Genomic DNA, 115,343 nt, shown 5'->3' on the forward strand with positions numbered 1-115,343 from the left:
CCACCCGCCACCCGCCACCCGCCACCCGCCACCCGCCACCCGCCACCCGCCACCCGCCACCCGCCACCCGCCACCCGCCAGCGCGGCGTGGTGGCGGGGCGGAGGTGGCCGGGGTTGCCGTCGGGGGGAGTTGGGCACTGCCCTGAGGGGTGTGGGGCGAGGGCCTAGGGTTGTGCGGGTGGCGACACTTCTGCTCCTGCGGCACGGACGCACCACCGCAAACGCCGACGGTGGGCTCGCCGGTCGGCAGCCCGTCGAACTGGACGAGACCGGCCGAGCCCAGGCCACCGCAGTTGGTGAACGCCTACGGTTGGTGCCGTTGACGGCCGTGGTTACCAGCCCGTTGATCCGGTGCCGGCAGACCCTGGACCTGGCATTGCCCGAAGCGTCGCCGGTGGTGGACGACGGTCTGATCGAGTGCGGGTACGGCAGTTGGGAGGGTCAGCCACTGAAGAAGCTGGCCAAGGAGCCGCTCTGGCCGGTGGTGCAGCAGCACCCCAGCGCGGCCGTCTTCCCCGGTGGCGAGGCGATGGCGCAGATGGCGACCCGAGCGGTCGCGGCGGTACGCGCCTGGGACGCCCGACTGAGCGCCGAACACGGTCCCGAGGCGGTCTGGCTGGCCTGTAGCCACGGCGATGTGATCAAGGCCATCGTCGCCGACGCGCTCGGCGTACATCTGGATCTTTTTCAGCGGATCGTGGTGGACCCAGCGTCGGTGACCGCGATCCGCTACACCCCTCTGCGGCCCTTCCTGGTACGCCTCAACGACGTCGGCGGTGACCTGGCCGGCCTGGTGCCACCGCCGGGTAAGCGGCGTCGGCGGGCCCGCCGGCCGGCGGACTCGGACGCCGCGGTCGGCGGTGGCGCGGGGGCGTCCCGGTGAGCCGCCCGGCTCCGTGTCCCGCGGCGCGCACCGCGGGCGGGACACGCGGTGTCGGCGGCGTCGCTATTCGGGTCGGTGGGGTGCGCGCTGTGCGGGGCCGCCGGATAGGGTCGTGGGTATGACCCACCAGGTGCACGCCTTCGAGCCGCCGGAGCGGTTCGTCGCCGGGACCGTCGGGCCGCCGGGGGAGCGCACGTTCTTCCTTCAGGCGCGCGGCGGTGGCCGGCTGGTCAGCGTCGCGCTGGAGAAGGTCCAGGTCTCCCTGCTCGCCGAGAAGCTGGAGGAACTGCTCACCGAGGCCCAGCGTCGGTTCGGTGTGGAACTGCCCGAGGCTGCTGCCGTCCCGGTCGGTGACAACGACCCGCTGGAGACACCTGTGGACGAGGAGTTCCGGGTCGGCACGCTGGGCCTGGCCTTCGACGCGGACACCGCGACCGTGGTGATCGAGGCGATCGCGGTCGGCGAGGCGGAGACCGAGATCGAGCTTGGCGAGTCGGAGGAGGAGGACGACCCCGACGATGTCGAGCCCGACGAGGACCTCGACCGGCTCCGGGTCCGGCTGACCCCTGAAGCGACCCGTGCGTTCATCGAGCGGGCCCGGCGCGTGGTCAACGCCGGCCGGCCGCCCTGCCCGCTCTGCGGTCAGCCCCTCGACCCGGCTGGCCACCTCTGCCCCCGGAACAACGGCTACCACCGGTGACCTCGTCCGGCGTGGCTCCCCGACAGGACGGGGGTGCCGCGCTGCGCCTGTTGCGTGACGGTGAGCTGACCGTCGAAGGGCGGCTCGTCGATGCCTCGAACACCACCCTGCGTGGCGTGCTGACCCTGGACGGAGCGTCGGCGCGGTGCGTGTACAAGCCGGTGCGCGGCGAGCGACCGCTGTGGGATTTTCCGGACGGCACCCTCGCGGGCCGTGAGGTAGCCGCCTACCTGGTCTCCGCCGCCACCGGTTGGGATCTGGTGCCGCCGACGGTGCTGCGGAACGGGCCGTTCGGGCCCGGTTCCTGCCAACTGTGGATCGACGAGCCGCCCGACGCCGAGCCACTCGTGGGTTTCGTGCCGGCCGACTCGGTGCCACCCCGCTGGTTCCCGATCGCGGCCGCCCGCGACGACGACGGCATTCCGTACGCGCTGGCTCACGCCGACGATCCGCGGCTGGCCCGCCTCGCGGTGCTCGACGCGGTGATCAACAATGCCGACCGCAAGGGTGGCCACGTCCTGGTCGGTCCGGACGACCGGATCCACGGGGTCGACCACGGGGTGAGCTTCCACGTGGAGGAGAAGCTGCGTACGGTGCTCTGGGGTTGGGCCGGCCGGTCGTTGCCGGCCGACGCCGTCGACATGCTCGGCCGCCTGTCCCGTCAGCTCGCCGGCCCGCTCGGCGAGGAACTGGCCGAGCATCTCACCCTCGGTGAGATCGCCGAGCTGACCGCCCGGGTCGACCGGCTGTGCGAGAGCGGTCGCTATCCGCAGCCGTCCCAGGACTGGCCGGCAGTGCCCTGGCCGCCGATCTGAGCCTGTCGCGTTGATCACTCTCGGGCCGGCGTGACGTCGCCCAACGGCTGGCTAGGCTGACGGTCATGGAGTCTTGGGTGGGGCACGAGGTGCCGCGGCTGCCGGGCCGGAGCGAGACGTTGCGGTTGTTCGACTCGGCGCGGGAAGGTGTGCAGCCGAGTGATCCGGACGGCACCGCCACCATGTACGTCTGCGGCATCACCCCGTACGACGCCACCCACCTCGGTCACGCCGCCACCATGATCACCTTCGACCTGGTGCAGCGGATGTGGCGCGACGCCGGCCACGAGGTCCGGTACGTACAGAACGTCACCGACATCGACGACCCGTTGCTGGAACGGGCCGAACGCGACCGCGAGGACTGGAAGGTCCTGGCGATGCGGGAGACGGCGCTGTTCCGGGAGGACATGGAGGCCTTGCGGATCATCCCGCCGGCCCACTACGTCGGCGCGGTGGAGTCGATCCCGGACATCGCCGAGAAGGTGTTGGTGCTGCTCAAGGACGGTGCCGCGTACCGCCTCGACGACGGCACCGGTGACGTCTACTTCGACATCTCGGCCGCACCGAGCTTCGGCTACGAGTCAAACCTGTCCCGCGCGGAGATGCTGGAGATCTTCCCCGAGCGCGGCGGCGACCCGGACCGCGCCGGCAAGCGTGACCCGCTGGATCCGCTGCTCTGGCGCGGCGCCCGCGACGGCGAGCCGTCCTGGCCGGGCGGCGACCTCGGTCCGGGCCGGCCGGGCTGGCACATCGAGTGCGCGGTGATCGCCCTCGGCCTGCTCGGCTCCACCATCGACGTGCAGGGTGGCGGCAACGACCTGCTCTTTCCGCACCACGAGTGCTCCGCCGCGCACGCCGAGCGGTTGACCGGCGCGGCACCGTTCGCCAACCACTACGTGCACGCCGGCATGATCGGGCTGGACGGCGAGAAGATGTCCAAGTCCCGGGGCAACCTGGTCTTCGTCTCCCGGCTGCGCGCCGACCGGGTGGATCCGATGGCGGTCCGGCTGGCCCTGCTCTCCGGTCACTACCGCGCCGACCGGTCCTGGACCGACGACCTGCTCACCGCGGCCGAGGAACGGCTGGGCCGTTGGCGGCGGGCCGCCGCCGCGACCGCCGGACCGTCCGGGGCGGCGTTCCTGGCCGGGGTACGCGAACGACTCGCCGACGATCTCGACACCCCTGGTGCCCTGCGGCTGGCCGACGAGTGGGCCGAGCGGACCCTCGCCGGTGCCGACGACGACCCGGCCGCGCCGCGCCCCTTCGCCGAGACCGTCGACGCCCTGCTCGGCATCCGCCTCTGACAGTCCGAGCCGGCAAAGTCCCCGACGTCCCCGCCTCCCACGCGGTGCCCTCCCACGCGGTGCCCCTCCGCGCCGGGACCCCCTCCCGCCCGGGCGGACAACATCCCCGATGTTGCTGCCTGGCGTGCTCGGGAGGGGACAACATCGCCGATGTTGCTGCTACGTGTTCCCCGTCGGGGCGCGGTCCCCAGGGGTGGCGGACGTGAGGTGGTGAGGTTCAGCCGAGGACGAGGCCGGGGTCGGGGTCCGGCTCGGCGGTGGGGGCGGGAATCTGGTACTCCTCGGTCAGCGTGGTGACCGGGCCCGGCCAGGTGGCCTGGGCGACCTCGATGGGCCGGCGCTGCGGGTCGTACGCCACGTGCAGCAGGTGCAGCACCGGGGTGTCCGGTCGGATCTGGAGGGTCTCCGACTCCTCGCGACTGGGTTGGCGGGCGGTGATGGTGTCGGTGGCGGTCGCGTACCGGCGGCCGGTGGCCTCCTCAGCCTCCTGGTAGAGCGGGCGGCCGAACGCCTCGGCCCGCTCCAGTGTGGTGCCGGCGGTGTCGGCGGGCAGGAACCAGGAGGCGCCCACCTCGACCGGTGCGTCCTCGGTGCGGACGAGGTGGCGGCGGCAGAGCAGCTCGGTGCCGTCGGGTACGCCGAACGCATCGGCCACCTCGGGCGGCGCGGGGGAGCGGCCGACGGAGACGAGCTGCTGGCGATATCGGGCCGCCAGGTCGGTGTGGTAGCCGCGGAAGCCGCCATAGCGGCCTCGGGATAGCCGGTTGAGCCGTCGCCGGGTGCCCCGCACGTACGTACCGGAACCCGGTTTGGTGATCAGGATGCCCTCGACCCGCAGCTGGTCGACGGCGCGTTGGACGGTCTGCTTGGCCACCCCGAACATCTCGGCGATGGCCGGGATGGACGGCAGCCGTTCGCCGGGCGCCCAGTCGCCGCGCCGGATCTGGGTCTTGAGCTGCGCGGCGATCTGCCGGTGCGGGAACTCGGCCGCCCCCGGGTTGATCTGCATCCCCGCCTCCTCATTTTCAGCTAGGTTCCTAGGATGCCGTACGGGTGGTGAGCGCCGCCACCCCGACACACACGTCGAGACCCCGGGCCGACGAACGACCCGGGGTCTCGAAAGCGGAACGGGGTAGCGGGTTACCAGGAACCGGCGGTGGGGCCGGCAGATCCGCCCCGGCGGCGCAGGTACTTCTCGAACTCCTGGGCGATCTCGTCCCCGGTCAACGGGGTGATGCCCGCGTCACCGACGCGTTCCTCCAGCTCGCGGACGTACTCGCCCAGCTCGGCGTCCTGCTCGGCGGCGCTGCGTACCCGCTGCTCCCACTCGGCGGCCTCCTCGGCCAGGTCGGCCATGGGCACCGGAAGGTCCAGCACCTCCTCGACCCGGTGCAGCAGGGCGAGGGTGGCCTTCGGGCAGGGCGGGTTGTTGGCGTAGTGCGGCACGTGGACCCAGAACGAGACGGCGTCGACCTCGGCCCGGGTGCAGGCGTCGTGCAGCACGCCCACGATGCCGGTCGGCCCGTCGTATCGGGTCGGGGTGAGCTGGTAGCGGCGCGCGGCGTCGGCGTCGGAGGCGCTGCCGCTGATCGGCAACGGCCGGGTGTACGGCACGTCGGCCAGCAGAGCACCGAGCAGCACCACCCGCTCGACCTCCAGGCTGTGGCAGATTTCCAGCACCTGCTCGCAGAAGGTCCGCCACCGCATGCTCGGCTCGATGCCGCGGATCAGCACCACGTCCCGCTCGGTGCCGGCGGGGCTGGCGACCGTGAACCGGGTGGTCGGCCACTCCACCCGGCGGGTGGCGCCGTCGGACATGGCAATGGTGGGCCGGCTGACCTGGAAGTCGTAGAAGTCCTCCGGGTCCAGCTCGGTGACGGGCCGGGCCTCCCACACCTGCTCCAGGTGCTCGACCGCCGCGGTGGATGCGTCCGCCGCGTCGTTCCACCCCTCGAAGGCGCAGATGGCGACCGGGGACCGCAGCACCGGCAGCCCGTCGAACTCGGTCACGCCGTCACCTCCTGTTCGTCACCGGCGGTCCGGGAGATGGTCCCGGTCGTCCGCCCACGGTGCGTGGCGGTGTCGCTGTAGTCCTTCACGTCAGTCAGCCTACGTGCCAGGCCCGGACCCGGCCCGTCGGCCGCGCCGGATGGGGCGGGCGTCGACACCGGCGTAGGACCGCGCGGACACCGGTCGGCAGCGCACGTGTTGGGCAATGCGTACCAAAGCGGGCAACGTGATCCCGATGACACAATGTGGGATCGGACGGCACGCGGGGGTGCGGGCCGGTCCCACCGCACTAACCTGAGGTCGTGCGGACTTCGTTGCTCGATGCGCTGGCAGACCGGATCCTCGTCACCGACGGGGCGATGGGCACGATGCTGCAGGCTGCGGACCTGACCCTGGACGACTTCGACGGTCTGGAGGGGTGCAATGAGATCCTCAACGTCACCCGCCCGGACGTCGTACGTGGGGTGCACGAGGCGTACCTGGCGGCAGGCGCGGACTGTGTGGAGACGAACACCTTCGGCGCGAACCTGCCCAACCTCGCCGAGTACGACATCGCCGACCGGATCTGGGAGCTGTCCGAGGTGGGGGCGCGGCTGGCCCGGGAGGCCGCCGACGCGTACTCGACCCCGGAGCGGCCCCGCTGGGTGCTCGGTTCGATCGGTCCGGGTACGAAGCTGCCGACCCTCGGCCACGCCTCGTACGCCAGCCTCCGCGACGCGTACCAGCAGAACGCCGGCGGGCTGATCGCTGGCGGCGCGGACGCGTTGATTATCGAGACCTGCCAGGACCTGCTCCAGGTCAAGGCGGCGGTGATCGGGTCCAAGCGGGCGATGGCCGAGGCAGGCCGGCAGGTGCCGATCATCTGTCACGTGGCGGTCGAGACCACCGGCACCATGCTGCTGGGCAGCGAGATCGGCGCAGCGCTGACCGCCATCGAGCCGCTCGGCGTGGACCTGATCGGCCTCAACTGCTCGACCGGGCCGGCCGAGATGGGTGAGCACCTGCGTTACCTGTCGCAGCACTCCCGCATCCCGGTGTCGGTGATGCCCAACGCCGGCCTTCCGGTGCTCACCCCCGACGGGGCGTACTTCCCGCTGGGTCCTGAGGAGATGGCCGACGCGCTGGCACGGTTCGTCGTCGACTACGGCGTCGCGCTTGTCGGCGGCTGCTGCGGCACGACCCCCGAGCACATCCGGGTGCTCGCCGAGCGGATGCGCGACGTGCGGCCGGTGGCCCGCGAGCCGCGTACCGATGCGGGTGTCTCCTCGATCTACCACCACGTGCCGTTCGCGCAGGACGCGAGTGTGCTGATGGTGGGGGAGCGGACGAACGCCAACGGCTCCAAGGCGTTCCGCGAGGCGATGCTCGCCGCCGACTGGCAGTCCTGCGTGGAGATCGCCCGTGGCCAGGCCCGCGACGGCTCGCACCTGCTGGACCTCTGCATCGACTACGTCGGTCGGGACGGCACCACCGACATGCGCGAGCTGGCCGGTCGGTTCGCCACCGCCTCCACCCTGCCGATCATGCTGGACTCGACCGAGCCGGCGGTGATCGAGGCCGGGCTGGAGGTGCTCGGCGGGCGCTGCGTGGTCAACTCGGTCAACTACGAGGACGGCGACGGCCCGGAGTCCCGCTTCGGCCGGGTGATGCCGGTGATCATGGAACACGGCGCGGCCGTCGTGGTGATGTGCATCGACGAGGAGGGGCAGGCCCGCACCGCAGCGGACAAGGTCCGCATCGCCTCCCGCATCGTCGACGACCTGACCGGACGCTGGGGGATGCGGCTGCCGGACATCATGGTCGACGCGCTGACCTTCCCGATCTCCACGGGTCAGGAGGAGACCCGCCGGGACGCCATGGAGACCATCGAGGCGATCCGTGAGATCGCCCGACGCTACCCCGGGATCAACTTCACCCTCGGCATCTCCAACGTCTCCTTCGGACTCAACGCCGCCGCCCGTCAGGTGCTCAACTCGGTCTTCCTGCACGAGTGCGTGCAGGCCGGGCTCACCTCGGCGATCGTGCACGCCAGCAAGATCCTGCCGATGTCGAAGATCCCCGACGAGCAGCGCGAGGTCGCCCTCGACATGGTCTACGACCGCCGCCGCGAGGGCTACGACCCGTTGCAGCGGTTCATCGAGCTGTACGAAGGCGTGGACGCCGCCTCGGCGCGTGCCACCCGGGCCGAGGAGTTGGCGGCCCTGCCGCTCAACGAGCGGCTCAAGCGGCGGATCATCGACGGGGAGCGCAACGGCCTGGAAGCCGACCTCGACGCGGCGATGGCGGCCGGCACCGCCCCGCTGCTCATCATCAACGACATCCTGCTGGACGGCATGAAGGTCGTCGGTGAGCTGTTCGGCTCCGGTCAGATGCAGCTGCCGTTCGTGTTGCAGTCGGCCGAGGTGATGAAGACCGCGGTGGCGTACCTCGAACCGCACATGGAGAAGGCCGACGACGGCGGCAAGGGTCGCATCGTGCTCGCGACCGTCAAGGGCGACGTACACGACATCGGCAAGAACCTGGTCGACATCATCCTGTCCAACAACGGCTACGACGTGGTGAACATCGGCATCAAGCAGCCGATCTCCGCCATCCTCGATGCCGCCGAGCAGCACCGCGCCGACGCCATCGGCATGTCGGGTCTGCTGGTCAAGAGCACCGTCATCATGAAGGAGAACCTGGTCGAGATGGCGTCGCGCGGGGTCGCGGAGCGCTGGCCGGTCCTGCTCGGTGGCGCCGCGCTGACCCGGGCGTACGTCGAGGACGACCTGCGGTCGATGTTCCCCGGCCAGGTGCACTACGCCCGCGACGCCTTCGAGGGACTCTCCCTGATGGACCGGGTGATGGTCGCCAAGCGCGGCGGTGCCCCGGTGGTGGACCCCGAGCGGGAGGCGGCCCTGGCTGCCCGGCGGGCCCGCCGGGAACGGCAGCGTGCGGTGGTCGCCGAGTCGCTGCCGGAACTGCATGACACCTCGGTACGCTCCGACGTCGCGGTCGACGTGCCGGTGCCGGTCGCACCGTTCCACGGCACCCGGGTGGTCAAGGGGGTGCCGCTGGCCGACTACGCGGCACTGTTGGACGAGCGGGCCACCTTCATGGGCCAGTGGGGGCTGCGCGGTGCGCGCGGTGGCAAGGGCCCGTCGTACGAGGAGCTTGTGGAGACCGAGGGCCGGCCTAGGCTGCGCTACTGGTTGGACCGGCTGATCGCCGATCAGGTGTTGGAGGCGGCCGTGGTGTACGGCTACTTCCCGGCCTACTCCGAGGGCAACGACCTGGTGGTCCTGGACGAGAACGGGCACGCCGAGCGGGCCCGGTTCACCTTCCCCCGGCAGCGGCAGGAGCGGCGGCTGTGCCTGGCCGACTTCTTCCGCCCGCGCGGCGAGGAACTGGACGTCGTCGCGTTGCAGTTGGTCACCGTGGGCCAGCCGGTCAGCGAGTACGCGGCGAAGCTGTTCGCCCGCAACGAGTACCGCGACTACCTGGAGGTGCACGGCCTGTCGGTGCAACTCACCGAGGCCCTCGCCGAGTACTGGCACAAGCGGGTCCGGGCCGAGCTGCGGCTGCCCGACGGCCGTACCGTCGCCGACGACGACCCGGCCGACCTGGCCGGCCTGCTGGGCACCGACTACCGCGGCTGCCGGTACGCGTTCGGCTACCCGGCCTGCCCCGACCTGGAGGACCGGGCGAAGATCGTGGAGCTGCTCGGCGCCGAGCGGATCGGTGTGCAGCTGTCGGAGGAGTTCCAGCTGATGCCGGAGCAGGCCACCGACGCCATCGTCGTCCACCATCCCGAGGCCAGCTACTTCAACGCCAAGTGACGCCCGCAGGTGCCGTGACCTGCACTTCCAACACCTGCGGTAGGCGTTGAACCAGAACCCACCCGACGCGTCGGCAACGTCATCGTGTGGTCCATCTTCCGAGGCCGGCACCAAACCAAAGCCAAGATCAGTCACTACACCCGACATGACCCCACCGAGCCCGGAAACGGATCTCCTACTGAAGTACTAGGGCCACTGGATGGCCTCGACGACGAGTTCTGCGGAGCACGAGTTATCATCGATTCGCTCGGCTCGGATGGTGAGCGATGACTTGCCCTTAGGCACGCGCAGTTCCTGTTCCTGGCTCCCAGAACCAGCCACGCCATTGCCGAGAGTTTCGCCATCGGCGAGTAGCTCCCACCGAACCTGCGCGCGGTCCGAGCAGCCATCAACGACGATGCTCAGATCTCTCTGGCGTGCCGGACCCGAGAGGGTGGCCTGTGCCTGGATTGCCTGCCCTGGCGAGTCAAGGAGCCAGCGATTGGTGCAGGTGGTATGCATTGCGAAGTTCAGACCGCCGGTCGTGCATTCCTGCTGTGCTGCGTCGCCGATGGAGAACCGCATCTCGGTGCGATTAGGAACCTCAGGAAGAAGTAAGGCAGCGGTTACCGAAAATGCCGGGATGCCAAGTACCACTCCTGCCACACCGAGCCTGCGGCGCGTCTTCTTGCGCAGGATCTCCTTGGCGGTCGTACACTCGGATTCGTATGCGGCCAGGATTTCTGGCTTGTCCAGGGAGAGCGCCAGCGCGCGGACAAAGGGCCTCGCCATATCCAGCGTCGATTTCATCCGAGAGGAGGTGTTCGACGCTTGTACGGCCACGATGACAGCGACCAGCGTACCTGCTATCGCCGCAAACCAGGACCCCCGTTCCAACAAGTCCAACCAGTCCGACATGGCTCTCCCTCTCCACCGCTCGGCAGTTGCAGGAAATACGAGCGAGCATAGACGAACGTCCGGCGGCACACCGGTGCTGTTTTCGCGCTGCGCAGGCAACCCATTGCCCCATTTGCGCGTGTGCTGGCGTGCTCCCAGTTCATACACTCGCCGTACCACTTCCGGCGCGCCCACCACGACGCCAGATTGGTCGTCGCCGCACTGAACATGGCTGCGGTCACCTGCGGCGGCTGCCGCAACGTGGTCGTGCACGAGACCGGCGACCCCGACGTGATCGTGGTCGAGTACGAACTGGTCGGCACACACACGGCGACCGGGGTAACCGCCTCGGCGCTGTTCATCGGGGTACTGCGGACCAGCCACGGCATATTGGCCCAGTGGCGCGAGTATCAGCACACCCTCGCCATCGCTCAGGCCGTCGGCCAGGCGCAAGCCGGCACTACCGAGGTGCTTCTGTGATCAGGACGCCGGCCGGAAGTCCGGGCCGTCGGCTGTCGTCACCAATTCCCAGCCGAAGGCTTCCAGGCTGATGTCGGTACGGGCACCGAAGGTGTGGACCAGTCTGGCGACCGGCCCGTCCGGCAGGCTGTCGCCGACCATGGCGAATACCTCGGCCGGGTCTTCTCCGAGCTGCCGTGCCACGATCCACGGCACCGCCAGAGCCACCATGAAGTCTCGGTCGTCATCGGACGCAAGACATCGGGCGAGGCTGGTCGCCAGTACCGAGCGGCGTAGCAGATCGACGGAGTTCTGTCGCAACGCCAGGGTGGCGAGGCGGGCGCCGTAGCGGCCGAGGGCGAGCGCGGCGGCGGGGTCGAGGGAGTTCACGAAGCTCTGCTCGATGTGTCGCGGTGCGCGGGCGAGGATCTCCTCCGCGAGTCGGTCCTGCTTTCCTGAGATTCTCGCCAGGTTGGGTTTCACCCGGTCAGGGTGGCAGAACTGCGCGAGGTCAGCACTCGGCCCTGCCGAGGCGCGCGAACTCGTCAAGGGAGACGTACCTCGGTACCTCGTCGTTGCTCACGATGGCGGTGGTCATGACCGAGCCTGGTCGCAGACCGGCCAGTTCGGGGAGCCGGAAGGTCACCGCGTGGGTGGTGAAGCTGCTGTTGTCGGCGACGCCGTACATGCGGAAGGCGGCGCGCCGATCAGGGGCAGGATCGGACGGGAATCCCGGCAGTTGGACGGTGGCCGGCGAGGTCGCGTCCCGGGGTACGTCATAGTCCCGGCCTGGCCAACTCGGCCAGTTCGCGGAAGGGACCGGAACGCCGGACGGGGTGGGCGAGACCGCCCTTGCGGCGGTAAGGACAATCACGTCCGGCGGCTTGTCCGCACACCAGGCCAGTGCCGCGAGCAGCCGGCCGTCAGCATCCACGGTGAGGCCGGTGATGCCCTTGATCTCTGGGGTGCAGGCGGTCAGCGCGGTCAGCACGAGCAGTGTGGCGGCCAGCGTGGCGACGATCCGCCGTGTCCTCGCGCGCGTTCGAGCGACCATGCTCTGACGATCGCAGCGCAGCGTCGACCTGCGACCTCGGCTGGGTTTGAGGTCGGTGACGATGACGCGGGACCGTCCCGTCGCCGACGACCGGATTCGACAGGTCCGCGCAAGTCGCATGTCCCCGACACGGCCTGGCTCGTCCGGCAGCTCCTGCCGCTGCACGTCGGAGCCGGGTACCGTCGATTGTGGCGGCTCGCTGGTGTGGAGGCCAGCGGATCGCCGCACAGTCCTCCACCTGGGAGCTTCGCCATGCCGCCGAGTGCGCGCACCATCGTTGCCCCACGGTTCCCCGCTGAGCTTGCCCGACTTCGACGTGTCCGTGGCCTGTCACTGCGCGTTTTGGCACGCCTTGCGTACGTTGGCAAGAGCTACGTGCACGACCTTGAGACGGGCCGTACCCGACCGTCCCGGGAACTCGCCGCGCACCTCGACGACACGTTGCAGGCCGGCGGGAAGTTGGCCGCGATGGTCGTCGATGCGCCGACCGTGACCACCCCCGACGACGATGACCGCCTGGCGTACGTGCTCGCCGAACCGACCCGCCTCGACGCCGCCGCGGTGCGGCTGCTCGCCGAGGTGCTGGCTGCGCAACGCCGCCTTGACGACGTCCTGCCGGCTCCGGTGACACTGCCGGCCATGGTGGCGCAGCGGTCCACTATGCAGCAACTCGCCGAGCGGGCCGCCGGGCCGTACGCCGGCCAGCTGCACGAGTTGGTGGCGGAGTGGACGCAGTTCGTCGGCTGGTTGCATGCCGAAGCCCGCAACGACGGCGAGGCGATACAGGTGCTGATCGAGGCCGCCAGGCAGGCCGACGCCGTTGAGAGTGGCCCGCTCGCGGCGCAGGTGGAGAACTTCCGAGGCTACCTGGAGCGGCAGCGAGGCAACCCGCGCGGCATCGTGCGCCATTTCCTGACCGCGTACCACACACCCGGGGCGACGGCCCTGCAACGCGTCGGCGACGCGGTCCAGGCCGCCCACGGGTACGCGCTGCTCGGCGATCGGCGCTCAGCGGCAGGGCTCCTCGGTGAGGCCAGCGACCTCACCGAGGCGGCCGAGCGCGAGCAGGCACCGGTCCTGGCCTACTGGCTGACGCCCACGTTCAGCAGGATGGGTCTCGGGCTGGCCTATCTGGCGCTCGGCGACACGTCGGCCGGCATCGACAATCTGCGGGCCGGGTTGGCCGGGTTGCCGCCTGACCAGCGGGACGCCGCATGGACGCAGGAGTATCGGCAGGCACTCGCGGTCGCCACCGGCTGAGCTGTCCGTCAACCGTCCCGGACAGGACGCCGGACGCCTCGCACCTGCCCTGAGTGCCCACGGCCATCGCACGATTCTTGTGGGTGGTGGCGGTGCGCCCCCACGTACCGCCGCCCCCGTCCCCGAACTTCGGCGGAGGTGATGGCGTGAGCAGGTGGCGCAGGTTCTGGTGGTGGCTGCGGCGGCGGCCGATACCGCTGACGGACGGCGGGCAGTGGCGGGAGACCGTCGAGCAGGAGGCCGCCCGGCAACGCCTGCTCGACCAGGCCCGGCGCAACGCCCAGTGGCCGGCATGACTGGGCGTGCCGTCAGCTATCGGGACGCGATGGCCGCCGAGGCGGTGCGAATCGGCCGGGCCGCCGACGCCCTGCCCGCCCGGCTCGCCGACGAGCACCTGCCGCGGCGGCCGGAGTGGACGTGCGCCAGCTGCGAGGGCGAACCGCCGTGGCCGTGCGCCCCGGCGCGGGTGCGGCTCGCCGAGGCGTACGGCCGGGACCGGGTGGGCCTGTCGATGTACGCGGGTGCCTTGTTGACGGCGGCGTTGGACGACCTGCCGCGCGAGGATCCCGGCGAGCTGACGACCCGGTTCCTCGCGTGGCTGCGGTGCGCGTGCGGGACGGGTAGCCGCGCCGGGATGTGACCGACGATCGGCACCCCGTCGCATCCGCCGTCCTTTGCGTACGCCCGCCTGCCGGAGACCGGTCAAGCGCGGAACGGCCGGACGGCGGTAGCCGGGTGTGAGATCTGTTGCACGGACACGCCGACACACCATCTGGTGTCTTGCGTTCGCGCGTCGCCCATATATGGTGTCACCCGTAGCTGGTTCGGCGCCCATCCGGGGCGGCCGAGGCAAGAGGGAACCCGGTGGAAATCCGGGGCTGCCCCGCAGCGGTGAGTGGGAACGACAGCCGTCACACAGCACTGGGCCCCGGCCTGGGAAGCGACGGCCAGTAGGAGCGCGCGAGCACGCCCACGAGTCCGAAGACCTGCCAGCACGCCGCCCGCACTCGTGGGCGGCGGCCGCAGGCCGCGTGGGACGGCCGACGCCATGAACGGGCCGTGCCGCCTGCGCGGATCCCGTGGCGTCCTCCCCGCGTGTCCGAGGCCCCAGTAGACGGCGCGAGGAGAGAGACGTGACGGTCGTGCGGGAGATGCCGGCCTCCGACGCAGGTGTGTCGGAGCAGCGCCGGCAGGTGATGCAGGTCCGCAAACGCGACGGCGCCACGGAACCGGTGGACGTCAACAAGATCGTCCGGGCGGTGGAGCGGTGGGTGACCGACCTCGACGAGGTCGATCCGCTGCGGGTGGCCACCAAGACCATCAGCGGCCTGTACGACGGGGCCACCACCGCTGAACTGGACAAGCTGTCCATCCAGACGGCCGCCGAACTGATCGGTACGGAGCCGCAGTACTCGAAGCTGGCGGCGCGGCTGCTGGCCGCGTACGTGGACAAGGAGGTCCGTGGGCAGCAGGTGGCCAGCTTCAGCCAGTCCATCCGGTACGCCCACGGCCTGGGGCTGATCGGAGACGCTACCGCGGAGTTCGTGGCCCGCAACGCCCGCAAGCTGGACGACGCGGTCGACCCGGACGGTGACCTGCGGTTCGAGTACTTCGGACTGCGTACCGTCGCGGACCGCTACCTGCTGCGGCATCCGCAGACCCGCCTGGTGGTGGAGACACCGCAGTACTGGCTGCTGCGGGTGGCCTGCGGGCTGTCGCAGACGCCCGGCGAGGCGATCGGGTTCTACCGGCTGATGTCGAGCCTGGCCTACCTGCCGAGTTCACCGACGCTGTTCAACTCGGGCACCCGGCACACCCAGATGTCGTCGTGTTTCCTTGTCGACTCGCCGCGCGACGAACTCGACTCGATCTACGAGCGTTACCACCAGGTGGCGAAGCTGTCGAAGTTCTCCGGCGGCATCGGCATCTCCTGGTCACGGGTCCGGGGCCGGGGCGCGTTGATCCGGGGCACCAACGGCCGCTCCAACGGCATCGTGCCGTTCCTCAAGACCCTCGACGCGGGGGTGGCGGCGGTCAACCAGGGTGGCCGGCGCAAGGGCGCGGCCTGCGTGTACCTGGAGCCGTGGCACCCGGACATCGAGGAGTTCCTGGAGTTGCGGGACAACACCGGGGAGGAGTCCCGGCGTACCCACAACCTGAACCTGGCCAACTGGATCCCGGACGAGTTCATGCGCCGGGTCGAGGCGGACGGCGACTGGTCGCTTATCGACCCGTCGGACGCACCCGAGCTGCCGGACCTGTTCGGCGAGGCGTTCGACGAGGCGTACCGGGCCGCGGAGAAGAAGGCCGTCCGGACGGTCAAGGCCCGCGACCTGTACGGCCGGATGATGCGTACGCTCGCGCAGACCGGCAACGGGTGGATGACGTTCAAGGACGCGGCGAACCGGCTGTCCAACCAGACCGGTGCGCCCGGCAACACGATCCACCTGTCGAACCTGTGCACGGAGATCCTGGAGGTCAACAGCGACACCGAGACGGCCGTGTGCAACCTCGGGTCGGTCAACCTGGGCGCGCACGTCACCGCCGACGGTGTCGACTGGGAGAAGCTGCGCGCCACGGTACGCACGGCCGTGGTGTTCCTCGACCGGGTGATCGACATCAACTACTACCCGGCCGAGCAGACGGCGGTGTCGAACCCGCGCTGGCGTCCGGTCGGGCTCGGCCTGATGGGGCTACAGGACGCCTTGTTCACCCTGCGCCTGCCGTTCGACTCGGCGCCGGCCCGGGAGTTGTCGACCCGGGTCCAGGAGGAGATCTTCCTGACCGCGCTGGAGACGTCGGCCGGGCTCGCCGAGCGGTTCGGCCCACACCCCGCGTACGCCGAAACCCGCGCCGCGAAGGGTGAGTTGCATCCCGACCTGTGGGGCGCGGAGGTGACGCAGGCGTCGCGGTGGACCGCGCTGCGCGAGCAGATCGCCCGCCACGGCCTGCGCAACTCGCTGCTGGTGGCGATCGCACCGACCGCCACGATCGCTTCGATCGCCGGGTGCTACGAGTGCATCGAGCCGCAGGTGTCCAACCTGTTCAAGCGGGAGACGATGTCCGGCGAGTTCCTCCAGATCAACACGTACCTTGTGCGGGAGTTGAAGGCGCGCGGGCTGTGGACCGCGCCGATCCGGGAGCAGATCAAGCGGGCCGAGGGGTCGGTGCAGGGCATCGCCGAGCTGCCCGAGGAGGTGCGGGAGCTGTTCCGTACTGCGTGGGAGCTGCCGCAGCGGGCGCTGATCGACCTGGCCGCCGCCCGCGCCCCGTTCATCGACCAGTCGCAGTCGCTGAACCTGTTCCTGAGCGCGCCGACCATCGGCAAGCTCTCCTCGATGTACCTGTACGCCTGGAAGGCCGGGCTGAAGACCACCTACTACCTGCGGTCGCGTCCGGCGACCCGGATCCAGCAGGCCACCGTCGCCGTCACCCCGGCGGCCAGGCCGATCGTCGCGGTCAGCGACGACGAGGCGTTGGCCTGCTCCCTGGAAAACCCCGAGAGCTGCGAGGCATGCCAGTGACAACTGTTTCCGAACCCGACACCGGCCAGCGGCAGATGCTGCTCGACCCCGGCATGGACCTGACCCTGCGGCCCATGCGCTACCCGCAGTTCTTCGACAGGTTCAAGGACGCCATCAAGAACACCTGGACCGTCGAGGAGGTCGACCTGCATTCCGACCTTGCCGACCTGGCGAAGCTGTCCCCGGCGGAGCAGCACCTGGTGTCCCGGCTGGTCGCGTTCTTCGCCACCGGCGACACCATCGTGGCCAACAACCTCGTGCTCAACCTCTACCAGCACGTCAACTCGCCGGAGGGACGGCTGTACCTGTCCCGGCAGCTGTTCGAGGAGGCGGTGCACGTCCAGTTCTACCTGAACCTCCTGGACACCTACGTGCCGGACGAGCGGGAACGGTTCGCGGCGTTCGCGGCGGTGGAGAACATCCCGTCGATCGCCCGCAAGGCCGAGTTCTGCTTCAAATGGATCGACTCCATCTTCGAGCTGCGGGAGCTGAAGACCCGCGAGGACCGGCGGTCGTTCCTGCTGAACCTGATCTGTTTCGCCGCCTGCATCGAGGGACTGTTCTTCTACGGCGCGTTCGCTTACGTGTATTTCCTGCGGTCCCGGGGACTGCTGCACGGCCTGGCCTCCGGCACCAACTGGGTGTTCCGGGACGAGTCGATGCACATGGCCTTCGCCTTCGACGTGGTCGACACCGTACGCGCCGAGGAGCCGGACCTCTTCGACGCCGAGATGGAGCAGCAGGTCCGGGACATGCTTGCCGAAGCCGTCGAGTGCGAGGTGCAGTTCGCCGCCGACCTGCTCGAACAGGGCGTGTCCGGGCTGTCCCTGGTCGACATGCGCGAATATCTCCAGCACGTCGCCGACCGGCGGTTGGCGCAGTTGGAGATCGAACCGCTGTACGGGTCGAAGAACCCGTTCGCCTTCATGGAGTTGCAGGACGTGCAGGAGTTGTCCAACTTCTTCGAACGGCGGGTGTCGGCCTATCAGGTCGGAGTCACCGGCACTGTCGCTTTCGACGACGATTTCTGACGGCGGTCCGGCCACCACCACGAACCGGGTCCGGCCCGGCGATGATCCTGCCGATCACCGCCGGGCCGGTTCACCGGCCGCCGCGAGAGCTGCGACGTCGTCGCCCGAAGCGCTGCCGGCTAGCGGCCCCAGTTACGGGCCACGGCGAGCGGGTCACCGGTGGTGAAGTCGGGCGGATCGTGCAGGAGGAAGTCGCGGTGGCTGATGTTCCACGCGTAGGCGCCAGCCATTCCGAACACGAGGAGGTCCCCGACGGCGATCGGGCCGCTCTCGGCGTCGCGGGCCAGCACGTCCTTGGGCGTGCAGAGCTGGCCGACGACGGTGACCGGCCCGCCGTCGGTGCGCGGCCCGCCGCCACCTTGGGGCACTACGACAAACGGTTGGGAGTGGCCCTTGGCCGCCGGAGTCCGCAGGTGGTGGGTGCCGCCAGCGACGATCACGAACCACTGGCCCCGGGACCGCTTCACGTCGATCACCTCGGTCACGTACGACCCGCAGTAGACCGCCACGGCGCGGCCGGGTTCGATCCGGAGCCGGACCGTCGGGTGGGCGTCGCACACCTCGCCGAGCAGCCGACCGTAGCTCGGCCAGTCGAAGCGGTGCTCCGGGCGGCGGTAGTCGACGGCCATGCCGCCGCCGACGTTGACCTCCTCGGCGCGTACCTGCCGCACCGCCCAGTCGGTCACCTCGCGCGCCACCCCGGCGGCGGTCGGCGCGTCGAGCCCGCTGGCCAGGTGGGCGTGCACACCACGGACCCGGACCCCGTGCGGTGGGTCGGCGGCGAGCCGGACCGCCTCCGGTGGGTCCAGGCCGAACGGGCTCGCCTGTCCGCCCATCACCAGGACCGCGCCCGGGGTCGCGACCGGCAGGTTCACCCGCAGCAGCACATCGACGGTACGCCCGGCGGCCCGCGCCAGGGCGGCCAGCCGGTGCAGTTCGGCGGCGGACTCGACGTGTACCCGGTGCACGTCGGCGGCCAGCGCCGCCGAAAGATCCGCGTCGGTCTTGCCCGGCCCGGCGAAGGCGGCCACCCGTCTACCGGGCAGCACCGCCGCGAGGTGCCGCAGTTCGCCCCGACTGGCGGCCTCGAAACCGTCGACAGTGGCCGCGAGGGTGCGCAGCATCCCCGGGTCGGGATTGGCCTTGACCGCGTAGAGCAGCTCGACCCGTTCCGGCAGGGCCGCCCGGACGGCAGCCGCGTGCGTGGCCAGGGCGGCGAGATCGTAGACGTACGTCGGTCGGGTCACCCGGCACCGCCGAGCGGGTTGGGCACCTCGACGTAGGGCGCCTGCTGGTCGGCGGCCCGGTGCCAGCGGACCAACAGGTTCGCCTTCGCGGTGAGCGGAGCGCCGTGCAGCAGCGGGGCCAGCTCGGCCGGCTCACCCAGCTGCGCGTACGCCGCCTCGACGGCTCGCCGGACCGTCTGCCACAGTCGGGGCTCGGTGCCGGGGTGGCCGTCGGCGAGCGCACCGGCGAGACCGGCGAGATGGTTGACGAACAGGCAGTAGACGACGCGCCGGGCCGCCTGTGCGGGGGTGTAGGCAGCCTGCCGGGGCACCCGGTCAGGCCAGGCCGCCAACCGTCCGAGATCCAGCTTCAATCCTTCGAGGTCACGCAGGATCAGGCGGACCGGGCGACCGTCCGGATCCAGGACCACCAGCACGTTCTGCAGGTGTGCCTCGTGGACCACGCCGTGGCCGAGCCACAGGCGCAGCACCGTGGGCACCAGCAGCTCGACGTAGACCCGCCACCAGTCGAACGGGTCCGGCACGGTCAGCGGCGCGCTGGCCAGCGCCGCCGCCAACACCATCCGTTCGCCCGGCCGCAGATGCTCGCGTACCCCGGTCCGCAGGATGGTGCCGTACGCCTCGTCCGCCCCCGGCAGGTCGACCGTCCGGTAGCCGGGCTCCCGCAGCAACCCGACCCGCGCGGGAAGCGGCACACCGGACAGGAACCGGGTCAACGCCACCGCTCCGGTCAACTCGTAGCGGGCGTTCTTGCGCAGGCAGTTGGTGATGCGTATGTGCAGGCTGGTCTTGAGGAACAGGTCGACCGAGGGGGCGTAGAGCGTACGGACGCTCGCGGTGGGTCGGACCGGTACGCCGGCCGGGCCGAGCCGGCGCAACCTCGGATCGGTAGGTGGCATCAGGTCCAGCTGCCACGGGTGCACCGGCAGCAGGTGGTGACCGGGCGGCGCGTCCGGCGGATCCAGCGGCGCGATCAGCTCGTCGACCGGCCCGTCGCCCGCCACCAGGTCGGCGGGCACGGCGAGCCAGTCGAGCCGGAAGCTGCTGCGCAGCTCCGGCGCGTAGCGACGCCAGCTCGCCGGATCACCACTGCGCCACTTCGGACTGGGGTGATGCGGGTGGCCGTGTACCAGGCACTGTTCGGAGTCGACATAGTCGTCGACCACCGGGTCGCCGGTCGGGGTGGGGTCGTTGGACGGGCGCTGCCGCAACAGGGTGGCCAACGCGTCCCGGCTGCCGAGCACCTGCTCGACGAACTCGTCGTTTGTCAGCCCGGTGCGGGCGGTCAGCTCGGCGGCGAGCAGCCGGGCGAGCTGTGCGCCGTCGACCGGCCCGTCGGCGTCCGTCGAGCCGTCGCCCGGCGTGTCGGCGGCCGGCGGATCCGGAACCGCCGGGTGGCGGCGGGCGACCGGTGCCGCCGCCGGCCGGCAGCGGACCGGGCCGACGTAGCGGTGCGCCAGCACGGGGGAGACCCGGGCCAGTCGGCAGGAGAGCGTCAGTCCCAGGTGCGGCAACCGGACCCGGAGCTGTCCGCCCACGGTCTCGGCCGCACCGTCGGGCGCGGCCACCTCCCGCAGGTAGCAGGAGAGCAGGGTGTGCGTGGTGGCAAGATCGGCGGCGCGTTCCGCCGGCCCGGCGGTGGCCTCGGCGGTCTGCGGCGTCACGAGGCGTTCCGCAGGTAGTTGGGTCCGGTGCGGTGGTAGAACTTGTTCACGTCGGTGCAGCCGATCCGCTGCTTGGGCAGCAGTGTGCCGGCGGTCAGCATCGCCTTGACCGGCAACCGGTCGGCGGTCAGGACGCGGTCGACCAGCTCCCGTGCGGCGGGTGTGTCGCCCCACCGGTCGCGGGCGGCGCGCAGCCGGGGCGCGAGGGCCTCGGCCGGGGAGGGCACGGCGACCCCCTGATCCGCCAGGGCCAGCAGGGGGGCCGTCGCCGCCAGGTGAAGTGTGATCGTGACGAACATGTCGGCCAGCTCCCCGGGATGGCGGATCCACATCCGCTGATCGCGCAGTCGGACCGTGCCCGCGTGCCGGGGGTCGAGCCGGGCGCCGTCGTTGTCCTTGTACAACAGCCGGATCGGACCGTCGGACGGTAGGACCAGATGGATGTTCTGCGGATGTGCTTCCAACGCCACTCCGTACCGTAACCACAGGCACACGTGCCAGTCGAGCAGGAGATCCAGATAGGACCCGAGGAGCCGGGTCGGGTCGGCACCGCCGATTCGCTGGGCGACAGTGCCGGCAGTGGGATCCGCCGCGGCGAGCGCGGCCACCGGCACCACGGTCGCCCGCTCCAGCCCGGCGGGTAGCCGACGCAACAGAAAGGACCGCAGCTCGTCGTCGTCGCAGTGACCGAAGACGCTCTCGTCGGCGTGTGCGATCCGGTCGGCGAAGCGCGGCTGCTCCGCGGCGATGCGGTCGAGCAGCGCGGCCACCGCCGCGCCGTCGGAGAGCGCGTCGGGCGCGAGGGTACGGCGGTTGCGGGCACCCAGACTCGCGGTCGGCAGCGGCAGTTTCAGGTGCGTCGTCGGATCGCGGGCCAGGGCGACGGTACGCATCGACAGGGTGGGTCGCACGGTGATCTCCGGTACGTCGAGCACCGGTAGGGCCGACCGGTCGGCGGTGAGCGGGTGTACCGGCAGCAGTGCCTCCCCGGCCTGGCGCGGCGTCGGCCACCAGGCGGGCAGCCGCCCGTTCAGTCGCAGCGTCCGGGCCGGTACGGGCAGCCAACGCAGGGCGAACGTGGGGGCGTGCTCGGGTGCGTACCGGAGCAGCTCGGCCTCGTCCAGGCCGTGCCGGCACCGGTCGGTGGGGTAGACGGCGTGGCCGGCATGGGCGGCGAGCACGTCGTCGAGGAGCGCGCCGCCGAAGCCGGTGGGCGGGTCGACCCGGGCGGCGGCGATCCGGGCGTACGTCTCCGACCGGGTGGTCTCGGCCAGCCGGCGGGCGAGCAGGTCCTGCCGGCATTCGTCGGTGAAGGCGCGCCACCCCTGCTCGGCCTCGACGTCGTCGTACGGCGCGAGCAGCTCCAACAGGCCCGCCAGCCGGTCCACCCGATGTGGTGCCCGACCGGGCGGGTGCACGTGCAGTTCGGCGCGGGCGAGGCGGACGGCATGTTGGAAGCCGTCGGGACGAACAGGAAGGCGTAACCGGCCGGCGTGGTGCGGTGCCTGCCACCAGCCGGGGCCGTCGGGGCCGCCGCCGCTGCTCAGGCCGAGGTGGTCCTCGCGCAGCAGGGTGTCCAGCACCCGGCGGAACAGCTGCTGCTCCACCGGATCGGTCACGTGTCGATCACCCAGTCCAGCCCGGCGCGGAACTCGACGAGCGCGCGGCGCACCACGGCCGGATCCGACCCGATGGCGTGCAGGACAGCCAGGTAGTCGCGGTTGGTGCCGGTGTGCTCGGCGGCGGTCCCGATCGACCGCAGCGGGCGGCAGCCGAGCCGGACCCCGTCGCGTACCGCGTCGATCGGACCGGGGGCGGCGACGAGCGTGCCGCCGCGCTCGGCGCAGACGTACTCCACCCGGGCGGTCTGGTTGATCGTGGTCGGGTCGGGCAGACCGAGGTCGGCGACGGACTCGCCGAGGTGCAGCCGGATGACGTACTCGAACAGCGGCACGTCGAGCAGCTCGGCCAGGATGAGATCCATCCGGTCACCGATCAACCGGTCGTTGACCTCGATGAGCCGAGGTCGCTCCCGGTGCACGACGAACTCGGTGTGGCAGGGGCCGAACCGTACCCCGAGCGCGTCCAGCTGAGCGCGTAGCCGCTCGGCCGTCGCCGGAGTCGCCGGTGCCCATTCCAGGCACAGCTCGGTGAAGGTGGGCGGCGGGCCGAGCGTGGTACGCCAGCCACCGAGCACGGCCAGCGTCCCGGCGTCTCCGAGCGTGTCGTGGGTGCGCACCTCACCCGGCAGGTACTCCTCCACCACCAGTGCCGCGTCCGGTCGGCGACCGCGGATCTCGGTCACCCGCCGGGCCAACTCGTCCGCGTCGGTGACCAGGTAGGCGTCCTCACTGGCGACGCCGTCACGCGGCTTGACCACAGCGGGGAAAACGTCGAACGTCGGTGGCTGCCCCGGAGTGAGGCGCTGGGCGTGGACCACGTCGAGACCGGCGTCGGCGACGGCCTGCCGGGTGGCGGCCTTGTCCTTGCAGCGTCGCGCCGACTCTGGATCCTTACCGGGCAGGCCGAGACGACGGGCGGCGAGCGCCGTCGCGGCCTGTAGGTGATCGCTGTTGGAGAAGAGTCCCACCGCGGCTGGCCCGTCCCGGACCACGTCGATGACGGCCTGCGGGTCCCGCACCGGGCAGCCCCGCGTCGGCACCGCCGTGGGCCAGTCGTCGGGCCGGTCGGTCAACACGGTGACCGGCACGCCGAGCGTGTCAGCGGCCGGCAGCAGGCCGTCCAGCACGGAGTCGGTCGGGTTGAGGGCGGTCAGGTACAGCATCACGAGCCGACTCGGTGATGGGCCGTCACCGAGCGCGCCAGTAGGCCAGCGCCGCCACCTGCTCCTTGCCGACGCCCAGCCCTCGCCGCAGGTGTCTGACAATGCTGCGGGTGCTGGCCGCCTCGCAGGCCACCCAGTACAGGCCGTCCTCCTGAGCGGCGGTCAGGGCGGCGGTGACGGTGTCCACCAGGTGTTGACCCTCGTCGCGGCGCGGCACCCACACCACCTCGTCGTGTGGCCGGGTACGCAGCGGCAGGTTCCGCTCGCCATCATGGGCGTACTCGAGCCAGATGCTCGCCGACACCGGCCCGGCGGCGTCGAGCAGGCTGTTGACCGCAGGCAGGGACGCCGCGTCGCCGACCAGGTAGAGCCGGCCGGGCACCGGTTCGGGGAGCGTGAAGGAGCTGCCCTGCACGGTCGCCTCGATGGTGTCTCCGGGCCGAGCCGTCGTGGCCCAGCGCGCCGCGCAGCCGTCGTGCAGGGCGAACACGAGCTGGAAGCGCCCGCTGTCCGCGTCCGGGTCGACAAGGGTGTATGCCCGCTGGTGGGGTCGGCCCTCGTTGTCGAACCACAGCCGGATCCACATGGTGGGGTGCACACCGCAGGTACGCAGCAGGTCGCCCCCGTCGACGAGCAGCCGCTGGTAGCGGTCTCCGACGGGTTCGTTCTCCAGGACGGTCAGCTCAAAGTTCCGGCCCCCGAACGCCTTGAGTACGAGGGCTTCCCAGTTGCGTTTCACACGGTTCTCCACTGTGGATGCGGTTCGGGCGATGAGGAGCCTGCCGACCCTCGATGGCACGTCCCCGGGCGAGGCCGGGCGACTGCTGACGGGCGGGCGTGGGCGTCGGGCTCAGGGCCGAGCGGCAAGTGGCAGTGCCCGCACCAACATCCGGTGCGAGCGCCAGCCGGGGAACGGCACGAGGTCGCCGACGTGGTCGAACCCGGTTCGTTGCAGCGCGTGCCACACCCGGGTGTTGGTCTCGGCGACGGCGAGTGACACCCGCTCCTCGCGCCGTCGGGCCAGCAGCTCGACAGTCATCCGGAATCCGAGCCGGTGGCGGCGGTACTCGGGCAGCACGAACGCCTCGCAGACCGCGAAGGTGCGGCCCGGCCACTCGATCGCCAGGTCGGGATCCTTGGCGGAGGTCAGATCGCGCCACCAGAGGGTCTCCGGTGGTAGCGGGCAACCCATGACCGTCCCCACGAGCCGGCCGTCGACGTACCCGAGCGCCGCCTCGAAACCGGGGGCCTCGGCGGTCCGCCGCAGGCGTTCCTCCACCGTCGGCACGGTGTGGTCGACCAGGTGCAGGTCGGCGGCGTGCACGCGGCGGTAGACCTCGGCCAGCGCCGGGATGTCGACCTGGTCGGTGGTGACGACGGCGCTGTGCAGACCGTCGATCGCCTCGGACACAGCGGGCGACGACATGTGAACCCTCCCCGAACTTTGGTTAGGCATACCTAACCAGCCGGTCGGCGTTCGGGCAAGTCTGGAGGATCGGGTCGGTGGTACGCGGCGTGGTGCGGCGTTGGTCAGGCTGCGGGTCGCAGGTCGGCCAGCAGCCGCTCGACCCGGGTACGGATCTCGTCACGGATCGGGCGCACCGCCGCCACGCCCTTGCCGGCCGGGTCGTCGAGCTTCCAATCCTCGTAGCGCTTGCCGGGAAACACGGGGCAGGCGTCACCGCAACCCATGGTGACGATGACGTCGGAGGACTCCGCAGTCGCGTACTCAAGGAGCTTGGGGGTCTGGTTGGTGATGTCGATGCCCACCTCGCGCATGGCCGCGACGGCTGCCGGGTTGATCGTCTCGGCGGGCGCGGAGCCGGCGGAGCGGACCTCGACGGTGTCGCCGGCGAGGTGGCGCAGCCAGCCGGCGGCCATCTGCGATCGGCCGGCATTGTGTACGCAGACGAACAGGACGCTGGGCTTGTCGGTCACGAGGTGCCTTTCTGCGGTGCGGGGGTCGTGGCTGGCGGTCGGTCGTGCGTGGAGGTCATGGGTGTCGGCTCGCGGTCGCCTGGTCGTCGGCCGGCACGACCACCTGGTCGGCGGCGGCACCGGCGTCCGGGTAGAGGGCCGCCAGTAGGCCGACACCGACGGCGAGACCGACGACCTGGGCCACCACGAAGCCCGGTACGGACGTCGGGGCGATGCCGGCGAAGGTGTCGGTGAACGCCCGGCCGACCGTGACGGCGGGGTTGGCGAACGACGTGGACGAGGTGAACCAGTAGGCGGCTCCGATGTAGGCGCCCACGGCGGCCGGCGCCACGGTGGCGCGGCCGGACCGGGCCAACGCGAAGATCAGCAGGACCAGGCCGGCGGTGGCGACGACCTCACCGAGCCACAGGTTGCCACCGCTGCGGTCCCGGCCGGAGAAGCTGACCGCGCTCAAGTCGAACATCAGGTTGGCCAGCACCGACCCGGCGATGGCCCCGGTCACCTGTGCCGCGACGTAGCCGGCGAGATGCCGGGGGGAGAGCCCGGTGCCCGAGCGGCGGCCGAGCAGCCAGTCGGCGGCGGAGACGACCGGGTTGAAATGAGCGCCGGAGACCGGCCCGAACATCAGGATCAGTACGCCGAGGGCGAAGGCCGTGGCGATCGAGTTCTGCAGCAGTTGCAGGCCGACGTCGTCCGGCGACAGGTCGGTGGCCATGATGCCGGAGCCGACCACGGCGGTGACCAGCAGGGCGGTGCCGGTGAACTCGGCCAGCAGGCGCCGCGGGAGCGCGATGGTCATCGGTTGTGCTTCTCCTCGATGGCTATCGGGTGGGAACGTTCAACTCGTCGAGGAGTCGCCGTACCCGCCGCTCGATCTCGTCGCGGATCGGCCGGACATCGTCGACGTCGAGGCCGGCAGGGTCGGCAAGGTCCCAGTTCTCATAGCGGGTCCCCGGGAAGACCGGGCAGGCGTCACCGCAGCCCATGGTGATCACCACGTCGGCGGCGCGGACCACCTCGTCGGTCCAGGGCTTGGGGAACTCGTCCGAGATGTCGATACCGCGTTCGGTCATGGCCGCCACGGCGGCGGGATTGATCTCGGTGCCCGGTTCGCTGCCACCGGACCAGGCCACGGCCCGATCGCCGGCCAGGTGGGTGAGGAACCCGAGAGCCATCTGCGAGCGGCCGGCGTTGTGGGTGCACAGGAACAGGACGACGGGCCGGCCGTCACGGTGGTGGCCTTCGACGCGGGCCAGTGCCTGTAGTCGCTGGCGGGCGAAGCGTTCGGCGAGCAGGGGCAGGTAGTGGGGGATCCGACCGTCGACGGCGAACTGGTTGTAGCTGCTGTGCAGGAAACGTTCGATCGTCTCGGTGCCGTACGTGCCGTGGAACTCTTCGGCGAGGCGGGTTGCGGCCGTACGCAGGGCCAGACGTTGATCGACCGAGAGGTCTGGTCGGGAACTGCGGGTGAGGTGGGTCATCGTGGGTCTCCGGGTAGGACGGCGGGAGCGAGCCGGGCGACCCGGTCGGCGAGGTCGGCGTAGGCGGACTCGAACGCCTCGTCGGTGTCCATCCGGACCGGGTCGGGCACCGACCAGTGCAGCCGGGGGCGTAGCTGGTCGGTCAGTCCCTCGTGGGCGTTGTCGCAGACGGCGATGACGAGGTCGTCGCTGCGCACGACGTCGGCGACGTGGGCGGTGCCGGTGGGGTCGAGGTCGAGGTGGTGGCGGTGGGCCACGGCGACCGCGCGGGGGTGGACCCGGGCCGCCGGTTGGGTGCCGGCCGAGGCGGCGGCACCGCGGGTGCGGTGTCGCCACAGCGCGGCGGCGAGCTGCGAGCGGGCCGAGTTGTGAGTGCAGACGAAGACCACCCGACCGACCCCGGTCAGCCGGGGGGTGGCGAGGGCGGCGAGTGCTTCGGGGCGCAACTGGAGGTAGGTGCGCCGTCGGTCGCCCTCGGAGCGGACCTTCACCACCAGGTCGGCCTGGGTGAGGACCTTGACGTGATGGGCGACCAGGTTGGTCGGCATGTCGAGCCGGTTGGCGATCTCGCCGGGCGAGGCGTCACCGAGGGTGAGCGCGTCAACGATCGCCAGGCGCGCCGGGTCACCGAGTGCGGCATGGGTGCGCGCTCGCGCCGCCAACGAAGAAAGCTCAACCTCCATAGACTCAACTATTGCTGACTAATTCTCGCCCGTCAAGCTTGTGTTCCGGGTGGCCGCAACTCCTCGGCCGATGTGATTCAGCAGCAGTTCGTCAGATAGGAGCGCAGGTCCGACAGGGCGGTCAGGGCGCCCTCTGGGTCGGCCCGGTACAGCACGGTCTTGCCGTCGCGACGTGACCTGACGATCCCGCCGCGTCGCAGTAGCGTCAGTTGCTGCGACGCGGTGGCCTGGCTGACGCCGACCCGCTCGGCCACTTCCCCTACCGAGAGTTCCGCGCCGGCGGAGAAGAGCATCATCATCCGCTGTCGGGTGGGGCTGCCGAGGGCCTTCAGGAACTCCTGGGTCTGCGGTGCGAGGTGCCAATCGGTTCCGTCGGTGACCGGCGTCCCGGGGGATGTGTCGGCGGCGCTGTCGCTCATCGTTCCACCTTTCCCTCAACCAGCCATTTTGTCATTCAACGAAATGACGATATGGTCGCGGCGTGCGCCCCTCCAACGACCCTCTCATCGTCATCGGTGCAGGCCAGTCCGGCCTCGCCGCCGCCCGCGCCGCTCTCACCGCTGGTCTGCGACCGATCGTGCTGCACGCTGGCGCCGAGCCGGTGGGGTCCTGGCCGGACTACTACGACAGCCTCACCCTCTTCTCGCCCGCCCGCTACAGTTCCCTGCCCGGCCTGCCCTTCGGTGGTGACCCTGACCGTTACCCTCACCGGGACGAGGTGGTCGCCTACCTCCGACGCTGCGCGCGGGTGCTGGACGCCGAGATCCGCAACCGGACCCGGGTCGTCGCGGTACACGGCCGTGCTGACGGGGGATACCTCGTCCGAACCGACACCGGCGACGAAATACCCGCCGCCGGTGTCATCGCCGCTACCGGTTCCTTCGGCAGACCGCACCTGCCCAGCTTGCCCGGCCAAGCCGACTACGCGGGAGACCTACGCCATGTCGCCCACTACCGCCGGCCACAGGCGTACGCGGGTAGGCGGGTCGTGGTGGTGGGCGCTGGAAACTCCGCCGTCCAGGTCGCCTACGAACTGGCCATGCACGCCCGGACCACGCTGGCCACCCGAGAGCCGGTCCGGTTTCTGCCGCAGCGGATCCGGGGTCGCGACCTGCACCACTGGCTACATGTCACCGGCGCGGACCGCCTTCCACGGTCCGCCGTCACCCGGCTGATCCGGCACGCCGCCGTGCTGGACACCGGCCGCTACCGCGACGCCCTCGCCTCTGGTGCGCTGCCCCGACAGGAGATGTTCACCGCCTTCACCCCCGACGGTGTGCGCTGGCGCGACGGCACTACCGAAAAGGTCGATGCTGTCATCTTCGCCACGGGCTACCGCCCGGACCTCGACTACCTCAGTCCGCTCGGGGTGGACCGCAACGCACCCCGGCAGGTCGGTGGAGTGTCGACGACCCATGCCGGCCTTGCCTACCTTGGCCTGGAGTTCCAGCGCTCCTTCGCCTCGAACACGTTGCGCGGTGTCGGACGCGATGCGGCACACGTCATGAACGCGGTCGTCGCGCAGTTACGCGGGGAAAGTAGTCGGCCAGCGGCTCGCCCGCCCGATGCAGGTCGGTGACCACCTGCCGGCACGCCCGGGCCAGGTCCGCGTCGGCGTAGCGGTCCGCGCCGACGAGTACGCCGTCGACGTCGTAACGCACCTCGTAGAGCGTCTCGTCGGCCACCGCGACGAGTTCCGGCAGCGGCTCGCTGACTTCCAGTGGCGCGACCTGTGGTGGCCCGACGATCCGGACATCGGTGCCGCACTCCGCCCTGATCCGCAGCACGTGCAGGTTCCACCGCACGTACTCGCTCAGCGGCGGCTCCACCACCCGAACCCAGTGCAGCCTGATCGCGTGCCGGGCCATCCGCCGGTGCTCGGCGGCTATCTGCTGCCGGTCGGCCTGGAGCAGCCGCATCGACTCCGGCCAGTCGCCCCGGGCGAACGCCTCCCACACCGCGTAGCCCGGCTCCTGGAAGTGCTGCCGTCGTTCCAGCTTCCAGATGTGCGCGCCGTCGACGGCCCAGAACCGCTCCCAGAAGTCCGTCAGGTACTCCTCCCGCGCCAGCCGTCTCCCGGTCGCCTGATTGAGCAGATCCCGCACGGCCTCACCTCTCTGTCTCGATACCGTCACCTTCCCGGGGGCCGCCGGCTCGGCGCGACCGGAATCGCGTCGAGCCGGCGGTCCCTCGGCATCAGCCGGACGGGTTGCTGCTCAGCGCGGTCGTCTCGATCTTGTCGAGCTTGCGGATTTCGATCTTGTCGAGCTTGCCGGCCTGCGGCTTGTCGGCCTTGCGGCCGTCCGTCTTCTGCATGCGGTTCACCTCCTTCCGGTTTGCCGCCGATGGCGGCTGATCCCCCGTCGGACCCGGTGCCCGTGGCGATGCCACCAGGCACGGGTCCACAGGACGACAAAGACGACGCTGACGGCGGCTACCGCGCACGCGTCGAACAGGTCGCCGGCCGAGCCGCCGGCCAGCACGGCGCCGATGGCCGAGGTCAGTACGGTGACCGCCACCGGGAGGGTGACCAGAACCGCCACCGCCAGGCAGGCGACCGTCCCACCGACCAGCACGACGGCGTACGCCCGCACCGCCAGGCGCTCCCGGGCCGTGAGTCGCCGGCTCGGGTCCTCGCCCGGGTCGGCTGCCCACCGGAACCGGCGCACCGGCCATCCCGCCAGGTGTCGCAGATAGGCCGAGCCGTCGGCGTACAGGTTGGCGCAGCCGGTCACGTCCTGGAGCACGAAGTAGATGTCGGTGCGCATGAACACCAGGAACTGGACCGGGACGAGACCGAGCGAGAGCAGGCCCACCGCCGCGAGCAGGCCATCGGCTGGACCCGCGACACCGGTGGCCCGCGCCAGCACCGTTCCGGCGTAGATCACCAGATTCATCGCGATACCGGCGAGGTAGACGGCCAGGCGGTCGCGGCGGGGTGCCGCCCACACGCCGCTGACATCGGTCTGCGCGACCAGGAACTGCAGACGGGTACCGAAGCTGATCCGACCGGGTGCCCCGGCCGCGCGGGCGGTGACCAGGTGAGCCAACTCGTGCAGACCGATAAGCGTCCAGACGATCCCGAAATTGCCGAGTAGGATCAGCCCGCCGCTGTCGCTCCAGAGCAGATCCTGGTGGCGTGGCGCCAGCACGGGGTCGCGTCCGATCGCCACCGCGGCGGCGAGCACCACGGCGCCCGCGATCAGCGGGACCACCGGATGCAGCAGCCAGCGGACGTGCCGGGGACGCAGCCACGGCAACATCGGTCTGGGTACCGGCGCCGTCGGCAGCGGTCGACCGTCGATCTCCGCGACGAAACCGAGGTCCACCAGGTCGGAGACGAACTCGGCGACGTCCACGTCGGCGCCGCTCTCCTCCCGCAGCGTGGTGCGCACCTCGCCGACGGTGGTCTGCGGTAGCAGCGTGATGGCCCGGTGCCCGATCGGCGGCAGTCGGACGAACGACCCGGTGTCGACCCGGCCGACGACCCAGGAGTTGCCCTCGGCACGCAGGTGGAGCCGGTGCAGCCGGACCCGACTGCGGTCGGCGATCGGCTTCGGGTCGGACGCCTGCGGCGCGGATGCGGCTGCCCCGGGCGTGGCGCGTCCGCTCACCCCGGGGGTGGTCATGCCGGCGTCCCGCAGGCGGCGCAGTCCGGTCGGCGTGGGTCGTCGCGGACGAAGGTCGCGTCGGGGGCCAGGAGGTTGACCGCGTCGACCCGCCCGGCCGGCAGCGCCGGTACGCCGGTGATCAACGCCATGGCATGGTGTGCCGCCAGGTGACCCGAGATTCCCGCCGTTGGTGCGGCAACCGCGTTCGCGACCGCCGCGTTGCGCCGTACCGTGTCGGCGTGTCGGACACCGATCGCGTGGTGCTGCTCGGCATCGGCCCACCGGACGCACTCCCAGCACGGTCCGGTGCCCGGCACGTACCGCCCGACCTGCACCAGCGGGCCGTGGTAGCCGGCGTCCACCCAGGGGGTGCCGGTGGCCAGGCAGGCGCGGTTGGTCCATCGCCGCAGCGCCGGTGGCCGGTCGGCGGCCAGCACCAGGACGTCGCATTCCGCGGCGAGGGCCGCCACCTGCTCGGTGCCGGTGACCCGCTGCCGGAGCCCGGTGACCTCGACCGTCGAGTTCAACTGCCGAAGCCGGTCCACCGCCGCATCGACCTTGGCCCGACCGATGTCCTGCTCGACGTAGAGCAGTTGGCGGTTCAGGTTCGACAGTTCGACCACGTCCGGGTCGACGCAGCGGAGCCGGCCGACACCGCTGGCCGCCAGCGCCATGGCCGCGATCCCGCCGGTACCACCGAGCCCGATCACGGTGACGGTCGCGCGGCTCAGGGCGACCTGCGGCTCCCAGGTGCTGTCCCGGGGGACGAGGTCCATCCAGCGGAAGTACGCCCGACTGCGGTCGAAACGCTGCCGATCGCGCGCACTGAGCTCGGGCGGGTCGGGCGCGTCGGCCTCCTCGACGTATCCGGAGTCGACGAAGAGTTGCAGGGCGGCGCGGATGTCGGTGCTCGGATGGTCGGGATGCGCCGTCCGCACGTGGCGCACGATCTCCGCCACGCTGCGGCTGCCGTCCATGCTCTCCAGCAGGCACCAGATGGCGCCGCTGGGATCCGCCACCTCGGCGGCGATGCCGTACGTCGGGCCGCCGATCCGGATCCGGCCGTCGGCGATCCGGTAGGGCGCGTGCTCAGGTTTGACGCGTGGACGCCTCATGGCCTCTCCCCGTGTGCCACGTCGGCTGACAACGTCCTGCCCGCCCAGCCTGTCGAGGGCCGGCACGCCTGTCAATCTGTTTAGGACCGTCCGCCCGGTGCGGCCGGCCGGTGGGTCGGCCATGGCGGTCGCGGTGGCGCAGCCGGGACCGGACGGTCAGCGCAGCCGACCACGCCGGCCGAACCAGTCCCGCGAAGATCGGGCGTTAAGCGCCACCGTCACCCAGGCGAACAGGCCCAGGCCGACGATCGTGATCGCGCCGAAGAGTCCCAGCGAGGCGGCGGCCAGCAGTCCCGCCAGGGCGTACGCGGGGTACGGCGCCCAGCGGCGGCGGGCCGCCAGGCTGACCGCGACCAGGGCGCACGCGGTGGCCATCGCGGCGAAGAAGGCGACGGCGCCGAGGGAGCCTTTCGCGGCCAGCGACCGGTGCACCGTCGCGAGCGCGAACAGCAGTGCCAGCAGTGCGAACGCGAGCACGGTGACCCGGACCGGGGTCGGCGTCGTGGGAGGCCGGAGCATGTCCCCGTAGCCGCCGCCGGGTGCGCGTACGACCATAGAGACAACGATGGGCGTCGACGCCTGCCTGAGCGTGCCACTGTCGGCAACGCGACAGCGGACGTGGGCGGCCTAAGCTTCGCCCATGGCGAGGTACTTCGACGTGCACCCGGACAACCCGCAACCGCGCACCATCGGCCAGGTGGTCGAGATCGTTCGCGGGGACGGGTTGATCGCCTACCCCACGGATTCCTGCTTCGCCCTGGGCTGCCAGCTGGGCAACAAGGACGGTATGGACCGGATCCGGGAGATCCGCCACCTCGACAGCGGCCACCACTTCACGTTGGTGTGCCGCGACTTCGCCCAGCTCGGGCAGTTCGTGCAGTTGGACAATGCGGTGTTCCGGGCGGTGAAGGCGGCCACCCCCGGCAGCTACACCTTCATCCTGCCCGCCACGAAGGAGGTGCCCCGGCGGCTGTGGCACCCCCGCAAGAAGACCGTCGGAGTACGCATTCCCGCGCATCCGGTCACCCGCGCGTTGCTGGACGCGCTCGGCGAGCCGTTGCTGTCCAGCACCCTGCTGCTGCCCGACGACGAGGAACCGATGACCCAGGGCTGGGAGATCAAGGAGCGCCTCGACCACGCCGTCGACGCGGTGGTCGACGCGGGTGACTGCGGCACCGAACCGACGACTGTGGTGGACTTCTCCGGCGGTGAGCCCGAGATCGTCCGGGTGGGCGCCGGCGACCCGGCCCGCTTCGCCTGACCTTCCGGCAGGTCCGCCGGGCTGCGTCGGTGGTGGCCTGACGACTTGCTGGCCGCCACGCCCCCGTACCCCGTGGCGGCCGTCACCCCGCCTGATCCCAACACGTCTTTCTGACCCGCCAGCGAAGTCCAAACGATTCCGTATGGGGTGTCACGGGATCGATTGTTATCGTCGCAACTCGTGGGTGTCATGAAGGCTGCCGTGTCCAACGGGCCACCCGACCCGGGCACGGCCCACAGCCTCGACGAACTGATCGGCTGCCTACGGGCGCTCAAGCTCTGGGCCGGTGATCCCTCGTACGAGACGATCACCCGGCGGGTGAACGAGCGGTGGCGGGCCGACGGTCGCCCCGCCGATGAGATGGCTCGCCGAGGCACCGTCGTGGACTGCTTCAAGACCGGGCGGCGGCGGATCAACGCCGATCTGATGCTCGCCGTCGTGCAGGCACTGCACGACGAGACGGGTTACCTCGCGCACTGGCGACAGGCGCTACGGGTCAGTCTCGCTGAGACGACCGCAGCCGCCCAGGTACGGGTGCTCGACCGGCTGCCCGACGACGCGGGGGCCTTCACAGGCCGTCAGGCGGAGCTGACCCGGCTCCGGGAGTTGGCCGTGCTGACCGCCGGACCCGGCCCGGCTGGGCGCGGCGCGGAGGTCTGCGTGCTCGCCGGCATGGCCGGGGTCGGCAAGACCCACCTCGCGGTACGCGCCGGCCAGTTGCTTGTCGACGAGGGGCACTTCGACACGACGCTCTTCGTCGACCTGCGCGGCTACCACCCGGATCCGGGGCAGCCACCGGCCGAGCCGGGCGCGGTGCTGGACGGCTTCCTGCGCCTGCTGGGCATGTCCGGCCACGAGATCCCGTTCGGCCTTGCGGAGCGCGCGGCGGCGTTCGCCGAGCGGCTCCCGGGTCGGCGGGTGCTGGTCGTGCTCGACAACGCGGCCGGCGCGGAGCAGGTTCGTCCGCTCCTGGCGCGCTCGGCCGGAACCCTGACGCTGATCACCTCCCGGCGCCGGCTCGCCGACCTGGACGAGGCGGTGCATCTCGACCTCGACCTGTTCACGCCGAAGGAGGCGGAGCGGCTGCTGGTCCGGTCGCACCCCGGCGTGGCGGTGGGCAGCGATCCGTCGGCGCACCAGCGCGTCGCCTTGCGTTGTGGATACCTGCCGTTGGCGCTGAGTGTGGTCGTCGGTCAGATGGCCTCACGGCCCGGGTGGACGGTCACCGACCACGCCGACCGGCTGGACGAGCGGCACCGGCACCGCCGGCTCGACAGCGGGGTGGAGTTGGCGCTGCACCTGTCGTACCAGCACCTGCCGGACCGGCGGCAGACGCTGCTGCGGCGAATGGCCGCGCAGCCCGGCGCGGATCTGGACGAGCACGGTGCCGCGGCCCTGCTGGACACCGATCCGGCCACCGCCGCAGCCGACCTGCGTCATCTCGCCGCCGAATACCTGGTCCAGCAGCCCGTCGTCGGGCGGTACGCGTTGCACGACCTCGTCCGCGCATACGCGGGGGAGCGCGGCCGGGAGGAGGACCGGCCGGCGGATCGTCGGGCTGCCCTGACCCGTCTGCTCGACCACTACCTGTACAGCGCGGCGGCGGCGATGGAAGCGCTGTATCCGGCCGAGCGTCACCGTCGACCGCCACTGCCTCAGCCACCTCCGGCCGTCCCGGTGCTCGACAAGGCCAGGACCGCGCTGCGCTGGCTGGACGCGGAGCGTGCCACCCTCGTGGCGGTCTGCGTGCACGCGGCCCGCAACGGCTGGCCGCAGCACGCCGTGTGGCTCGCCGGCACCCTGTACGTCTATCTCGACAACGGTGGTTATCCGGCCGATGCGATCACCGTGCACACCGAGGCCGAGCACGCGGCGCGGCTGCTCGGGGACACCGTCGCCGAGGCCACCGCGCTGACGAATCTGGGTGTGGTGTGCTGGCAGTTGGGCCGCTATCCGGAGGGGATCGGGCATCTGGAACGCGCCCTGCCGTTGTTCCGCGCGGCCGGTGACGGTCGCGGGGAGGCCCGGGTGCTGGGCAACCTCGGTGTGGTGCACAGCGCGGCCGGGTACTGGGAGCGCGCCGGTGGGTACCACGAGTTGGCGCTCGACCGCTTCGTCCAGATCGGCGACCGGGTCGGTGAGGCGAACACCCTGACGAACCTGGGTGCCGTCCACGAACGGTTGGGCCGCCCCGGTACCGCGGTCGACCAGAACGGCCGGGCCCTGACGATCTTCCGTGAGCTGCGGCATCTCGGCGGCGAGGCGACCGCGCTGAACAACCTCGGTGACGCCTACGTCGCGCTGGGCAGGTTCGCGGACGCCGTCGAGTGTTACGAACCGGCCCTCGCCCTCTTCCGCGACATCGGGGAACGGTACGGCGAGGCGTGCGTGCTCAACGGGCTGGGGCGGGCGCTGACCGGGCAGGGCGCACGCGACGAGGCGGTCGCGCGGCATGTCGAGGCGTTGGCCCTGGCGACTGAGATCGACAGGCCCGAGGAACAGGCCCGCGCCCGTAGCGCGCTCGCCCGGCTGGGCGCGCCGGCCGAGGGCTAGACCGAGCAGCTTTCGTTTGCTCCAGGCGAAAGTTCGGCTGGTGGGTTGGAAACTATCGACGTCGCTTGGCACGACAGCTACGCTCCCAGGCAACAGCCGTCGATGCGAGGGGTGTCATGTCCCGTCGAACCGGAAGGCCCTCCTACCTGGTCGCTCCGCCCGCGCGGCAGCACCGGAAGAGGACGTGGATCGTCGCTACCGCCGCAGCGGCGGTCCTGGTGGCGGCCCCGGCCGGCGGGCTGGTCGGGCACGCTGTGGGTCGGCCGGACCCGACGGAGGCGAGCGTGGCGAAGATGCGCCAGGCCGACGCCGAGCGGGACGCGCAGCAGGTTGTCGAACTCACCGAGATGGCTCACCGGACGGGCGAGGAACTTGCGCCGATCATCCGCGCCGTCCGTCAGGACGCCGAGGCGGGGCGTACGCCCGAGCGGGCCCAGGTCGAACAGTGGCAGCAGACCATGCGGCGGCTGGTCGCCCAGTTCGCCGACCCGCCATCGGGCATGACCGCCACCAACGTCGCCCGTGGCGGGCTGCGTAGCGCCGTCGACCAGGTGGCCGTCGCGGTCGACTCGGTCGCTCTCGCACTCGGCGGTCCGACTGTCGGGCGCGCGGAGCGGATGCAGTTGGCCGCGCGGCAGGCGACCCTCGCCGTCACCACCTGGTCGGTCGCGGCGACCCAGCTCGACCAGGTCAACATCGACGCCGGACAGGGTCACCAGCACGTGCACCTCGATGTCGGCGAGGTGGAGGGCGCGCTCGGTCCGGACGGCTCCGCCGAGGGTGCCGGCGGCTGATCGCATTCATCCAGCTGGCTCCGTTTGCTGATCGCGGTCCACAGTGGCGGCCGGAACCACTGTGGTTTACAGCGATCAATCACCATCGGCGGCGCGACGATACCGACCCGGGTGATCGAGTCGCGTCAACGTCGACACTTGCGAATCGGTATCGCATCCGATGCATAATGGGCAACGGGCTGCGTGCGTCGGGGCAACGACCACAGTGATCTGCCGACTTCAATGGAGGCACCTCCATGGCATTGATTCCGGCGGCTGGTGCAGGTTGTAGTGGGCCGTCGACCCCGCCGCCACGAGTTGAGTCCCCGCGAACGGTCAATTCCGAGGTCGAGTGGGACGGGTTCGACCCGGGCGCCTACGTCCAGCACAACTACTCGGTCCTGCGCGATGATGATCGTGAAATCCTCTGTCGGATAAGAGACTTTTTCGCGGGTGCGAAGATTGCCGGCGCAGACTGTGTCGACGTCGGCTCAGGCGCAAACCTCTACCCGACGCTGTCGCTTCTGCCATTCGCCCGCAGCGTCGAACTCTGCGAATATTCCACCGCGAATGTGCGTTGGCTGCGTGATCAGATCAGCGGCTATGACGAGTGCTGGGACGCGTACTGGCAGGTGTGTGCGGAACACGCGGCGTACGCGGCGCTGACCGACCCCCGCAGCCACCTGGCCCGGGTGGGTCGGGTGTCGCAGCTGAGCGTCTTCGACCTGCCCAGGCGGGTCTGGAGTGCGGGCACCATGTTCTTTGTGGCCTGTTCGATCTCGGCCGACCGGGTCGAGGCGGAGAGCGCGATCGGCAGGTTCCTCGGAGCGCTGCGTCCCGGTTCGCCGTTCGCCGCGGCATTCATGCTGGGCTCGAACGGCTACCGCGTCGGGCAGCACTGGTTTCCGGCAGTGCAACTGCACCGTGCGGAGGTGGTGGCGAGCATGGCGGCCGGAGCGTACGACGTGGACATGCACGAGGTGCGCCCCACGCCGTCGTTGCGCGACGGGTATCTTGGCATGCTGCTGGTCACCGGACGTAGCCGCGGCTGACCTCGCATATCGCCGCCCCGCATCCCTCTCACCTGGACACTTGGGCCGGCTGAATTCTGCGGGACATCGGTACGCACGGCCGTTCAGGTCACGCTCCGGCAGGGATACGATGATGGGTGCACGTCATCGTGGATCATCGTGGGTCAGGCAACATCAGCAGCTCCGTTTCGACGACTACAGCAGACGGTGGTGGACCATGCGGATGCAGCCGCGCCAGGAAATTCTCGACATCTGGCGGGCCACGGTGCGTAGCTGTCTTCGCAACGGCGAATGGGACTGGGGCGGCCGGAGCGGGTCCAATTCCATCAGCGACGCGGAGCAACTGCTGACCCTGCTGCTGCCGGCGACCAAGATCCCGGTGCTGTCGCTCGACGATCCGGACCGGATCGACGAGGAGGTCATCGACGCCTTCGGCGCGATCGGCGGCGCGATAGAGATTCCGCGCCGACTGGTCAAGATCATGACCGAGTACTTCGTCCGCTACACCGACGACAGCGGCGCGCCGACCTTTGGTGGTGGCAGCTACCTCACCCCGGTCGAGGGCGGTCCGGACCTCACCGACGAGCAGCGTTCCATGGACGTGGTCGACTCGTTCGCGGTGTCGATCACGCTCACCCTGGCGACGATCGGTTTCGTCAAGATCTACCGCCCCTCCACCCAGCGAGCCGATCTGCGGGCCCAGTTGGACAAGCTGGAGGAGATGGCCAGCATCCGGCTGACCGCGGCCATGGTCGGGCTGCTGCGCAGCTTCAGCACCTCGGTCTTTGCCGCGACCGACGAGTTCGGTGTCCGGCTCTGCGACATGGTCAACCAGGACGAGCTGCCACGCCGTGAGGTGGTGACCGCGTTGCGGGCGCAGCTGCGGGACACCATGGCGAGCCTGCGCAATGTCGTGGTCGGATCCGGTCAGGTCACCGAGGATCTGGACAGCAGTGAAATGCTCTTCGAGTGTGGCTGGTCGTGGGGGACGATCGCCGGTGCCGAGGAGGTCACGACGACGGAGCCGATCGGCCCGCAACGCGCGGGCTCGGCCGAGAACGCTCCCTACCTGTACTTCACCGTCATCGCGGTGGACGCCATCGACGACCTCAACTCCGAACGTACCCGGCTGCTCGGCCTGCTCAACGAGGAACAGCAGCGCCTGTTCCGGATCCTGCAACTGCGTTGGGAGTTGACCCGGAGGTACTGGGCGACGGTGGCCACCTTCGGTAACCGGCGACGGTGGCCGATCGAGGATATTCCCTGGCGTACCACCGACGGCGACCGGACCGACTACTACACCCTGCAGGCCACGTCGCTGGCGGTGAAAGGGCTGGTCGCCAGCGGCCGCGGCGGTGACGAGGAGTTCGGGCGGATCGGGAACGTGCTGGTGGAGCTGGCACAGCGAGGCCGGATCACCAGGCGCGCCTCGCCCAACGAGGCCGCGTTGGTCGTGCACGCCCCGGGCAAGCAGGTGACCCTGAACGACGCCACCTCCAAACCGATCATGACGTGGAACGTCAACGAGTTCTCCACGGTGCTGCTGCAGCGGGCCACCACCGTCGCCGGGCTGTTGAACAATGCCCGGCACCGCAGCGAGCTGCTCGAACTCGCGGACGAGGTGTGGGAGCACCTGCTGTTGCGGCGCATTCCCGAAGGTCGGCACCGAGGGCTGTGGGATCACGCCGGTGGTGCGTTCCCCGGGCTGGCTCCGCTGCCCGAGGCACCCTCCTGGTACCTGACCGAGCGGGTCGTGCAGGCCCTGGTCAACGCCGGTCAGCTGCTCTGGGAGCGGCCGTTCCCCCGCGCGGTCAACCTTGCCACGTACGCCCAGGACCTGATCGACGAAGCCGAGTACGTGTTCGACCGTGAGCTGATGAGCGGCACGTTCGCCGGTGAGGCCATGCAACGCAGCATGCGCAGCATCCGGGCGACGCTGCGCCGTGCGCAGTCGCTCGTGGACGACCAACCGGGCACGGCCGCCGCGCTGGCCAGCACCCTGCTGCTACAGCTGAACGACATCACCACCGGCCAACAGAAGGCCAGCGAGGGGATCTGAATGCTGGTTTTCGTCACGTCGCACAAGGGTGGCACCGGGCGCTCGGTGACCGCGGCGAACATCGCCTACCGCAGCGCGCTCTCCGGCCGCTCCACCTGCTACCTGGACTACGACTTCGGTTCGCCGACGGCCGGCATCACGTTCCAGATCCCCCAGGCCACCAACGGTATCGAGGGCGCCGGCCCGAACGGCGGTGGCCTCCACCGCTACCTTCGCGGCGAGATCCCGTCCCCCGAGCAGTTGGACGTGTGGGGCACCTCGGAGCGGGTCAGCCTGCGCCAACGACCGCCCCGCTCCAGCTCGCTGGTGCTGCTGCCCGGGCAGCGCAACGGCAGCGAGTTCGGCTTCACCGACGACATCGGCCGACGCTGCGCCGAGCTCTTTCTCCGGCTGGAGGAGGAGTTCGACCTGACCCTGGTGGATCTCAGCGCCGGTCGCTCGTACGCCAGCCAGATCGCGCTGGCCGCCACCGCCAACCGGACCCTGCGCAAGGTGACCGTGCGGTGGCTGGTCTTCCACCGCTGGACACCGCAGCACGTGGCGGCGGCGGCGGATCTCGCCTTCGAGGCCGGTGGGATCCTGGCCATGGGCAAGGAGTACGGCCACGAGCCGGACCGGCTACGGGAGTCGCTGCGGTTCGTGCGGACCGCGGTGATCGACTCGCGCGGGCCGGAAGTCGGCCATCTCGAACTGGCGCAGCAGGCGTTTCTGCGTAAATGCCACGAGGAACTGAAAGAACAGGCCAGCAAGCGGGGCCTCGGACGGACCACGCTGCTCGGCGCGGTGCCGTTGGACCCACTCCTGCAATGGCGCGAGCAGCTGATCTCGGACAATGACGTGCAAGCCAAGATCGCTAACGCCGGGACCGTGGACGCCTTCGTGAAGCTGACCGAGAAGCTCTTCGACGAGACCGCATGGGAGACCGTGTGATGAGCGTGGACGTCAGGTTTCAGGAGGCAGCCGCGGTACGCCGGACGGAGAGCGTGCCGTACTCGCATCTCTCGGTCGAGCTGGGGCACGTCTACGCCGAGGACTTCGGCGACGGATGCCGCGACCTACGGCGCAAGTTCGCCCGGATCGCGGACTGGGCGCAGGCGATCCCGGCGCTGGCCCGCCGGGGGCTGCGTCCCCACCGGCAACCCAGAATCAGCACCTGTTTCCTCGTCGACGACTACTTCCACAGGTTCGCCACGCCGCGCGAGGTGATCCCGCAGGTACAGCAGGCCGCGGCGGAGCACGGGCTGATGCTCGACTATGTGGCCCGCGAATCCAGCTTCGCCCGCTACGACGACGTCGAACTGGCCCGGCTGGTGGTGGACACCCTGGTCGTGGAGCCACCACGCAACACCACGGGAAGCCGCCCACCGTTGAGTGAGTCGGGCTGGCTGTCCAACGGCAAGCGTTCGCCGGGGCACGCCGACGCGCCCGCGATGACGCTGCCGATACCGTGGTCACCGCCGCTGCAGTCCGGCGACGCGCCGCACTCCATCTTCGTCGACATCGAACTGTGGTCCGGCGAACCGGACCGCCGGGTGTGGGCCTGTGCGCTGCTCGCCTCGGTGTGGCAGATGACCCGGCTGGGTGTGCTGCGGCACCGGGGGCAGACGATCACCCAGCCGTACCGCCTTCCCGCCGACGAGCCGCTGCCGACCGACTGGGACCGCCTCCCCGCCATCGTCCAGCTGAATCCGGACGCCACACCGTTCTGCGGGTACCGCACCGTGACGATGATGGACACCCGGTACCTCCCGGTCGAGCTGGCCGTGCGGACCATCCTCGGGCAGGTGGCGGTGCCACCCGCGGTCTCGCGGCAGGTCGCCAAGCGGGCCGGCAGCGAGGGCCTGGAACTGCCCGACGAGTTGGTCGACCGGCTGAGCTACGTGTTCATCGGCGACTGATCAGCCGCGTGGCGCCTGCGCACCGCGACCGACCCTGCGGTCCGACGGGCCCCGGTTGGCGGCCGAGAACGGTTCGGTGAGCGGGGCGGGCCCACACGGCTGGCCGACGGCCGCCCGACCGGCCAGGTCGCGCAGGATGGCCATGTTGCCGACGGTGATCTGATCCCGGATCCAGTTGACCGAGGACTGCCACTGCCGGCTGAACCCCGGTACCTGCTCCAGCCGGTCCCAGATCGGCCGCAGCCGTGGGTCGACGCGGGCACCGGGCAGCCACAGATGCAACAGGTGCTCCAGCACCGGCCGCAGCCGTTCGATGTGCTCCTGCGTCGAGCCGGCGCGGGTCACCGCGGCTTCCACCAGGGCGGACAGCATGGTGAGCAGCCAGTCGTGCAGGGCGAGATCCTCGCAGAGGCCGGCGACCGCCGCCGGCACGTCCTGCGGGCTCACCGTGAGTCGCACGGTGCGCAGCGTCGGTGAGTCCACCGCCACGTCCGCCGTGGCGTTCTCGCCCGGCTGTTGATGCACCTGGGCGGTCCACCGCAGCCGGGTGCGCGCCGCACGCAGCGGTGGACGTCGGTCCAGCAGGTCGGACATCTGCACACTGTCGAGCACCCGGCCGGTGATCGCGTCCAGGTTCAGCACGTCGGCGGCGTTGCCGTGCAGGAACCCGCTCGTCAGGTCGTCGGCGTCCAGCTTGCCGACCGTCTCCAGCACACCCGAGTTGGCCAGGTAGTGCGACCACGGCCGGCGACGTTCCCCGGCGACGACCTGGATGATGGAGGATGCCTGCACGATCCGACCGCCGGTGATGACGGCCCGGGTGACCACCGCGCCAACTCCCCGCAGTTGGCGGTTCTTCGCGCTCGGCAGCCAGCAGTCCACACCGGTACGGACGTCGGGTGAGACCGCGTACAGCGACGGACGTCGGGAGGTCAGCACCGCCTCACCCTCGACCAGGCTGAGCACCTCGGCACTCTGGTCCTGCGCCAGCGCCGTGCTGTGCTGTAGCAGGCTGGTGTGCACCTCGCCCACCGTGAGCATGGTTCCTCCGCATCGGCACCACGGGGGACACCGGCGGGCATGGACCTGCGGCCGGTGACCGGATCGAATCCGTCCCGCGGCCATCATAGGCCCATCCGTGGCAGGAAAGCCGATATGTGACCGGGGTGCGGACTTCACGGGCCGGATGGATGTGACGACGGCTGATATTTTGAAGAATGCGGTCGCCAGCCACCCCTGGAGTTTGCCGTCGATGAAGGTCTACATTTCAGCCACCCAAAAGGACCTGCTGGAATACCGTGCGGCCGTACACGCGGTGGCGCGTCGCCTCGAGATCGAGGACGTCGCCATGGAGGCGTACGGCGCCGACGCCCGTCCACCCCTGGAACGCTGCCTGACCGACGTACGCCGATGTGATCTCTACGTCGGGCTCTTCGCCTGGCGTTACGGTTACCGGCCACCGGGTCAGGAGTCCTCGATCACCGAGCTGGAGTACCGTGAGGCACTCGCCGCCGGCAAGCCGTGCCTGATCTTCCTGGTCGCCGAGGACACGCCCTGGCCGGTCGACATGATCGACCGCAACGGCGACTGGCAGCAGATCGTGGCGTTACGCAACGAGTTGAAGGAACGCCACCTGTGCGCCTTCTTCTCGAGCGTGGACGATCTGTCGGCGAAGGTCACCGTGGCGCTGGCCGACGTGCGCAGCGGCCGGTCACCGGCGCGTGAGCCCGGCGACCCCGACACCCACCTGCCGGAGGCGGTCCGCAGCCAGTACCACAAGCAGCTGCGGCTGCGGTATCAGGCGGTGCCGCTGGACGCCGTCGCGCCCCGGCCCACCATCGGCTACCTCACCGTCGGGTTGTCCAACGTGTTCGTCGAGCCACGGGTGCACGAGGACGCCCGGCCGGAGATGCCGTTGGCCTGGTGGCGTTGGGCGGGCTCCGGGCCGGACGGTGACGCCGGCGCGTTGCCCGGCGTGGTGGACCCGAGGGACGTGGAACGGCTCTGGGAGGAGTACGCGGCCAAGGAGGCGTCGGCGCTGTTCGACGTGGTCTGTGACCCGGCGCGGCGGGCCATCGTGCTGCTCGGCGATCCCGGTTCCGGCAAATCGGCGGCGGCACGTTACCTCGCCCTCACGCTGGCCGGCGTCTGTGACGAGCCCCGGCTGGCGGCGCTGGACCGGTACCTTCCCGTCCTGATCGAGCTGCGATCGTACGCCGCGCATCGCGGGGACGGCCGGTGTGACGGGCTGTTGGACTACGTCGGCCACCGGCACCAGCAGGGGCTGGCCGGGATCGACCGGGACGTGCTTGAGGCGTACCTGCGGCAGGGCGGGCAGGCGCTGTTCCTCTTCGACGGGTTGGACGAGGTGTTCGATCCGGCGCAACGGGAGGAGATGGCCGGGCAGATCGCCACCTTCGCCAACGAGTACCCCGGGGTGCGCACGGTGGTCACCTCCCGGGCGGCCGGCTACCTCCGGCACACCTTCGCCAACGCCGGATTCGACCACTTCACCCTGGAGGATCTCGACGACGAGCGGATCGCGCGTTTCCTCGGCAACTGGTACCAGTACGTGGTGCCGACCCCGTCGGTCGAGGCGGACCGGCAGCGGCGGCAGATCCTCGACGTGGTGCGGCGATCCCGGGCGATGCACGAGATCGCCGGCAATCCGTTGCTGCTGATGCTCATGGCCATCGTCGGTCGGGACCGCCCGCTGCCCCGCAACCGTCGCCGGCTCTACGCGCACGTCACCGACGTGCTGATCTCCGAATGGGACGTGACCAAGCAACTGCGGGAGAGCCACGGCGACGTGCCGCCGTTGGATCCGCAGGCGAAGCTGCGGTTGCTGCGCCACCTGGCCTTCTGGATGCAGTGCCGGGAGTCGGGGCCGGCCGGCAACTACATCGAGGCGGATGAGCTCTCGCGTATCTTCCGGGACCACCTGGTGGAGTTCTACGGTTTCGAGAACGACCGCGCGCACGCCATGGCGTACTCGATGATTGACAAATTGCGCCAGCGCAGCTTCATCCTGGAACGGTACGGGTTGCGCCTGTTCGGGTTCGTGCACCGTACGTTTCTGGAGTTCTTCTGTGCCGAGGAGATCGTGGACAGGTTCGATCATGACCCGGACACCTGGGGGATCGACCAGTTGCGTGCGCTGTTCCGCGATAACTGGGCAGATCCGTCCTGGCGGGAGGTGCTACGGCTGGTCGCCAGCGCGTTGCCCGCCGAGGTCGCCAACGAGCTGGTGACCCTGCTGGCCACCGAGGTCAACCGACCGTGGCCGCCGCTGAACCTGCCCAGCGCACCGTGGAACCTGGTGCTGGCTGCGCAGTGCGTGGCGGAGGCACCGCAGCCGGCCGGTCTGGCCGGTGCCGGCGAGGCGGTGCTCCGCCAGGTCGTGCTGCTGATCGAGCACGGCATCTCAGCCGACGATCCGAACCTCGTCGAGGTCACCGAGCAGGAGCTGCTCTCCTCGATCCGGGCGCTCGGGCCGCACTGGCCCGGCCGGGCCGTCTTCCTGCACTGGTTCCGCCGCCGCGGGGTGCGCACCAGCTGGCGTTCCGGTTCGACCTTCGCCACCCGGTCGGCGGCGGTGCTGTCCACCGCCGATGAGCAACTGGAGGAGTTGCTGGTCCGGGAACTCGGCCAGGGACGCGAACGGCAGGCGCGGATCGCGCTGGTCGCCGGTCTGGCGGAGGCCGCCGGACGGTTGGACGACACCGGCCGCAGCCGCCGCCACTGTCAGGACCTGCTGCTCGCACAGGCCCGGGCGGAAGGCTCGACCGCGGTCCGCCAGGCCGCGGTCCGCGCGTTGGTCGCCAACTTCGGTGCCGCCGGTGACCTGGTCGTGGCGCTGAGCGAACTCGCCGGTTCCGCCGACGCGGCGGTCCGCGCCCTCGCCGTGCAGTCCCTCGGCGGGCGGTCCGAGCTGGCCGAGGAGATTCGACGGTTGCTGCTGACGCGGGCGACCGAGGACCGGGACACCGGCGTACGGCGGGCCGCCGTGACGGTGCTCGCCGCCCGCTGTCTCGACCTGCCAGATGTCACCGAGACGCTGCACCGACTGCTGGCCACCGACACCGACCCCGGCGTGGTGCAGTCCGCGTTGCGTTGCCTGCTCACCCTCCCCGAGCAGAGCGAGACGGCCCGTGGGCGTGCCCTGTCCCGGATCGCCGGTGACTCCCATGACGAGGTGCGACGCTGCCTGGTGTGCGAGCTGCTGCCGGGGCGGGTCGGCGCGGAGGGCACCGAGCTGCTGCTGAAACTGGCCGGTTCGGACGCCTCGGCACGGGTCCGTGCCGTCGCCGTACAGCGACTGGTGCTGGTCAACGACCCGGACGGGCGGTGCCGGGACCGGCTGGTGGACCGGATCGAGCAGGACGAGGACGCGTCGGTGCGGGCGGCGGCGGTGGCGGCGTTGACCGACCGGTACCGGGTCGACGACAGCGGCTGGGCGGTCGCCGCGCAGGCGGCGCGGACGGACGACGACGCGACGGTGCGGCTCGCCGCGGTTCGTGCGCTGGCCGAGGCGTACCCGGATCACCGCACCGGCGAGCTGCTGCTGGAACGGGCCCGCCAGGACCCCACCGCCGGTGTCCGGCTCGCCGCCGTCGACCTGCTCACCGGCCGGCCGCTGCTCGGGCCCGCGACGCAGGAGCTGCTCATCAGCCGGGCGGCCCGGGAACGGGATCCGATCGTCCGGCTCCGCGTCACCCGCAGCCTGGCCCACCTCGGTGAGCCGCTCGACTCGGCGGTGGTGGAGTGCCTCGCCGAGCAGGTCCGCCGGGATCCCGACCCGAACGTGCTGCGGGCGGCCGCGCAGGCGCTGGCCCGCGACGGTGGCAGCGACGGGCTGGTGGAGACGCTGTCGCGGCGGGCACGCCGGGACAGCTACGCCGGCATCCGACTCGCCGCTGTGGAGACCCTCAGCGCGTACGGTGACCCGGACGTGGTGACCGACGTGCTGCTGGAATGCATCGAGTCCGACACCGATCCGGCGGCCTTCGACGCGGCGGTGTGTTGCCTCATCGCGCGAGGTGAGACCGCCATGGCGGTGACGCTGCGGCTGATGCGCCGGCTGGCCGATCGGGATCCGGCGATCCGGGCCCGCATCGCCGCAGCGCTCGGCGAGCACTTCGGCAACGACCCGGAGGTCCGGGTGCTGCTGGTGGGTCTGGTGCGCGACGATCCGGCGCTGGAGGTACGCCGCCGAGCCGCGGAGCAACTCGCGGCCAACCTGGCCGACCGGACGGGGGTACGGGAACTGCTGATGCGGCTGGTCGACGACGAGGACTGGGAGATCCGCCGTACCGCGTTGCTCGCGCTCGCCCGGCACTACGGCGAGGACACCCGGACCAGGCCGCTGCTCGTCCGACTGGCCGGCACGCCCGATCCCACGGTACGGGGGCTCGCCGGTCAGCTGCTGGCCACGCTACCCGGCACCAGCCCCGACGACTTTCCGTGATCGGCCCTCCGGTCGCCGGTGGTCGATGTCGCTGGTCGGGCACGCGGACGGTGTCCCGCGACCGGTCAGGCTACGGCTCGGCATCGGTGGGTGCCACCGCGGCCGGATAGACCCGGGTTTCGGTCGCCTTGACGGCAGCCCAGAGCGTTCGTCCGGGTGCCAGTTGCAGTTGGGCGGCGGCGGCCGGGGTGACGTCGGCCGCCACGGTGACCGGGCCGTCGAGTTGCACCCGCAGGTTGTCGCCGTGGCGCTGTATCCCGTTGATCGTGACCGGCCAGGTGTTGCGGGGGCTGCCGTCGGGGCGATGGGGATGCAGCGCCACGGCCGACGGCGCGAAGGCGACGAAGACGGCACCTACGTGCTGGTCGCCGGTGACGAGGTGGAACCCGTCGGTGAGCCGGACGTGGTGCCCGTCCGCGTACCCCCGGTAGAGGTTGAGACCGACCAGGCGGGCGACGTAGTCGCTGCGTGGCTGGGCGGTGACGGTGGCGACGTCGCCCTCCTGCACCACCTGCCCGTCCTCGATGATGACCAGCCGGTCGGCGAGGACGACGGCGTCGATCGGGTCGTGGGTGACCAGCAGTGTGGCGCCGCGGTGGTTGGCGAGATGGTGGTGGAGTTGGGCGCGGGTGTCGAGCCGGGTCCGGGCGTCGAGGGCGGCGAGTGGCTCGTCGAGCAGCAGCAGTGCCGGTTCGACGGCGAGGGCCCGTGCCAGGGCAACCCGCTGGGCCTGCCCGCCGGACAGCTGCCGGGGCTTGCGCCGGGCGTGGTCGGCGAGCCCGACCCGGGCCAGCCAGTCCGCGGCCCGCTGCCGGGCCCGCTGCCGGTCGAGGCCCTGTCGACGTGGCCCGAACGCGATGTTGTCCAGCGCGGTCAGGTGCGGGAAGAGCAGGTAGTCCTGGAACACGACGCCGATCGGGCGCTGCTCGGTCGGCGTCCAGATCCGCCGGCCGGGATGATCCAGGTGGCGGCCGGCGAGGCGGAGGTGCCCGTCGGTGAGCGGGAGCAGGCCGGCGAAAGCCCGCAGCGCGGTGGTCTTGCCGGCACCGTTCGGCCCGAGGAGTGCGACGACCTCGCCGGGGCGGATGGTCAGCGGCAGGTCGAGTCGGAAGGTGCCACGGTCCACGACGAGGTGGGCGTCGAGCACCGCGCGTCCGGGTGGTGGATCGCCCGGCGGGCTCGGATGGACGCCGGGGGAGTTCGGATCGGTGGTCACGAGTTGCCGAGCCATCGGTCGCGGAGGCTGGCCAGGATCACCACCGAGACGGTGAGCAGGACGAGACTGAGCACGATCGCCGCCTCCAGGTCGGTTTCGAGGGCGAGGTACACCGCGAGCGGCATGGTCTGGGTACGGCCGGGGAAGTTGCCGGCGAAGGTGATGGTGGCGCCGAACTCGCCGAGCGCCCGGGCCCAGCACAGCACCGCTCCGGCGGCGATGCCCGGGGCGACCAACGGGAGCGTGACGTGGGTGAAGGTGGTCCACCGGCCCGCGCCGAGGGTCGCCGCCGCCTCCTCGTACCGGACGTCCGCGCCGCGCAGCGCGCCCTCGACGGCGATCACCAGGAAGGGCATTGCGACGAAGGCCTCGGCGAGCACCACACCGGTCGTGGTGAACGGCAGGGTGAACCCGAAGGTGCTGTCGAGCCAGCCGCCGAGGATGCCCCGCCGGCCGAAGACGAGCAGCAGAGCCACGCCACCGACCACCGGCGGCAGCACCAGCGGCACGGTGATCAGGGCACGCACGAGGCGGCGGCCCGGGAAGTCGATGCGGGCGAGCAGCCAGGCCAGGGGCACCCCGAGGACGAGGCAGAGCAGCGTGGCGAGGGTGGCCGCCTGTACGGACAGCCGCAGCGCGGTGAGCACCCCCGGCTCGGTCAGGCGCTGTGGGAGGGTGCTCCACGGCGTACGGACCAGCAGACCTGCCAGCGGAAGCACCAGGAAGAGCAGGCCGAGGGCGGCGGGCAGCAGCAACGCGACGGGTACCCGACCGGTGCGCCTGGCTCGTGGAGGTGGCGTGGACCGGGCGGGCGCGACGGTCACCTGGTCAGGCCGGGGCATCTGCTACGGAGCCTGGAATCCGGCGGCGGCGAGGACGGCCTGGCCCGGCCCGGAGAGCACCTGCTCGACGAACGCCCGGGCGGCCGGCTGATTCGGGGCGTTCTTCAGCACGACGATCGGATAGTCGTTTATCGCCCCGGCCGATTCGGGGAACTCGATGCCATCCACGTCCTCGTCGGCGGCCCGTACGTCGGAGCGATACACAAGTGCCGCGTCGACCTCGCCCAGCCGTACCTTGGACAGGGCCGCCTTGACGTCCTGTTCCATCGTGACCGGGGTGAGTTTCGTCCCGGCGGCGGCCAGGACCTTCGCCGCCGCCGCGCCACAGGGGACCTGTTCGGCACAGAGCGCGACCTTGACGCCCGGCTGGGTCAGGTCGGCCAGGCCGTTCACCCCGCCCGGGTTGCCGTCCGGTACCGCGATCACGAGCTGGTTGCGGACGAGGATGCGCGGGTTGCCGTCGCCGTTGCCGGCGTCGATGACGGTCGTCATGTTCGCGGGAGAGGCGGAGGCGAAGACGTCCGCCGGGGCACCCTGGTTAATCTGGTTCGCGAGGGCGGAGCTGCCGGCGAAGCTGAAGGTGACCCGTACGCCGGGATTCGCCGTCTCGAAGTCCTCGCCGATCCGGGTGAACGACTCGGTGAGCGACGCGGCGGCGAACACCGTGACGTCACCGGTCAAGGCACCGCCCGGCGGTCGCGGGTCGGTGGTCCCGCCACTGCCGCAGCCGGCCAGCGCGACCGTCGTCATCGCGGCGGCTAACAGGGCCAGGCGTCGGGCCGTCACGAGCCGCTACTCCGGTCCGCGTTGGTCGGCGGTCGCTCCACGACGACGGTGGTCGACTTGATCACCGCGATCGCCACCGAACCGACCGACAGTCCCAGGTCGTCGACGGCCTCGCGGCTCATCAGCGACACCACCCGGAACGGGCCGGCCTGAATGTCCACCTGGGCCATCACGGCGTCCTTGAGCACGGCGGTGACGATCCCCCGGAGCCGGTTACGGGCCGAGGACTCGTCGGCCCGATCGACCGGGTCGTCGGACCGCGCCCGGACGAAGGCGGCCAGATCGACGCCGTGGACCAGTCGATGTCCCTGCTCGTCGCGGGTGGCGGCGAGACGACCGGCATCCACCCAGCGCCGCACCGTGTCCGCGCTGACCCCCAGCAGCTCGGCCGCCTCGCTCATGCGGAACATCGTCACGGCGCTCACCCTACGCCATGCAGCTACGAGCCTGGGGATAGGGAAGCCATCGAATCTGCGGGCCGCGCGCCGCCTTTCAAATTGCAGCTGCGGTTCGTCGAGGTCGTCGGCGCTCGTCAGTGGTGGTCGCAGCGGTGGTGGAACAGCACCGGATGCAGCCGGTCCAGGAGGTCCTGCTGACCGTCGAGCGGCGGGGTGAAGCAGAGCCGGTAACAGGCGGTCGCGTCGCCGTCGGGAACGGAGACGAGCAGCCCGTACCGGTCGAGCCGCAGCGGGCACGGCAGGCAGTCGGCCGGCAGGTCGACACCCGAGGCGACCAGCTGCCGCCGCAGGAACGGGTAGAGCTGCGGGCCGTGATGGTCGACCAGATCGACCAGGAACGGGCGTTCCATCGCTGCCACCGGATCCGGGTCGGCACTGCGATAGTCGGCGAGACCGATCGGGAGTTCGTCGTGCCGGCCAACCGACGAGCCGTCGGTGACCGGGCCATCCAGCCAGCCGGAGGTCGCGGGCGCAGGCGGCCGGCGGGCCTCGTGCGGTTCGGCCCGCCGGGGGAGCAGCGTGACGCGGCTCGGTACGACCTCGACGATGACGGTGTGGTGGCCGACGTCGAGCAGGTCGGGATCGGGCAGGGTGACGGCGATCGAGTCGGCGGCGGTCCGGGCCGCGTTTCCACCGAGCGGGGTTGCCCGACCGCTCACCCGGACCTGGCCCCAACCGGGCGAGAACGGCAGCGGTGGTTCGTCGGCGATCTGCACGCACACGTCGTGGGGCCCGGTGGCGAGCGGGTCGCCACGGTGACAGAGCAGCAGGACGCGGCCGTCGTCGTCGGCGCCGTGCCGTACTCCCGTGACCGGGGAAAGGTCTTCCGCCACGACTGTGGCCGGGGTGGTGCTGCTGACCAGAGTACGGGCCAGTTCTGCTCGGCTGGGCTGCATGGAGGCTCCGTTCGTGAAGGTGGGTCGGGGCGGCGGCGGTGCGCTACCGGTGGGAGGTGACGCAGGCCCGGCAGGACGGGTGGGCGCCGATCAGACCGGCCAGGTGTGCGACCGCGTCCCGGAGCCCGTCGGCCGGGCTGACGAAGGCGATCCGCGCGTCCCGATGGTGTGTCGGCAGCTCCAGGCGCAGCACGATCCCGTACCGGTCGAGTCGTAGTGGGTGGACGGATCGGGCGTCGACGCCGAGGCCGGCGGCGGCCTGCCGGCCCAGGCGTCGCACCGCGTCCGGATGCCGGTGCAGGTGGCGCAGCAGTTCCGCCTCGTGCGCGGCGAGTGGATCGGGACGTGCGCCGGCCAGTGTGTCCGGATCCACGCTGGCGTCGCCGTCGGGGTCGATGAGATCGGCGCTGGCCAGGTCGAGCCGGGCGGTCACCTCGCCGCCGTCGAGTTCGTCGAGGGTGAGCCAGCCGGACAGGGTGGCGCGGGCGCGGACCCGATCGCGTACGGGAAGCGGCACGAGATCGGTCAGTTCGATCTGTGCGGGTGTCTCGCCCAGGTCGAGCAACTGCCGGGCCACCTCGGTCCGGGCGGGCAGGGCGAGTCGCAGCCGCCCGTCGGCGGCGACGGTGTGCCGACCGACCAGATTCGCGCGGTGCGTGGGGGTACGCAGGGTCAGTGACCCGGTGCCGGCGAGCAGCGTACGCAGCCGTTCCGCCGGGGTGCTGGTCGTCACCGCCGGGAGTACCTTGCCCAACGTTGCCACCTCCGTTTAGGTTAGCCTAACCTTACTAGAGAGGTGATGATGAACCAGTCCCGCCCTAAGATCAAGCGCTCCCGCCGGCTCGGCATCCCGCTGACGCCCAAGTGCGTGCGCTACTTCGAGCGACGGCCGTACCCGCCGGGAGTCCACGGTCGCTCGCGGACCAAGGAGAGCGACTACAAGGTCCGCCTGCTGGAGAAGCAGCGTCTGAAGGCCCAGTACGACCTTCGGGAACGTCAGCTCCGGCGGGCGTTCGACCGGGCGGTGCGTCGCCCGGGCAAGACCGGCGAGGAGCTGGTGATCGACCTGGAGAGCCGTCTCGACGCGCTCGTCCTGCGGGCCGGCTTCGCCCGCACCATCTACCAGGCCCGCCAGGCTGTCAGCCATGGGCATGTGAACGTCAACGGCCGGCGGGTCGACCGGCCGTCCGCCCGACTGAGCCCCGGTGACGTGCTCGCGGTACGCGAGGGCAGCCGCGCCAAGACGCCCTTCGTCGTCGCCGCGGCCGGCACCCACGCCCCGCAGCGCCCGGCCGCGTACCTCGACGTCGACCTGTCCGGGTTGACCGCGCGGCTGGCCCGACTGCCGCACCGCGCCGAGGTGCCGGTCCGCTGCGACGAGCAACTGGTCGTGGAGTACTACTCGCGCTGAACCCTGCACCGCCGCCCGGCCGGCTCCCCGCCTTCAGTGGAGGCGGAGCCGTCCGGGTTCGGTGACCGGTCCCTTCTGGACCCACCTGCGCCGGGTTGGCGGCGGCGCTGTTTCACGAATATTTCGGATCGATCTCGACCAAGGTATTGACGATCTATGTTAGCGCTAACAGCATAGAGGCTCCCGTACCACTCGCGTCTGGAGCCCCGCCATGCAGGTGTCTGCCGGCCCTCCTGCCCCACGCCCGCCACGACGAATCCCACTGGTCACGGCCGGCGTGCTGCTCTGCGCCGCCGCGATCTCCCCAGGCGGCGTGGCGCACGCGGCCGACGAGTGGGCCCCACCGTCGTCGTACACCTCGACCGACCGCGGGGACGGCACCTACAGTGTGCCGCTGCTGCGCTCCGACGTGCCGGACATCAGCGTGGAACGGGTGCCGGCGGCCGAGAACGACGAGGGTCGCGACGTCTACTACATGATCAGCACCACGATGCACCTCAGCCCGGGTGCGCCGATCATGAAGTCCTACGACCTCGTGAACTGGGAGATCGTCAACTACGTGTTCAACCGGGCGAGCGTCGGCGACTCGTTCTCGTTACGCAACGGGCAGAACTCGTACGGGCAGGGCCAGTGGGCCTCGTCCCTGCGCCACCACGACGGCGTCTTCTACGTCGCGTTCAACACCAACAACCTCGGCGGCGCGTACATCTACCGCACCGACGACATCGAGAACGGGGCGTGGCAGCGCACGGCGCTGGGCCGGGGCCTGCACGATCCCTCGCTCTTCTTCGACCTCGACGGCACGCCGTACATCTTCTACGGTTCCGGCGGGACCAGCGCGGTACGGCTCAACGCCGACCTGACCGAGATCACCGCGGACTACCCGAACATCTTCACCGCGGGCGACTACGCCGGTCAGCCGTTCATCGGCGGGTTGTTCGAGGGGGCCCAGTTCTACCACATCGACGGTTGGTACTACGCGGTCATCATCACCTGGCCCTCCGGCCAGGGCCGGCAGGTCGTCATGTTCCGCTCCCGCGAACTGCTCGGCCGCTACACCTCGACCGGCGGCGTGAACACCTACGAGGCGCGCGGCGTGCTCAACTCCAACGGATTCGCGCAGGGCAGCCTGGTGCCGATCACCCGCGACGGCGGGACGACGGACTGGTACGGCATGTTCTTCCGGGACACCTTCCCGATCGGCCGCATCCCGGCGCTCATCCCCGCCACCTGGTCAGACGGCTGGCCGACCTTCGGGGCCAACGGGGTCGTGGCGGTGGACGGCACCTTCGCCAAACCGATCCGGCTCAGCCCCGCCGAGGAACTGTTCGCCCGGCAGCAGAGCATCGTGGTCTCCGACGACTTCGCCAACGACGCGTCGCACAAGCCCTACCTGGACGAAGAGTGGACGCCGCCGCCGGGAAGCGCGGAGGAGATCGCGCCGAACGGGTCGCGGCTGGACCTGGCGTGGCAATGGAACCACGCCCCGGACAACCGGTTCTGGTCGCTGACCGACCGCGCCGGATGGCTGCGACTCACCGCCGGCAAGGTCGTCACCGGCGACTACGTCTACACCAAGCTCGCCAACCGCGCCGAGCTGGCCTGGTTCGAGGAGGCCCGCAACACCCTGTCGCAGCGGACGTTCGGACCACGGCAGTCGGTGGAAACCAGAATGGACATCTCCGGGATGAAGGACGGCGACGTCGCCGGTCTGGCCGCCTACAACCGCGGTTTCTCGTACGTCGCGGTCAAGCGGACCGGTGGCGTCAACACCATCGGCGTGGTGAACCGGGGCCAACCGTTCGCGGTCGACCTGGACCAGGCGACGCTGGAGAACTTCCTGCCGGGCAGCACAGTGCCGCTGGGCGACGCCACCGAGGTGCACCTGAAGGCGGACCTCGACTTCGCCTCGCCCACCGGTCAGCTCTGGACGACCTTCCACTACAGCCTCGACGGGCGTCAGTGGTCCCAACTGGGCAGCCGGGTCGGCCCGCAGACGCTGGACGGCAGTCTCGCCCACTTCATGGGGCACCGGGTCGGCCTGTTCAACTACGCGACCCAGCAGACCGGCGGGCACGTCGACTTCGACCACTTCCTGCTCAGCGACACGCTGACAGCCCAGGGCCGACCACTGGACACCAGCCGGCTGGACGCCGCCATCGCGTACGCCGGGTCGCTGAACGAGGCCGACCATCCCGCCGACGCCTGGGCCGTCATGCTCGCCCGGCTGGCCGAGGCGCAGGCGGCGCGGGCCGACGGGTTCGGCACCCAGAACCAGATCGACGCCCCCGAGCGGGCGCTGACCTACCAGCTCGCCCGGCTCGGCGTACTCCGGGCCGACCGGGTCGAGGTGCCGGTGACCGTGAACGCGCAGGCGCGCTGCGTCGGTGGCAGCGCGTACGTGGCCGTGCAGGCCCGTAACGACCATGACGCGCCGGTCGACATCGTGCTGGAGACCGCGTACGGCCAGCGGTCGGTCCCGGACGTCGCGCCCGGCGCCCACGCCTACCAGCAGTTCAACACCCGTGCCCCGGCGGTGTCCGCCGGCACCGTGACCGTCCGGGTCACCGGGTCGGTCGACGGACGCACGGTGACCACCGTGCGTACCGCGAACCACCCGGCTGCGGACTGCTGACCCGCCCCGTCCCGACGACCAGGACGGCTGGACCGGCACGGGCCGGCCGTCGGCGCCGAACCCCCGGATCCACCGCAGTGATCAAGGAGGATGTCAGTGACACATCGCGTGCGAAGGGCGGCCCTACGTCGGGCCGCCGCTGTCGTCACGGTCGGGCTCATGCTGGCCACCGCGCTCGTCGCCGGGTCGCCGGCCCAGGCGGACGAGACCGATCTTGTCGTGAACGGCGGATTCGAGGACGGTCTCACCGGCTGGTTCGTCAACAACGGCAACGCGACCGACAGCGCCACCCTGTCGCTCACCGCGGACGCCCACGCTGGCTCGAACGCCGTGCTCGTCACCAACCGGGCGACCACCGGGTCCGGCCCGATGCAGGATCTCAGCGGCCGGGTGCAGGCCGGGCAGAGCTACACGCTGACCGCCCGGATCAAGTACGAGAACCCGAACGGACCGGCGACGAAGCAGTTCTTCGCCACGATGCACTACGGCGCGGCGACCTACACCAACCTGGTCAGCGTCGTCGCCACCAAGGGCCAGTGGGCGGAGTTCACCGGAACCTTCACCATCCCGGCCGATCAGAACGTCTCGACCGCCCGGCTGTTCTTCGAGACGCCGTGGACGAGCACGCCGTCGTCGGACCCCGAGGTGCACCTGATGGACTTCAAGCTGGACGGCGTGTCGGTGGTCGGCGCCGCGCCGCCGCCCGCGCCGTCGAAGACGATTGAGGTCGTCGGCAAGCTGCCCGGCGAGCACAACCCGTTGATCGGGCACAAGTTCGGCGCCGACGGCTTCGGCTTCGTGCACGACGGCCGGGTCTACCTGTACCTGACCAACGACACCCAGGGGTACGCACCCGACCCGGCCACCGGGGTCTCGCCGGGCATCAACTACGGCGACATCAACCAGATCACCGTGATTTCCACGACGGACATGGTCAACTGGACCGACCACGGCGAGATCCAGGTCGCGGGCCCGAACGGGGTGGCACCCTTCACCGCCAACTCCTGGGCCCCAGGGATGGCCAAGAAGGTGGTCGACGGTGAGGAGAAGTTCTTCCTCTACTACGCCAACAACGGTAGTTCGAGCAACGTGATCACGGGTGCCTCGCCGGTCGGTCCGTGGACCAGCGAGCGGACGAGCACGCTCATCGACGGCCGCACGCCCGGTGCCGAGGACGTCGCCTGGAAGTTCGACCCCGCGCCGCTTGTGGACTCCGACGGCGAGGCGTACCTCTACTTCGGTGGGGGCCCGGCGTCGACAAGCATGCCGCCGGCCGAGCGCTTCAACAACCCGAAGAACCTGCGGGTCATCGAGCTCGGCGACGACATGGTGTCGACCGAGGGTACGGCGGCGGTGGTGGACGCCCCAGTGGCCTTCGAGGCGGCCCAGGTCTTCAAGCGCGACGGCAAGTACTACCTCTCGTACTCGTCGCACTTCGGCGGCAACGACTTCGGCGGCAACCAGACTCCGCTGCCCGGCTATCCCGGCGGCGGCCAGATCGGCTACATGATCTCCGACGACCCGATGGAGTGGCCGAAGGAGACCTATGCGGGTGTGCTGTTCCCGAACCAGTCCCAGTTCTTCGGCACCGGCACCGGCGGCAACAACCACCAGTCCGTCTTCGAGTACGAGGGCAGGCACTACTTCACGTACCACGCCCCGACGTTGAACAAGCGCATCAACGGCAACACCACCCAGGGGTACCGCAGCCCGCACATCCAGGAGCTGACCTTCAACGAGGACGGGACGATCCAGCAGGTGGTGGGCACCTACGCCGGTGTCGACCAGGTCCGCGACTTCGACCCGTACCGGGTGTTCGAGGCGGAGACCTTCGGCTGGAGCAAGGGTGTCGCGACCGCCAAGGTCGACGGAGGGTCCGCGCAGTTCGGCGACGCGGCACCGAACCTGGTCGTGCGTGACATCGACAATGGCGACTGGACGGCGTTGTCGTCGGTGGACTTCGGTGACGGTGCCCGCAGCGTGACGGCGAAGGTACGGCCGCTCGTCAGCGGCGGATCGATCCAGATTCGACTGGGCGAGGTCACCGCACCGGTGGTCGCGACCATCCCGGTCGACGCGCCCCTCGGCGAGTGGACGGAAATGACCGCCGAACTCGACGGTGTCGCGGGCGTGCACGACGTGTACTTCACCTACGCCGGGCCGGAGGGCGCCGACCTCTTCGAACTGGACACCTGGGCCTTCGAGAACGGAGCGGGGGTGCCGGTGACGGTCAGTGCCCAGGCACGGTGCGTGGGTGGTAACGCGTACGTGGCGGTGCAGGCGCGCAACGATCACGACACGCCGGTGAACGTGGTGCTGGAGACGGCGTACGGGCAGCGGTCGGTGACCGGCGTGGCTCCCGGCGCCAACGCGTACCAGCAGTTCAACGCGCGGACGCCGACGGTTCCGGCCGGGGTGGCGACCGTCCGGGTCACCGCCGACGGTGTCGAGGGCACCACCGTACGCACCGCCGAGTATCCCGCTGCCGACTGCGGCGCCTGACCTGCACTCCATCCACACACGACAACGGAGCAACGGATGAGCACATGGAATCGCAAGCGGCTGGTCGCAGCGGGGGCTGCGGGCGTCCTCCTGGTCGGGTCGGCGGTGGTGCCGTCACCGGCCCAGGCCGAGCCGGGTGACACCGGCGAGGTGGAGGTCACCGTCGACATCGAGGAGATCCAGGAGCCGGGAGTGCTGGCGATGTCGATCGCCGGGGACTCGGTGGCGTTGACCGAGGACGGCTCGACGTTGCTGGTACGCCAGTTCGTCGGCGGGCTGCCGACGGTCACCGTCACCGACACCCGCACGGCCGACGAGGCACCCGAGGGTGCGGCGTGGGCGGTGCTGGGCAGCGCTACGGATTTCGTCGGTAGCGCCGGTCAGGCGCCGATCGCCGCCGGGCATCTGGGCTGGAAACCGCGACTGCTCGACGGCGGCGACACCGGCCTGGTCAGCGCGGGCGAAGAGGTCGTCACGGTGTTGGACGAGCCGACGCAGCCGGGGAACAACGTGGGCCTGGTCGACCAGGAACTGCTGGTCTCGACGTTCGACTCGGGTGCGGTGACCGGGGACGCGTACTCGGTCGACGCCGACCTGTTCCTGCGCACCCCGGCGGATGTCGCAGCCGGTTCGTACACCTCGACGTTGACCCTGTCCCTGTTCGAGTGACGGCCGGTGCGGTGGCACGCCACCGCACACCCGGGGGTCGCCGACCGGCGGCCCCCGGTCCGTACTATCCCGACCTCGAAGGACTGTGATGATCCGATTCCTGCCACGGTGGGGGGCGGTGCTGGTCGCGATGTCGACCATCGTGCTGTCCGCACCGGTCGCCGTGTCGGCGGAGCCGACCGGTGCGACGGTGACCTGGGCGGTGCAGCCGGCGGACGCCCGGGGCCCGGACGGCCGTCGGTGGATCGAGCACACGCTGGATCCGGGTACGGTGCTGACCGAGCACCTGGCGGTGCGCAACTTCGGCGACGCGCCGGTGGTGTTCGCGTTGCAGGCCGCCGACGGCTACCTGACCGACAAGGGGCGGTTCAACATGCTGACCTCCGGCCAGGAGTCGGTGGACGGTGGAACCTGGATCACCCTGCCCGAGACGGTGACCGTCGGAGCGAAGCAGACGACCGTGGTGCCGTTCACAATCACCGTGCCGCCGGACGCGACGCCGGGGGATCATCCGGCCGGTGTCGCGGCCACGGTGACCAGCGCCGGGGGCACGGTGGCGGTGCAGAGCAGGGTCGGGTTCCGGGTGATGCTGCGGGCCAGCGGCACGGTCACCGCCGCAGTCGCGGTGGGGGATCTCAGCGTCAGGTACGAGAGGTCGTGGAATCCCTTCAGCCCCGGCGATGTCCACCTGACGTTCACGGCGCAGAACAACGGCAACGTCGCGGCGACCGGTGACGGCAGCGTACGGGTGGGCGAGTTGTTCGGCCTGGCGGGCCGGAGCGCCGCCACCGACGTGCCGGAGCTGCTACCGGGCGACGGGCGACAGGTCGAAGCCCACGTCGGCGGGATCTGGGGGCTGGGACGGCTCACCACCACTGTCGAGGTCACCCCGACGGTCGTCTCCGGTGATCCGGGCGGCGCCGATATCCGGCCGACCACCATCACCGTGACCGCGTGGGCGCTGCCCTGGCCACAGCTGGTCCTCGGCGTGCTCGTCGGCACGCTGCTGCTGGGCTGGCGGACCATCAGCCGCCGACGTCGTCGGAAGCTCGCCCGGCTGCTCGAACAGGCCCGGGCCGAGGGCCGCGAGTCCGTCCGCGTCGCCGACTGATCAGGACGACGGCAGTGGACCACCATCCCGGTATCGGTCTGGACGACCAGAACTTTTCCCATCTGAACAAAAAGATGACGACCTATTGCAGAAAGCGGCGTCATCGCGAGGATGATCCGATGCGTCGTCTCCCTCGGGCTCACGGCCGTGTCGCCGCCGGTCTGCTCGCTCTGGCCCTTGCCGCCAGCGTCGTCCTTCTCGGGACCGCCACGCCTGTCTCGGCGCACGGCACCCTGGCGATGTCCACACCGGCCGATGGCGCCACCGTCGACGAGGCCGTGACGGCCGTGCAGCTCATCTTCACCGAGCGGGTCCGCGAGGACGCGTACTTCACCGTCACAGCTCCGGGCGGCGCCCGGGTCGACAACGGCTGGACGCATGGCGAACCCCGCACACTGGACCGTCCGGTGCGGGAGTACTTCCTGGTCGACGGGGTGTTCGAACCGCGCGAGTACACCACCGGTTTTCCCGCGGTGGTGGCCCTCGCGCACCTGCCCGCCGCCGGCCAGTACTCGGTGAGCTACCTGTCGGTGGCCTCGGACGGTGACCCGGTGCGCGGCACGGTCACCTTCCGGTACACCGGTAAGCCGACGGCCGCGCCGCCGAACTGGCAACCGCCCACCGGTCAGCCGGATCCGTCGTTGCTCGCCGCCGCCGAGCAGCACGGAGACACCGGATCGCAGCAGGCAGCCGGCGACACCACCCCAGTCGCCCCGACGGCACCGGTCCCGTCGGTCGCCGCCGCGCCACCCACCTCGGACGACTCGGGCGGCACCGGCCTGTTGGGCTGGGCCGCCGTGGTGGTGGGCGTGGCTGCGGTCGCCGGCTTATTCGCCTGGCAGCGCCGTCCGGCCCGCGTCGAGCGGAGTCGCAAGGCGGTACGTCGGTCCGCTGCCAACCGACCTCGCGCCAAGCCGACCACGAAGGCCAAGGGGCGGCGTGCCACAGGTGGTGCACGCACGGCTGCGGTCCCGGCCGCTCGGCGAGGCGCGAAGGCAGCCACGGTACCGGCGGCGACCCCGGCCCAGCAGGCGGTCACCACCGCACCGGTGGCGCACGGCGAACCTGCGGAAGCCGCCGCTGCGGCACCGGCGGACGGATCCGCGTCGACCGGCTGGTGGCAGCGCGTCGGCGACACCCGGCTCGCGTTGCTGGTCGGGGGACTTGTCCTGACGCTGCTGGCCGGGTTCGCCCTCGGCCGGATCGGCACCGACGACGACCCCACCTACACCGCGCAGCCGCCGGGCACCGCACCGGGCGGCGGCCGAAACGCGGCGCCGGCGGTGTCGGCCGGCGACGGGCACCAGCACGGGCCGGGGACCGGCCCGCACACGCATCCAGGTGACGGCCAGGACCAGGCCACCGGTACGACGGTAAGCGTCGCCGGGTACACGCTGAAGCCGGTGCTGCGCTCCCAGGCGGCCGGCGCGACCAGCGACTACCGGTTTCGGGTGGTGGGGATCGACGGGCAGCCGGTGACCCGCTTCGCGGTGGTGCACGACAAGCCGCTACACATGATCGTGGTCGGCCGTGACCTCGGCGGATACCAGCACCTGCACCCGACGATGGCGGACGACGGCACCTGGAGCGTGCCGCTGAAACTCACCCGACCCGGCGGCTACCGCATCTACGCGGACTTCACCGTGACCACGGCTGACGGCAAGGGACTGCCGCTGGTGCTCGGCGTCGACCACGAGGTGCCGGGCAACTACCAACCGGCCGGACTGCCCCCGCCGCAGCCGCAGACGAAGACCGGTCCGTACACGGTGTCCTTGGCCGGCGCGCCCACCATCGGGATGACCGTTCCGCTGACCCTCCGCGTCGACCGCGACGGGGCGGCCGGGCCGGCGTCGTTGGAGCGTTACCTGGGCGCGTACGGGCATCTGGTGGTGGTGCGCGAGGGCGACCTGGGTTTCCTGCACGTCCATCCGGAGCCGGAGCTGGTCGACGGCGCGGTGAAGTTCTGGCTGACCGCGCCGAGTGCCGGTCGTTACCGGGCGTTCTTCGACTTCCAGGTGGACGGGAAGGTGCACACCGCGGCGTTCACGATCACTCTGGCCTGAGATCCTCGTCCACCCGGACATCCGCCGGCACCGGCTCACCGGCCGCCAGGACGGCGCCACGAGGGGTGTGCCAGTAGAGCACCTCCCGCCCGGAGCGGCGTTTGGTCACCATGCCCGCGTCGAGCAGTACCCGCAGGTGGTCACCGACCGCGCCCAGGGACAGCCCGGTGAGCGCGGCCAGGTGCGAGGTGCTCAGCGGCGTGCCCAGCTGGCTCAGGATGGCGGCGCGGTTCGGGCCGATCAGCCGGTCCAACCCGTTCGGCGTGGGCGGGGACACCTCGGCGAGGATGCCGCTGGCCGGGTAGACCATGCCGAACCGGTCGTGGTCCCACACCACCCAGCCCTTGGCGCAGTGCGCCGGGACGAACACCAGTTGTGCGGCCCGGTCGAGCGGCAGCGGCGCGGCGGGGTGGTCGTTGACCTGGAGCCAGCCGTCGCCCAACCAGCGCATCCCGGGGTTGAGGTCCGCGAACAGGCCCGCCCACCCGTGGGCGCTCAGCCGCGAGGTGCGGGCCACCACGTCGGCCCGCAGCCGGCGTTCCCGCTCCGGCCACTCCGGGCGCACCGTGTGGGTCCAGACCCAGTCGAGCAGGTGCACCACCTGCTCGGTCAGACCGTCCTGGCACAGCACCTCGGCGAGCGGTCCCGGCCGGGTCGCCCGCAGGTCGGCGCGGATCCGCTCGTCGGAGCGGGCGGCGACGACGGCAAGTTCCTCGGCGAACGTCGGCGTCGCCGTCGCGGGCGGCAGGGTGAGGAAATCAGCGATCCACCGCGGCGCGAAGGCCGCCGCCAGCAGCGCCGGAAGCACCGGCCGCCGCGCCAGCATCCGCTGGTACGCCCCGAGGTGCGGCCGTTGCCAGGAGTGTTGCCACGGGTGGCGGGGGCTGTGCAGCGCCTTCAGCGCGGCCACCGTGTCCGTCATCGGCGAGATGACGAAGCGACTGCCCGCCAGCAGATCCACCGGCACTCGCCACAGCGACATGTTTCGCCCCCAGCCGTAACACTACGCCGCCCGCGTCGACGCCCCGACGATCGTCGGCGTGAGGACGTACTCGGAACTGTTCGCCGTGACCGAATTCCGCAACCTCTTCGTGGCCAACTGCGCCGGCATCGCGGCGCACACCACGTCGGCGCTGGCCCTCGGTTCGCTGACCTACACCGTGACCGGTTCGGCACTGCTCACCGCGCTGAGCATGTTCGGCGCGCCGCTGGCCAGCGTGTTCGGCAGCCTGACGTTGCTCTCGGCGGCCGACAGCCTGCCGCCGCGCCGGGCGCTGACCCTGGCCGCGTTGGTCGGCCTCGCCGGTGCGGTGCTACAGGCCGTTCCCGGTCTGCCGCTGTCGGTGCGCTTCGTCGTGATCCTGCTCGTGGCGTACGTCGGGTCGGTGACGGGCGGTGCCCGCTGGGCGTTGATCAACGACATTCTGCCGGCCGACGCGTACGTGCTGGGCCGGTCGACGATGAACGTGAGCGTAGGCGTCATGCAGATCGCCGGCTTCGGGGCGGGCGGTCTGCTGCTGGTCTGGTTGAGCCCCTACCAGGTGTTCCTGGTTGCCGCCGCGCTGCGCGCGCTGGCCGTGGCGGTGACCTGGCTCGGGTTGCGGGAGCGGCCGGCGCGGGCCGGTGAGCGGACCTCGACCGCCCGCACCATGCGGATCAACCGGGAGCTGTGGTCGGACCCGGGACGCCGGTCGCTGTATCTGAACCTGTGGCTGCCCAATGGACTGGTCGTCGGCTGTGAGGCGCTGTTCCTGCCGTACGCGGGGGACCGGGCCGGTTTCCTCTTCGCCGCCGGTGCCCTGGGCATGCTCGCCGGCGATGTGCTGGTGGGGCGGTTTCTGCCGGTCGCGGCGCGGCAGCGGTGCGTGTTGCCGCTGCGGCTGCTGCTTCCCGTGCCCTACCTGGTCTTCCTGATCCGTCCGGAGCTGCCGCTGGCGATGCTGCTCGCCCTGGTCGCCTCGGTCGGGTTCGCGGTCTCGCTGCCGTTGCAGGAGCGGCTGATCGCCGGCTCCTCGCCGCAGGCCCGGGGCCAGGTGCTGGGCCTGCAACAGAACGGGATGCTGGCCGGTCAGGCGGTGTTCGCGGCGCTGGCCGGTGCGGTCGCCGACCTGCTGCCGACCCACCGGGCGGTGGCCGTGATGGCGGGGCTGTCGCTGGTCACGACGCTGCTGCTGACCCGGGGCCTGCGACGGACCGCGCCGGTGCCCGTCGGATGCAACCGATCGGCGCCCGCCGACGTCCGATCGGCATGAGCATTCGTCGAAGCGGGCGACTGGCGGTCGTCCCCCTGCTGTTGCTGACGTCCGCGGCCTGCGGCCAGCAGGCCGGTGACGCCGGGTTGGGAGAGGCGGACTCACCCGAGCGGTCCTACTCCGCCGACGCGGTGGTGTTCCGGATGGAGCACACCGGCGGTTTCGTCACGCCGGCCATGCTGGCCACCCGGCTACCCGCGATAAGTGTCTACGGTGACGGTCGCGTGATCACCCAGGGGCCGGTGCCGTTGATCTATCCCGGTCCGGCGCTGCCCAACCTTCAGGTGGGCACGATCAGCGCCACCGAGGTGGCGGAACTGCTCAAGGCGGCCCGCGCCGCCGGGGTGGGCGGCCCGGCCGACTTCGGCACGCCGCCGGTCGCCGACGCGCCCGCGACGCGCTTCACGATCCTCGGTGACAACGGCGTCGAGGAGCTGGAGGTCTATGCCCTGGCCGAGTCCGGCGGGGCGCAGACCGGGCTCACCGCCGACCAGCGGGCGAAGCGGGACACCCTGCGGGAGTTCGCCGACTCGCTGACCGCCGAGTCCGGTCCGCTCGCCGCCGCGGCGACGGATACACAGCCGTACGCGCCGACCGCCGTCGCCGCCGTGGCCGAGCCCTGGGTCGCCAACGCCGACGCCGGCGAGCAGCCCGAGGTGGCCTGGCCCGGGCCGGCGCTGCCCGGCGCCGAACTCGGCGAGGGCCTGGGCCTGGGTTGTGTCACGGCGACCGGTGACGAGGCGCAGCAGGTGCTGACCGCCGCGGCGGCGGCGAACGCGGCCACCCCGTGGGCCTCGGACGGCAAGCGGTGGACGGTGGCCCTGCGACCGCTGCTGCCCGACGAGACCGACTGCGGCGACCTGGCCACCAACCGCTGATCCCGGCTCCGGGCGGCCGTCGACCGGCCGCCCGGACGCCTCCCTCGGGCTGGTGGCGGCGGCCGGATAGGCTGCCGCGCGATGAGCAAGACGCTGTCGCGCATCCTGGTCTACGGGATCCACGGCTCCGGCAAATCCACCCTCGCACAGCGGCTGTCCGAGCGGCTCGGGCTGCCCTGGTACCCGGTCGACGACCTGCTCTGGGAGCCCAACTGGGTCGAGGTGCCGGTGGCGCGGCAACGCAGCCGGATCGAGGCGATCTGCCGCCGGGACCGCTGGATTCTCGACGGGGCGTACCACGGTTGGCGGGACGTGCCGCTGGCCCGCGCGGACCTGGTCATCGGGCTGGACTACCCGCGCGGGCTGTCCTTTCGCTGGTTGTTGCGGCGTACGCTGCGCCGGCTGTCGACGGGGGAGGAGATCTGCAACGGCAACCGTGAGTCACTGGGCAGCGTGCTGTCCACCGAGTCGGTCCTGGTGTGGCACCTCACCGAGTTCGGCCGGGAACGGCGTCGACTACGGGCCTGGCACGCCGATCCGAGTGGACCGCCGGTGTTGCTGTTCGAGACTCCGGACGCCCTCGAACGCTGGTTGAACGGCTCGCCGTCCCGGTGACGGTCCGGCGTGCGGCGGTTCCGGTGGTGCCTGGACGGGGCAGGGGATCACCGTCGAGGCCGTGCCGGACCCGACCGGCGCTACGGTGGGCGGATGGACGAACTCGTGGCGCTCTACCTGGAAGGTGACATTTCGGGAACCGTCACCGGCACCGCGCCACGCAGTACCGTACGTGCCGGCAACCTGCCGCACGCCGCGACGGCGGTGTTGCTGCGCGACGAGCAGGACCGCGTGTACGTCCACCGCCGCACCGACACGAAGGACGTCTATCCGGGCATGCACGACGCCTTCGCCGGTGGTGTCGTGCTGGCCGGCGAGGACCCGTCCGAGGCGGCTGCCCGGGAACTCACCGAGGAACTGGGCGTCACGAACTGCGAGATCCGGCCCTGCCTGCGGTACTGGTACGCCGACACGCGCACCAACTACCTCGCGTACGTCTTCGAGGCCCGCTACCGGCGGCACCACTGCGGCCCGGTGGTGCATCAGCCCAGCGAGGTCGCCGAAGGGTGGTGGCTCGACCTGGCCGAGCTGGTCGCCCGGCTCGCCGACCCGTCCTGGCCGTTCGTCCCCGACGGGCGGGTCACCCTTGATCACTACCTGCGCCAGATGCCGGCCTAGCCGGGGGTCGAGCTTGGCCAATCGTCGTGACGACGGCGGTGGCACCGACGAAGATGGGCACATGGGGCGGTTCCTCCGAGGGCGCGTCGAGACGACCACGGAGATGCACCGGACGACGCGGTACGAGATCTTCTTCGATCTGGTGTTCGTCTTCGCGCTGACCCGGATCACCGCCTACATGGCTGGTCGCTCCTCGCCACTGACCCTGCTCCAAGGCCTGGTCGTCCTGTTGCTGCTGTGGATCTCCTGGCTGATCTACGCCTGGCTGGGCAACCAGGCTCGCGCCGACATCGGGCTGATCCGGGCCGGCACCACCGCCGTCATGGGTCCGATCTTTCTCATCGCCGTGGTCATCCCGAACGTGTGGGAACCGAACCCGGGTCCGCGCCTGATCCTGGTGTTGTCGTATCTCGTGGTGCGGGCGGTCCACCTGGTGCTCTATCGCCGGGCGGCCGAGGGCGACCGGCGGCTGCACCGCACGTTGCGCATCTACACCGTGACCACCGCGCTGTCCTGGATCCCGCTGGTCCTCGGTGCCGTCTTCGGCGGCAACGCGCAGTTGCTGCTCTGGACGGCGGCGGTCGCGGTCGACTTCGCCGGCGGACTTGTCGCCTCAAGAATCAGCGGGTGGCCGTTGCGCAGCTCCGAGTATTTCATCGAACGGCACACCCTCGTGGTGATCATCGCGCTCGGCGAGACGTTGATCTCTGTCGGCGCCGGCATCGGCTCCGAAATGATCAGTGGTCCGACCATGTTGGCCGCGCTGCTCACCCTCGTCGTCACGGTCTGCCTGTTCCGGCTGTACATGCTGAATTCGGTGGCGGCGGGCGAGGCGCTGATGGCTGAGCGCGGTCCGCGACGGGATCGGCTAGCCGCCAACGCCTACAGCGGCGGCCACTTCGCGCTGGTCACCGGGACGATCTATCTGGCGCTCGGGGTGCACGAGGTGATCGCCCCGCTGGCACATCATCGACCCTGGCACGCCGCCGAGTCGGGTCTGGCCTGGATCTCGGCCGTGGCGCTGTTCGGTGGGGTCGCGCTGTATCTCGCGGGCGAGGTGCTGTTTCGTGGGCTCAGCGTCCGATCGGTGTCCCCGGCGCAGCTGCTCGCGCCCGCGGTGGCCCTGGCGCTGCTGCCGGCCGGACGGTACCTGCCCGGCCTGGTTGCCCTCGGCCTGCTCGCCACCTTCCTTGTGGTGCTCGTCGGCTACGAACGGGTCTTCGGCGCCGGTCGTGCCGCCCACCCTTCCGGGTCAGAAGCCGAGGTCGGCCCTTCCGCCGACCACCGGTAGGCGCAGCTCACTGCGGTGCGGTGCGACCCGCAGCCGGGTGCCACCCAGCGGAAGCAGGGTGTACTCCTGGTCGCTGGAGAAGATCACCAGGCCGATCCGGTGCCCCGCCGGAAAGACGTGGTCCTTGGGCTCCAGGGTCCACCGCAGGTCGTACAGTCTGCCCTGGCGCAGCGGGTCGGTGCGCGACGCACTGCGGCGGTTCTGCGGGTCCATCCAGCCGCGGGTCACCACCGCCGGCGCGGCGGTCGAGCCGGCCGGTCCATAGTCGACCAGGTAGGCGGTGAGGTTCGCGTCCGGTTTGTTGTCGATCGCCAGCCGCAGCCGCAGCTCCGGACGGCCGGACACGCGGACGTCGCGGGGCAGCGTGGGAGACAGGTAGGCCAACCGGTGCGGGCTTGCGGTTTCCGGGTCGGCGACCAGGGTGTCCGGGTGGATGGTGCGCCCCTCGTCGACGAAGCGTTGCTCGACGGAGCGCTTCGGCGCCCGGGCGGAGGTGAGCGCGCCGATCGTGGCGTCGGTGGCGGCCAGCCGCAGCGCGACCTCCCGGCTGCCCGGATCGGGCCAGTCGGCGTACGTCGTGTAGCCACCGTCCTCGCGCTGCACCACGGCCGTCGGCTCGTCCATGATCCCGTTGGGCACCTGCCACAGCCAGTGGTCGAACCAGCGGTTCTCGGTCTGCTTCCACGTCCAGGTCCGGCCGTCCGGCAGGGTCACCGACGCGGTGTTGCCCGGGCCACCGTGCCCGCCCCGGTGCAGCCAGATCTTGCGCGGTACCCGGTGCCGGGCCAACTCGTCCCACCAGCCGGCGAAGTGCTCGGTCTTGACGTTCCAGTCGTTGAGGCCGTGCACGACGAGCACGCTGGCCCGCACCTGCCGTGCGTCAAGGTAATCACGGTCGCGCCAGAACGCCGAATAGTCGCCGGTGACCCGGTCCTGCCGGGTGCCGAGCGCCGCGATCTCATCGGCGCAGCGACCTTCGGCCCGGGCCCGACCGGCGGTGAACCCGGCCAGCACGTCGGTGTCCTCACCCTGATAGGTCCCCGGTGCCACCACCAGGCCGTTGGCGCGGTAGTAGTCGTACCAGCTGCTGATGGCGGCCACGGGCACGATGGTCCGCAGCCCCGGGACGCCGGTGGTAGCCACCTGGTTGGGCAGGGTGCCGTTGTAGGAGACACCGGTCATGCCGACGGCTCCGGTGGTCCAGCCGGCGGTGACCGGCGTGCCAGCCGCGTCGTACCCCTTCGCCCGCCCGTTCAGCCAGTCGATCACCGCTCTGGTGCCGAGCGTCTCGGCCCGGTCGCCGCTGGTCGGGCAGCCGTCGGAATCGCCGGTGCCGACGCTCTGCCCGAGCACCACCGCGTAGCCCCGGGGCACGTAGTAGTCGTCGAGTGAACCGGGCAGGTTGGCCTTTGTCACCGACCGCTGCACCGCCACGTCGGACGTCCGTCGGCCGGCCCGGCGGTCGACGCGGTTCTGCGGCAGCTCGTCCACCAGCACGCTCGGGTACGGCACGTCATACCAGACGTCCTTGCGGTACGGGCTGTGCTCGAAGATGACCGGCACCTTGAATCCCTCGGTGGCGGTCTCCCGGGGCCGGGATATGTCGATCGCCACCCGGTCGAGGCGGCCGTCATGGTCGGTGTCCACAGTGGTTTGAACGTAAACCCGCTCCTCGATCGCGTCGGCGAGCGAGAACACCGGTTGGGTCATGCCGTCGACGACCACGATTCCCGGTGTGGCGGTGGGTGCGGTCCGCGCCGCCGCCGGAGCCGCGTGCAGCACCAGCGTGCCGGACAGACCGATGCCGAGCAGTGCCAGCAGGTAGGGGGACCGACGCACGGCGTCTCCCTTCGGAGTTTAGACATTTACACCTTGCGATGTTATCGCTCACTGGCTACGTTTCGGAGGCAGGAGCGAAGGGCACGCTCCGACGTCCCCCGCCCGGTCGGTGACCAGGCGAGCCGAGGCGCGTTGCGCCGGCTGACGGGCACTGCGGGCCCCGTGCGGGACGGGTCACGCCGCCGGTCCAGGGCGGCTGACGGTACGTCGCGGGAGCCGTGGCACACGCCGAGCATCGCCGCTCCGGGCCGCCCACCTGACCTGACAGCCCGAACGGTGTCGCACCGTACCCAGGCGCATACCCCGCGGTACGCCGGCCGTTCCCGGCGCCGCCACCAGGGCGATGCGCCGCACCGCCGCGCGTCCACAGCGGGCGCGGAATGGAGTCACGATGTCCAGGCGTAAATCGATTTTCGGACCGGTCGCGCTCGCGGCCCTGATGGTGCTGGCCGCCGCCGGTACGACGTTGAGCGCGAACCCCGGCAGCGTCCCGGCCGCCCAGTCGGGCATCCTGGCCGCGACCGCCGGCTGCGGCAAGGCGCCCACGCTGCGCAGCGGTACCCACACCATCCAGAGCAGCGGCAAGAACCGCAGCTACATCCTGCGGGTGCCGGACAACTACAACAACAACCACCCGTACCGACTGGTGTTCGGGTTCCACTGGCTCAACGGCTCGGCGACCGACGTGGCCACCGGCCAGACGGTGCAGCGCGACACCTGGGCCTACTACGGACTGTTGCCGCTGTCGAACAACAGCACCATCTTCGTCGCGCCACAGGGCCTCAACAGCGGCTGGGCCAACTCCGGCGGCGAAGACGTCACGTTCGTCGACGACATGCTGCGTCAGATCGAGGGCGACCTCTGCGTCGAGACCACCCAGCGCTTCGCGCTCGGGTTCAGCTACGGCGGTGCCATGAGCTACGCCGTCGCCTGCGCCCGGCCGAACATCTTCCGCGCCGTCGCCGTCTACGGCGGTGCGCAGCTGAGTGGATGCAGCGGCGGCACCCAGCCGGTCGCCTACTTCGGGGCACACGGCATCCGCGACAGCGTCCTCAACATCTCCAACGGGCGGTCGCTGCGGGACCGGTTCGTCCGCAACAACGGCTGCACCGCGCAGAATCCGCCGGAACCGTCGCAGGGCAGCCTCACCCACCGCAGCACCACCTACTCCGGCTGCGCGTCCGGCTACCCGGTGGTCTGGGCGGCGTTCGACGAGGGACACATCGCCGCACCGCAGGACGGCGCACCCGGTGACAGCGGCTCCCGGACCTGGCTGCCGGGCGAGACCTGGCGCTTCTTCACCCAGTTCGGCGGCGGCACCACCCCACCGCCGAACCCGACCACCCCGCCGCCGAACCCCACCACGCCGCCCCCGAGCCCGACGACGCCGCCGCCCGGTGGTGGGGCGTGCCGGGTCACCGCCGAGGTCAACGCCTGGAACAACGGGCTGACCGAACAGATCACCATCACCAACACCGGCAACTCCACCATCAACGGTTGGTCGCTGGTCTTCACCCTGCCCGGCGGGCAGACCATCACCGGCGGCTGGAACGCGAGTTACTCACCGACCTCCGGGCAGGTGACCGCGCGGAACATGTCGTACAACGGCACCCTCGCCCCGAACGCGTCGGTCGGCATCGGCTTCCAGGCCACCCACACCGGCAACACCGCTGAACCGAGTTCGTTCACCCTCAACGGCGCGACCTGCACCGTCAGCTGATCCGTACATTGTCCGGGCGCGGATCCCACTCGGGGGTCCGCGCCCGGTCGCGGGCCGACGCCCGCGCGGACGACAAGCCCTATGCTCCGCACCGTGCCGCTTACCTTCCCTTCGCATCTCGCGCCGGTGCTGGCGCTCAAGTGGTGGCGGCCCCGGTGGTTCGACGGCGTGACGTTGAGCTTCGGCGCGATGGCGCCGGACGTCGCCTACCTGGCGACCGGCCCGACCGGCCGGAGCTTCGCCGACACCCATTCCTGGCCGGCGCTGTTCTGGTGGTGTCTGCCGATGGCGCTGGCGTACGCGGCGGTCTTCCGGTCCTGCGCCGACGCCATCCTGGCTCACCTGCCCGGCGAGCGTTGGTTCGGCTGGAGTGGGCACGGTTCCCTGGCCCGGTGGCCGCACCGCTGGTGGATCACGATCAGCTCGGCGCTCCTCGGCGCGGCGAGCCACCTCGGCTGGGACTGGCTGACGCACACCGACGGCTGGCTTCGAGTGGTGTTCGGTCTCCGATGGTCGAGCGTTACGGACGTCGCCTGGTGGACGGTCTCGGATCTGACGAGCACCCTCGTCGGTGCGTTGCTCGTCGTCGTGCTCACCGCACGCCTCGGTCGGCGGGCAGCGGCGGCGGCGGGAGCTCGCCGGCTCGCACCGCCACGTCGACTTCCAGTGCTGTTCTGGAGCGTCGCCGCGCTGGTGTCCGTCGCCGGACTGGCGCTCGTGCCGCTGCTGCCCGGTGCAACCATCCTCGCTGCGACGATCGTCCGGTCGCTGCACGTCGCTGGTCTGGCCCTGCTCGCCGCCGCCATCGCCGTCCGGATCCGGTCCCAGCGCTCGGGCGCAGGTTACCCGGGCGCGTCAGGTGACAGCGGCGGCACCAGCACCAGCCGACCCGCCGCGGTCAGCGGACCGGCTCGATCGGGAAGCGTCCGCGGCGCCATTGCCAGTGGCGGCCGGCCTTCAGGTGGTCGATGACGGCGCGTTGCAGCACGGTGTCGCGCGGCAGTTGGTCCAGCGGTGTGGTCAGGGTACGGAACACGAACCGCACCACTTCGACGTCGGCGTCTAGCCCTTCCGGTTCCTGATAGGGCTCCAGCTCGAAACGTCGCTGGAAGCGGATGATGTTGGACTCCTCGGGCAGGTACTCCCGCAGCTGCGGGTCGAGCAGCCACGAACCGCAGGCGAACGACGTGTAGTGCTCGTCGGGGAAGTGGCGCGGGAAGAACGCCCGGGCCTCGTCGAGGGACGCCTCGACCGCTTCCGGGGTCAGCGACCCCGAGTCGGGGATGTGCAGGTCGATGGCGGTGCCGCCGCGATGGTGCTGAAGCCGACCCAGCTCGTAGACCGCGCCGCGCGAGTGCAGCGTCAGCCAGCTCTGCATGACCGACCAGCCCTCGCGATTCATCCGCCGGTCGATGGCGAGGTTGCGACCCAGGTCAGCGAGGGTCACCCAGGAGACGGCGTCGGGAACGCCGTGGTCACGGTGGTACCCCCTGACCACGTCGACCAGGGCCAGGTACGTGTAGACGTAGAGGTGCCGCCAGGCGGGGCCCCGCTCGCGCGGTAGCGCCGGACCGGGCGGCAGCCATTCGTGACCGCCGAGATCCGCGCGGACCAGGGCGATCGAGCGGTCGAGCAGCCAGCGTAGCTCCGGGGTCCACTGCGTGGAGTCGGGGTCCGGCCAGCCCGCCATGATCTCGGCGGCGTCGTCCGGTCGTACGGCGAGCCGGTCGAGCAGCGCGGGCGCGTCGGCTCTGGCGGGCACCGGAGCCGACGGGTGCTCGCCGGCCAGCCGGTGCACACGGTCGATGTCCTCGATGGGCACGCCGAGCCGGGTGGCGATGTCGTCCAGATTCACGCGGACGACAGTAGCGACCGGCGCGGCCGCCGCAACAGCGCGATGCCGGTCAGCCCGCTCAGGGGTTGGGTGGCGTGACCGCGATGATCAGGTGGGCTGGCTGGTCACTGGCGTTGCGGTAGAGGTGGGCCAGGCGTGAGTCGAAGGTGACGGCCTCACCGGCGGTGAGGGTGTACGCCTCGCCGCCGATGTCGGCGACCACCTCGCCGCTGATGACGATGGCGCACTCGGTCGAGGGGTGCGCCCACGGCTCGGCCGAGCTGGCGTCGCCCGGGGCGAGGTGGGCCTGGAGCACCTCCAGATCGCCGCGCCCCGGGGTCAGGCGCTCGTAGGTTATCTGGCCCGGGGGAGCGGTGAGCAGGCTGCGGCTGCCGGCCCGGCTGATGTGCACCGCCGGTGCCTCCGGCTCGGAGAACAACTCGGCGATCGAGGTGTCGAACACCTGCGCGAGCTTGCGCAGGGTGGCCAGGCTCGGGTCGGTCGCCCCGTTCTCGATCTGACTCAGCAGGGCGGGGGACACGTCGGCGGCTGTGGCGAGCTGCCGCAGCGTGAGGGAGTGCTGCTGGCGCAGGACGCGGAGCCGGTCACCGAGCATGTGAACCTCGATCCGATAACAGTGTGGCTAAAAATGTTTGACCAAGCTACACGGCCGTGTTTAGGGTGGTCAAACACGAGGGCGGCGCTGTTTGGTACTGGTGGACACGCCGCGTCCAGACATGAACCGGACGAATGCGAGTCCGGCTACATCCAACCCTGCGACGACGCACCCCGAGAACCCGACGCACCCCGAGAGAACCCGGAACACCGGCATTGGCCGTCTGGGCCCGGCCGGTGGTGGTGCCGCCGGACGTCGATGCCCCGCGGGTCCCGCGCAGCGGGCCGCGCCATACGAAGGTAGGAACAGCATGTCGGTGTCCCCCCGCCGGCTCCGCGCCGGAGCGCTCGCTCTGGCGACGCTGGCCATCATCTCCACCACCGCCTGCACGGCCGGCGGCAGCGGTGGCAACGCGAACGGTGGCGAGGCCAAGACCCTCACCGTCAACACGTCGTTCGTGCTCAAGACCCTCGACCCTGGGCGCGTCTACGAAGCCACCGGCCTGACCGCCGTGCACGCCCTCTACGACACCTTGCTCACCTTCGAAGGCTCCGACGTCGGTACCCCCGTCCCGGCGTTGGCCGAGTCGTACGAGGCGTCGCCGGACGCGAAGACCTTCACCTTCAAGCTCCGCTCCGGAGTGACCTTCTCCGACGGCAGCCTGCTCACCGCCGACGACGTGGTCTTCTCCCTCAACCGGCTGAAGAACATCAAGGGCAGCCCGGCGGTCACGGTGAGCGAGCTGAGCGTCAGCAAGACCGACGACAGCACCGTCGTGGTCACCTCGGCCACCCCCAACCCGAACGTTCCGGTGGTGCTGGCGATGCCGTCCACCGGTGTGCTCAACGCCGAGGTCGCCCGGGACAACGGTGCCAAGGACGGCGCGGACGCCGCGCAGGGCGACACCGCCCAGCAGTACCTCGACACCAATTCGATCGGCAGTGGGCCGTACGTGCTCAAGTCGTACGAGCCGGAGTCGCAGGTGGTGCTGGAGGCCAACCCGAACTACTGGGGCGACAAGCCACAGTTCGAGCGGGTGGTACTGCGCAACATGGACGTGCAGACCCAGAAGCTGACCATGCAGCGCGCCGAGAGCGCCGAGATCTCGCTGGACATCTCCGGCAAGCTGCTCGACGGCCTGCCGGAGAGCCTGCAAACCTCCGGCGTGCAGGACACTGTCTACTTCCTCTTCCTCAACGCCGACCCGGCGGTCTCGGATGTGACCGCGAACCCGAAGTTCAACCAGGCGCTGCGTGCCGCCATCGACTACCAGGGCATCGCCGCGCTGTACGGCGAGGGAGCCGCTCCCGGCGCCGGCCTGGTCGCGCCGGCCTTCCCCGGCACCCTGCCCGAGAGTGAGGCGTCCACCCGGGACGTGGCGAAGGCCAAGGCGCTGCTCGCCGAGGCCGAACTGACCAACCCGACGGTGAAGTTCAACTACCCGGCCATCACCTACAAGGGCGTCGACCTGGGCACCGTCGCCACCAAGGTGCAGGGCGACGCCGCCGAGGCCGGCATCACGCTGGAGTTGAATCCGCAGCCGCTGACCACCTTCCTCGACGAGATGCGCGGCGGTAAGTCGCCGCTGGGCTTCACTCCGCAGAGCCTCAACTACCCGGTCGCCGACTCACTGATCAACAACATGGCACCCGGGCAGGCCACCGCGCTGCGCTCGGGCTGGACCGTCGAGCGGGCCGACCCGGCGGTCGTCGCCGCCGGTGAGAAGGTCACCGAGACCCTCGACCTCGCGGCCCGGGCCACCGCCATGCAGGAGTGGCAGCGGCTGATGAACCAGTCCTCCCCGTACATCGTGCTGGCCAGCAACTCCTCCACGGTGGTGGCGACCGCCGACCTGACCGGCGCGGACTACTCCGCCGCCGGCTGGCAGGTCGACGTCGCCGCGGTCGGCCGCAGGTAGTCGGAGCACCATGACGACCGTCCACAACGGCGAGCCGGGCGCGGTCACCACGACCGCGCCCCGGCCCCGCCGGTCCCACCCGCTGCTGGCCTTCCTGGCCAAGCGGCTGGCGATCACCGCCGGACTGCTGCTGGGCGTCACAGTGGTGACGTTCGGGCTGGTCAACGTGGTGCCCGGTGACCCGGTCACCGCCAACCTGTCCGACCAGGCGCTCAACGACCCGGCCACGGTGGCCGCCTTCCGCGAGAAGTGGGGGCTGGACCAGCCGCTCTGGCAGCAGTACCTGCACTACCTGGGCAACCTCTTCCGTGGTGACCTGGGTATCTCCCAGCAGACGGGTCGGGCGGTCCTGGACGACCTGGTCCGGTACGTGCCGGCGACCCTGGAACTGGCCATCCCCACCATGGTGCTGGCGCTGGTGATCGGCACCGGGATCGGCATGCTCGCGGCGGTCCGCAACGGCCGGGTCACCGACCAGCTCGTGCGGGTGGGTGCCCTGCTCGGGCTCTCCACGCCGCCGTTCTGGCTGTCGCTCGTGGTGCTCTACGTCTTCTTCTACAAACTCGGGCTGGCTCCCAGCGGTGGACGGCTCTCCACCGGTTTCAGCCCGCCGCCGACCGTCACCGGCATGTACACGGTCGACGCGGCACTGGCCGGTCAGTGGGACGTGGCCTGGGACGCGGCCCAACACCTCACCCTGCCGGTGCTGGTGCTGACCTCGCTCACCGTGGCGCTGCTGGTCCGCTTTGTTCGCTCCGCCATGTTGGAGGTGCTTCAGCAGGACTACATCCGGGCCGCGTACGCCAAGGGCCTGCCGGCCCGGGTGGTGCTGCGCCGGCACCTGCTGCGCGCCGGGCTGGTCCCGGTGGTCACCGTGTCCGGCCTGGCCTTCGCCTCGCTGCTGTCCGGGACGGTGCTGGTGGAGAGCATCTTCGGCTGGCCGGGCGTCGGTCAGTACGCCTACCGCAGCGCCACCGCCCTCGACCTGCCCGCGATCCTCGGTGTCAGCCTGTTCGTGGCGCTGGTCTACACGCTTGTCAACCTCACCGTCGACCTGCTGTACGGGCTCATCGACCCGAGGATCCGCCTGTCATGACGATGACCGCACCTGATCCGGTGGCCCCCGACCCGAAGGTGGACCGGGCGCTGACCCGCCGTCGATGGCTCGGTCGGCTGCGTGGTGGCTCGGCTGGCCGGCCGATCTGGCGACAGCCGATCGCCGTGGTGGCGTTGACCATTCTCGGCGGCTGGCTGCTGGTGGCGATCCTCGCCCCGCTCGTCGCCCCCTACGATCCGCTCGCCCAGAGCGCCGACACCTACGCGGCACCCTCGGCGGCGCACTGGTTCGGCACCGACTCCCTCGGCCGGGACATCTTCAGCCGGGTCGTGCACGGCGCCCGGTTGTCGATCCCGCTGGCCCTGGCCATCGTCTCGCTGGCCCTGCTCGTCGGCGGCCTGCTCGGGCTGGTCGCCGGATACCTGGGACGGTTCGCCGACGAGGCGCTGATGCGGCTCACCGACCTGGTCTTCGCCTTCCCGCAGATCATCCTGGCCATGGCGGTCACCGCCGCCTTCGGCCCGAACACCCGCAACGCGGTACTGGCCCTGGTCATCGTCTCCTGGCCGGTCTACGCCCGGGTCATCCGCAGCGCCGTGCTCAGCATGCGCGGCGACGACTACCTCAGCGCCGCCCGACTGCTCGGCGTCGGACCGGTCCGGGCGCTGCGCCGCGATGTGCTGCCCAACAGCATCGGGCCGGCGATCGTGCTGGCCACCCTGGAACTCGGCAACGCGGTGCTGCTGCTCGCCGCGCTCTCCTTCCTGGGGCTGGGGCCCCGCCCACCGGCCGCCGAGTGGGGCTCGATGGTCGCGCTCGGCTCCCAGGACCTGTCGATGTGGTGGGTCAGCGTCTTCCCGGGCCTGGCCATCCTCACCGTCGTGATGGCCTTCAACGTGCTCGGCGACGCGTTGCGCGACCGGCTCGACCCCCGCTACGCGAAGGGACGCTGAGATGGCGCCGCTGCTCGACGTCGACTCCCTCGCCGTGACCCTGCCCGGCCCGCGCGGGCCGCTGCCGATCCTGCACGACGTGTCGCTCACCGTCGACGAGGGCGAACTCGTCGGCATCGCCGGGGAGAGCGGCTGCGGCAAGAGCCTCACCGCACAGACCCTGCTCGGTCTGCTGCCGGCGGGAGCCAAGGTCACCGGAACGGCGCGGTTCGCCGGCACCGACCTGCTCGGCCTGGACAACAATGGCTGGCAGCGGATCCGGGGCGCGGGCATCGCCATGGTCTTCCAGGACCCGACCGCCGCCCTGCACCCGATGCTCACCGTCGGCCGTCAGCTCACCGAACACATGCGGGTGCACCTGCGACTGGACCGACGGTCCGCGACCCGCCGGGCGGTGGAACTGCTCGATCAGGTCAGGATTCCCGACCCCGAGCGTGCCCTGCGCGCCTATCCGCACCAGTTTTCCGGCGGCATGCGGCAACGGGCGGCCATCGCCATCGCCCTGGCCGCCCGGCCCCGACTGCTGATCGCCGACGAACCGACCACCGCCCTCGACGTCACCGTGCAGGCCGGCATCCTCGCCCTGCTCGACCGGCTGCGCGCCGAGACCGGGCTGGCCGTCGCCTTCATCACCCACGACCTGGGGGTGCTCAGCGCGTTGACCACCCGTGGCTACGTCTTCTACGCCGGTCGCGTGGTGGAGACCGGCCCCACCGGGGCGCTGCTCACCGCACCCACCCACCCGTACACTGCGGCGCTGCTCGGCGCCCGGCCACACGGCACCCAGGCCGTCGGCACGCTACGGCCCATCCCCGGCGCCCCGCCGGCGCCGGGTGAGGCACCGCCCGGCTGCCCGTTCCAACCCCGCTGCGGGTACGCCGAGCCGGCCTGCGGCACCGTGCCACCGCCCCTGGCTCCGGTGGCTGCCGACCGGTCGGTGGCCTGTGTGGTCCGCCCGCACCTGGAGGTGACAGCCCGATGACCGGCCTGCTGGACATCAGCGACGTCGAGGTCGAGTACCGCTCGCGGGGACGCGGCCGGGTGCTCGCGGTCGCCGGGGTCAGCCTGGACGTGGCGGCCGGGCAGATCGTCGGCCTGGTCGGCGAGTCCGGCTGCGGCAAGTCGTCGCTGGCCCGGGTGGCCGTGGGGTTGACCCCGCCGAGCGCCGGTGTGGTCCGCTTCGCCGGGCAGCCGGTCACACCGCTGGGCTGGCGGCGCCGGCCGGACACCGAGATCGGCCTGCAGATGGTCTTCCAGAACCCGTACGCCTCGCTGAACCCCAGGCGCACCATCGGCGCGCAACTGCTCGACGGCGTCCCGGCGACGGTGACCGGCGCGGCCCGCCGCGACCGGGTACGCGAGCTGCTGGACCGGGTCGGCATGCCGACCACCGCCGCCGAGCGGTACCCGCACCAGTTCTCCGGCGGCCAGCGGCAACGCCTCGCCATCGCCCGGGCACTCGCCCCGCAACCCCGCATGATCATCGCCGACGAACCGGTCACCGCCCTGGACGCCTCGTCCCAGGCTCAGGTGGTAAACCTGCTCGTCGGCCTGGTCCGCGATCTCGACATGGGCATGCTGTTCATCTCCCACGACCTCGCCCTGGTACACGAGATCGCCGACATCACCGCCGTGATGTACCTCGGCCGCGTCGTGGAGAGCGCGCCCACCCGGGAGCTGTGGCGGAACCCGCGACACCCCTACACCCGGGCGCTCATCGACGCGGTGCCCCGCATCGGCCCCACCCCACGGTTGCCCGCCACCCTGGCCGGTGAGGTGCCCGATCCCGCCAACGCCCCCACCGGCTGCCGGTTCCGGCCGCGCTGCCCACACGCCTTCGCCCCCTGCGGCGACCAGCCACCCACCCTCGACCTCGGCGGACGCAGCGCCGCCTGTTGGCTCAACGACCCCACGGCGGCCCCGGCCACCGTGCCCGCGAACTGAGGACGTCGTCAATGCACACCGCAACCGAACAGGTCCTGGTCAACCTCGCGCTCTACGACGGCGTCGCCGACCACCTCCAGCCCGACCGGGGTGTCTGGGTCGGCGCCGACGGGATGATCAAGGCCGTGGCGGCCGTCGACGACGTGCTCGCCGAGGCCGGCGACGCCCGCGTGGTCGACCTCGGCGGCGACGTGGTGATGCCCGGCCTGACCAACATGCACGTGCACCTCTCCCTCGGGCTGCCCGGCCACCTCGCCGACACGGTGCACCGGTCCAACCTGGCCGAACTGGTGCTGCTGATGGCCGACTCGGCCCGACGCACCCTGCACGCCGGGGTGACCACCGCCCGGCTGGTCGGCGAGGGGCGCTACGCCGACTTCGCGCTGCGCCGGGGCATCGAGGCCGGCGCGGTGGACGGCCCCCGGATCTTCACCGCCGGACACGCGCTGTGCTGCACCGGTGGCCACGGCTGGGAGGCCGACGCCCTGGAAGCCGACGGCGCCGACGGCTTCCGGCGGCTCACCCGGGCCCAGATCCGGGCCGGCGCCGATTTGATCAAAGTCTGCATCTCCGGCGGGATCGCCGGTCAGTTCGAGGCGATCGACACCCCGCAGCTGCTCGACGACGAGATGGCCGCCGTCATCCGGGTCGCCCACGACTGGGGGCGCAAGGTGACCGCGCACGCCGGCCCGGCCGACACCGTACGCCGGGCCGTCGAACTCGGCCTCGACTGCGTCGAACACGGCTACGAGCTGACCGACGAGGTCACCCGCCTGATGGCCGACCGGGGCGTCTGGTACGTGCCCACCATCGTGGTGAGCCGCTGCGAACAGTTCTTCCGTGACTCCGGAGTGCCCGGCTGGTTGATGGACCGGGCCCTGGCCGCCGGCCCCCGGCACTGGGAGAGCCTCCAGCACGCCATCCGCAACGGGGTGCCGATCGCACTGGGCAGTGACATGCCGCCGCACGCGGGCTACGACGAGACCAGCGCGACCGTACGTGAGCTGGAGTTCATGGTGGACGCCGGGCTGCCGGTCGCCGACGCGTTGAAGGCCGCCACCATCCGCCCCGCCGAATGGCTTGACCAGGCCGACACGCTCGGCAGCGTCGAGGTCGGCAAGCACGCCGACCTGCTGGTGCTACGGGACGACCCGACCCGTTCCGTCTCCGCGTTGCGCACCCTGCACGCGGTCATGAAGGGCGGCGTGGTGTACCGCGACGACCACCACCGGCTCCGGACGCCCCGATGACCGGCGCGACCGCGCCGCGCGTGCGCACCGTGGCCGACAGGTACCTGCACGCCCTCGCCGCGCTCGACCCGGAGGCCGCCGAGGCAGCCGGGCGTAGCCCCGAATGGCGGCTGGCCGACCTGTCGCCGGACGGGTTCGACGCCCGCGCCGAGCTGACCCGCGCGACCGCGGCCGCCCTGGCCGCCGCCACGGTGACCGGCCCGGCCGAGCGTGCCCTCGCCGGTGCCCTGGCGGACCGGCTGGCCAGCGAGGTGGCGCTCTACGACGCCGGCTTCACCACCCGGCTGCTCGCCCCGCTGGCCACCCCGGTGCACCTGGCCCGGCAGGTCTTCGACAACCTGCCCCGGACCACCGTCGACGACTGGGCCGTCGTCGCCGATCACCTGCACCGGCTGCCCACCACCCTGGACCAGTACACCGCGACGCTGCGCCGTTCCGCCCAGCGTGGTCAACTGGTCGCCCGCCGGCAGGTGCTGACCGTCGCCGCGCAGTGCACCTCCTGGGTCGACGCCGACTTCTTCGGCGGTCTCGTCGCTGGTCACCCGGCCGGGCCGCTCGCCGAGCGGTTGGTTGAGGGGGCGCGGCTGGCCACCGCTGCCACGGCGGAATTTGCCACGTTCCTGCGTACCGAACTGGCTCCCGCCGCGACCGAGGTGGACGGCGTGGGCCGCGACCTCTACCAGATCACCGCCCGCGCCTTCCTCGGCGCCACCGTCGACCTGGCCGAGTTGTACGCGTACGGCTGGGCGGAGCTGGCCCGCACCGCGGCCGAGCTGCGGGCGGCGGCGGCCGACTGCGGCCACCCGGACGTGGCCGCCGCCCGGACGGCGCTGGATGCCGACCCGGACGGGCGGGTGCCGGTCGGCCCTGCCCTGGAGGAGTGGCTGGCCAGGCGGACCGCACTGACCACCGAGCTGCTCGACGGGACACACTTCGACATCCCCGCCGCCACCCGCCGGGTGGTGTGCCGGATCAGTCCCGCCACCTCCGGGGTCATGTACTACACCCCACCGGACGCGCAACTGACCCGCCCGGGCGGCATCTGGTGGTCGGTGCCGCCGGGCGAGTCGACGGTGCCGGTGTGGCGGCACGTCGGCACGCTCTGCCACGAAGGGCTGCCCGGTCACCACCTCCAGCACGCCATCACGCTCACCACCGCCGACCTGCACCCGTGGCAGCGCACGCTGTGCCACGTGCACGGGTACGCCGAGGGCTGGGCGCACTACGCCGAACGGCTCGCCGACGAACTCGGCCTCTACGCCGGCCCGGCGGAACGGCTCGGCATGCTGGACGGGCAGATGTGGCGGGCCGCCCGCGTGGTCATCGACCTCGGCCTGCACCTCGACCTGCCGATCCCGCCCGGCAACGGGTTCACCGACGCGCCCCGCTGGAGCCACGGTGTGGCCGTGGACCTGCTCACCCGGGTCGCCGGGCTGGACGCCGCCACCGCCCGGTTCGAAGTCGACCGCTATCTCGGTTGGCCGGCGCAGGCGCTCGCCTTCAAGGTCGGCGCGCGGCTGTGGCAGCAGACCCGCCAGGACGCCGAGCGTCGTGCCGGCCCGACCTTCGACCGCAAACAGTTCCACCACACGGCGCTGGCGCTCGGGCCGATGGGCCTGGATCCGCTGCGTGAGCGCCTCGCCGAGACGTCCCGACCCGCTGCCGCCTCCCTCGACCGGAAGTGACCCCGATGAGTATCGACGAACTCACCAGCACGATCACCGACATGTACCGATCACTGGGGGATCGGTCCGCCTTCGACGCCCACCTGCACCCCGACCTGACCATCTGGGAATCCGACGCCGACCGGCTGCTCACCGGGCTGACTGCGCTGGACGTGCTGCGGGACCGCCGGGCTGCCGAGGCGACCGGACCGGCACCGGTCAGCGTGACTCCGGAACAGCTGCACGCCGAGTCGTGGGACGACACCGGTCTGGTCCGGTACGTGCTGCGGGCCCGGCACGCCGCCGACCGACCGGACGTCTGCTTCCGGGTCACCGATGTGCTGCGGCGCGACGACGCGGGCTGGCGGATCGTGCACCACCACGCGGAGGCCGTGCGATGAGCGACGACCAGCCCACCACCGACGTCTACGACCTGCGGATCGTGGTGGAGCGGATCGAGGGACGCTCGGTGTGCGGCATGAAGCCGGGCGACCACGTCGACCTGACCGAGTCGTGCCGGTTGCGCATTCCCGAGGGCCAGCACTTCTGCCTGTACGCGCTCGCCGCGTGCCTGCCGCTGCTACCGGCCAAGCAGCGGGCCCTTGACGACGGCGACTGGATGGCTCGGGACAGCCACGTCGCCTGCCCCGACCCGGAGGAGCGGCTCATCATGCGCATCGAGCGCACCGGACGGCGGCAGATCCCCACCGAGGAGCTGACGTGACCCGCCTGGTGGGTGTCGGCCTCCAGTCGGACAAGTCCGCCGACGAGTACGCCGTGCTGGCCGAGCTGGCCGAACGGCACGGCTTCGACGTGCTGTCGGTCTTCGGCGACCTGATGTACCAGCCGCCGCTGTTTCCGCTGCTGGTGGCCGCCCGGCACACCCGCCGGATCCGGCTCGGCGCGGCCTGCCTCAACCCGTTCACCCTGCACCCGGTGGAGGTGGCCGGTCAGGTGGCCGCCCTCGACCTGGCCTCGCACGGCCGCGCGTACCTCGGCCTGGCCCGGGGCACCTGGCTGCAACAGGTCGGGGTGGCGCAGACCCGGCCACTGCGACGCATCGCCGAGACGGTGCAGATCGTCCGGCGGCTGCTCGCCGGTGACGACTGTGGTTTCGTCGGCCGTGAGTTCACCGTCGCGCCGGGTACCGCGCTGCGGTACACCCCGGCCCGGCCGGACGTGCCGGTGCTGGTGGGCACGTGGGGCCAACAGACCGCGCGGTCCGCCGCCGCGTTCGCCGACGAGGTGAAGGTCGGCGGATCGGCGAATCCGGCGATGGCCAAGACGATGCGGGCGTGGCTGGACGAGGCGGCCTCGGGCCGGGACACCGGGGTGGTGCTCGGTGCGGTCACCGTGGTCGACACCGACGGTGCGCTGGCCCGACGGATGGCCCGCACCGAGGTCGCCATGTACCTCGCGGTGGTCGCCGCCCTCGACCCCACCGTCGAGGTCGACCCGGAACTGCTGGCCCGAATCCAGCAACACGTCACCCGCCGCGAGGACGACCTGGCCGGCGCACTGATCGGTGACGACCTGCTCGACCTGTTCGCGTTCTCCGGTACGCCCGAGCAGGTCGCCGCGCAGGCCGCGGCGGTCTTCGATGCCGGGGCGAGCCGGGTCGAGTTCGGCACCCCGCACGGCCTGACCCCGCAGCGCGGGATCGACCTGCTGGGTCGGCGGGTGCTGCCGCTGCTGCGCGACTGACGGTCGGACGGGCCAGGTCAGCGTCGCCAGGCCGACCAGAGTTCGGCGTACCGGCCGCCGGCCGCGACCAGATCGTCCGGGGCGCCGAGTTCGACGATCCGGCCGTGCGCCATCACGGCGATCCGGTCGCAGGTGTGTGCCTGGCTGAGCCGGTGGGCGACCACGACGGCCGTGCGGCCCCGGATCAGGGCGGCGCTGGCCCGTTCGAGCTGTCGGGCCCCCGCGCTGCCGGCCTCGGCGCTGGCCTCGTCGAGGACGACGATCGGTGGGTCGAGCAGGGCGATCCGGGCCAGCGCCACCTGCTGCGCCTGACCGGCCGTGAGCGGGTGTTCGCCGTCGCCGACCCGGGTCGACAGCCCGTCGGGCAGGGCGTTGACCCAACCGTCGGCTTCGACCAGCCGCAAGGCGGCGTGCAGGTCGTCGTCCGAGGCGGCCGGAGCAGCCAGCCGCAGGTCGTCGGCGAGGGTGCCGGCGAAGACGTGGACCTCCTGGGTGACCACGCCGACGGTCCGGCGCAGCTCGGCGGGATCCAGCTCGCCGATCCGACGGTCACCCAGCCACACCTCGCCCTCGGCGGCGGGAAAGACGCCACCGAGGATGGCCGCGAGGGTGGTCTTGCCGGCTCCGCTCTCGCCGACGATCGCCAACGACTGACCCTCGGCGATCTCGATCGAGACGTCCTGCACGACGGCCGGGCCGCCGGGGTAGCGGTGCCACACCGACTTGGCGGTGACGCTCGTCGGCAGCCAACCGGAGATCGGCCTGGCCGGCCGTGTCGCGGGTACGTCGAGCCCGGAGATGCCGACGAGCCGCGCGAGCGCCGCCCCGGCCGACTGGATGTCGTTGAACGACATCAACAACAGGCCGAGCGGGCCGAAGAGTCGATGGAACAGCAGCGCCGCAGCTGTGACGTCGCCGACCGTGCTGTCGCCCGCGCGTACCAGCAGGAAGCCGGTGAGCAGCACGGCGGTCAGGCCGAGCGCCTCCGCGTAGTTCATCGTGTTCGCGAACCAGAGGAAGCCCCGCACCGCACGCAGGCGCGCCACCACCGCGTGCCGGGAAGCCTGCTCGACCCGTCGGCTCTGGCGCTCCTGCATGCCGTACGCGTGCACCGTCCGGGCACCGGTGAAGGTGTTCAGCACGCTCTGCGTACGCACCGCCGCGGCCTCCCGCTCGGCGGCGTACAGCCGCTTCGCCTGCGGCACGAAACGGCGCAGGCTCAGCACGTACACCGGGAAGACGACCAGGAACGCGGCGGCGATGCGCCAGTCGAGGGTCGCGAAACCGGCGAAGGTGATGACAACGGTGACCAGGGCGGTGAAGATCCCGGCCGCCAGCCGCACCGAGTCGGTCACCCGCTCCACGTCCTCGGTGACCCGGGAGGCCACGTCGCCGGAGCCGGCGCTCTCCAGCCGGGTCGCGTCCATCCGCAGCGCCCGGTCGAGCACCTCCTCGCGGAGGTCGGCGCAGGCACGCATGCCCCACTCGGTGACCAGCCAGTTGGCCGCGCCGGTGAGGATCGCGGCGGCCAGGCCCGCGCCGAGGATCAACGCCGAGGTCAGCAGCAGCGAGCCGACGGTGCCACCGGCCACCACCAGGTCGACCAGCCGGCCCAGCAGGATCGGCACGACGACGGCCGCGACGCTGGCCGCCGTGGCCGCCGCCACCGATGCCCAGGCGAGCAGCGGGTAGCGCCGCAGGGCCCGCCAGAAGGCGGTGAGCGTCACCCGACCGGTCGCGACCGGCAGAATCGTTGCTCCCGGGGTCATCGCAGCACCACCTCCGCGTACGACGAGTCGGCGAGCAGGTCGCGGTGACGCCCCACGGCCGCCACCCGACCGGCGCGGAGAAAGACGACCCGGTCGCACCGGTCGAGCAGCGGTGCGCTGGTGGTGACGAGGACGGTCGCCCGGTCGTCGCCGGCCCGGTAGGCGCGGATGCCGTCGGCGATGGCGTGCTCGGTGACCGCGTCGATCGCCGTGGTCGGGTCGCGGAAGACGGTGACCGGCCGGTCGGCCAGCAGCGCACGGGTCAGGGCGAGCCGCTGCCGCTGGCCACCGGAGAGGTTCAGGCCGTGGTCGACGAGTTCACGGTCGAATCCGGCGTCATCGGCGAGCAGGTCACCGACGGCGGCCGAGGCCATGGCGGCGCGCAGGGCGGCGTCGTCCCGGTCGTCGCCGGTCTGGAGCACCTCCCGCAGCGTGGCGCCGAACAGGTCCACGCCGTGCGGTTCGACAAGCACGGTTCGCCGCAACGAGGCGAGGTCCAACTCCCGCATCGGCGTGCCGGCCAGCCGCACCTCACCCCGGTCCGGCGGCCGTGCCCCCGCGAGCAGGTCGGTGAGGTCGTCGGCGGTGCTGGTCTCCGCGGTGACGATGCCGAGCAGCTCACCGGGGGCCACGGCGAGGTCGACGCCGTCCAGGCCCGGCGCGTGCACCGTGTCGAGGCTCAACGTCCCCGGCTCGGCCGTCCGCGTCCCGGAGGGCACCCGCTCGGGGGCGGCGAGCACCTCGGCCACGCGGGCCGCGCTGGCCCGCGCCGTGGCCAGCCGGAAGACGCAGTCGGCGAGGTTGAGCACCGGATCGGTGAGGAAGGTGGCCAGCCCGACGATCGTGATGAGCTGCCCGACCGTGATCCGCCCGTCCAGGGCGTACCAGCCAGCCAGCGCGGCCACGGCGGTGATCAGCAGGCCGGTCGTGAAGGTGGACGCGCCGACGAACGTGGCGCCGGCCTTGACCGTCCCGATGCCGGCACGCAGCGACGTACGGCTGGCCGTGCGGTAACGGCCGACGGCCTCGTCGACCCCACCGAAGCCACGCAGCGGTCGCAGCCCACGCAGCAGGTCCGATGCCGTGGCGGCGGCCCGACCGACCGCCTGCTGCTGCGCGGACGTGCGGCGGCCCACGACCGGCCCCAGCGCGTTGAGCCCGAGCACCAGGATCGGCACGCCCACCACCAGTCCGAGCCCGAGCGACCAGTCGATCCGCAGCAGCACGACCGTCGACACCGTCAGCCCGACCAGCGCGCTCACCCCCCGGGTGCCCAGTTCGAGCAGCTCAGCGGCGGACTGCGTGTCGGAGGTCGCGATCGAGAGCAGTTCCCCGCTCTGGCGGCTGGTCCGGAGGCCCTGACCGCCGACCACCCGCCGGACCACCCGCATCCGCAGCTCGTGCGACTCCTCGGTGACCGCCCGGGACAGGAACCAGAAGCCCGACCGCCAGCCCATGGTGAGGGCGGTGAACAACGCGAAGATGCCCAGCACGGACCAGGCCATCGCCGAGGTCGACCCGGTTCCGACGGCCTGGTCGATGACCAGGCCGATGGCCACCGGAACGAGAGCCTCACACAGTTGGTGCAGTGACCAGAACGCGGCGCACAGGGCGGTGTCGCGACGCTGCCGCCAGAACATCCGGCGGATCAGTCGCCCCGTGGTCTGTGTCATGCCCCCGCCTCACGTTCGATGAGTTAGGGCAGGCTAACCTGCCGTACTCGCCGAATGCCATTCGCGGGTGCGCCGTGCTGGCCAGGTCTCAGTCCTCGGCGTGCCGAAGCGGTGGCCGGTCGAGCCCGGCCCAGGAGCGCAGCAGCCGACCGCCGATGGAGTCGACCGGTCCCGAGCCGGGACCGTTGCGGACGCGTTCGACGATCTCGGCCCGGGTGAACCACCGGGCCTCCGACAGTTCGCGTCCGTCCACGGCGATCGTCTCCTCGACGGCCCGGGCGACGAAGCCGACCATGAGACCGGCCGGAAACGGCCATCCCTGGGAACCCTGGTAGGTGACCGCGCCGACCGTCACGCCGGCTTCCTCACCGACCTCGCGACGGACGGCGCCCTCCAGGCTCTCGCCGATCTCGACGAAGCCGGCGAGCAGCGAGAAGCCGTTCGGGTCGGCACCGTGATGGCGGGCGAGCAGGCAGCGTGGCTGGGGATCGGGGGATTCCACAAGCACGATGACGGCGGGTTCGATCCGGGGGAACAACTGCCGACCGCAGTCGGGGCCCCGGCAGATCCGCAGGTGACCGGCCTCGGCGCTGGCCGTGGTCGCGCCGCAGGTACCGCAGTATCCGGCGTGCCGGTTCCAGTAGAGCAGGCCGCGCGCGTACGCCAGGGTCGCGGCGAGTGGGCCGGGCAGGGTGGTGGCCAGCCCGCGCAGGTCGGCGCTGCGGTGCGCAGTAGCCAGGCGCAGCGCCTCGGTCTCCTCGACGTCGCTGAGATCGGCGGCGAAACTCGCTGTGGTGCCGTCGAGGCCGAGCAGGGCGGTCTGACCGGCCGCCGCCACCAGGGTTCGGGCGGGTGCACCGGTGAGCCGCACCGGTCTGCCGTCGGCCGTGAGCAGCGGCCGGTCGCGCCACATCGGCAGCACCTGGCTGTCGTCGCGGTCGAGCAGGTCGGCGACCCGGGCCGGGTCGACGCGTAGGCTCCCCGCCCGGTCGTGCGGTGTCGCGGTGTACGCGAGCCCGTGGAACACCATGTCGTTGATCGTGCCTGACGCGCCCGGTGGTCCCATCGGCACCCCGACTCGGCGACCCGCCGTCGCGATGCCTTGACAGCGACGTCCTGGTTCACCAACCTGTCGTATAGTCCTACTGTCGTAGGACAAGCCATAAGGGTTGGTCGGGAGGAGCGTTGTTGATCGAGTTCGTGCTGGACGGCCGGTCCAAGGTGAACACCTACGTACAGCTGGTTCAGCAGGTCAAACAGGCGTTGCGGGTGGGGTTGCTGGCGCCCGGCGACCAGCTGCCGAAGGTCCGCGAGGTGGCGCAGTCATTGGCGATCAACCCCAACACGGTGCTCAAGGCGTACCGCGAGTTGGAGATCGAAGGACTGGCGGAGGGGCGGCCCGGTGTCGGCACGTTCATCACCGCGTCACTGCATCGCGAGGCCCTGGTCAACCAGGCCGAGCTGCGCGCCGAGCTGGTCGACTGGGTGCGTCGGGCGCAGGCGGTGGGGCTCACGGCCGAGGAGGTAACCGCCCTGGTGGCGACGACGATGCGGGCCACCTTTCCCGCCTCGGTGACGAAGGAATCTGCGTGAGAGGAAGCGGTATGGAGCTGGTGCTGGAGGCCGACGGGCTCGGCAGGAGATATGGCGGCACCTGGGCGCTGCGCGAGTGCTCGCTGCGGCTGCCGGCTGGACGGGTCGCCGCGCTCGTCGGGCCCAACGGGGCCGGCAAGAGCACGTTGCTGCACCTGGCGGTGGGCCTGTCCCGGCCGGACGCCGGCGAGGTACGGGTCTTCGGTCACGTGCCGTACGGCAACACGGAGTTGCTGGCGGAGATCGGATTCGTCGCGCAGGACACCCCGATCTATCGGGACCTCACGCCGGAAGAACTGGTCATCATGGGCGGCAAGCTCAACCGACGGTGGGACGCGACCCTGGTGCGGACCCGGCTCGCGCAACTGGGCATTCCGCCCGGTCGCCCGGTAGGCAAGCTCTCCGGTGGTCAACGTGCCCAGGTGGCGCTCGCCCTCGCGCTGGCCAAGCGGCCCCGGCTGCTGCTGCTCGACGAGCCTGTGGCCAGCCTGGATCCGCTCGCCCGCCGCGAGTTCATGCAGTCACTGATGGGCAGCGTTGCCGAGTCCGGCACCACGGTGCTGCTCTCCTCGCACATCCTCGGCGACCTCGAACGGGTCTGCGACTACCTCATCGTGCTGCACTCTGCCGAGGTGAAACTCGCCGGCCCGGTGGAGGAGCTGCTCGAAGGCCACCGGCAGCTCAGCGGGCCGCGCGCGGCAGGTGCGCGTCCGATCGCCGGGGTGGCGGCGGTGGTCCGGGCCAGTCACACCGACCGGCAGTCGACCCTGCTGGTTCGAGCCGACGGAGACCCCATCGACCCGGAGTGGACGGTCCGCGACGTCACCCTGGAGGACCTGATCCTGGCCTATCTCACCGACGACACGGTGACCCGGGCCAGCCACGAGGCGTGGGGGGTTCCGGCATGATGTGGGTCGCCTGGCGCCAGCACCGCAGGCAGGCGCTGGTCACGCTGATCGGGCTCGCCGTCCTGGCCGCCGTGCTGGTCCCGACGGGGTTGGCGATCCGGGGCAGGTTCGCCGAACTCGGCCTGCCGCAGTGCCTGCGCCAGGACACCGAGACGGCTGAGTGCGTCCGGGCCTTCAACCAGTTCAACAGCCAGCACGACACGGCGCTCCTGGTCGGCATCCTCTTCCTCGTCCTGCCGCTGCTGGTCGGGCTCTTCTGGGGCGCGCCGCTGGTCTCCCGGGAGGTCGAGCAGGGCACCCACCGGTTCGTCTGGACGCAGGGGGTCAGCCGAACGCGGTGGGCGGCGACCAAGTTCGGGCTTGTCGGTGCGCTCACGCTGGGCGCGGCCGTCGTGTACGGGCTGGGCATGGCGTGGTGGCTGTCCCCGCTGGTGGCGGGCGGTGGTCGGAGCCGCTTCGACGTGCTCTTCTTCGACATGCAGGGCGTGGCACCGATCGGCTACACCCTCTTCGCGGTTGCGCTCGGGGTCTTCGCCGGCACCGTGTGGCCCCGCATGCTGCCGGCCATGGCGGTGACCCTGGCCGGGTTCGCCGCCGTACGCGTGGCGCTGACTGTCCTGGCCCGGCCGCACTACCTGCCCGGCCGTGAGCACACCACGCCGCTCGTCTCCACCGCGGGCCTGGACGAGACCGCCCTGCGGGGTGCCTGGACCATCTCGAACGGCATCCGGGACGGCAGCGGAGCGATGGTGGCGCCGGGCGCCCAGGTCATCTGTCCACCGGGCGCCACCGCGCCGACGGGCGGGCAGTGTGGTGCCGAGTTCGGCGCGGGCGCGTACAACTGGGTGCTCTACCAGCCGGCCGACCGGTACTGGTTGTTCCAGGGCATCGAGACCGGAGTCTTCGTCGCCCTCGCCGCGATCCTGCTCTATCTCGCGGTGTGGCGGGTCCGTCGGATCGCCTGAGCACCCGGTCGGTGCCCCTCCTCGGGGGCATCGACCGGGGTGCTCAGGTGGACCGTGGGGTCAGGGCAGGATGGCGTCGACGTAACCGCCGTCCACCCGCACGGCCGCCCCGGTGGTGGCCGAGGCCAGCGGGGAGGCCAGGTAGACGACCAGGTTCGCGATCTCGGCCGGCTCGATGAGGCGTCGCAGCAGCGACTGCGGGCGGTGCCGGAGCATGAACTCCCGCTGCGCCACGTCCCACGGCAGGTCGTCACCGACCAGCGAGCGGACGAACTGCTCCACCCCGCCGGTGTGGGTGGGCCCGGCGATGACGCTGTTCACGGTGACCCCCGAGCCGGCGGCCTCCTTGGCGAAGCCCCGCGACACGGCCAGCAGGGCGGTCTTGGAAACCCCGTAGTGGATCATCTCGGTCGGGATCACCACCGCCGAGTCGCTGGCGATGTACTGGATTCGGCCCCAGCCGCGTTCGCGCATCCCCGGCAGGTACGCCCGGGTCAACCGGATCGCCGCCAGCACGTTCACCTCGAAGTACCGCCGCCAGTCGTCGTCGGTGATCTCCATGGCGGGCTGGGCGCCGAAGATGCCGAGGTTGTTGACCAGGATGTCGACCTCAGGGAGCGCCTCGACCGCCGTGACCGCCCCGTCGGCCGTGGTCACGTCGGCCGGTACCGCGACGCAAGATCTATTCGCATACCGGCCATTCTGTCGAACCGAGCCGGCGTCGACAGCTGGTCGTGCGCGTACCAGGCGTAGCCCATTCGAGCAGCGACGATGCCGGCCGGGCGGCGTCGGTGTCAGGCAACGCCGACACGGCAGGTCACGGAGGGCCGCCCGGCACCGGACCGCCAGTTGTCCGGTACCGGGCGGGTCCGCCCGACGAGCCACTCGATGTGCTGGTCGGCGACCGGGTGGGGCAGGTCAGTTCGCCGTGCAGGTCGGTGTGGGTGTGCTCGGCGTGCCGGTGGTGGAGCCAAGGAAACCGAACGAGGTGCTGGCCCCCGCGGCGAGGTTGCCGTTGTAGCTGACGTTACGGGCGGTCACCGCGGATCCCTGGCTGGTGACTGTCGCGTTCCATGCCTGGGTGACCGTCTGCCCGGCCGGGTACGTCCAGGTCACGGTCCAACCGCTGATCGCCGAACCGCCCGCGGTGACCCGCACCTCGCCCTGGAAGCCGCCGGACCACTGGTTTGTCACCGTGTAGGTCGCGGTGCAGCCGCTACCGCTGGGCGGCGGCGTGGTGGGCGGCGGGGTGGTCGGCGGCGGCGTGGTGGGCGGCGTGGTCGGCGGGGGCGTGGTTGACCCGCCCCAGCCGGCGGTCGAGTCCAGCCAGGCCGCGCGGCGGAGCATCCAGTCCCGCATGAACTGGACCTGCCCCTGCCAGGTCGGCGCGGTCGGTGTGATGAACGGCCCGACGTTCCGGGTGCTCAGGTTGGGCCAACGCGCGAAGTTGCGCTGCGCGGCGGCCGTCAGGGGTGCGCTGAGGCCGTCGATGCGGGACTGCAACGACGCGTCGGAGAGCGGGCCACGGCGCAGCGTCTGCCAGCGCAGCCGCACCTCGTTGACGAACGACGGATCGCGCATCAACTGCGTGTACCAGTCGTTGGCCAGCGGTTGGCGGACCTGCTGGTACTGCCAGCCGGAGGTCTGGTCGTTCTGGAAGAAGCCGCCCACGCCGAAGCTGAGGTCGTAGTCCCAGAGCGGCCCGGCGAAGATCTTGGTGTCGCGGTCCTTGTAGAAGTAGGCGCTGCGGATGTAGGAGTCCATCTCCCGGCTCAACTCGTTGATGATGAGCTGGTCGATGAAGGAACCCACGTCGATGTACGCCCGGTAGCCGCTCACCGGATCGGCGAAGTTCGGTGCCCGCAGCACGTTGTGGAACTCCTGGATGTGGTTGCGCAACCAGTCCCGTTGCTCGGGCTGCAGCGGCGACGGGTCGGCGACCTCAAGGTAGTTCCAGCAACTCGCCGTCGGCCCGGTGCACGGCAGGGTCGGCTCCTCGGCGGCCATCCACTCGAACTTGAATATGTAACCGCCGGTGATCTTCGGCAGGGTCCGGTCGTCCTCGCGGAGCTGCTTGAGGTCGAGACGTTCCTTCGAGTTCTTGATCGTCTCGACGAGCATGTAGACGCCCATGTAGTCGTCGGAACCGACCGGCCCGGCGTCGGTGTTCAGGTAGAACTCCGCGAAGGCGTACCGGGGTGCCGGCAGGCCCATCTGCCTCCCGAGGTCGTAGACGAACGCCTCCCGGATCAGGGCCTTGTCGCTGAACGGCCCGCGCAGCACCCAGTCGGAGTCGGCCGGCATGCCGAGCACCGGGTAGTCGGCGTCGTCGTCCTCGTTGTCCCAGAATTCGAGCCGGAACGGCGTCTTGGCGAACATCGCCGACGACTGCCCGCGCAGCCGGAAACCGGCCCGGGTGGCCACCGTGGGTGCGGCGGCCAGGGAGGTGCTGCCGGCGCCCGGCTCGAAGATCATCGTGGTGGCGTCGAAGTACTCCCGGTCGGGCCGCCCGGCACCGTACGAGTCGATCAGGACGACCGGCAGGTCGTGTGCGGTGCTGGTGTTGCGGGCTACGTACATGGCGGTGCCGGGTGCGCCCGAGGCGGTCTGCCCGACGAACGCCTGGGCCCGCAGTTGCGTCGTACGTGTGAAGCGCAGCGCCGCGCCGGAGTAGAGCGGCGACTGCGCGTCGGGCAGGCGTCCGTCGGTGGTGTAGCGGATCTGGGCACCGCTGACGGTGGTGCTCAGCGATACCGAGACCTCGCCGGAGAAGGTGCCGCTGGGTACGGAGAAGCCGATGTCGCCGACCAGGTCTTCGGCTGCCTCCGCTGCCGCGGCGGCGTCCGCGGCGGTGCGGGAACCGGCGGTCCGGTCGGCCGGGACGGTGGAACTGGACGTGCCGGCGAGGGGCTCGGCACCGGCTGGTGCCGGCGACGGGACGAGGAACGCGGTGACCAGCATGGCGACGGCCGCGATCCCCGCGATGCGCAGGGGTGCCGCCGAGGTGCCGACGCTGCGGTCGGTCAGACGCACGATGCCTCCTGAACGGGACGGTGGGTGGTGGCGGTCGGTGCCGTGCCCACCGACGGGGTGGTGCGGAAATGCCGGCGCAGTGTCCGGCGCCAGGGCGAGTCCGGCAGGTCCGGACGCAGCGCGGCCAGACCGGTGGCGTACTTGGAGATGCGGGCGGGCCGCAGCCCGCGCTGCCACAGCAGCCGGTCGGCGGGCGATGCGGCGGCGCTGGTCTTGGTCTCGACCACGGCCAGCTCCGGCAGGTGCAGTGAGGTGGCGCCGGCCTGCCAGGCGAGCCCGGTGTCGATGGTGACCCGGCTGGCGGTCGCCGGCAGCAGCAGCGTCGCCCGCCGGTAGCTGGTGACCAGCACCGGGTCGAGGGCGCTGCCGGCGGGCGGGCAGATCGCCTCCCGCGCGAGCGCCTCGTCGACGAATGCGCGGCCGGGAAGCACTGTCGTGCGGTCGTGCGGATCGTACGGCAGCCGGTGTTTGGTGATGCTGTCGCGCGCTCCGCTGATCTTGACTTCGAGCCAGCACTGGGCTGAGTCGAGGTAGGTGCGGGTGCGCACCTTGAAGCGGCGTCGCCGCCGGTAGGCCGCGCAGTGATAGCTGGCCAACCTCGGGGTGTCGAAGTAGACCGACTCGTAGCGGAAGCTCCGCGCGCCGTCGATCTCCAGCACCCGTGCGTGCGGAACGAGCTGCTCCAGCAGGTGTGGCAACCGGTCGAGCGGGACGAGGTACTTGCGGTCCACCCTGGTCTGCAAGGCGGCCCGGTCGATGAGTTCGGTCAACCCGATGGTGTCCATGGCCGCCAGGGCCGCGGTGATCGGCTGGATGCTCATCGGGCCGCTCCCGCCTTGGCCGGCGTCGCGGTGGCTCTGGTCGTCTGGCCCTTGACCGAGTAGCGGACGTCGACGACGGTGGTCTCGTTGACCAGATCGAGTCGCTGCACGGTGGCGACGTGCACGCGTGCGCCGAGCAGTTGCTCCAGCTGGGCCACGAGGGTCACGTGGTCGGTCACGGCAGAGTCGAGCACCATGATCTGGTGCCGGTAGTGGCGGAGCAGCCGGGGATGGTCGCCCAGGAACATCACCACGAGGATGAGGCCCATCAGCCCGGCGCTGAGCCAGACCGAGGTGGTGCTCAACGCGCCGAGGATGCCCAGGGCCAGCGCTGAGAAGTAGTACGCGACCTCGTGCTGGTCGAGCTCCGTCGACCGCAGGCGGATGATCGACAGTACGCCGAACAGCGCCAGCCCGAGCCCGAGCCCCGCGCCGACGTTGCTGGCGCTGAGCGCGCTGGCCACCGCGAGGACACCGACGTTGACGCCGAGGTAGGCGACCACGAGATCGCGGCGGCGGTGTCTCGGGAAGTAGAGCCCGAAGACGAGCAGCACCACCGCGCCGATGTCGATCGCGAACAGGATGAGCTGCGACATCTGGTGTCTTCCTCCTGGGTCGCTGTCGCGCCGGCCCCGTCTCATCTCGTCGGCACGAGCTGCGGTCAGGCAACCGAACGCAACCGAAAGTCTCGGTAAACTTGCGGGAACTATTCCGGGAATAGTAATGGGACGCATCGAACCGGGTCAATGGCAATGTTGTGCCAACCTGGACTTTTGGCGCGCGTCAGGCGCATCCGTGATCGTCCGGCTCGGGCCGGTCGGCTGGTCAGGACGCGGTTCGCACGCGAGTGGACCAGTCGTGGACCGGCGGTGAACCCAGGGTAAACAACCCCAGGCGACCGTCGCTCGCCGCGACTACGGCCGGCCGGGGGTTGGTTGGTGGTGTGGACTTCCCGCTCCGGCCGTGATCGCCCTCGTGGGTCACCCCAGCGCGCCTGATGTCGGCGGGCCGATGCGCGCCCGACCGCCGTTCAGCGCCGATAATCACCGAAACTATATTGACACGTTTCGTTTCCCGGCTCGAAACTTACCCTCAGATGGCGATCGATGCTGCTCGATCAATGTCGGTCTCGGTGTCTGCCCGGAAGGGGACTGGAGTGACTGCGAAGGTTGGCCGCCCACGGGACCGTTCGGTGGTCGTCGTACTGGCGGTGGCGGCGCTCGCCCTCACCCTCGCCGCAACGACGCTGACGGTGGCGGAGATGGGTGTGGCCCGGGCCGCCGACGGTCTCGCGGTCGTCTCCCCGGTGGAGGACGACGGCGTCGACTGCCCGACGCCGAATCCGGGAACCACCTCGGCCAACCCCAGGCTGCCCGACCCCTTCCGGAGACTCGACGGGAGCCGGATCTCGGCCAAGTCGGACTGGCGTTGTCAGCGAGCCCAGACCAAGCAGCTCGCGCAGCGGTACGTCTACGGTGAGAAGCCGGCGAAACCGCAGACCGTCAGCGGTACGGTCTCGAACACCAGCATCACCGTGAACGTGGCGCACAACGGCCGTACTGCCAGCTTCTCCGCGAGCGTGCAACTGCCCAGCGGCGGCAGTGGGCCGCATCCGGCCGTCGTGGTGCTCGGTGGGTTCGGGGCGGACACCGCCACCATCCGGTCCGCCGGTGCCGCCGTGATCAGCTATGACCCGCTCGCGGTGGGGCGGGAGGGCACTCCCCGCAACAACAAGCAGGGCGCCTTCTACAGCATCTACGGTTCGTCGAGCAGCAGCGGACTGTTGGTTGCCTGGGCCTGGGGCGTCAGCCGGATCATCGACGTCATCGAGCAGTCGGGCGGAAACATCCTCCGCGCGGACGCGACCGGCGTCACGGGGTGCTCCCGTTACGGCAAGGGCGCCTTCGTGACGGGCGCTTTCGACCAGCGCATCGCCCTGACCATGCCGATCGAGTCGGGCAGCGCCGGCTCGCCGATCTTCCGGGGCATCCCCGGCGAGTCCGGTGCCCAACCGCTGAGCAGCGCGTACGGCGAGCAGCCATGGCTCGGTGACGCCTTCGGCTCGTACACCGGCAACCCGGCGAACCTGCCGATCGACACCCACCAGACCGTGGCCATGGTGGCTCCGCGTGGACTGCTCATCATGGACAACCCGCACATCGACTGGCTGGCCGCCCGCTCCTCGAGTGTCGCCGCGCTGGCCGGAGCGGAGGTCTACCGGGCACTCGGCGCGGGTGACAACATCAGCTACTGGTCCGACGTCCAGGACGGCACGCACTGCGCCTCCCGGTCGGAGTGGCGCGTCCCGTTGCAGCAGAACATCCAGAAGTTCCTGCTCAACACAGGCAGCTCCACGGGCGTGTTCCGGATCTCCAGCCGTAAGGCCGGCAACCTCTCCGAGTGGCGGGATTGGCAGACGCCGACCCTCGCCGACGGCCCGACCACGCCTCCGACCACGCCTCCGACGACCCCGCCGACGACGCCTCCCACCACGCCTCCCACCACGCCTCCGACGACGCCTCCGACGACGCCACCGGCGAGCGGTGCCTGCTCGGCCTCGGTGTCCGTCAACCAGTGGACGGGTGGCTTCGTCGCCACAGTCCGGGTCACCGCCGGCTCGGCCGCGCTCAACGGCTGGGCGGTCACCATGACGCTGCCCTCCGGTGCCAGCGTCACCAACTCCTGGAACGCCCAGCGCAGTGGCTCCAGTGGAGCGGTCACCTTCAGCAATGTCAGCTACAACGGGTCCGTCGCCGCCGGGCAGTCCACCGAGTTCGGTTTCCAGGGCACCGGCACCGGCAGCGGGATGACTCCCACCTGCGCCGCCCGGTAGCTTCCGACGCTGCGCGCCGAGCGCCTGGGCATGGCGGCGTTCGCCGCCATGCCCTGTGACGCTTCGAAACTTCCGGTGGAACTTCCGGAAATCATTGACGTGCGTGAAATCTCGCTGCAATACTTCGGCCCAGTAAGGCCGATGCGATCCCTTTGGCCGAGGTGCGCACGGTCCACCCTTTCCGCAACCATACGTCCGGATTCATGCTGCCCGCATCGGGCCACCGGACCCGGAAGGAGCGTCATGGCCAACTCTTCCCGAGCACCTGGACGGTCGAGGCGACTGCGCGCCGCGCTCGTTGTCTCCGCCGCCGTCGGCCTGCTCGCCACCGCGGGCGCCGTGGTCCTGCCCGGCAGCGCCAGCGCCGCGAGCACCCTCGGTGCTTCGGCGGCTGAAAGCGGTCGTTACTTCGGCACCGCCGTCGCGGTGAGCAGGCTCAACGACTCGGCCTACACGACCATCCTGAACCGCGAGTTCAACCAGGTCACCGCCGAGAACGAAATGAAGATCGACGCGCTCCAGCCGAACCAGGGGCAGTTCAACTACGGCAACGCCGACCGGCTGGTCCAGCACGCCCGCAGCCAGGGCATGCTGGTCCGGGGACACACTCTGGCGTGGCACTCCCAGCAGCCTGGCTGGATGCAGAACATGTCCGGCACCACGCTGCGCAACGCCATGCTCAACCACGTGACCCAGGTCGCCACCCACTTCCGGGGCCAGATCGAGTGGTGGGACGTGGTGAACGAGGCGTTCCAGGACGGGTCGAGCGGCGCTCGCCGTGACTCGAACCTCCAGCGCACCGGCAACGACTGGATCGAGGCCGCCTTCCGCGCTGCCCGGCAGGCCGACCCGAACGCCGACCTGTGCTACAACGACTACAACATCGACAACTGGAACGACGCGAAGACCCAGGCCGTCTACCGGATGGTCCAGGACTTCAAGAGCCGTGGCGTGCCAATCGACTGCGTCGGCCTCCAGTCGCACTTCACCGGTGGCTCGAACTACCCGAGCAACTACCGCACCACGCTGTCCAGCTTCGCCGCCCTCGGCGTCGACGTGCACATCACCGAGCTGGACATCCGCAACGCCCCGACCGACGCGTACCGCAACGTGGTGAACGACTGCCTCGCCGTCGCGCGCTGCAAGGGCATCACCGTCTGGGGCATCCGCGACTCCGACTCGTGGCGCTCCAGCGAGAACCCGCTGCTGTTCAACGGCAGTGGCCAGAAGAAGCCGGCGTACGACGCCGTGCTCACCGCGCTGAACAACGGCACTCCGCCCACCGGTAACCCGACGACCCCGCCGCCCACCGGCAACCCGACCACTCCGCCGCCCGGTGGCGGGTGCACCGCGACGGTGACGCCCGGCCAGGTCTGGGGTGACCGCTACAACACCTCCGTGACGGTCAATGGGGCAAGCACCTGGTCGGTGGTCGTCGCCATCACCCCGCCGCAGCGGATCTCCGCCACCTGGAGTGGCAGCCCCACCTGGGACAGCAGCGGCAACGTGATGACGATGCGCTCCAACGGCAGCGGCAACACGTTCGGCTTCACCACGATGATGAACGGCAACTCCAGCGCCCGACCGCAGATCAGGTCCTGCACCGCAGGCTGACCGGGCCGAACCACACCGGCCGTGCGGGGCTCGCCCCCGCACGGCCGGTCCTCGTTCGTGACGAAAGACGTCGTCCAAGCGTCACGGGCCCGCCCGGGCCGGGGGACGGGTCAGCCGTAGCCGATCGGTTCGGTGATCGCCGAGTAGGCCGGCTGACTGATTCCGGTGGCGCTGGTCGCGACGACCCGTACCCGCAGCCGACTGCCGGCGTCGGCCTCGGTGACTCGGTACGTCCTGCCGACGGCGTCCGGAATCGACACGCAGACCGGTTCGGAGTGGTGGCAGCGTTGCCACTGGAAGGCGTACACCAGGTTCCGCTGAAACGGCCAGACCCCGGGCGTGGCGCTACCCACCGATCCGTAGGGGTCGATCGGGCTGTCGAGTCCGCCCAGTTGCGGCGGGATCGCGTTGAACGGCACCGGAGCCGACTGGTACGCGCCCGGGTCACAGCCGCCGGCCAGCGAACTGCGGCGGTTCTGTCCGTGCTGGTCGGTGCCGTCGCAGAGCGGGTCGCCGGCCGGGATGCTGCCGCGGATCGTGCTCGCCACGCCGAGAAGGTGGATCGGGGTCGTGCCGGTGGCCAGCTCCGCGACGGGGCGCAGGTCGATGTCGACCGCCGCCACCTGCCGGCCACAACTACCGTCGGCGCTGACGTTGTGGTTGGCCAGGTCGATGGCGGGCGAGTGCATCAGCACGCAGTCTCCGCCGGCATTGCCGGTGAACAGGGACGCGGTGATGTCATGTGCATGTTTCGGATCGCCGGAGGTCACCAGAGCCGCTGGCCCCTGGTTGCCGGCGACGGTGGTGTGCCGCAGTCGTACGTCCCCGTGCGCGACGAGGACTCCGCTCGCGCTGGTACCGGCCATGTTGCCGGTGATCGTGGAGTCCGTGATCCGCGTCGCCGAGAAGATCGCGTAGATGCCGCCACCTGCGACTGCGGCGCGGTTGCCGCCAACCGTGGACCTCTCCAGAGTCAACCCGTGGAACCGCGAGAAGATACCGCCACCACCGGACCGAGCGCTGTTTCCGCTGATGATGCTTCCGCTGACCTTGGTGGTGGCGTAGGCCGCGATCCCGCCTCCGACCTCACCCGCGTTGTGCCACAGCCGAACCTGCCGCACCGTCAGCGGTGCCGCACTGGTGATTCCGCCGCCGTCGAGGGCACCCTCGCCGACACCGTTGACGATGCTGAGGTCCGCCACCTCGAGTGCGCCGCCGTCCCACGAGTCCACCACAGTGGCGCGCTGGCGTCCGTTCAGGACGGTGACGTCCATGCCGGCACCGATCAGACTGACCGCGAGGCCGTCCGGGACGATGATGTTCTCGTCGTACCAGCCGGGCCCGATCCGGACCGTGCCGCCGGAGGCGACCCGGCCCACGGCATGGCTGACGGTGCGGCAGGGGGCGGCCGAGGCACCGCATTCCGCGGAATCGGTACCGCTGAGGGTGACGGCCACCTCGGCGAGCAGCCCGTCGGCGTACGTCGGTGCCGGCATGGCGGGCAGCCCGGCGGCGACCGCCACGACGAGGGAAACCGTGATTGGTGTGCCGGACATACCAGCCATGCTGGACCTCCCGACAGGGCGACACCGAAGACCGGGTGGCATCAGGGTACTGACGCGGCGGCCCCACGGACTGACTACAAATCGACAGTGGATCTCGACGGGCCACTGTGGACCAAAAGCCGCTCATTGACTGCTGTCTGTGCATCGTCGTACCGTCGCAGCGTCAGCCATCGATGATGGGCAGGGCGACCGAGCCGGCGCCGTGTCCGCCGGGCGACTTCTCGGGCACGGTCGCCGGGCGAGATGGGCCGCGACGGCCAGGACCAGCGCCACCGGCGCGATCCGGGCCACGCACATGCCGCTGCCGGCTGCCGCCTCCGTACGCGATCACGAACCGCACGCCGGATCCGCCGCTGTCGTGAACGCGAACAGTCCCGGCCGCCCACGTGGCGGCCAGGACTGAAGGAGGACCAATGGTGAAACGCACCCGCCTCGCCCTGCTCGCCGCCGCGGTGGCCAGCACCGTCGTCACCGCCGCCGTCGGAGTCGCGGTCGCACATGCCGCGACGGTCGGCTGCGCCGTGCGATACACGGTCTCCGCGCAGTGGCAGGGCGGCTTCAACGCCGACGTGACCATCACCAACCTCGGCGACCCGGTGTCGTCGTGGCGTCTGACCTGGGCCTACGACGCAGGGCAGCGGGTCACGCAGGCGTGGAACGCCACCGTGACCCAGGACCTCGCGCAGGTGACCGCGGCGAACGTGTCCTACAACGGAGCGATCGGTCTCAACGGCACCGCGAGCTTTGGCTTCACCGGCTCGTGGAGCGGCAGCAACCCGGTACCGACCGCGTTCGCGCTCAACGGGGTGACCTGCACCGGCTCCAGCAACCCCGGTCCGACCCCGACGCCGACCCGCACCACGCCGCCGCCGGTGCCCGACTATCCCCCCACCGGTCGGCTGTGCGACAGCGACGATCTGATCGACATTGGCAAGTACTGGATCCCCAACAACCAGTGGGGCGCCACCGGTGCCACCGGCAGCCAGTGCATCTGGTCCAACGGGGGACCGGGAGACCCCATCTACTGGGGGACCAGCTACACCTGGAGCGGCGACCCGAGCAGCGTCAAGTCGTACGCGGCGGCGATTCTCGGCTGGCACTGGGGTTGGCGGCGGCCGAACACCGGGCTGCCGGTGCAGCTTTCCGCGAACCGTGACGTCAACACCAACTGGCGTTTCAACGTCACCTCCAACGGCGCCTCGAACATGAACGTCGCGTACGACATGTGGTTCCACCCGATGGCCAACCCGGGCTCGGCGGACCAGCCCACCGACGAGCTGATGATCTGGCTCTACCGCTCCAACGCGTCGCCAGCCGGCAGCCGCCAGGGCACCGTCACCATCGCGGGTACCACCTGGGAGGTCTGGCGTGGCTACGTGGGCACCTGGAACGTCTACTCCTACGTACGGACCAGCAACACCACAAGCGCAACGCTCAACATCCGCGACTTCACCGACGACGTGGTGTCCCGGGGCTGGATGAACCGCTCGAAGTACCTGACCAGCGTCCAGGCGGGACCGGAGATCTTCACCGGCAGCGGGGAGGTCAACACGACGTTGTACCAGGTCACCGTCGGCTGATCCGGCCGCAGCTTTGATCGAAGGGCGTCATTGACCGTTACCGTAAACTCTCTTTAAGATTTGGCTGCCTCGAGGAACCAAGCACCCGTACGCCACGGCCGGTCATCGGCGGCTCCACACGACCGGCCGTGGCGGCACGGCACCCTCACCTGCCACGGGAAGGTCCTCGATGTCCCCACCATGTCCCCGGCCGCGCTCGGCCCTCGCCGCCGGTCTGCTCGCGCTGGTCACCGCCGGCGCCACTCTCACCGTCGCCCCTACCGCCGTGCAGGCGGTGGTCCTGCCCAGCAGCTTCAAGAGCGTGGGCTACCTGCCGTCCTGGACCGGCAACGTCAACTCGGTGCAGTACACCAAGCTCACCCACATCAACTACGCGTTCGTGCTGCCCAACAGCAACGGCACCCTGCGCGCGGTGGAGAATCCGAGCAAGCTCACCTCGCTGGTGTCGCTGGCCCGGGCGAACAACGTCAAGGTCTCCATCGCCATCGGCGGCTGGAACGACGGTGACGACAGCGCCTTCGAGGCACTCGCGGCCAACGCCGGCACCCGCACGACGTTCGTCAACAGCGTGGTCAACTTCGTCAACCAGTACGGCCTCGACGGAGTCGACATGGACTGGGAGTACCCGGACCCGGGCACCTCGGCCAACAACTTCAGCCTGCTGATGCAGCAGTTGGGCAATGCGTTGCGCCCACAGGGCAAGCTGCTCACCGCAGCGGTGGTGGCGGAGGGCTACTACCGCGACGGCGTACCGACGTCGGTCTTCAACCACGTGGACTTTCTCAACATCATGGCGTACGACGGCGGTAGTCCCCACGCCAACTACGACTGGTCGATCAACGCGGTGAACGGTTGGAAGGCCCGCGGCCTGCCGGCTAGCAAGGCGATCCTCGGGGTTCCCTTCTACAGCCGGCCGGGCTACTACACGTACACCCAGTTGGTCGGCATGGACCCGGCCAACGCCAACCGGGACTGCACCACCGTCGGCGGCGCTCAGCAGTGCTACAACGGCGTACCGACGGTCAAGCGCAAGACCCAGTGGGCGATGGCCAACGCCGGCGGCATGATGAATTGGGAACTGACCCAGGACACCGGTGGCTCGACGTCGCTGGTCAGCGCGATCTACGACACCGTGATGGGTGGTTCCCCGCCGCCGACCGGCCGGACCGGCCAGATCACCGGCATCGCCGGGAAGTGCATCGACGTCGCCGCTGCGGCCACCGCCAACGGCACCGCCATCCAGCTCTACACCTGCAACGGCACCAACGCGCAGCGGTGGACCGTGGCCACCGACGGCACCCTGCGCGCCCTCGGCAAGTGCCTGGACGTGACCAGCGCCGGTACCGCAAACGGCACTCCGATCCAGCTCTGGGAGTGCAACGGCACCGGCGCCCAGGTCTGGCAGGCCCAGTCCAACGGCACGCTACGCAACCCGGCGTCGAACAGGTGCCTCGACGCCACCGGCAACAGCTCCGCCGACGGCACCCGGCTCCAGATCTGGGACTGCTTCGGCGGCGCCAACCAGGTCTGGCGCCTACCGGCCTGACCCGCCCGCCCGGAACGCCACGGCGGCCCCGTCCCGGTGGGGACGGGGCCGCCTCGGCCGGCGGGCTCGTTCATCGGCCGGGATCGGCGGTCACCGGCCCCACAGCCGCCAGGTCTGGTTGAGTGGGCTGCCCTGGCCCACCGGGTTGCAGGTCCACTGGTGGACCGGGGCGCGGGGCGCGGTGGAGATGGTGCTGACATCGACGCACTTGTTGCTGTGTCGGGCCACCAACTGGTAGTCGTGTGGGTCGTTGCCCGGGTAGGTCACCTTGCGCAGGGTGAACTGCTGGTTGAGACCACCGTGGCAGCCCCACTGGTGCACTGCCGCGCCGTCGGCGGTGGACACCCCGTTGACGTCCAGGCACTTGCCGGTCTGCTGGTTTACCACGGTGTAGGTGTTCGCCACCCCGGAGACCGGCTGGAAGTTCCACAGCTGCTGGTCGCCACCCTCGCAGTGGAACTGCTGCTGCACGTTGCCGTCGGCGGTGTTGCGGTCGGTGTTGTCGAGACACTGCTGGGAGTGCTGTGCCACGGCCACCGACTGGAAGCCGCCGTCGGCGGGCGGCAGCAGGGTTAGCGTGTAGGTGTCGGTCTGGTTGGCGTAGGGCACCGTCACGGTGGCATTGTTGCCGCTCACGCTCACCACGCTGTTCGAGACGGTGACCGGGCCCTGCACCGCGCCGCCGCCGTTGTGGGGAATCCGTTGGGTGAGCACCCGGACCTGGTTGTTCTGCACGATGCCCGTGGTGTCGAGCCGTTGCAGGTTGACGGTGAGGTTCCCGGTGGTCCGGCCCCCACCGAGCAGCACCTTCGCCGAACCTGTCGCCTTGGTGGCGAAGGCGTCGTACGACGGGCTGGCCGAGACCGAAACGATCTGCCCGGTCTGCGAGCCGTAGAAGCGGTAGACCCACCACTCGCCCTTCGGCTGATGCTGCCCGGCCGAGTTGCGCACCAGCAGGTTGCCCAGGTCGTTGTGCAGGTTGCCGGCGCTGGCCCAGTTCGCCCGCAGGCCGTCGGCGCGGGCGCGCTCCAGCCGGGCGATGTACCAGGCGCCGTCGGCGGGGTTCTGCTCGTCCGGGGCGGCGTACTCATTGATCTGGTACGGCCGGGGGTGCGGGATGCCACGCGGGTCGAGGGTCGCGTTGGCGGCGGCGACGTTGGCCACCGGATCACCGGGCAGGGCGTGCCAGCTGACGATGTCCGGCACCGTGTTGGTCGAGCGGACGAAGTCCAGGTACTGGTTCCAGAAGGCGTGGTTGGTCGAGGGTACGCAGGCGCAGCTCGGCCCGACGATGAGCTGGTTGGGGAACTCGGCCCGGATGCGCTGGTAGGTGCGGCGCCACAACTCGAAGTACTGGGAGATCGGGCGGTTCCAGAACAGCGTGATGTTGGGCTCGTTCCAGATGTCCCACTGCACCGTCAGTCCGGCCGCGCGTACATCGCTGATGACCCGGTTGAGGAAGTTGTCGTAGTCGGTCCAGTTGCCGTTGTCGCCGGGGAAACGGGAGATCGCGGCACCGTCGGCACCCCACAGGTCGTGCGGCAGGAGGATGAACTCGCCGCCGAGAGCGTTGGTCCGGCGAGCCTGGGCGAGGGTGGAGTTCCACCGGCGTTCGTAGTTTCCGCCGACCCAGCCGCTGCCGGGCAGTTGTGCGCCACCGGCACGCATGTACCGGAACTTCACGTCCCGATAGAAGTGATCGGCCGGGCCGGAGGCGTTCTCGGTCATGCCGTAGATCCAGCCGGCCGCGCGGTACGTCGGTGCGCCGCTGGTGCTCGAGAAGTTCACGCTTATCGACTCGTCCGCGGCCTGGGCCGGCGTGGATACCGCGACGACGGCGGTGGCCGCGAGAACACCGACCGCGAGTCGGGCGGCGAGGCGGCGGAGAGGTCCTAGTCTGCTCGTGCGGGGGAGTGGCACTGGGACTCCTTTGCGACGGGAGCACGTCCGAGGGCGGAGGGCGTTGGCGAATCGATTCGCTGCGGAGCGTAGGAGTTCACGGTTGTAAATGTCAACGTCGTGACGTCAGCGTGAAGCGCACGTTTCACACGGTGGCGGACCTCGTCTCGCTCGCTCTTGACCGGGTCGCTCGGCCGGGCCTATGGTCGGCCGAACCGATTCGGCGAATCGGTTCGACAGTGGGCTGATGTTGCGCACCTTCCACCACAGCGATCGAAGCGAGGCGTCAGATGACCCGATCCATCCCGCGCGGGCGTGCCATCGGTGCCGCCCTGGCGGCAGTCGCCGTCGCCGCCACAGCCGTCGCCTGTTCCACGGAATCCCCGTCGACCGAGGCCGGTGGGACATACTCCATCTGGGACCCGTACCCGCAGTTCACCGACGATTCCGACTGGGTCCGACTGCTCAAGGGCTGCGGCACGTCGGCCGGGGTGACCGTCGACCGGACCGGCTACGACACCACCGACCTGACGAACAAGGCGTTGCTCGCCGCGCAGCAGGGCAACTCCCCGGATGTACTGATCATCGACAACCCGGTGATCTCCACCCTGGCCGAGGCCGGCACCCTGACCACCACCGACGAGACGAACCTCGACGTGTCGGCGATGGAACCCAACCTGCTCGGCGCCGGGCAGAGCGGCGGCAAGACGTACGGCGTACCCATCGGTGCGAACACCCTCGCCCTCTACTACAACAAGGACCTGCTGACCGAGGCGGGAGTGGACATCACCACGGTGACGGACTGGCCCTCACTCACCGCGGCGCTGGTCAAGGTCAAGGCAGCCGGCAAGAAGGGCATCACCTTCTCCGCGATCGGCACCGAGGAAGGCAGCTTCCAGTTCCTGCCCTGGTTCTGGGGTGCCGGTGCCCAGTTGACCGCGCTGGACGCGCCACCGGCGGTGGCGGCGTTGACCCTCTGGAGCGACTGGCTGGCCGCCGGCCACGCCCCCAACTCCGTCATCAACAACACGCAGACCACAAGTTGGCAGGAGTTCGCCAGCGGCGACTACGCGTTCAGCGAGAACGGCACCTGGCAGCTGGCCAACGCGGCGAAGCTGGATTTCGAGTACGGCATCATCCCCGTCCCGGCCCGTACCGGCGGCACCGCCCCGGCACCCACCGGAGGTGAGTTCATCTCCATCCCGGTGCAGCGCGACACCGGACGGTACGCCACCTCGCAGCAGTTGGTCACCTGCCTGACCAGCGGCGACAACCTGCTCACCACGGACACCACGCTGTCCTACATCGCCCCGGTCGCTGCGGTGCAGGAGCAACAGGTGGCGGCCAACGCCGAGCTGAAGGTCTGGGTCGACGCGGTGAAGGCGGCGAAGGGACGCACCGGCGACGACCTCGGAACCCGGTATCCGAGGATCTCCGAGCCGCTGTGGACGGCGGTGCAGTCCGCGCTCAGCGGCGCGCAGACGCCGCAGGAGGCGCTGTCGGCCGCGCAGCAGGCCGCCGTGAGCGCGACGAGCTGACCAGGCACGCCACCCGACATGGGAATCGACGTCACCCGTACCCCGCGAGCCGCGACGGTGGGCGAGACCGGTGGGGCAGCGAGCACCGCCCCACCGGCACACCGACGCCGTCGCCACCCCAGCGGTTCCCGGTGGGCGGCGTGGGCCTTCCTCGCCCCGGTGGCCGGCTACCTGGTCGCCTTCTACGCCTATCCGCTGTACCGCAACGTCGAGTTGAGCCTGCGCGAGTACACAGTTCGCTCCTTCGTCCAGGGTGGTGCGCCGTTCGCCGGGCTGGACAACTACCGGGCGGTGCTCTCCGCGCCGACGTTCCCGTCGGCGTTGCTCAACACGCTCGTCTTCACCGCCGCGTCACTCGTCTTCCAGTTCGCCATCGGGCTGCTGCTGGCGCTCTTCTTCCATCGGCACTTTCCGCTCTCGCGTACGCTGCGCGCACTGTTCCTCGTACCCTGGCTGTTGCCGTTGATCGTGTCGGCGTCCACCTGGTCGTGGCTGCTCAACAGCGAGGCCGGGGTGGTCAACGCCGCGCTCGCGCTGGTCGGCGTGGAGCCGGTGAACTGGCTGACCTCACCGCGGTGGTCGCTGGTATCGGTGATCATCGCCAACATCTGGATCGGCATCCCGTTCAACCTGGTCGTGCTCTACAGCGGCCTACAGGCGATCCCGCGTCCGCTGTACGAGGCGGCGGAGCTGGACGGAGCCGGCGGCTGGCAGCGCTTCCGGTGGATCACCTGGCCGTTGCTGCGCCCGGTCTCGGCGATCACACTGCTGCTCGGGCTGGTCTACACACTCAAGGTCTTCGACCTGATCTGGATCATGACCAGGGGTGGCCCGACCGATTCGTCGACCACCCTGGCCACCTGGTCGTACCGGCTCGGGTTCGGCAACCTGCTGCCCGAATTCGGGTCCGGGGCTGCTGTCGGAAACCTGCTGATCCTGTTGGCGGTGGCCGCGGGCGGGCTCTATCTCGGCTTCGAGCGTCGGCAGCGGCTGTCATGAGCCGACCGACGCGTGGCTGGTGGCGAACCGGGCTCGGAGTGATGCTTACCGGGCTGATGCTCTTCCCCGTCTACTGGATGATCAACGTCTCGTTCACCCGGGACCAGGACATGCGCAAGAGCCCGCCGTACCTGTTCCCGATCGACGGCACCCTCGACGGCTACCGAGCCGTGCTCAGCCAGCAGCTGCCGTACGTCGGCACCAGTCTGGTTGTCGGGCTCGGCACCGTACTGCTCACCCTGGTCCTGGCCGCCCCGGCCGGGTACGCGCTGGCCAAGCTCCGGCCGCCCGGCGGCGGGGCGATCCGGTTCGTCCTGCTGATCGCGCAGATGATCCCCGGCATCATCATGGCGATGGGCTTCTACGCCATCTACCTCAACCTCGGCGTGCTCAACACCGTGCCCGGGTTGATCCTGGCCGACTCGACGATCGCGGTCCCCTTCGCGGTGCTGATCTTCACCGCCTTCATGTCCGGGATACCGGACGACCTGATCCAGGCCGCGCTTGTCGACGGCGCCAACCGGCTGCGGACGTTCTGGTCGGTGGTGCTGCCGGTGAGCCGGAACGCGATCGTCACCGTGTCGCTGTTCGCGTTCCTCTGGGCCTGGTCCGACTTCGTCTTCGCCGCCACCCTGGCCAGCGGTGGCGGCCATCGGCCGATCACCCTCGGCATCTACCAGTACATCGGCAACAACAACCAGCAGTGGAACGCGATCATGGCAACCGCCGTGGTGGCGTCCATTCCCACCACCCTGCTGCTGGTGCTGGCGCAACGCTACGTCGCCGCCGGGGTCACCGCCGGCGCCATCAAGGACTGATCCGGCCGGCTCTCGGAGCAGCCGCACCAACCGCACCCCGAAAGGCAGTCGCCGATCATGACCGTCGTCCGTACCGGCCCGACCTTCTCCATCCAGGAGATTCCGTTCAGCTACCACGGGTCCTGGTTCAGCATCTCGCCGGTGGTGGCAGCGCACACTCAGGCATCCGAGCTGCATCTGGTCTCACACCAGACCGGGATGCATCCGGTGCTTCGGCTGACGCCTTCGGCCGACACCACGGTGACGGCCAGCGCGGCGCTGCTGACCTGGCGCAACCGCACCGGCCTGATCGAGGTGACCTACGACGGCCGGGACGCAGTGCGATTGCGCGGCCGCGGAATCGGCCTGCGGATCGCCGCCGCGCGGGACACCCTCACCCCGTTCAGCGGCACCTACCTCCTCCACGACCCGGTCGATGACTCGTACGTCTTCACCTCGTACGAGACCGGCCGCCGCTACCGGGTCACGTCGCTTCGCGGCGACCCCCGTGCCGTCGGCGTCGAGGCGCTCGGCACCGCCGCGCGGGCGGTGGAGCTGCCGGCCGACCAGCCGTGGGAGGTCGCTGTCGAGGAGTACGAGTCGGCCCGCCGCCGCTACCCGGGCGACCGTGATTTCGATCAGCTCGTCAGGTCGACGACTGCCGAGTTCGCCAGCTTCGTCGACCGGGTGGCACCCTGGCGCAGCTCCGAGACCCCCGCCGCCGAACTGGCCGCGTACGTGCTGTGGTCGGCGACTGTCGCGCCGGGCGGCTTTCTCGCCCGGCCAGCCGTGCTGATGTCCAAGCACTGGATGAACAAGGTGTGGAGCTGGGACCACTGCTTCAACGCCCTGGCCCTCGCCGAAGCGGACGCCGAGCTGGCCTGGCACCAGGTCCAGTTACCCTTCGACCATCAGGACCCGACGGGTGCGTTGCCGGATTCTGTCGCCCACTCCGAGGTGCTGCACAACTACGTCAAGCCGCCGGTGCACGGCTGGGCGCTGCGGCAGCTGCGGCAGCGGCTGTCCCGGCCACTGTCGCGTGACGAGCTTTCCGACATGTACCGACGGCTCGCCCGCTGGACGACGTTCTGGCTCGACCAACGCCGGGTGTCCGGTCATCATCTGCCGCACTACCAGCACGGCAATGACAGCGGATGGGACAACGCGACCACCTTCGACGGCGATCGGACCGTCGAGACACCTGATCTCGCCGCGCTGCTGCTGTTGCAGCTGCGTCAGCTCGCGGACCTGGCCGGGGAGTTGGGGCTGCCCGAGGAGGTGGGGCAGTGGAGCCGCACCGCGAGCCAGATCCGCGCCGAGCTGCTCGGCGCGCTCTGGGACGGCCAGCGGTTCGTGGCCCGGAGCGCCAGGACCGGTCGGCTGAGGTCGAGCACGAGTCTGCTCGACCTCATGCCCATCGTGCTCGGTGCCGACCTGCCCGCCGACGTGAGCGCCGGGCTCGCCGGTGGTCTCAAGCGCCATCTGACCGCACACGGCCTCGCCACGGAGCCGGTCGACTCCCCGCACTACGCGGCCGACGGCTACTGGCGTGGGCCGATCTGGGCACCTGCCACCGTACTGATCGAGGACGGCCTGCGCCGGGCCGGGCACATCGGATTCGCCGATGACATCAGCCAGCGGTTCCGCGCCCTGTGCGAGAAGTCCGGCTTCGCGGAGAACTTCGACGCCGAGACCGGCGCGGGCCTGCGCGACCGCGCCTACACCTGGACCGCCAGCAGCTATCTCATCCTCGCCGCCGCCCACCACCGCCGTCGTCGTCCACCCCACCGACCTGGTTGATCAAGAAGTTTTCGTCGCGCCGCGCGGCCGGGCACGGCGAAAACTTCTTGATCAACGCTGCGGTCGGGGGTGGGGGTGCGGTCGGGGGTGGGGGTCAGGGGGGAGGGGGTGGGGCGGTGCTGGCTCTCAGCGAGATGGGGGGCTGGTAGAGGTGGTGGCGGGGGGCGGCGGTGGGGGCGGCGATCCGTTCGAGCAGCAGCGCCACGGCTTCGGCACCCATCTCCAGGGTGGGCACGTCCGCCGCCGACAACGGCGGACGGAAATCCTCGGCCCAGTGCGCGGCGGCGACCCCGACCACGGAGAAGTCGCGAGGCACCAGCCGGCCCTCGGCCGCCAGGGCTCGCTGTACGCCGGGCAGGGCGGCCTCGTTGATTGTGGCAACGGCGGTGACCTCCGGACGGGTGGTCAGCAGCCGGCTCATGGCGGCCTCGCCAGCGGGCGCGTCGTCACCGCAGCACAGGTCGACGCCGGTGAGCCCGCGTTCGGCCACCGCGTGCGAGAACCCGGCCAGGGCGCGGTGCCCGGGTCCGTAGCCGGCGGCCACCAGCTCGGCCGAGCGGTTCACCAGGGCGACGTGCCGGTGCCCCAGGTCGGCCAGATGGTGCACACACCGCGCGATCAGACCCTCGTAGTCCACGTCGACCCAACTGGTGCCGGTCGGCTCGGCGGTGCGGCCGATGGTGACGAAGGGCAGTCGACTCTGCCGCAGCCGGGTCACCCGGTCGTCCTCCAACCGAATCTCCATGAGGATCACGCCGTCCACGCGGCGTCCGGTGACGATCCGCTCGAACGACCGGTCGTGGTCGCCGCCGGAGGGGGAGAGCAGCACGTCCAGGTCGGCGCGGGCGGCGGCCTCGACCACGCTGGCGACGAAGCCGAGCTGCATGTCGGTCAGCCGCTGGCTCGCCGGGGGGATGACCAGGCCGAGGGTGCGGGTGCGGCCCTCCTTCAACGCTCGGGCGTTCGCGTTGGGACGGTAGTCCAACTCGTCGATGACGGCCTGGATCCGTTGCCGGGTCGGTTCCGACACCGCCCGCTTGCCGCTCAACACGTACGACACGGTGCTGCGGGACACGCCCGCGCGGCGGGCGATCTCCCCGATGTTCATCCCGCTCCTCGCAGTCGAATCGATTCACTCAGGTTATGAGGGGTGCTGGGCAGGGTCAACGCCGCCGTTCAGGCACCCCGGAGCCGAGCGTCCGACCCGGTGTTCAGTGCGGGGAGAGGGAGGCCGACATCACGCGCTCAGCATGCTCCGGGTCTGAGCGAGTCCACCGACCAGTTCCCGTAGCGCCGCGACGATCGCCGCTTCGAGTTCCGGGCGCAGGCGACTGACCGGCACCGAGACGCTCACCGCGTCGACCGCCGGACTCGCCAACGGCACGGCCATCGCGAAGCAGCGGATGCCCTCCGCATTTTCCTCCCGGTCGACGGCGTGCCCGGTGGTCCGCACCGTCGCCAGGGCGGCGTGCAGGGCTTCGCGGTCGGTGACCGTGTGTGGCGTGAGGCGGGCCAGCGGCCAGTTCAGCATCCGGTCGACATCGGTGTCCGGAAGCTCGGCCAGCAGCGCCTTGCCCAGCGCGGTGGCGTGTGCCGGCAGCCGGCGGCCGATTGCGCTGTAGAGCCGCAGGCGGTGCACCGACTCCCGTTTCGCGAGATAGACGACCTGGTCGCCGTCGAGTCGACCGAGGTGCACGGCTTCACCGAAGCGACGGGACAGCTCGTCAAGCACGCCGGACAGCAGGCCTACCCGGTCATCGCCGTCCAGGTAGGCGGCACCGACCCGCAGCGCGCGCAGGCCGAGCCGGAAGCGGGTGCCGCTCTCGTCGGTCTGGACCCAGCCTCGGCCGACAAGCGTGCGCAGCAGGCCGTGCAGGCTGCTCTTCGGGATGGCGAGGGCGCGGGCCAGGTCGCCGAGCGCCCAGGTCTGCGGCTGATCGGCGAGCAGTTCGAGCAGGTCGAGGGTACGTCCAGCCGACTTCACGGGCTGGAAGTCCTCGGGCGCGGTGGGCACAAGGCCAGACTAGCGAAGGGCGTACGCCTCCAGTATGGTCACGTACGTGACCAACGTTCATGGTTCTGAACAGTTGCCGGTCGGTCGGGTGCTGCCGGTGGTGGTGCTCGACGACGCGCGGCACGCCGATCCGCTTGGTGACGCACTGGTCAAGGGTGGTCTGACCGCGGTCGAGGTGACCCTGCGTACCGCGGCCGGGCTGGATGCCATCGCGGCGCTTGCCGCCCGTGGTGACCTGACCGTCGGGGCCGGCACGGTGCTCACCGTCGAGCAGGCCGAGCGGGCGATCGGGGCCGGTGCCCGGTTCGTGGTGACCCCCGGCTTCGCGCCGGCCGTGGTCCGTGCCTGCCAGCAGGCCGGCGTGCCGGTGGTGCCCGGGGCGGCCACCGCCACCGAGATCCAGATGGCCCTCGACGCCGGTCTGAACGTGGTCAAGTTCTTCCCCGCCCAGCAGCTCGGCGGGGCAGCCATGATCAAGGCCCTGGCGGCGCCGTTCCGCGACGTCAGGTTCATTCCCACCGGCGGGATCACCGCTGCGGTGATCGCCGACTACCTGGCCCTGCCGGCGGTCCTGGCGGTCGGCGCGAGCTGGATGGTCTCGGCCGACCTGATCGCCGGCGAGCAGTGGGACGAGATCACCGCCCGCACCCGCGAGGCGCTGGCCGCCGCAGGAGGTGCGGCGTGAGCGCGGTGGACCCTCGGCCGAAGGCCGACTGCCGCTACGACCTGGTCTCGCTCGGCGAGGTCATGCTGCGGCTCGACCCCGGTGAGGGTCGGGTCCGCACCGCCCGCCAGTTCCGGGTCTGGGAGGGCGGCGGCGAATACAACGTCGCCCGGGGGCTGCGCCGCTGCTTCGGCCTGCGGACCGCGGTCGTCACCGCGTTCGCCCGCAACGAGGTCGGCCTGCTGCTGGAAGACCTGATCCTCCAGGGCGGCGTCGACACCAGCCTGATCACCTGGCTGCCGTACGACGGGATCGGCCGCACCGTCCGCAACGGTCTGAACTTCACCGAGCGCGGTTTCGGGGTACGCGGCGCGGTCGGCACCTCCGACCGGGGTCACTCCGCCGCCAGCCAGCTCAAGCCGGACGACGTCGACTGGGACCACCTCTTCGGCACGCTCGGGGTGCGGTGGCTGCACACTGGCGGCATCTACGCCGCCCTGTCGGAGACGGCCGCGCAGACAGCCGAGGCCGCGATGACCGCCGCCCGTCGGCACGGCACCCTCGTCTCGTACGACCTGAACTACCGGCCCAGCCTCTGGAAGGCCGTAGGTGGTCAGGAGCGTGCGCGGGAGGTGAACACCCGGCTCGCCGGTCTGGTGGACGTGACGATCGGCAACGAGGAGGACTTCACCGCCTGCCTGGGCTTCCCGGTGCCCGACACCGACATCCACAGCGGTGCGCTGGACGCCGGCAACTTCAAGGCGATGATCGAGGCGGTCGTCCGGGCGTACCCCAACTTCAAGGTGGTGGCGACCACCCTGCGCGGGGTACGCAGCGCGACCGTGAACGACTGGGGTGCCGTGGCCTGGGCCGGCGGCGCGTTCGCCGAGGCCACCCACCGACCCGGCCTGGAGATCCTCGACCGGGTCGGCGGCGGCGACAGCTTCGCCTCCGGGCTGATCTACGGTCTGCTCGAACGCGACGGCGACCTGGCTCTCGCGGTGGAGTACGGCGCCGCGCACGGCGCGCTGGCGATGACCACTCCGGGCGACACGTCCATGGCCAGCCTGGCCGAGGTGGAGGCGTTGGTGCGTGGGGCCGGCGCCCGGGTGCAACGCTGACCGCGGCCCCGGACCGGTCCGCTCAGGGAAGCAGATCGGTCCGGGCGGCGCCGGTCGCCGGGTCGAACGGGTAGGACAGGTGCTGGTGCACCAGCTGCCAGCCGCCGTCGCGTCGGGCGAACACTCGGGTACCGCGCGACCAGCTCTCGACGGTCGCGTCACCGGAGCGGGTGACCCGTACCCGGTTCAGGCCCCAGGACACGGCGAGATCACCGTCGACCATGAGTGTCTGGTCGGGCACCTCCCAGCTCACCGCACCGTCACCCGAGGCATCGAGGCCGGCCTGGCAGACCTCGCGTACCGCCGGTTCCCCGACGTACCGTAGCGGCGCCTCGTGCTCGTACGACACGACATCAGCGGCGATCGGCTCCATCAGCGCGTCGAGGTTCTTCGCCGCCGTCGCGGCGAACCAACGCTCGTGCAGGTCGTGCAGCTCCCGCTCATCGGTGGCGGAATCCCGGTCGGAGGTCGAGTCGAGCGCGAACGAGTGATGTTCGTGGGTGACCACCCAGCGGTCGTCGTGGCGGCGTAGGCCCAGGGTGAGGCGCAACCGCCGGTCGGGCGCCTCG

The 115,343-nt window shown here is 70.8% G+C and carries 98 protein-coding genes, 2 pseudogenes and 1 riboswitch (1 of these 101 running past the window's edge); of the genes and pseudogenes, 56 read left to right on the plus strand and 44 right to left on the minus strand.

From position 1 onward, the window contains the following. The first annotated feature begins 172 nt into the window (after positions 1-172). The 4 genes from Vse01_RS00005 to mshC all read left to right on the plus strand — a co-directional run bounded on the left by Vse01_RS00005 (position 173) and on the right by mshC (position 3,702). Complete coding sequence (locus tag Vse01_RS00005; RefSeq protein WP_093402069.1) at positions 173-883, plus strand: histidine phosphatase family protein; 711 nt, start codon at positions 173-175, stop codon at positions 881-883. Between the two features lie 118 nt (positions 884-1,001). After that, positions 1,002-1,583: a DUF3090 domain-containing protein gene (locus tag Vse01_RS00010; protein WP_093402070.1), complete on the plus strand. Its 582-nt coding sequence runs from the start codon at positions 1,002-1,004 to the stop codon at positions 1,581-1,583. Next, the gene (locus Vse01_RS00015) at positions 1,580-2,398 is read left to right on the plus strand and encodes an SCO1664 family protein (RefSeq protein ID WP_093402071.1); all 819 of its coding nucleotides are present in this window, start codon (positions 1,580-1,582) and stop codon (positions 2,396-2,398) included. Before Vse01_RS00010 ends, Vse01_RS00015 begins: the two co-directional genes overlap by 4 nt. 65 nt (positions 2,399-2,463) lie before the next feature. Further along, positions 2,464-3,702, plus strand: coding sequence for a cysteine--1-D-myo-inosityl 2-amino-2-deoxy-alpha-D-glucopyranoside ligase (gene mshC, locus Vse01_RS00020; protein ID WP_093402072.1), 1,239 nt, complete (start codon positions 2,464-2,466; stop codon positions 3,700-3,702). 217 nt (positions 3,703-3,919) lie between these two features. Here the strand turns inward: mshC and Vse01_RS00025 are convergent, their stop codons facing one another. Next, positions 3,920-4,711, minus strand: a complete 792-nt coding sequence (locus Vse01_RS00025) for a GntR family transcriptional regulator (RefSeq protein ID WP_093402073.1) — start codon at positions 4,709-4,711, stop codon at positions 3,920-3,922. 131 nt (positions 4,712-4,842) lie between these two features. Continuing rightward, positions 4,843-5,712, minus strand: a complete 870-nt coding sequence (locus tag Vse01_RS00030; protein ID WP_093402074.1) for a PAC2 family protein — start codon at positions 5,710-5,712, stop codon at positions 4,843-4,845. Between the two features lie 302 nt (positions 5,713-6,014). Here Vse01_RS00030 and metH point away from each other — a divergent pair, with 302 nt between their 5' ends. Then, positions 6,015-9,530, plus strand: a complete 3,516-nt coding sequence (gene metH, locus Vse01_RS00035) for a methionine synthase (protein WP_170863315.1) — start codon at positions 6,015-6,017, stop codon at positions 9,528-9,530. 186 nt (positions 9,531-9,716) lie between these two features. Here metH and Vse01_RS00040 read toward each other — a convergent pair whose 3' ends face one another. Continuing rightward, positions 9,717-10,427 (minus strand): hypothetical protein, encoded by a 711-nt coding sequence (locus Vse01_RS00040; protein ID WP_139233086.1) that lies wholly within the window; start codon positions 10,425-10,427, stop codon positions 9,717-9,719. A 207-nt stretch (positions 10,428-10,634) separates the two neighbouring features. Between Vse01_RS00040 and Vse01_RS00045 the strand changes: the two genes are divergently transcribed. Beyond that, positions 10,635-10,886 carry a nuclear transport factor 2 family protein gene (locus tag Vse01_RS00045; RefSeq protein WP_239104262.1) on the plus strand — a complete coding sequence of 84 codons (252 nt, stop codon included), beginning with the start codon at positions 10,635-10,637 and terminating at the stop codon, positions 10,884-10,886. On the opposite strand, the gene Vse01_RS00050 is transcribed toward Vse01_RS00045, so the two are convergent. After that, positions 10,887-11,348, minus strand: a complete 462-nt coding sequence (locus tag Vse01_RS00050; protein WP_093402076.1) for a hypothetical protein — start codon at positions 11,346-11,348, stop codon at positions 10,887-10,889. A 28-nt stretch (positions 11,349-11,376) separates the two neighbouring features. Next, complete coding sequence (locus Vse01_RS00055) at positions 11,377-11,919, minus strand: hypothetical protein (protein ID WP_093402077.1); 543 nt, start codon at positions 11,917-11,919, stop codon at positions 11,377-11,379. 252 nt (positions 11,920-12,171) lie between these two features. Between Vse01_RS00055 and Vse01_RS00060 the strand changes: the two genes are divergently transcribed. The 5 genes from Vse01_RS00060 to Vse01_RS00080 all read left to right on the plus strand — a co-directional run bounded on the left by Vse01_RS00060 (position 12,172) and on the right by Vse01_RS00080 (position 17,734). Continuing rightward, positions 12,172-13,179, plus strand: coding sequence for a helix-turn-helix domain-containing protein (locus tag Vse01_RS00060; protein WP_093402078.1), 1,008 nt, complete (start codon positions 12,172-12,174; stop codon positions 13,177-13,179). A 146-nt stretch (positions 13,180-13,325) separates the two neighbouring features. Beyond that, positions 13,326-13,475 carry a hypothetical protein gene (locus tag Vse01_RS00065; RefSeq protein ID WP_170863316.1) on the plus strand — a complete coding sequence of 50 codons (150 nt, stop codon included), beginning with the start codon at positions 13,326-13,328 and terminating at the stop codon, positions 13,473-13,475. Then, positions 13,472-13,819, plus strand: a complete 348-nt coding sequence (locus Vse01_RS00070; protein ID WP_139233087.1) for a hypothetical protein — start codon at positions 13,472-13,474, stop codon at positions 13,817-13,819. The genes Vse01_RS00065 and Vse01_RS00070 overlap by 4 nt, the downstream gene beginning before the upstream one ends. Before the next feature lie 163 nt (positions 13,820-13,982). Then, positions 13,983-14,187, plus strand: a riboswitch (cobalamin riboswitch). Positions 14,188-14,330: 143 nt separating this feature from the next. Further along, positions 14,331-16,703 carry a ribonucleoside-diphosphate reductase subunit alpha gene (locus Vse01_RS00075; RefSeq protein WP_232511100.1) on the plus strand — a complete coding sequence of 791 codons (2,373 nt, stop codon included), beginning with the start codon at positions 14,331-14,333 and terminating at the stop codon, positions 16,701-16,703. Then, a complete protein-coding gene (locus tag Vse01_RS00080; RefSeq protein WP_093402081.1) occupies positions 16,694-17,734 on the plus strand; it encodes a ribonucleotide-diphosphate reductase subunit beta in 1,041 nt (346 codons plus the stop codon). Before Vse01_RS00075 ends, Vse01_RS00080 begins: the two co-directional genes overlap by 10 nt. Before the next feature lie 119 nt (positions 17,735-17,853). On the opposite strand, the gene Vse01_RS00085 is transcribed toward Vse01_RS00080, so the two are convergent. The 11 genes from Vse01_RS00085 to Vse01_RS00135 all read right to left on the minus strand — a co-directional run bounded on the left by Vse01_RS00085 (position 17,854) and on the right by Vse01_RS00135 (position 27,951). Beyond that, positions 17,854-18,981: an alanine racemase gene (locus Vse01_RS00085; RefSeq protein WP_093402082.1), complete on the minus strand. Its 1,128-nt coding sequence runs from the start codon at positions 18,979-18,981 to the stop codon at positions 17,854-17,856. Then, positions 18,978-20,645, minus strand: a complete 1,668-nt coding sequence (locus Vse01_RS00090; RefSeq protein ID WP_093402083.1) for an IucA/IucC family protein — start codon at positions 20,643-20,645, stop codon at positions 18,978-18,980. The genes Vse01_RS00085 and Vse01_RS00090 overlap by 4 nt, the downstream gene beginning before the upstream one ends. Beyond that, a complete protein-coding gene (locus Vse01_RS00095) occupies positions 20,642-22,264 on the minus strand; it encodes an IucA/IucC family protein (protein WP_093402084.1) in 1,623 nt (540 codons plus the stop codon). Before Vse01_RS00095 ends, Vse01_RS00090 begins: the two co-directional genes overlap by 4 nt. Then, on the minus strand, positions 22,261-23,430 hold the full coding sequence (locus Vse01_RS00100; protein WP_232511101.1) for an ATP-grasp domain-containing protein: 1,170 nt from the start codon (positions 23,428-23,430) through the stop codon (positions 22,261-22,263). The genes Vse01_RS00095 and Vse01_RS00100 overlap by 4 nt, the downstream gene beginning before the upstream one ends. Positions 23,431-23,455: 25 nt before the next feature. Then, on the minus strand, positions 23,456-24,169 hold the full coding sequence (locus tag Vse01_RS00105; RefSeq protein ID WP_093402437.1) for a siderophore-interacting protein: 714 nt from the start codon (positions 24,167-24,169) through the stop codon (positions 23,456-23,458). A 111-nt stretch (positions 24,170-24,280) separates the two neighbouring features. After that, positions 24,281-24,856, minus strand: coding sequence for a GNAT family N-acetyltransferase (locus Vse01_RS00110; protein WP_093402086.1), 576 nt, complete (start codon positions 24,854-24,856; stop codon positions 24,281-24,283). A gap of 104 nt (positions 24,857-24,960) precedes the next feature. After that, on the minus strand, positions 24,961-25,368 hold the full coding sequence (locus tag Vse01_RS00115; protein WP_093402087.1) for an arsenate reductase ArsC: 408 nt from the start codon (positions 25,366-25,368) through the stop codon (positions 24,961-24,963). A 55-nt stretch (positions 25,369-25,423) separates the two neighbouring features. After that, positions 25,424-26,167 carry an aquaporin gene (locus Vse01_RS00120; RefSeq protein WP_093402088.1) on the minus strand — a complete coding sequence of 248 codons (744 nt, stop codon included), beginning with the start codon at positions 26,165-26,167 and terminating at the stop codon, positions 25,424-25,426. A 22-nt stretch (positions 26,168-26,189) separates the two neighbouring features. After that, the gene (locus Vse01_RS29195) at positions 26,190-26,849 is read right to left on the minus strand and encodes an arsenate reductase ArsC (RefSeq protein ID WP_093402089.1); all 660 of its coding nucleotides are present in this window, start codon (positions 26,847-26,849) and stop codon (positions 26,190-26,192) included. Then, positions 26,846-27,532, minus strand: a complete 687-nt coding sequence (locus Vse01_RS00130; protein WP_093402090.1) for an arsenate reductase/protein-tyrosine-phosphatase family protein — start codon at positions 27,530-27,532, stop codon at positions 26,846-26,848. The genes Vse01_RS29195 and Vse01_RS00130 overlap by 4 nt, the downstream gene beginning before the upstream one ends. A 77-nt stretch (positions 27,533-27,609) precedes the next feature. Continuing rightward, the gene (locus Vse01_RS00135; RefSeq protein ID WP_093402091.1) at positions 27,610-27,951 is read right to left on the minus strand and encodes an ArsR/SmtB family transcription factor; all 342 of its coding nucleotides are present in this window, start codon (positions 27,949-27,951) and stop codon (positions 27,610-27,612) included. A gap of 62 nt (positions 27,952-28,013) precedes the next feature. Here Vse01_RS00135 and Vse01_RS00140 point away from each other — a divergent pair, with 62 nt between their 5' ends. Further along, complete coding sequence (locus Vse01_RS00140) at positions 28,014-29,111, plus strand: flavin-containing monooxygenase (RefSeq protein ID WP_198413125.1); 1,098 nt, start codon at positions 28,014-28,016, stop codon at positions 29,109-29,111. On the opposite strand, the gene Vse01_RS00145 is transcribed toward Vse01_RS00140, so the two are convergent. From Vse01_RS00145 to Vse01_RS00160, 4 genes are all read right to left on the minus strand, one after another. Further along, positions 29,035-29,637: a DUF6879 family protein gene (locus Vse01_RS00145; RefSeq protein ID WP_093402092.1), complete on the minus strand. Its 603-nt coding sequence runs from the start codon at positions 29,635-29,637 to the stop codon at positions 29,035-29,037. The two genes, Vse01_RS00140 and Vse01_RS00145, sit on opposite strands and share 77 nt — an antisense overlap. Before the next feature lie 216 nt (positions 29,638-29,853). Then, on the minus strand, positions 29,854-31,161 hold the full coding sequence (locus Vse01_RS00150; protein WP_093402093.1) for a zinc metalloprotease: 1,308 nt from the start codon (positions 31,159-31,161) through the stop codon (positions 29,854-29,856). Next, a complete protein-coding gene (locus Vse01_RS00155; protein WP_093402094.1) occupies positions 31,158-32,258 on the minus strand; it encodes a HesA/MoeB/ThiF family protein in 1,101 nt (366 codons plus the stop codon). The genes Vse01_RS00150 and Vse01_RS00155 overlap by 4 nt, the downstream gene beginning before the upstream one ends. Positions 32,259-32,414: 156 nt before the next feature. After that, positions 32,415-32,813: a hypothetical protein gene (locus Vse01_RS00160; RefSeq protein WP_093402095.1), complete on the minus strand. Its 399-nt coding sequence runs from the start codon at positions 32,811-32,813 to the stop codon at positions 32,415-32,417. A gap of 85 nt (positions 32,814-32,898) precedes the next feature. Here Vse01_RS00160 and Vse01_RS00165 point away from each other — a divergent pair, with 85 nt between their 5' ends. From Vse01_RS00165 to Vse01_RS00195, 7 genes are all read left to right on the plus strand, one after another. Continuing rightward, entirely contained in the window at positions 32,899-33,519 is a 621-nt protein-coding gene (locus Vse01_RS00165) for an L-threonylcarbamoyladenylate synthase (RefSeq protein WP_093402096.1), read from the plus strand. Positions 33,520-33,708: 189 nt separating this feature from the next. Beyond that, the gene (locus tag Vse01_RS00170) at positions 33,709-36,072 is read left to right on the plus strand and encodes a tetratricopeptide repeat protein (protein ID WP_093402097.1); all 2,364 of its coding nucleotides are present in this window, start codon (positions 33,709-33,711) and stop codon (positions 36,070-36,072) included. Between the two features lie 116 nt (positions 36,073-36,188). After that, positions 36,189-36,866: a hypothetical protein gene (locus tag Vse01_RS00175; RefSeq protein ID WP_093402098.1), complete on the plus strand. Its 678-nt coding sequence runs from the start codon at positions 36,189-36,191 to the stop codon at positions 36,864-36,866. A gap of 236 nt (positions 36,867-37,102) precedes the next feature. Then, positions 37,103-37,897, plus strand: coding sequence for an SCO2525 family SAM-dependent methyltransferase (locus Vse01_RS00180; RefSeq protein WP_093402099.1), 795 nt, complete (start codon positions 37,103-37,105; stop codon positions 37,895-37,897). Positions 37,898-38,093: 196 nt separating this feature from the next. Further along, positions 38,094-39,935, plus strand: a complete 1,842-nt coding sequence (locus Vse01_RS00185) for an SCO2524 family protein (RefSeq protein ID WP_093402100.1) — start codon at positions 38,094-38,096, stop codon at positions 39,933-39,935. Further along, positions 39,936-40,865, plus strand: a complete 930-nt coding sequence (locus Vse01_RS00190) for an SCO2523 family variant P-loop protein (RefSeq protein ID WP_093402101.1) — start codon at positions 39,936-39,938, stop codon at positions 40,863-40,865. Continuing rightward, complete coding sequence (locus tag Vse01_RS00195) at positions 40,865-41,833, plus strand: SCO2522 family protein (protein WP_232511064.1); 969 nt, start codon at positions 40,865-40,867, stop codon at positions 41,831-41,833. The genes Vse01_RS00190 and Vse01_RS00195 overlap by 1 nt, the downstream gene beginning before the upstream one ends. On the opposite strand, the gene Vse01_RS00200 is transcribed toward Vse01_RS00195, so the two are convergent. Continuing rightward, on the minus strand, positions 41,834-42,874 hold the full coding sequence (locus tag Vse01_RS00200; protein WP_093402103.1) for an SCO2521 family protein: 1,041 nt from the start codon (positions 42,872-42,874) through the stop codon (positions 41,834-41,836). Between the two features lie 211 nt (positions 42,875-43,085). Here Vse01_RS00200 and Vse01_RS00205 point away from each other — a divergent pair, with 211 nt between their 5' ends. After that, positions 43,086-47,300, plus strand: a complete 4,215-nt coding sequence (locus Vse01_RS00205) for a HEAT repeat domain-containing protein (protein ID WP_170863317.1) — start codon at positions 43,086-43,088, stop codon at positions 47,298-47,300. Positions 47,301-47,370: 70 nt separating this feature from the next. Here Vse01_RS00205 and Vse01_RS00210 read toward each other — a convergent pair whose 3' ends face one another. The 6 genes from Vse01_RS00210 to Vse01_RS00235 all read right to left on the minus strand — a co-directional run bounded on the left by Vse01_RS00210 (position 47,371) and on the right by Vse01_RS00235 (position 52,252). Continuing rightward, complete coding sequence (locus Vse01_RS00210; RefSeq protein ID WP_093402105.1) at positions 47,371-48,531, minus strand: ABC transporter ATP-binding protein; 1,161 nt, start codon at positions 48,529-48,531, stop codon at positions 47,371-47,373. After that, positions 48,513-49,358 (minus strand): ABC transporter permease, encoded by an 846-nt coding sequence (locus Vse01_RS00215; RefSeq protein ID WP_093402106.1) that lies wholly within the window; start codon positions 49,356-49,358, stop codon positions 48,513-48,515. The genes Vse01_RS00210 and Vse01_RS00215 overlap by 19 nt, the downstream gene beginning before the upstream one ends. A gap of 3 nt (positions 49,359-49,361) precedes the next feature. Beyond that, entirely contained in the window at positions 49,362-50,108 is a 747-nt protein-coding gene (gene modA / locus Vse01_RS00220) for a molybdate ABC transporter substrate-binding protein (RefSeq protein WP_170863336.1), read from the minus strand. Positions 50,109-50,140: 32 nt separating this feature from the next. Continuing rightward, positions 50,141-50,560 carry a TOBE domain-containing protein gene (locus tag Vse01_RS00225; RefSeq protein WP_093402439.1) on the minus strand — a complete coding sequence of 140 codons (420 nt, stop codon included), beginning with the start codon at positions 50,558-50,560 and terminating at the stop codon, positions 50,141-50,143. A 116-nt stretch (positions 50,561-50,676) separates the two neighbouring features. Next, positions 50,677-51,498, minus strand: a complete 822-nt coding sequence (locus Vse01_RS00230) for a type 2 periplasmic-binding domain-containing protein (protein ID WP_093402108.1) — start codon at positions 51,496-51,498, stop codon at positions 50,677-50,679. Between the two features lie 43 nt (positions 51,499-51,541). Continuing rightward, positions 51,542-52,252, minus strand: coding sequence for a DUF2470 domain-containing protein (locus Vse01_RS00235; protein WP_232511065.1), 711 nt, complete (start codon positions 52,250-52,252; stop codon positions 51,542-51,544). Between the two features lie 48 nt (positions 52,253-52,300). On the opposite strand from Vse01_RS00235, the gene rpsD reads away from it, so the two are divergent. From rpsD to Vse01_RS00265, 6 genes are all read left to right on the plus strand, one after another. Beyond that, on the plus strand, positions 52,301-52,909 hold the full coding sequence (rpsD, locus tag Vse01_RS00240; protein ID WP_093402440.1) for a 30S ribosomal protein S4: 609 nt from the start codon (positions 52,301-52,303) through the stop codon (positions 52,907-52,909). Positions 52,910-53,120: 211 nt separating this feature from the next. Further along, the gene (locus tag Vse01_RS00245; RefSeq protein WP_093402110.1) at positions 53,121-55,544 is read left to right on the plus strand and encodes a glycoside hydrolase family 43 protein; all 2,424 of its coding nucleotides are present in this window, start codon (positions 53,121-53,123) and stop codon (positions 55,542-55,544) included. 90 nt (positions 55,545-55,634) lie between these two features. After that, entirely contained in the window at positions 55,635-58,046 is a 2,412-nt protein-coding gene (locus tag Vse01_RS00250) for a family 43 glycosylhydrolase (RefSeq protein WP_373870599.1), read from the plus strand. 36 nt (positions 58,047-58,082) lie between these two features. Beyond that, positions 58,083-58,715 carry a hypothetical protein gene (locus Vse01_RS00255; RefSeq protein WP_093402112.1) on the plus strand — a complete coding sequence of 211 codons (633 nt, stop codon included), beginning with the start codon at positions 58,083-58,085 and terminating at the stop codon, positions 58,713-58,715. An 88-nt stretch (positions 58,716-58,803) separates the two neighbouring features. Further along, positions 58,804-59,826, plus strand: a complete 1,023-nt coding sequence (locus tag Vse01_RS00260; RefSeq protein WP_232511066.1) for a DUF916 domain-containing protein — start codon at positions 58,804-58,806, stop codon at positions 59,824-59,826. A gap of 119 nt (positions 59,827-59,945) precedes the next feature. Next, on the plus strand, positions 59,946-61,889 hold the full coding sequence (locus Vse01_RS00265; RefSeq protein WP_093402113.1) for a copper resistance CopC family protein: 1,944 nt from the start codon (positions 59,946-59,948) through the stop codon (positions 61,887-61,889). Here Vse01_RS00265 and Vse01_RS00270 read toward each other — a convergent pair. Then, on the minus strand, positions 61,876-62,871 hold the full coding sequence (locus tag Vse01_RS00270) for a helix-turn-helix domain-containing protein (RefSeq protein ID WP_093402114.1): 996 nt from the start codon (positions 62,869-62,871) through the stop codon (positions 61,876-61,878). The genes Vse01_RS00265 and Vse01_RS00270 overlap by 14 nt on opposite strands. A gap of 58 nt (positions 62,872-62,929) precedes the next feature. On the opposite strand from Vse01_RS00270, the gene Vse01_RS00275 reads away from it, so the two are divergent. From Vse01_RS00275 to Vse01_RS00295, 5 genes are all read left to right on the plus strand, one after another. Further along, a complete protein-coding gene (locus Vse01_RS00275; protein ID WP_093402115.1) occupies positions 62,930-64,141 on the plus strand; it encodes an MFS transporter in 1,212 nt (403 codons plus the stop codon). Further along, positions 64,138-65,019, plus strand: coding sequence for a hypothetical protein (locus Vse01_RS00280; RefSeq protein WP_093402442.1), 882 nt, complete (start codon positions 64,138-64,140; stop codon positions 65,017-65,019). The genes Vse01_RS00275 and Vse01_RS00280 overlap by 4 nt, the downstream gene beginning before the upstream one ends. A gap of 81 nt (positions 65,020-65,100) precedes the next feature. Beyond that, positions 65,101-65,634 carry an AAA family ATPase gene (locus tag Vse01_RS00285; RefSeq protein WP_093402116.1) on the plus strand — a complete coding sequence of 178 codons (534 nt, stop codon included), beginning with the start codon at positions 65,101-65,103 and terminating at the stop codon, positions 65,632-65,634. A 93-nt stretch (positions 65,635-65,727) separates the two neighbouring features. Continuing rightward, a complete protein-coding gene (locus Vse01_RS00290; RefSeq protein ID WP_093402117.1) occupies positions 65,728-66,252 on the plus strand; it encodes an NUDIX hydrolase in 525 nt (174 codons plus the stop codon). 61 nt (positions 66,253-66,313) lie between these two features. Further along, the gene (locus Vse01_RS00295; RefSeq protein ID WP_093402118.1) at positions 66,314-67,543 is read left to right on the plus strand and encodes a low temperature requirement protein A; all 1,230 of its coding nucleotides are present in this window, start codon (positions 66,314-66,316) and stop codon (positions 67,541-67,543) included. Here the strand turns inward: Vse01_RS00295 and Vse01_RS00300 are convergent. Beyond that, positions 67,505-69,382 carry a Xaa-Pro dipeptidyl-peptidase gene (locus Vse01_RS00300; protein WP_232511067.1) on the minus strand — a complete coding sequence of 626 codons (1,878 nt, stop codon included), beginning with the start codon at positions 69,380-69,382 and terminating at the stop codon, positions 67,505-67,507. The genes Vse01_RS00295 and Vse01_RS00300 overlap by 39 nt on opposite strands. Before the next feature lie 391 nt (positions 69,383-69,773). Here Vse01_RS00300 and Vse01_RS00305 point away from each other — a divergent pair, with 391 nt between their 5' ends. After that, positions 69,774-71,102, plus strand: coding sequence for a CE1 family esterase (locus Vse01_RS00305; RefSeq protein WP_093402119.1), 1,329 nt, complete (start codon positions 69,774-69,776; stop codon positions 71,100-71,102). A 93-nt stretch (positions 71,103-71,195) separates the two neighbouring features. Next, positions 71,196-72,074: a DUF4184 family protein gene (locus Vse01_RS00310; RefSeq protein WP_170863318.1), complete on the plus strand. Its 879-nt coding sequence runs from the start codon at positions 71,196-71,198 to the stop codon at positions 72,072-72,074. Here Vse01_RS00310 and Vse01_RS00315 read toward each other — a convergent pair. Together Vse01_RS00315 and Vse01_RS00320 are read right to left on the minus strand one after the other, a co-directional pair. Further along, the gene (locus Vse01_RS00315; RefSeq protein ID WP_093402121.1) at positions 72,001-72,957 is read right to left on the minus strand and encodes an acyltransferase domain-containing protein; all 957 of its coding nucleotides are present in this window, start codon (positions 72,955-72,957) and stop codon (positions 72,001-72,003) included. The two genes, Vse01_RS00310 and Vse01_RS00315, sit on opposite strands and share 74 nt — an antisense overlap. A 58-nt stretch (positions 72,958-73,015) precedes the next feature. Next, complete coding sequence (locus Vse01_RS00320) at positions 73,016-73,552, minus strand: cupin domain-containing protein (protein ID WP_093402122.1); 537 nt, start codon at positions 73,550-73,552, stop codon at positions 73,016-73,018. A 310-nt stretch (positions 73,553-73,862) separates the two neighbouring features. Between Vse01_RS00320 and Vse01_RS00325 the strand changes: the two genes are divergently transcribed. From Vse01_RS00325 to Vse01_RS00370, 10 genes are read left to right on the plus strand one after another with little or no spacing between them, the layout of a single operon-like run. Next, complete coding sequence (locus Vse01_RS00325) at positions 73,863-75,470, plus strand: ABC transporter substrate-binding protein (protein WP_093402123.1); 1,608 nt, start codon at positions 73,863-73,865, stop codon at positions 75,468-75,470. A gap of 10 nt (positions 75,471-75,480) precedes the next feature. Beyond that, the gene (locus Vse01_RS00330) at positions 75,481-76,566 is read left to right on the plus strand and encodes an ABC transporter permease (RefSeq protein WP_093402124.1); all 1,086 of its coding nucleotides are present in this window, start codon (positions 75,481-75,483) and stop codon (positions 76,564-76,566) included. Beyond that, entirely contained in the window at positions 76,563-77,480 is a 918-nt protein-coding gene (locus Vse01_RS00335) for an ABC transporter permease (RefSeq protein ID WP_093402125.1), read from the plus strand. Before Vse01_RS00330 ends, Vse01_RS00335 begins: the two co-directional genes overlap by 4 nt. Before the next feature lies 1 nt (position 77,481). Further along, complete coding sequence (locus Vse01_RS00340) at positions 77,482-78,462, plus strand: ABC transporter ATP-binding protein (protein WP_093402126.1); 981 nt, start codon at positions 77,482-77,484, stop codon at positions 78,460-78,462. Further along, positions 78,459-79,424, plus strand: coding sequence for an ABC transporter ATP-binding protein (locus tag Vse01_RS00345; protein WP_093402127.1), 966 nt, complete (start codon positions 78,459-78,461; stop codon positions 79,422-79,424). Before Vse01_RS00340 ends, Vse01_RS00345 begins: the two co-directional genes overlap by 4 nt. Positions 79,425-79,435: 11 nt before the next feature. Then, a complete protein-coding gene (locus tag Vse01_RS00350; protein ID WP_093402128.1) occupies positions 79,436-80,674 on the plus strand; it encodes an amidohydrolase family protein in 1,239 nt (412 codons plus the stop codon). Further along, on the plus strand, positions 80,671-82,359 hold the full coding sequence (locus Vse01_RS00355) for a DUF885 domain-containing protein (protein WP_093402129.1): 1,689 nt from the start codon (positions 80,671-80,673) through the stop codon (positions 82,357-82,359). Before Vse01_RS00350 ends, Vse01_RS00355 begins: the two co-directional genes overlap by 4 nt. Before the next feature lie 5 nt (positions 82,360-82,364). Then, positions 82,365-82,739: a nuclear transport factor 2 family protein gene (locus Vse01_RS00360; RefSeq protein WP_093402444.1), complete on the plus strand. Its 375-nt coding sequence runs from the start codon at positions 82,365-82,367 to the stop codon at positions 82,737-82,739. Then, positions 82,736-83,062, plus strand: a complete 327-nt coding sequence (locus tag Vse01_RS00365; protein WP_093402130.1) for a TIGR04076 family protein — start codon at positions 82,736-82,738, stop codon at positions 83,060-83,062. The genes Vse01_RS00360 and Vse01_RS00365 overlap by 4 nt, the downstream gene beginning before the upstream one ends. Next, on the plus strand, positions 83,059-84,042 hold the full coding sequence (locus Vse01_RS00370; RefSeq protein ID WP_093402131.1) for an LLM class flavin-dependent oxidoreductase: 984 nt from the start codon (positions 83,059-83,061) through the stop codon (positions 84,040-84,042). Before Vse01_RS00365 ends, Vse01_RS00370 begins: the two co-directional genes overlap by 4 nt. Positions 84,043-84,059: 17 nt before the next feature. Here Vse01_RS00370 and Vse01_RS00375 read toward each other — a convergent pair whose 3' ends face one another. The 3 genes from Vse01_RS00375 to nudC all read right to left on the minus strand — a co-directional run bounded on the left by Vse01_RS00375 (position 84,060) and on the right by nudC (position 88,514). Further along, positions 84,060-85,811, minus strand: a complete 1,752-nt coding sequence (locus Vse01_RS00375) for an ABC transporter ATP-binding protein (protein WP_093402132.1) — start codon at positions 85,809-85,811, stop codon at positions 84,060-84,062. Then, positions 85,808-87,484, minus strand: a complete 1,677-nt coding sequence (locus Vse01_RS00380; RefSeq protein WP_093402133.1) for an ABC transporter ATP-binding protein — start codon at positions 87,482-87,484, stop codon at positions 85,808-85,810. The genes Vse01_RS00375 and Vse01_RS00380 overlap by 4 nt, the downstream gene beginning before the upstream one ends. A gap of 88 nt (positions 87,485-87,572) precedes the next feature. Then, positions 87,573-88,514 carry an NAD(+) diphosphatase gene (nudC, locus tag Vse01_RS00385; protein ID WP_093402134.1) on the minus strand — a complete coding sequence of 314 codons (942 nt, stop codon included), beginning with the start codon at positions 88,512-88,514 and terminating at the stop codon, positions 87,573-87,575. Positions 88,515-88,672: 158 nt separating this feature from the next. Between nudC and Vse01_RS00390 the strand changes: the two genes are divergently transcribed. Genes Vse01_RS00390 through Vse01_RS00400 form a run of 3 tightly spaced genes read left to right on the plus strand, consistent with a single transcriptional unit; the run spans position 88,673 to position 90,950 of the window. Further along, positions 88,673-89,077: a GntR family transcriptional regulator gene (locus tag Vse01_RS00390; RefSeq protein WP_093402445.1), complete on the plus strand. Its 405-nt coding sequence runs from the start codon at positions 88,673-88,675 to the stop codon at positions 89,075-89,077. Positions 89,078-89,088: 11 nt separating this feature from the next. Then, a complete protein-coding gene (locus Vse01_RS00395) occupies positions 89,089-89,985 on the plus strand; it encodes an ABC transporter ATP-binding protein (RefSeq protein ID WP_093402135.1) in 897 nt (298 codons plus the stop codon). Beyond that, entirely contained in the window at positions 89,982-90,950 is a 969-nt protein-coding gene (locus Vse01_RS00400; protein ID WP_093402446.1) for an ABC-2 membrane transporter-related protein, read from the plus strand. Before Vse01_RS00395 ends, Vse01_RS00400 begins: the two co-directional genes overlap by 4 nt. A 60-nt stretch (positions 90,951-91,010) precedes the next feature. On the opposite strand, the gene Vse01_RS00405 is transcribed toward Vse01_RS00400, so the two are convergent. The 5 genes and pseudogenes from Vse01_RS00405 to Vse01_RS00420 all read right to left on the minus strand — a co-directional run bounded on the left by Vse01_RS00405 (position 91,011) and on the right by Vse01_RS00420 (position 95,400). Further along, positions 91,011-91,835 (minus strand): SDR family NAD(P)-dependent oxidoreductase, encoded by an 825-nt coding sequence (locus Vse01_RS00405; RefSeq protein ID WP_275415468.1) that lies wholly within the window; start codon positions 91,833-91,835, stop codon positions 91,011-91,013. A 33-nt stretch (positions 91,836-91,868) separates the two neighbouring features. Further along, positions 91,869-92,267: pseudogene (locus tag Vse01_RS29940) on the minus strand (cellulose binding domain-containing protein); the annotation flags it as partial. Positions 92,268-92,285: 18 nt separating this feature from the next. Continuing rightward, positions 92,286-93,911, minus strand: a pseudogene (locus tag Vse01_RS00410) (CotH kinase family protein); the annotation flags it as partial. A 62-nt stretch (positions 93,912-93,973) separates the two neighbouring features. Continuing rightward, positions 93,974-94,804 (minus strand): polyphosphate polymerase domain-containing protein, encoded by an 831-nt coding sequence (locus Vse01_RS00415; RefSeq protein ID WP_093402136.1) that lies wholly within the window; start codon positions 94,802-94,804, stop codon positions 93,974-93,976. Continuing rightward, complete coding sequence (locus tag Vse01_RS00420; protein WP_093402137.1) at positions 94,801-95,400, minus strand: DUF4956 domain-containing protein; 600 nt, start codon at positions 95,398-95,400, stop codon at positions 94,801-94,803. The genes Vse01_RS00415 and Vse01_RS00420 overlap by 4 nt, the downstream gene beginning before the upstream one ends. 560 nt (positions 95,401-95,960) lie before the next feature. Between Vse01_RS00420 and Vse01_RS00425 the strand changes: the two genes are divergently transcribed. Both Vse01_RS00425 and Vse01_RS00430 read left to right on the plus strand, forming a co-directional pair. Continuing rightward, a complete protein-coding gene (locus tag Vse01_RS00425) occupies positions 95,961-97,637 on the plus strand; it encodes a glucuronyl esterase domain-containing protein (RefSeq protein WP_373870601.1) in 1,677 nt (558 codons plus the stop codon). Positions 97,638-97,880: 243 nt separating this feature from the next. Further along, positions 97,881-99,251: an endo-1,4-beta-xylanase gene (locus Vse01_RS00430; RefSeq protein ID WP_093402138.1), complete on the plus strand. Its 1,371-nt coding sequence runs from the start codon at positions 97,881-97,883 to the stop codon at positions 99,249-99,251. Between the two features lie 110 nt (positions 99,252-99,361). On the opposite strand, the gene Vse01_RS00435 is transcribed toward Vse01_RS00430, so the two are convergent. Further along, positions 99,362-100,807, minus strand: a complete 1,446-nt coding sequence (locus tag Vse01_RS00435; RefSeq protein ID WP_093402139.1) for a right-handed parallel beta-helix repeat-containing protein — start codon at positions 100,805-100,807, stop codon at positions 99,362-99,364. Between the two features lie 422 nt (positions 100,808-101,229). On the opposite strand from Vse01_RS00435, the gene Vse01_RS00440 reads away from it, so the two are divergent. Next, complete coding sequence (locus Vse01_RS00440) at positions 101,230-102,396, plus strand: glycoside hydrolase family 12 protein (protein ID WP_093402141.1); 1,167 nt, start codon at positions 101,230-101,232, stop codon at positions 102,394-102,396. A 169-nt stretch (positions 102,397-102,565) separates the two neighbouring features. Continuing rightward, positions 102,566-103,942, plus strand: coding sequence for a glycosyl hydrolase family 18 protein (locus Vse01_RS00445; protein ID WP_093402142.1), 1,377 nt, complete (start codon positions 102,566-102,568; stop codon positions 103,940-103,942). A 90-nt stretch (positions 103,943-104,032) separates the two neighbouring features. Here Vse01_RS00445 and Vse01_RS00450 read toward each other — a convergent pair whose 3' ends face one another. Further along, a complete protein-coding gene (locus Vse01_RS00450; protein ID WP_093402143.1) occupies positions 104,033-105,862 on the minus strand; it encodes an RICIN domain-containing protein in 1,830 nt (609 codons plus the stop codon). 269 nt (positions 105,863-106,131) lie between these two features. On the opposite strand from Vse01_RS00450, the gene Vse01_RS00455 reads away from it, so the two are divergent. The 4 genes from Vse01_RS00455 to Vse01_RS00470 are packed head-to-tail and all read left to right on the plus strand — an operon-like array spanning position 106,132 to position 110,975. Beyond that, positions 106,132-107,379, plus strand: a complete 1,248-nt coding sequence (locus Vse01_RS00455; protein ID WP_093402144.1) for a sugar ABC transporter substrate-binding protein — start codon at positions 106,132-106,134, stop codon at positions 107,377-107,379. A gap of 18 nt (positions 107,380-107,397) precedes the next feature. Continuing rightward, entirely contained in the window at positions 107,398-108,378 is a 981-nt protein-coding gene (locus Vse01_RS00460; protein WP_093402145.1) for a carbohydrate ABC transporter permease, read from the plus strand. Next, on the plus strand, positions 108,375-109,196 hold the full coding sequence (locus Vse01_RS00465; protein WP_093402146.1) for a carbohydrate ABC transporter permease: 822 nt from the start codon (positions 108,375-108,377) through the stop codon (positions 109,194-109,196). Before Vse01_RS00460 ends, Vse01_RS00465 begins: the two co-directional genes overlap by 4 nt. A gap of 57 nt (positions 109,197-109,253) precedes the next feature. Beyond that, positions 109,254-110,975: an amylo-alpha-1,6-glucosidase gene (locus Vse01_RS00470; RefSeq protein WP_093402147.1), complete on the plus strand. Its 1,722-nt coding sequence runs from the start codon at positions 109,254-109,256 to the stop codon at positions 110,973-110,975. A gap of 94 nt (positions 110,976-111,069) precedes the next feature. Here the strand turns inward: Vse01_RS00470 and Vse01_RS00475 are convergent, their stop codons facing one another. Both Vse01_RS00475 and Vse01_RS00480 read right to left on the minus strand, forming a co-directional pair. Beyond that, the gene (locus tag Vse01_RS00475) at positions 111,070-112,083 is read right to left on the minus strand and encodes a LacI family DNA-binding transcriptional regulator (protein ID WP_093402148.1); all 1,014 of its coding nucleotides are present in this window, start codon (positions 112,081-112,083) and stop codon (positions 111,070-111,072) included. Between the two features lie 129 nt (positions 112,084-112,212). Further along, complete coding sequence (locus tag Vse01_RS00480; protein WP_093402149.1) at positions 112,213-112,989, minus strand: IclR family transcriptional regulator; 777 nt, start codon at positions 112,987-112,989, stop codon at positions 112,213-112,215. A 46-nt stretch (positions 112,990-113,035) separates the two neighbouring features. Between Vse01_RS00480 and eda the strand changes: the two genes are divergently transcribed. Both eda and Vse01_RS00490 read left to right on the plus strand, forming a co-directional pair. After that, entirely contained in the window at positions 113,036-113,674 is a 639-nt protein-coding gene (eda, locus tag Vse01_RS00485; protein WP_232511071.1) for a bifunctional 4-hydroxy-2-oxoglutarate aldolase/2-dehydro-3-deoxy-phosphogluconate aldolase, read from the plus strand. Then, complete coding sequence (locus Vse01_RS00490; protein ID WP_093402151.1) at positions 113,671-114,774, plus strand: sugar kinase; 1,104 nt, start codon at positions 113,671-113,673, stop codon at positions 114,772-114,774. The genes eda and Vse01_RS00490 overlap by 4 nt, the downstream gene beginning before the upstream one ends. Before the next feature lie 22 nt (positions 114,775-114,796). Here the strand turns inward: Vse01_RS00490 and Vse01_RS00495 are convergent, their stop codons facing one another. Continuing rightward, positions 114,797-115,343, minus strand: partial view of a YybH family protein gene (locus tag Vse01_RS00495; protein WP_093402152.1) — the 3' portion only. Its footprint extends 293 nt past the window's final position; 547 of the gene's 840 nt are visible here — the last part of the coding sequence; its start codon lies off the right edge, out of view — the gene reads right to left on this strand; its stop codon occupies positions 114,797-114,799.

The organism is Micromonospora sediminimaris (assembly GCF_016863575.1).
GTDB classification, from domain to species: domain Bacteria; phylum Actinomycetota; class Actinomycetes; order Mycobacteriales; family Micromonosporaceae; genus Micromonospora; species Micromonospora sediminimaris.

What these genes read in the sequence shown, in the direction of transcription:
- Vse01_RS00010 (WP_093402070.1), top strand. Translation starts at nt 1,002, where the DNA reads ATGACCCACCAGGTGCACGCCTTCGAGCCGCCGGAGCGGTTCGTCGCC.
- mshC (WP_093402072.1), top strand. Translation starts at nt 2,464, where the DNA reads ATGGAGTCTTGGGTGGGGCACGAGGTGCCGCGGCTGCCGGGCCGGAGC.
- Vse01_RS00025 (WP_093402073.1), bottom strand. Translation starts at nt 4,711, where the DNA reads ATGCAGATCAACCCGGGGGCGGCCGAGTTCCCGCACCGGCAGATCGCC.
- Vse01_RS00040 (WP_139233086.1), bottom strand. Translation starts at nt 10,427, where the DNA reads ATGTCGGACTGGTTGGACTTGTTGGAACGGGGGTCCTGGTTTGCGGCG.
- Vse01_RS00045 (WP_239104262.1), top strand. Translation starts at nt 10,635, where the DNA reads ATGGCTGCGGTCACCTGCGGCGGCTGCCGCAACGTGGTCGTGCACGAG.
- Vse01_RS00055 (WP_093402077.1), bottom strand. Translation starts at nt 11,919, where the DNA reads ATGGTCGCTCGAACGCGCGCGAGGACACGGCGGATCGTCGCCACGCTG.
- Vse01_RS00060 (WP_093402078.1), top strand. Translation starts at nt 12,172, where the DNA reads ATGCCGCCGAGTGCGCGCACCATCGTTGCCCCACGGTTCCCCGCTGAG.
- Vse01_RS00070 (WP_139233087.1), top strand. Translation starts at nt 13,472, where the DNA reads ATGACTGGGCGTGCCGTCAGCTATCGGGACGCGATGGCCGCCGAGGCG.
- Vse01_RS00075 (WP_232511100.1), top strand. Translation starts at nt 14,331, where the DNA reads ATGCCGGCCTCCGACGCAGGTGTGTCGGAGCAGCGCCGGCAGGTGATG.
- Vse01_RS00080 (WP_093402081.1), top strand. Translation starts at nt 16,694, where the DNA reads ATGCCAGTGACAACTGTTTCCGAACCCGACACCGGCCAGCGGCAGATG.
- Vse01_RS00100 (WP_232511101.1), bottom strand. Translation starts at nt 23,430, where the DNA reads ATGCTGTACCTGACCGCCCTCAACCCGACCGACTCCGTGCTGGACGGC.
- Vse01_RS00110 (WP_093402086.1), bottom strand. Translation starts at nt 24,856, where the DNA reads ATGTCGTCGCCCGCTGTGTCCGAGGCGATCGACGGTCTGCACAGCGCC.
- Vse01_RS00120 (WP_093402088.1), bottom strand. Translation starts at nt 26,167, where the DNA reads ATGACCATCGCGCTCCCGCGGCGCCTGCTGGCCGAGTTCACCGGCACC.
- Vse01_RS29195 (WP_093402089.1), bottom strand. Translation starts at nt 26,849, where the DNA reads ATGACCCACCTCACCCGCAGTTCCCGACCAGACCTCTCGGTCGATCAA.
- Vse01_RS00130 (WP_093402090.1), bottom strand. Translation starts at nt 27,532, where the DNA reads ATGGAGGTTGAGCTTTCTTCGTTGGCGGCGCGAGCGCGCACCCATGCC.
- Vse01_RS00135 (WP_093402091.1), bottom strand. Translation starts at nt 27,951, where the DNA reads ATGAGCGACAGCGCCGCCGACACATCCCCCGGGACGCCGGTCACCGAC.
- Vse01_RS00150 (WP_093402093.1), bottom strand. Translation starts at nt 31,161, where the DNA reads ATGACCACCCCCGGGGTGAGCGGACGCGCCACGCCCGGGGCAGCCGCA.
- Vse01_RS00155 (WP_093402094.1), bottom strand. Translation starts at nt 32,258, where the DNA reads ATGAGGCGTCCACGCGTCAAACCTGAGCACGCGCCCTACCGGATCGCC.
- Vse01_RS00160 (WP_093402095.1), bottom strand. Translation starts at nt 32,813, where the DNA reads ATGGTCGTACGCGCACCCGGCGGCGGCTACGGGGACATGCTCCGGCCT.
- Vse01_RS00165 (WP_093402096.1), top strand. Translation starts at nt 32,899, where the DNA reads ATGGCGAGGTACTTCGACGTGCACCCGGACAACCCGCAACCGCGCACC.
- Vse01_RS00170 (WP_093402097.1), top strand. Translation starts at nt 33,709, where the DNA reads ATGAAGGCTGCCGTGTCCAACGGGCCACCCGACCCGGGCACGGCCCAC.
- Vse01_RS00175 (WP_093402098.1), top strand. Translation starts at nt 36,189, where the DNA reads ATGTCCCGTCGAACCGGAAGGCCCTCCTACCTGGTCGCTCCGCCCGCG.
- Vse01_RS00180 (WP_093402099.1), top strand. Translation starts at nt 37,103, where the DNA reads ATGGCATTGATTCCGGCGGCTGGTGCAGGTTGTAGTGGGCCGTCGACC.
- Vse01_RS00185 (WP_093402100.1), top strand. Translation starts at nt 38,094, where the DNA reads ATGCGGATGCAGCCGCGCCAGGAAATTCTCGACATCTGGCGGGCCACG.
- Vse01_RS00190 (WP_093402101.1), top strand. Translation starts at nt 39,936, where the DNA reads ATGCTGGTTTTCGTCACGTCGCACAAGGGTGGCACCGGGCGCTCGGTG.
- Vse01_RS00195 (WP_232511064.1), top strand. Translation starts at nt 40,865, where the DNA reads ATGAGCGTGGACGTCAGGTTTCAGGAGGCAGCCGCGGTACGCCGGACG.
- Vse01_RS00200 (WP_093402103.1), bottom strand. Translation starts at nt 42,874, where the DNA reads ATGCTCACGGTGGGCGAGGTGCACACCAGCCTGCTACAGCACAGCACG.
- Vse01_RS00205 (WP_170863317.1), top strand. Translation starts at nt 43,086, where the DNA reads ATGAAGGTCTACATTTCAGCCACCCAAAAGGACCTGCTGGAATACCGT.
- Vse01_RS00210 (WP_093402105.1), bottom strand. Translation starts at nt 48,531, where the DNA reads ATGGCTCGGCAACTCGTGACCACCGATCCGAACTCCCCCGGCGTCCAT.
- Vse01_RS00215 (WP_093402106.1), bottom strand. Translation starts at nt 49,358, where the DNA reads ATGCCCCGGCCTGACCAGGTGACCGTCGCGCCCGCCCGGTCCACGCCA.
- modA (WP_170863336.1), bottom strand. Translation starts at nt 50,108, where the DNA reads ATGACGACGGTCGCGCTGGCCGGCTGCGGCAGTGGCGGGACCACCGAC.
- Vse01_RS00230 (WP_093402108.1), bottom strand. Translation starts at nt 51,498, where the DNA reads ATGCAGCCCAGCCGAGCAGAACTGGCCCGTACTCTGGTCAGCAGCACC.
- rpsD (WP_093402440.1), top strand. Translation starts at nt 52,301, where the DNA reads ATGAACCAGTCCCGCCCTAAGATCAAGCGCTCCCGCCGGCTCGGCATC.
- Vse01_RS00245 (WP_093402110.1), top strand. Translation starts at nt 53,121, where the DNA reads ATGCAGGTGTCTGCCGGCCCTCCTGCCCCACGCCCGCCACGACGAATC.
- Vse01_RS00250 (WP_373870599.1), top strand. Translation starts at nt 55,635, where the DNA reads ATGTCAGTGACACATCGCGTGCGAAGGGCGGCCCTACGTCGGGCCGCC.
- Vse01_RS00255 (WP_093402112.1), top strand. Translation starts at nt 58,083, where the DNA reads ATGAGCACATGGAATCGCAAGCGGCTGGTCGCAGCGGGGGCTGCGGGC.
- Vse01_RS00260 (WP_232511066.1), top strand. Translation starts at nt 58,804, where the DNA reads ATGATCCGATTCCTGCCACGGTGGGGGGCGGTGCTGGTCGCGATGTCG.
- Vse01_RS00265 (WP_093402113.1), top strand. Translation starts at nt 59,946, where the DNA reads ATGCGTCGTCTCCCTCGGGCTCACGGCCGTGTCGCCGCCGGTCTGCTC.
- Vse01_RS00270 (WP_093402114.1), bottom strand. Translation starts at nt 62,871, where the DNA reads ATGTCGCTGTGGCGAGTGCCGGTGGATCTGCTGGCGGGCAGTCGCTTC.
- Vse01_RS00280 (WP_093402442.1), top strand. Translation starts at nt 64,138, where the DNA reads ATGAGCATTCGTCGAAGCGGGCGACTGGCGGTCGTCCCCCTGCTGTTG.
- Vse01_RS00285 (WP_093402116.1), top strand. Translation starts at nt 65,101, where the DNA reads ATGAGCAAGACGCTGTCGCGCATCCTGGTCTACGGGATCCACGGCTCC.
- Vse01_RS00290 (WP_093402117.1), top strand. Translation starts at nt 65,728, where the DNA reads ATGGACGAACTCGTGGCGCTCTACCTGGAAGGTGACATTTCGGGAACC.
- Vse01_RS00295 (WP_093402118.1), top strand. Translation starts at nt 66,314, where the DNA reads ATGGGGCGGTTCCTCCGAGGGCGCGTCGAGACGACCACGGAGATGCAC.
- Vse01_RS00305 (WP_093402119.1), top strand. Translation starts at nt 69,774, where the DNA reads ATGTCCAGGCGTAAATCGATTTTCGGACCGGTCGCGCTCGCGGCCCTG.
- Vse01_RS00320 (WP_093402122.1), bottom strand. Translation starts at nt 73,552, where the DNA reads ATGCTCGGTGACCGGCTCCGCGTCCTGCGCCAGCAGCACTCCCTCACG.
- Vse01_RS00325 (WP_093402123.1), top strand. Translation starts at nt 73,863, where the DNA reads ATGTCGGTGTCCCCCCGCCGGCTCCGCGCCGGAGCGCTCGCTCTGGCG.
- Vse01_RS00330 (WP_093402124.1), top strand. Translation starts at nt 75,481, where the DNA reads ATGACGACCGTCCACAACGGCGAGCCGGGCGCGGTCACCACGACCGCG.
- Vse01_RS00335 (WP_093402125.1), top strand. Translation starts at nt 76,563, where the DNA reads ATGACGATGACCGCACCTGATCCGGTGGCCCCCGACCCGAAGGTGGAC.
- Vse01_RS00340 (WP_093402126.1), top strand. Translation starts at nt 77,482, where the DNA reads ATGGCGCCGCTGCTCGACGTCGACTCCCTCGCCGTGACCCTGCCCGGC.
- Vse01_RS00345 (WP_093402127.1), top strand. Translation starts at nt 78,459, where the DNA reads ATGACCGGCCTGCTGGACATCAGCGACGTCGAGGTCGAGTACCGCTCG.
- Vse01_RS00350 (WP_093402128.1), top strand. Translation starts at nt 79,436, where the DNA reads ATGCACACCGCAACCGAACAGGTCCTGGTCAACCTCGCGCTCTACGAC.
- Vse01_RS00355 (WP_093402129.1), top strand. Translation starts at nt 80,671, where the DNA reads ATGACCGGCGCGACCGCGCCGCGCGTGCGCACCGTGGCCGACAGGTAC.
- Vse01_RS00360 (WP_093402444.1), top strand. Translation starts at nt 82,365, where the DNA reads ATGAGTATCGACGAACTCACCAGCACGATCACCGACATGTACCGATCA.
- Vse01_RS00365 (WP_093402130.1), top strand. Translation starts at nt 82,736, where the DNA reads ATGAGCGACGACCAGCCCACCACCGACGTCTACGACCTGCGGATCGTG.
- Vse01_RS00375 (WP_093402132.1), bottom strand. Translation starts at nt 85,811, where the DNA reads ATGACCCCGGGAGCAACGATTCTGCCGGTCGCGACCGGTCGGGTGACG.
- Vse01_RS00380 (WP_093402133.1), bottom strand. Translation starts at nt 87,484, where the DNA reads ATGACACAGACCACGGGGCGACTGATCCGCCGGATGTTCTGGCGGCAG.
- nudC (WP_093402134.1), bottom strand. Translation starts at nt 88,514, where the DNA reads ATGGTGTTCCACGGGCTCGCGTACACCGCGACACCGCACGACCGGGCG.
- Vse01_RS00395 (WP_093402135.1), top strand. Translation starts at nt 89,089, where the DNA reads ATGGAGCTGGTGCTGGAGGCCGACGGGCTCGGCAGGAGATATGGCGGC.
- Vse01_RS00400 (WP_093402446.1), top strand. Translation starts at nt 89,982, where the DNA reads ATGATGTGGGTCGCCTGGCGCCAGCACCGCAGGCAGGCGCTGGTCACG.
- Vse01_RS00415 (WP_093402136.1), bottom strand. Translation starts at nt 94,804, where the DNA reads ATGAGCATCCAGCCGATCACCGCGGCCCTGGCGGCCATGGACACCATC.
- Vse01_RS00420 (WP_093402137.1), bottom strand. Translation starts at nt 95,400, where the DNA reads ATGTCGCAGCTCATCCTGTTCGCGATCGACATCGGCGCGGTGGTGCTG.
- Vse01_RS00430 (WP_093402138.1), top strand. Translation starts at nt 97,881, where the DNA reads ATGGCCAACTCTTCCCGAGCACCTGGACGGTCGAGGCGACTGCGCGCC.
- Vse01_RS00435 (WP_093402139.1), bottom strand. Translation starts at nt 100,807, where the DNA reads ATGTCCGGCACACCAATCACGGTTTCCCTCGTCGTGGCGGTCGCCGCC.
- Vse01_RS00440 (WP_093402141.1), top strand. Translation starts at nt 101,230, where the DNA reads ATGGTGAAACGCACCCGCCTCGCCCTGCTCGCCGCCGCGGTGGCCAGC.
- Vse01_RS00445 (WP_093402142.1), top strand. Translation starts at nt 102,566, where the DNA reads ATGTCCCCACCATGTCCCCGGCCGCGCTCGGCCCTCGCCGCCGGTCTG.
- Vse01_RS00455 (WP_093402144.1), top strand. Translation starts at nt 106,132, where the DNA reads ATGACCCGATCCATCCCGCGCGGGCGTGCCATCGGTGCCGCCCTGGCG.
- Vse01_RS00460 (WP_093402145.1), top strand. Translation starts at nt 107,398, where the DNA reads ATGGGAATCGACGTCACCCGTACCCCGCGAGCCGCGACGGTGGGCGAG.
- Vse01_RS00465 (WP_093402146.1), top strand. Translation starts at nt 108,375, where the DNA reads ATGAGCCGACCGACGCGTGGCTGGTGGCGAACCGGGCTCGGAGTGATG.
- Vse01_RS00470 (WP_093402147.1), top strand. Translation starts at nt 109,254, where the DNA reads ATGACCGTCGTCCGTACCGGCCCGACCTTCTCCATCCAGGAGATTCCG.
- Vse01_RS00475 (WP_093402148.1), bottom strand. Translation starts at nt 112,083, where the DNA reads ATGAACATCGGGGAGATCGCCCGCCGCGCGGGCGTGTCCCGCAGCACC.